At 63.8% G+C, this 100,751-nt stretch carries 103 protein-coding genes, 1 other RNA gene, 2 pseudogenes and 1 riboswitch (1 of these 107 only partly in view); of the genes and pseudogenes, 61 read left to right on the top strand and 45 right to left on the bottom strand.

Annotated features, from left to right (window positions below; translation table 11 throughout):
• Window positions 1–132: 132 nt before the first annotated feature.
• The 3 genes from X566_RS14960 to X566_RS14950 all read right to left on the bottom strand — a co-directional run bounded on the left by X566_RS14960 (window position 133) and on the right by X566_RS14950 (window position 2,224).
• Entirely contained in the window at window positions 133–777 is a 645-nt protein-coding gene (locus X566_RS14960) for a hypothetical protein (protein ID WP_034467552.1), read from the bottom strand.
• Window positions 778–1,044: 267 nt separating this feature from the next.
• Entirely contained in the window at window positions 1,045–1,578 is a 534-nt protein-coding gene (locus tag X566_RS14955) for a hypothetical protein (RefSeq protein WP_152539883.1), read from the bottom strand.
• Window positions 1,571–2,224 carry an XRE family transcriptional regulator gene (locus X566_RS14950; protein WP_160170481.1) on the bottom strand — a complete coding sequence of 218 codons (654 nt, stop codon included), beginning with the start codon at window positions 2,222–2,224 and terminating at the stop codon, window positions 1,571–1,573. The genes X566_RS14955 and X566_RS14950 overlap by 8 nt, the downstream gene beginning before the upstream one ends.
• Window positions 2,225–2,317: 93 nt before the next feature.
• On the opposite strand from X566_RS14950, the gene X566_RS14945 reads away from it, so the two are divergent.
• From X566_RS14945 to X566_RS14785, 35 genes and pseudogenes are all read left to right on the top strand, one after another.
• A complete protein-coding gene (locus X566_RS14945; RefSeq protein ID WP_152539881.1) occupies window positions 2,318–2,536 on the top strand; it encodes a helix-turn-helix transcriptional regulator in 219 nt (72 codons plus the stop codon).
• 160 nt (window positions 2,537–2,696) lie between these two features.
• Entirely contained in the window at window positions 2,697–2,870 is a 174-nt protein-coding gene (locus X566_RS25030; protein ID WP_160170480.1) for a hypothetical protein, read from the top strand.
• Window positions 2,867–3,115 (top strand): hypothetical protein, encoded by a 249-nt coding sequence (locus tag X566_RS14940; protein ID WP_034467548.1) that lies wholly within the window; start codon window positions 2,867–2,869, stop codon window positions 3,113–3,115. Before X566_RS25030 ends, X566_RS14940 begins: the two co-directional genes overlap by 4 nt.
• 23 nt (window positions 3,116–3,138) lie before the next feature.
• Window positions 3,139–3,555 (top strand): hypothetical protein, encoded by a 417-nt coding sequence (locus tag X566_RS14935; RefSeq protein ID WP_152539880.1) that lies wholly within the window; start codon window positions 3,139–3,141, stop codon window positions 3,553–3,555.
• Window positions 3,552–5,720: a DDE-type integrase/transposase/recombinase gene (locus X566_RS14930; RefSeq protein ID WP_034468825.1), complete on the top strand. Its 2,169-nt coding sequence runs from the start codon at window positions 3,552–3,554 to the stop codon at window positions 5,718–5,720. The genes X566_RS14935 and X566_RS14930 overlap by 4 nt, the downstream gene beginning before the upstream one ends.
• A 68-nt stretch (window positions 5,721–5,788) precedes the next feature.
• Window positions 5,789–6,505, top strand: coding sequence for an AAA family ATPase (locus tag X566_RS14925; RefSeq protein ID WP_244434757.1), 717 nt, complete (start codon window positions 5,789–5,791; stop codon window positions 6,503–6,505).
• Entirely contained in the window at window positions 6,505–7,140 is a 636-nt protein-coding gene (locus tag X566_RS14920; protein WP_034467547.1) for a hypothetical protein, read from the top strand. Before X566_RS14925 ends, X566_RS14920 begins: the two co-directional genes overlap by 1 nt.
• Entirely contained in the window at window positions 7,137–7,535 is a 399-nt protein-coding gene (locus X566_RS14915; protein WP_034467546.1) for a hypothetical protein, read from the top strand. Before X566_RS14920 ends, X566_RS14915 begins: the two co-directional genes overlap by 4 nt.
• Window positions 7,535–7,795, top strand: a complete 261-nt coding sequence (locus tag X566_RS14910; RefSeq protein ID WP_034467544.1) for a hypothetical protein — start codon at window positions 7,535–7,537, stop codon at window positions 7,793–7,795. Before X566_RS14915 ends, X566_RS14910 begins: the two co-directional genes overlap by 1 nt.
• A complete protein-coding gene (locus X566_RS14905; RefSeq protein ID WP_034467543.1) occupies window positions 7,795–8,175 on the top strand; it encodes a hypothetical protein in 381 nt (126 codons plus the stop codon). Before X566_RS14910 ends, X566_RS14905 begins: the two co-directional genes overlap by 1 nt.
• Complete coding sequence (locus X566_RS14900; protein ID WP_034467541.1) at window positions 8,159–8,710, top strand: host-nuclease inhibitor Gam family protein; 552 nt, start codon at window positions 8,159–8,161, stop codon at window positions 8,708–8,710. The genes X566_RS14905 and X566_RS14900 overlap by 17 nt, the downstream gene beginning before the upstream one ends.
• Window positions 8,707–8,985: a hypothetical protein gene (locus X566_RS14895; protein WP_034467539.1), complete on the top strand. Its 279-nt coding sequence runs from the start codon at window positions 8,707–8,709 to the stop codon at window positions 8,983–8,985. Before X566_RS14900 ends, X566_RS14895 begins: the two co-directional genes overlap by 4 nt.
• Entirely contained in the window at window positions 8,982–9,359 is a 378-nt protein-coding gene (locus tag X566_RS14890) for a hypothetical protein (protein ID WP_034467536.1), read from the top strand. The genes X566_RS14895 and X566_RS14890 overlap by 4 nt, the downstream gene beginning before the upstream one ends.
• Window positions 9,356–9,838, top strand: a complete 483-nt coding sequence (locus X566_RS14885; protein WP_034467534.1) for a hypothetical protein — start codon at window positions 9,356–9,358, stop codon at window positions 9,836–9,838. The genes X566_RS14890 and X566_RS14885 overlap by 4 nt, the downstream gene beginning before the upstream one ends.
• Window positions 9,835–10,137: a hypothetical protein gene (locus X566_RS14880; RefSeq protein WP_034467532.1), complete on the top strand. Its 303-nt coding sequence runs from the start codon at window positions 9,835–9,837 to the stop codon at window positions 10,135–10,137. Before X566_RS14885 ends, X566_RS14880 begins: the two co-directional genes overlap by 4 nt.
• A complete protein-coding gene (locus tag X566_RS23995) occupies window positions 10,134–10,814 on the top strand; it encodes a regulatory protein GemA (RefSeq protein ID WP_051444126.1) in 681 nt (226 codons plus the stop codon). The genes X566_RS14880 and X566_RS23995 overlap by 4 nt, the downstream gene beginning before the upstream one ends.
• A complete protein-coding gene (locus tag X566_RS14870; protein ID WP_051444125.1) occupies window positions 10,814–11,371 on the top strand; it encodes a GcrA family cell cycle regulator in 558 nt (185 codons plus the stop codon). The genes X566_RS23995 and X566_RS14870 overlap by 1 nt, the downstream gene beginning before the upstream one ends.
• Before the next feature lie 46 nt (window positions 11,372–11,417).
• Window positions 11,418–11,555, top strand: coding sequence for a hypothetical protein (locus X566_RS25025; protein WP_160170479.1), 138 nt, complete (start codon window positions 11,418–11,420; stop codon window positions 11,553–11,555).
• Complete coding sequence (locus tag X566_RS14865; RefSeq protein WP_034467527.1) at window positions 11,552–11,815, top strand: hypothetical protein; 264 nt, start codon at window positions 11,552–11,554, stop codon at window positions 11,813–11,815. Before X566_RS25025 ends, X566_RS14865 begins: the two co-directional genes overlap by 4 nt.
• On the top strand, window positions 11,812–12,231 hold the full coding sequence (locus X566_RS23990) for a hypothetical protein (protein ID WP_051444124.1): 420 nt from the start codon (window positions 11,812–11,814) through the stop codon (window positions 12,229–12,231). The genes X566_RS14865 and X566_RS23990 overlap by 4 nt, the downstream gene beginning before the upstream one ends.
• 84 nt (window positions 12,232–12,315) lie before the next feature.
• Window positions 12,316–13,200 (top strand): glycoside hydrolase family 108 protein, encoded by an 885-nt coding sequence (locus tag X566_RS14855; RefSeq protein ID WP_034467525.1) that lies wholly within the window; start codon window positions 12,316–12,318, stop codon window positions 13,198–13,200.
• The gene (locus X566_RS14850; protein ID WP_034467523.1) at window positions 13,197–13,469 is read left to right on the top strand and encodes a hypothetical protein; all 273 of its coding nucleotides are present in this window, start codon (window positions 13,197–13,199) and stop codon (window positions 13,467–13,469) included. Before X566_RS14855 ends, X566_RS14850 begins: the two co-directional genes overlap by 4 nt.
• Before the next feature lie 117 nt (window positions 13,470–13,586).
• Window positions 13,587–13,928, top strand: coding sequence for a hypothetical protein (locus X566_RS14845; protein ID WP_152539879.1), 342 nt, complete (start codon window positions 13,587–13,589; stop codon window positions 13,926–13,928).
• Entirely contained in the window at window positions 13,925–14,221 is a 297-nt protein-coding gene (locus X566_RS14840; protein WP_034467518.1) for a hypothetical protein, read from the top strand. Before X566_RS14845 ends, X566_RS14840 begins: the two co-directional genes overlap by 4 nt.
• 4 nt (window positions 14,222–14,225) lie before the next feature.
• Entirely contained in the window at window positions 14,226–14,840 is a 615-nt protein-coding gene (locus tag X566_RS14835; protein WP_034467514.1) for a DUF3486 family protein, read from the top strand.
• Window positions 14,837–16,471: a hypothetical protein gene (locus X566_RS14830; RefSeq protein WP_034467512.1), complete on the top strand. Its 1,635-nt coding sequence runs from the start codon at window positions 14,837–14,839 to the stop codon at window positions 16,469–16,471. The genes X566_RS14835 and X566_RS14830 overlap by 4 nt, the downstream gene beginning before the upstream one ends.
• Window positions 16,471–16,576, top strand: a pseudogene (locus X566_RS25590) (ClpX C4-type zinc finger protein); the annotation flags it as partial. The gene X566_RS14830 and the pseudogene X566_RS25590, both read left to right, overlap by 1 nt.
• 90 nt (window positions 16,577–16,666) lie before the next feature.
• Window positions 16,667–17,026 carry a ClpX C4-type zinc finger protein gene (locus X566_RS14820; RefSeq protein ID WP_034467506.1) on the top strand — a complete coding sequence of 120 codons (360 nt, stop codon included), beginning with the start codon at window positions 16,667–16,669 and terminating at the stop codon, window positions 17,024–17,026.
• The gene (locus X566_RS14815) at window positions 17,019–18,554 is read left to right on the top strand and encodes a DUF935 domain-containing protein (RefSeq protein WP_034467503.1); all 1,536 of its coding nucleotides are present in this window, start codon (window positions 17,019–17,021) and stop codon (window positions 18,552–18,554) included. The genes X566_RS14820 and X566_RS14815 overlap by 8 nt, the downstream gene beginning before the upstream one ends.
• A 4-nt stretch (window positions 18,555–18,558) precedes the next feature.
• A complete protein-coding gene (locus X566_RS14810; RefSeq protein ID WP_034467501.1) occupies window positions 18,559–18,945 on the top strand; it encodes a hypothetical protein in 387 nt (128 codons plus the stop codon).
• 3 nt (window positions 18,946–18,948) lie between these two features.
• Entirely contained in the window at window positions 18,949–19,077 is a 129-nt protein-coding gene (locus X566_RS25460) for a hypothetical protein (protein ID WP_275451021.1), read from the top strand.
• Window positions 19,078–19,108: 31 nt separating this feature from the next.
• A complete protein-coding gene (locus tag X566_RS14805; protein WP_034467499.1) occupies window positions 19,109–19,306 on the top strand; it encodes a hypothetical protein in 198 nt (65 codons plus the stop codon).
• Between the two features lie 454 nt (window positions 19,307–19,760).
• Window positions 19,761–20,018 carry a hypothetical protein gene (locus X566_RS14795; RefSeq protein WP_034467494.1) on the top strand — a complete coding sequence of 86 codons (258 nt, stop codon included), beginning with the start codon at window positions 19,761–19,763 and terminating at the stop codon, window positions 20,016–20,018.
• Between the two features lie 5 nt (window positions 20,019–20,023).
• A complete protein-coding gene (locus tag X566_RS14790; protein WP_034467491.1) occupies window positions 20,024–20,320 on the top strand; it encodes a hypothetical protein in 297 nt (98 codons plus the stop codon).
• Window positions 20,313–21,089, top strand: coding sequence for a phage minor head protein (locus X566_RS14785; protein WP_160170478.1), 777 nt, complete (start codon window positions 20,313–20,315; stop codon window positions 21,087–21,089). Before X566_RS14790 ends, X566_RS14785 begins: the two co-directional genes overlap by 8 nt.
• 513 nt (window positions 21,090–21,602) lie before the next feature.
• Here X566_RS14785 and X566_RS14780 read toward each other — a convergent pair.
• Window positions 21,603–23,009, bottom strand: a complete 1,407-nt coding sequence (locus X566_RS14780; RefSeq protein ID WP_034467489.1) for an FAD-binding oxidoreductase — start codon at window positions 23,007–23,009, stop codon at window positions 21,603–21,605.
• Window positions 23,010–23,208: 199 nt separating this feature from the next.
• On the opposite strand from X566_RS14780, the gene X566_RS14775 reads away from it, so the two are divergent.
• Complete coding sequence (locus X566_RS14775) at window positions 23,209–23,754, top strand: thioesterase family protein (RefSeq protein WP_051444122.1); 546 nt, start codon at window positions 23,209–23,211, stop codon at window positions 23,752–23,754.
• 430 nt (window positions 23,755–24,184) lie between these two features.
• On the opposite strand, the gene X566_RS24365 is transcribed toward X566_RS14775, so the two are convergent.
• Window positions 24,185–24,361: a DUF1328 domain-containing protein gene (locus X566_RS24365; protein ID WP_034467485.1), complete on the bottom strand. Its 177-nt coding sequence runs from the start codon at window positions 24,359–24,361 to the stop codon at window positions 24,185–24,187.
• Between the two features lie 411 nt (window positions 24,362–24,772).
• Here X566_RS24365 and X566_RS23985 point away from each other — a divergent pair, with 411 nt between their 5' ends.
• From X566_RS23985 to X566_RS25585, 3 genes are all read left to right on the top strand, one after another.
• Window positions 24,773–27,565, top strand: coding sequence for an autotransporter outer membrane beta-barrel domain-containing protein (locus tag X566_RS23985; protein WP_051444121.1), 2,793 nt, complete (start codon window positions 24,773–24,775; stop codon window positions 27,563–27,565).
• Between the two features lie 163 nt (window positions 27,566–27,728).
• Complete coding sequence (locus X566_RS14760) at window positions 27,729–30,527, top strand: ATP-dependent helicase (protein WP_409337821.1); 2,799 nt, start codon at window positions 27,729–27,731, stop codon at window positions 30,525–30,527.
• 580 nt (window positions 30,528–31,107) lie between these two features.
• Entirely contained in the window at window positions 31,108–32,772 is a 1,665-nt protein-coding gene (locus X566_RS25585) for a L,D-transpeptidase (protein WP_409337820.1), read from the top strand.
• Window positions 32,773–32,913: 141 nt separating this feature from the next.
• Here the strand turns inward: X566_RS25585 and X566_RS14740 are convergent, their stop codons facing one another.
• Window positions 32,914–35,199, bottom strand: coding sequence for a fused MFS/spermidine synthase (locus X566_RS14740; protein WP_034467479.1), 2,286 nt, complete (start codon window positions 35,197–35,199; stop codon window positions 32,914–32,916).
• A gap of 195 nt (window positions 35,200–35,394) precedes the next feature.
• On the opposite strand from X566_RS14740, the gene X566_RS14735 reads away from it, so the two are divergent.
• Entirely contained in the window at window positions 35,395–36,996 is a 1,602-nt protein-coding gene (locus X566_RS14735; RefSeq protein WP_034467476.1) for an NAD(P)/FAD-dependent oxidoreductase, read from the top strand.
• 333 nt (window positions 36,997–37,329) lie between these two features.
• A complete protein-coding gene (locus X566_RS14730) occupies window positions 37,330–38,220 on the top strand; it encodes a 50S ribosomal protein L11 methyltransferase (RefSeq protein WP_034468804.1) in 891 nt (296 codons plus the stop codon).
• Window positions 38,221–38,235: 15 nt separating this feature from the next.
• On the opposite strand, the gene X566_RS14725 is transcribed toward X566_RS14730, so the two are convergent.
• On the bottom strand, window positions 38,236–38,433 hold the full coding sequence (locus tag X566_RS14725) for a hypothetical protein (protein WP_034467474.1): 198 nt from the start codon (window positions 38,431–38,433) through the stop codon (window positions 38,236–38,238).
• Between the two features lie 242 nt (window positions 38,434–38,675).
• On the opposite strand from X566_RS14725, the gene X566_RS14720 reads away from it, so the two are divergent.
• Both X566_RS14720 and X566_RS14715 read left to right on the top strand, forming a co-directional pair.
• Window positions 38,676–40,505, top strand: coding sequence for an aminopeptidase P family protein (locus X566_RS14720; RefSeq protein ID WP_034467471.1), 1,830 nt, complete (start codon window positions 38,676–38,678; stop codon window positions 40,503–40,505).
• Between the two features lie 92 nt (window positions 40,506–40,597).
• On the top strand, window positions 40,598–41,845 hold the full coding sequence (locus X566_RS14715) for a multidrug effflux MFS transporter (RefSeq protein ID WP_051444120.1): 1,248 nt from the start codon (window positions 40,598–40,600) through the stop codon (window positions 41,843–41,845).
• A 32-nt stretch (window positions 41,846–41,877) separates the two neighbouring features.
• Here the strand turns inward: X566_RS14715 and X566_RS14710 are convergent.
• The 9 genes and pseudogenes from X566_RS14710 to X566_RS14670 all read right to left on the bottom strand — a co-directional run.
• A pseudogene (locus X566_RS14710) lies at window positions 41,878–42,243 on the bottom strand (VOC family protein); the annotation flags it as partial.
• 95 nt (window positions 42,244–42,338) lie between these two features.
• The gene (gene ligA, locus X566_RS14705) at window positions 42,339–44,492 is read right to left on the bottom strand and encodes an NAD-dependent DNA ligase LigA (protein WP_034468802.1); all 2,154 of its coding nucleotides are present in this window, start codon (window positions 44,490–44,492) and stop codon (window positions 42,339–42,341) included.
• Window positions 44,493–44,561: 69 nt separating this feature from the next.
• Window positions 44,562–46,235: a DNA repair protein RecN gene (recN, locus tag X566_RS14700; protein ID WP_034467466.1), complete on the bottom strand. Its 1,674-nt coding sequence runs from the start codon at window positions 46,233–46,235 to the stop codon at window positions 44,562–44,564.
• A gap of 401 nt (window positions 46,236–46,636) precedes the next feature.
• Window positions 46,637–47,518: an outer membrane protein assembly factor BamD gene (locus X566_RS14695; protein ID WP_034467464.1), complete on the bottom strand. Its 882-nt coding sequence runs from the start codon at window positions 47,516–47,518 to the stop codon at window positions 46,637–46,639.
• Between the two features lie 151 nt (window positions 47,519–47,669).
• Window positions 47,670–48,623, bottom strand: coding sequence for a UDP-3-O-acyl-N-acetylglucosamine deacetylase (gene lpxC / locus X566_RS14690; RefSeq protein ID WP_034467460.1), 954 nt, complete (start codon window positions 48,621–48,623; stop codon window positions 47,670–47,672).
• A 350-nt stretch (window positions 48,624–48,973) separates the two neighbouring features.
• Entirely contained in the window at window positions 48,974–50,743 is a 1,770-nt protein-coding gene (gene ftsZ, locus X566_RS14685; protein ID WP_034467457.1) for a cell division protein FtsZ, read from the bottom strand.
• 123 nt (window positions 50,744–50,866) lie between these two features.
• Entirely contained in the window at window positions 50,867–52,192 is a 1,326-nt protein-coding gene (gene ftsA / locus X566_RS14680) for a cell division protein FtsA (RefSeq protein WP_034467454.1), read from the bottom strand.
• Window positions 52,189–53,145: a cell division protein FtsQ/DivIB gene (locus X566_RS14675; RefSeq protein ID WP_034467451.1), complete on the bottom strand. Its 957-nt coding sequence runs from the start codon at window positions 53,143–53,145 to the stop codon at window positions 52,189–52,191. Before X566_RS14675 ends, ftsA begins: the two co-directional genes overlap by 4 nt.
• Before the next feature lie 317 nt (window positions 53,146–53,462).
• Window positions 53,463–54,452, bottom strand: a complete 990-nt coding sequence (locus tag X566_RS14670) for a D-alanine--D-alanine ligase (RefSeq protein WP_034468800.1) — start codon at window positions 54,450–54,452, stop codon at window positions 53,463–53,465.
• 292 nt (window positions 54,453–54,744) lie between these two features.
• Between X566_RS14670 and X566_RS14665 the strand changes: the two genes are divergently transcribed.
• Window positions 54,745–55,887 (top strand): glycosyltransferase family 4 protein, encoded by a 1,143-nt coding sequence (locus tag X566_RS14665; protein ID WP_051444119.1) that lies wholly within the window; start codon window positions 54,745–54,747, stop codon window positions 55,885–55,887.
• A gap of 27 nt (window positions 55,888–55,914) precedes the next feature.
• Here X566_RS14665 and murB read toward each other — a convergent pair whose 3' ends face one another.
• The 11 genes from murB to rsmH form a co-directional block, all read right to left on the bottom strand.
• Complete coding sequence (murB, locus tag X566_RS14660; protein WP_034467448.1) at window positions 55,915–56,841, bottom strand: UDP-N-acetylmuramate dehydrogenase; 927 nt, start codon at window positions 56,839–56,841, stop codon at window positions 55,915–55,917.
• A 35-nt stretch (window positions 56,842–56,876) separates the two neighbouring features.
• Window positions 56,877–58,280: a UDP-N-acetylmuramate--L-alanine ligase gene (gene murC / locus X566_RS14655; protein ID WP_034467445.1), complete on the bottom strand. Its 1,404-nt coding sequence runs from the start codon at window positions 58,278–58,280 to the stop codon at window positions 56,877–56,879.
• A 176-nt stretch (window positions 58,281–58,456) separates the two neighbouring features.
• Entirely contained in the window at window positions 58,457–59,566 is a 1,110-nt protein-coding gene (murG, locus tag X566_RS14650) for an undecaprenyldiphospho-muramoylpentapeptide beta-N-acetylglucosaminyltransferase (protein WP_034467442.1), read from the bottom strand.
• On the bottom strand, window positions 59,559–60,707 hold the full coding sequence (ftsW, locus tag X566_RS14645; RefSeq protein ID WP_034467440.1) for a putative lipid II flippase FtsW: 1,149 nt from the start codon (window positions 60,705–60,707) through the stop codon (window positions 59,559–59,561). Before ftsW ends, murG begins: the two co-directional genes overlap by 8 nt.
• Window positions 60,708–60,788: 81 nt before the next feature.
• Window positions 60,789–62,189, bottom strand: coding sequence for a UDP-N-acetylmuramoyl-L-alanine--D-glutamate ligase (gene murD / locus X566_RS14640; RefSeq protein WP_034467438.1), 1,401 nt, complete (start codon window positions 62,187–62,189; stop codon window positions 60,789–60,791).
• 80 nt (window positions 62,190–62,269) lie between these two features.
• Window positions 62,270–63,355 carry a phospho-N-acetylmuramoyl-pentapeptide-transferase gene (mraY, locus tag X566_RS14635; protein ID WP_034467437.1) on the bottom strand — a complete coding sequence of 362 codons (1,086 nt, stop codon included), beginning with the start codon at window positions 63,353–63,355 and terminating at the stop codon, window positions 62,270–62,272.
• 10 nt (window positions 63,356–63,365) lie between these two features.
• Window positions 63,366–64,802, bottom strand: a complete 1,437-nt coding sequence (locus tag X566_RS14630) for a UDP-N-acetylmuramoylalanyl-D-glutamyl-2,6-diaminopimelate--D-alanyl-D-alanine ligase (RefSeq protein WP_034467435.1) — start codon at window positions 64,800–64,802, stop codon at window positions 63,366–63,368.
• Window positions 64,799–66,253, bottom strand: coding sequence for a UDP-N-acetylmuramoyl-L-alanyl-D-glutamate--2,6-diaminopimelate ligase (locus X566_RS14625; protein ID WP_034467433.1), 1,455 nt, complete (start codon window positions 66,251–66,253; stop codon window positions 64,799–64,801). Before X566_RS14625 ends, X566_RS14630 begins: the two co-directional genes overlap by 4 nt.
• A 92-nt stretch (window positions 66,254–66,345) precedes the next feature.
• Window positions 66,346–68,076 (bottom strand): penicillin-binding protein 2, encoded by a 1,731-nt coding sequence (locus tag X566_RS14620; RefSeq protein ID WP_034467430.1) that lies wholly within the window; start codon window positions 68,074–68,076, stop codon window positions 66,346–66,348.
• On the bottom strand, window positions 68,073–68,450 hold the full coding sequence (locus X566_RS14615; RefSeq protein WP_034467427.1) for a hypothetical protein: 378 nt from the start codon (window positions 68,448–68,450) through the stop codon (window positions 68,073–68,075). Before X566_RS14615 ends, X566_RS14620 begins: the two co-directional genes overlap by 4 nt.
• Before the next feature lie 3 nt (window positions 68,451–68,453).
• Window positions 68,454–69,479 (bottom strand): 16S rRNA (cytosine(1402)-N(4))-methyltransferase RsmH, encoded by a 1,026-nt coding sequence (rsmH, locus tag X566_RS14610; protein ID WP_051444118.1) that lies wholly within the window; start codon window positions 69,477–69,479, stop codon window positions 68,454–68,456.
• A gap of 499 nt (window positions 69,480–69,978) precedes the next feature.
• Between rsmH and X566_RS14605 the strand changes: the two genes are divergently transcribed.
• On the top strand, window positions 69,979–70,833 hold the full coding sequence (locus X566_RS14605; protein ID WP_034467424.1) for an N-acetylmuramoyl-L-alanine amidase: 855 nt from the start codon (window positions 69,979–69,981) through the stop codon (window positions 70,831–70,833).
• 33 nt (window positions 70,834–70,866) lie between these two features.
• Here the strand turns inward: X566_RS14605 and X566_RS14600 are convergent, their stop codons facing one another.
• Complete coding sequence (locus X566_RS14600; RefSeq protein WP_051444117.1) at window positions 70,867–72,690, bottom strand: caspase family protein; 1,824 nt, start codon at window positions 72,688–72,690, stop codon at window positions 70,867–70,869.
• Between the two features lie 143 nt (window positions 72,691–72,833).
• On the opposite strand from X566_RS14600, the gene rnpB reads away from it, so the two are divergent.
• Window positions 72,834–73,270, top strand: an RNA gene (gene rnpB / locus X566_RS24000) — RNase P RNA component class A.
• A 99-nt stretch (window positions 73,271–73,369) separates the two neighbouring features.
• On the opposite strand, the gene X566_RS14595 is transcribed toward rnpB, so the two are convergent.
• The 4 genes from X566_RS14595 to X566_RS14580 form a co-directional block, all read right to left on the bottom strand.
• Window positions 73,370–73,735, bottom strand: coding sequence for a Zn-ribbon domain-containing OB-fold protein (locus tag X566_RS14595; RefSeq protein WP_034467421.1), 366 nt, complete (start codon window positions 73,733–73,735; stop codon window positions 73,370–73,372).
• Complete coding sequence (locus X566_RS14590) at window positions 73,732–74,868, bottom strand: thiolase family protein (protein WP_034467418.1); 1,137 nt, start codon at window positions 74,866–74,868, stop codon at window positions 73,732–73,734. Before X566_RS14590 ends, X566_RS14595 begins: the two co-directional genes overlap by 4 nt.
• Window positions 74,869–74,957: 89 nt before the next feature.
• Window positions 74,958–76,772, bottom strand: a complete 1,815-nt coding sequence (locus tag X566_RS14585) for an ABC transporter ATP-binding protein (RefSeq protein WP_034468790.1) — start codon at window positions 76,770–76,772, stop codon at window positions 74,958–74,960.
• A 536-nt stretch (window positions 76,773–77,308) separates the two neighbouring features.
• The gene (locus X566_RS14580) at window positions 77,309–78,532 is read right to left on the bottom strand and encodes an extensin family protein (protein ID WP_034467415.1); all 1,224 of its coding nucleotides are present in this window, start codon (window positions 78,530–78,532) and stop codon (window positions 77,309–77,311) included.
• 558 nt (window positions 78,533–79,090) lie between these two features.
• Here X566_RS14580 and X566_RS14575 point away from each other — a divergent pair.
• The 10 genes from X566_RS14575 (at window position 79,091) to X566_RS14530 (ending at window position 87,831) form a co-directional block, all read left to right on the top strand.
• Window positions 79,091–79,768, top strand: coding sequence for a L,D-transpeptidase (locus X566_RS14575; protein ID WP_034467411.1), 678 nt, complete (start codon window positions 79,091–79,093; stop codon window positions 79,766–79,768).
• Window positions 79,769–79,894: 126 nt separating this feature from the next.
• Window positions 79,895–81,460: a DUF4403 family protein gene (locus tag X566_RS14570; protein WP_034467408.1), complete on the top strand. Its 1,566-nt coding sequence runs from the start codon at window positions 79,895–79,897 to the stop codon at window positions 81,458–81,460.
• A gap of 238 nt (window positions 81,461–81,698) precedes the next feature.
• Complete coding sequence (locus X566_RS14565) at window positions 81,699–81,953, top strand: PilZ domain-containing protein (RefSeq protein WP_034467405.1); 255 nt, start codon at window positions 81,699–81,701, stop codon at window positions 81,951–81,953.
• 218 nt (window positions 81,954–82,171) lie between these two features.
• Window positions 82,172–82,666: a lytic transglycosylase domain-containing protein gene (locus X566_RS14560; RefSeq protein ID WP_034467403.1), complete on the top strand. Its 495-nt coding sequence runs from the start codon at window positions 82,172–82,174 to the stop codon at window positions 82,664–82,666.
• 27 nt (window positions 82,667–82,693) lie between these two features.
• Window positions 82,694–82,830, top strand: a riboswitch (TPP riboswitch).
• Window positions 82,819–83,835 carry an FAD-dependent oxidoreductase gene (locus tag X566_RS14555; protein ID WP_034467400.1) on the top strand — a complete coding sequence of 339 codons (1,017 nt, stop codon included), beginning with the start codon at window positions 82,819–82,821 and terminating at the stop codon, window positions 83,833–83,835. It overlaps the preceding riboswitch by 12 nt.
• Window positions 83,826–84,023, top strand: a complete 198-nt coding sequence (gene thiS, locus X566_RS14550) for a sulfur carrier protein ThiS (protein ID WP_034467397.1) — start codon at window positions 83,826–83,828, stop codon at window positions 84,021–84,023. The genes X566_RS14555 and thiS overlap by 10 nt, the downstream gene beginning before the upstream one ends.
• Before the next feature lie 3 nt (window positions 84,024–84,026).
• On the top strand, window positions 84,027–84,809 hold the full coding sequence (locus tag X566_RS14545; protein WP_034467395.1) for a thiazole synthase: 783 nt from the start codon (window positions 84,027–84,029) through the stop codon (window positions 84,807–84,809).
• Complete coding sequence (locus X566_RS14540; RefSeq protein WP_034467393.1) at window positions 84,796–85,404, top strand: thiamine phosphate synthase; 609 nt, start codon at window positions 84,796–84,798, stop codon at window positions 85,402–85,404. Before X566_RS14545 ends, X566_RS14540 begins: the two co-directional genes overlap by 14 nt.
• Before the next feature lie 81 nt (window positions 85,405–85,485).
• Window positions 85,486–87,387: a phosphomethylpyrimidine synthase ThiC gene (thiC, locus tag X566_RS14535; RefSeq protein ID WP_034467390.1), complete on the top strand. Its 1,902-nt coding sequence runs from the start codon at window positions 85,486–85,488 to the stop codon at window positions 87,385–87,387.
• Between the two features lie 27 nt (window positions 87,388–87,414).
• Window positions 87,415–87,831 carry a DUF4180 domain-containing protein gene (locus tag X566_RS14530; protein WP_244434756.1) on the top strand — a complete coding sequence of 139 codons (417 nt, stop codon included), beginning with the start codon at window positions 87,415–87,417 and terminating at the stop codon, window positions 87,829–87,831.
• A 25-nt stretch (window positions 87,832–87,856) separates the two neighbouring features.
• On the opposite strand, the gene X566_RS14525 is transcribed toward X566_RS14530, so the two are convergent.
• A complete protein-coding gene (locus X566_RS14525) occupies window positions 87,857–88,291 on the bottom strand; it encodes a SecDF P1 head subdomain-containing protein (protein WP_152539878.1) in 435 nt (144 codons plus the stop codon).
• A 214-nt stretch (window positions 88,292–88,505) separates the two neighbouring features.
• Between X566_RS14525 and X566_RS14520 the strand changes: the two genes are divergently transcribed.
• Window positions 88,506–89,600, top strand: a complete 1,095-nt coding sequence (locus X566_RS14520; protein ID WP_034468786.1) for an LLM class flavin-dependent oxidoreductase — start codon at window positions 88,506–88,508, stop codon at window positions 89,598–89,600.
• A 22-nt stretch (window positions 89,601–89,622) separates the two neighbouring features.
• Here the strand turns inward: X566_RS14520 and X566_RS14515 are convergent, their stop codons facing one another.
• The 7 genes from X566_RS14515 to X566_RS14490 form a co-directional block, all read right to left on the bottom strand.
• Entirely contained in the window at window positions 89,623–89,889 is a 267-nt protein-coding gene (locus X566_RS14515; protein WP_034467381.1) for a DUF2277 domain-containing protein, read from the bottom strand.
• Between the two features lie 47 nt (window positions 89,890–89,936).
• The gene (locus X566_RS25020; RefSeq protein WP_160170477.1) at window positions 89,937–90,092 is read right to left on the bottom strand and encodes a hypothetical protein; all 156 of its coding nucleotides are present in this window, start codon (window positions 90,090–90,092) and stop codon (window positions 89,937–89,939) included.
• A gap of 70 nt (window positions 90,093–90,162) precedes the next feature.
• Window positions 90,163–90,348, bottom strand: a complete 186-nt coding sequence (locus tag X566_RS24735) for a hypothetical protein (RefSeq protein WP_152539877.1) — start codon at window positions 90,346–90,348, stop codon at window positions 90,163–90,165.
• Window positions 90,349–91,052: 704 nt separating this feature from the next.
• Entirely contained in the window at window positions 91,053–91,817 is a 765-nt protein-coding gene (locus tag X566_RS14505) for an enoyl-CoA hydratase (protein WP_152539923.1), read from the bottom strand.
• A 179-nt stretch (window positions 91,818–91,996) separates the two neighbouring features.
• A complete protein-coding gene (locus X566_RS14500) occupies window positions 91,997–92,188 on the bottom strand; it encodes a hypothetical protein (RefSeq protein WP_034467373.1) in 192 nt (63 codons plus the stop codon).
• Window positions 92,189–92,320: 132 nt separating this feature from the next.
• Window positions 92,321–92,728: a VOC family protein gene (locus tag X566_RS14495; RefSeq protein WP_034467370.1), complete on the bottom strand. Its 408-nt coding sequence runs from the start codon at window positions 92,726–92,728 to the stop codon at window positions 92,321–92,323.
• A gap of 117 nt (window positions 92,729–92,845) precedes the next feature.
• Window positions 92,846–93,301, bottom strand: a complete 456-nt coding sequence (locus X566_RS14490) for a hypothetical protein (RefSeq protein WP_051444115.1) — start codon at window positions 93,299–93,301, stop codon at window positions 92,846–92,848.
• 126 nt (window positions 93,302–93,427) lie between these two features.
• Between X566_RS14490 and X566_RS14485 the strand changes: the two genes are divergently transcribed.
• Window positions 93,428–93,892 carry a hypothetical protein gene (locus X566_RS14485; protein ID WP_051444114.1) on the top strand — a complete coding sequence of 155 codons (465 nt, stop codon included), beginning with the start codon at window positions 93,428–93,430 and terminating at the stop codon, window positions 93,890–93,892.
• An 80-nt stretch (window positions 93,893–93,972) separates the two neighbouring features.
• Here X566_RS14485 and bfr read toward each other — a convergent pair whose 3' ends face one another.
• Window positions 93,973–94,452 carry a bacterioferritin gene (gene bfr, locus X566_RS14480; RefSeq protein WP_034467367.1) on the bottom strand — a complete coding sequence of 160 codons (480 nt, stop codon included), beginning with the start codon at window positions 94,450–94,452 and terminating at the stop codon, window positions 93,973–93,975.
• Between the two features lie 127 nt (window positions 94,453–94,579).
• Window positions 94,580–94,852: a bacterioferritin-associated ferredoxin gene (locus tag X566_RS14475; RefSeq protein ID WP_051444113.1), complete on the bottom strand. Its 273-nt coding sequence runs from the start codon at window positions 94,850–94,852 to the stop codon at window positions 94,580–94,582.
• Between the two features lie 709 nt (window positions 94,853–95,561).
• On the opposite strand from X566_RS14475, the gene X566_RS14470 reads away from it, so the two are divergent.
• Both X566_RS14470 and X566_RS14465 read left to right on the top strand, forming a co-directional pair.
• Complete coding sequence (locus X566_RS14470) at window positions 95,562–95,867, top strand: hypothetical protein (RefSeq protein WP_034467365.1); 306 nt, start codon at window positions 95,562–95,564, stop codon at window positions 95,865–95,867.
• Window positions 95,868–96,107: 240 nt separating this feature from the next.
• Window positions 96,108–96,434 carry a hypothetical protein gene (locus X566_RS14465; protein WP_034467363.1) on the top strand — a complete coding sequence of 109 codons (327 nt, stop codon included), beginning with the start codon at window positions 96,108–96,110 and terminating at the stop codon, window positions 96,432–96,434.
• 169 nt (window positions 96,435–96,603) lie between these two features.
• Here the strand turns inward: X566_RS14465 and X566_RS14460 are convergent, their stop codons facing one another.
• The 3 genes from X566_RS14460 to ettA form a co-directional block, all read right to left on the bottom strand.
• Window positions 96,604–97,788 carry a lytic murein transglycosylase gene (locus tag X566_RS14460; protein ID WP_051444219.1) on the bottom strand — a complete coding sequence of 395 codons (1,185 nt, stop codon included), beginning with the start codon at window positions 97,786–97,788 and terminating at the stop codon, window positions 96,604–96,606.
• A 71-nt stretch (window positions 97,789–97,859) separates the two neighbouring features.
• Window positions 97,860–98,462: a TIGR00645 family protein gene (locus tag X566_RS14455; protein WP_034467361.1), complete on the bottom strand. Its 603-nt coding sequence runs from the start codon at window positions 98,460–98,462 to the stop codon at window positions 97,860–97,862.
• A gap of 162 nt (window positions 98,463–98,624) precedes the next feature.
• Window positions 98,625–100,277, bottom strand: a complete 1,653-nt coding sequence (gene ettA, locus X566_RS14450; protein ID WP_034467358.1) for an energy-dependent translational throttle protein EttA — start codon at window positions 100,275–100,277, stop codon at window positions 98,625–98,627.
• A gap of 297 nt (window positions 100,278–100,574) precedes the next feature.
• On the opposite strand from ettA, the gene X566_RS14445 reads away from it, so the two are divergent.
• Window positions 100,575–100,751, top strand: the 5' portion of a protein-coding gene (locus X566_RS14445; protein ID WP_034467356.1) for a hypothetical protein. The gene runs 21 nt beyond the window's last position; the window shows 177 of its 198 coding nt (coding positions 1–177); it begins with the start codon at window positions 100,575–100,577; its stop codon lies off the right edge, out of view.

The following is a 100,751-nucleotide window of genomic DNA, read 5'->3' as shown; positions in this document are numbered from 1 at the left end:
CGCGGCGCCGCGACACCACATGATCGATCGTCGCGAACGAAACCGGGCGTCGGCACAAGAAGCAAAGGACCGAACGTTGACCGGCTGGCCTTTGATCGCGCGCAAGGATTTGAATGAGGGTCGATCGAGCCATCAGCCTGCCAAGCGTTGAGCTGTGCGACCGCAGACTTCAGCGAACGTCAGCGCTTCTTCTGCAACCAACTCCGGTTGAGAAATGATGGACAGATCAAAGACCATGACTGTCGTACCGACTCGATCGAGTCCAACCGACCCGTTATCGATGACGTTGTCCACGATCAGACAATCGTGGCCAGCGTCCTTGGCTTTCTTGGCAGCGGTCCAGATATCCTGCTTACGGCCGGGGTTACCGGTGATATTCCAGAATTTACGGCCGCCTGCATCCAATCGCAGCGCATTGCGCGGGGTCACCATTGCGCGATAGACGCGCTCGATGCGCCGGAGCCGGCCATCGCGCCACGCGGCTTCAAGTTCATCGAGCTGATCCTGTAGCGCGCGATATCGCAAGGTGTACGGTTTTTCGATCTTGTCGAAATCAAAGACTGTATCCGCACGCGCGTTGTTGACCTGCGGGATCAGGCGAGCAATCTCTTCGGTCCCACCGTCAGCGGCATTGCAGTAGCCCTTTGCGATCTCAAACTCTGGGGTCAGACAAATTGCAGCCGGCCCGCGAGCGTTGCGCATCTCGCCGGCTGGCAAGTGCCACTCGCCGATTTCATAGATGGTGCCGTGGTAAAGCGTAATCGGGCCGCTGGTCATCTTTGTGCTCTCCTAACGCCATTATCATAGGTATTTAATACCTATGCCGTCAAGAGGCTGCGAAATGGGTCCGTTCGGCGCGTGAAACAGGGGGCGTTTCCCGTGAAACAGCGGCCATTCCAAGACAAGAATGGACGATGGCCGGGCGACTAAGGCGCGAAGCCCCCTCCAAGCGCCCAGAAACCGTTTTAATTTCTGTTTTAAGAAAGTTTCCGCCGCTCTATAGCCCCGGCCCGCCAAAACGCACGTACGGGCGCCTCTGGCGATTTACCGAAACGGGTTGCCGGCCCTGGAGGGCTCGCATTCCCCAATGTTCGAAAAATCGAACTTCAGGAGCACTGAGTCGTCCGCCGCGACGAGTGTGACGACGTTTACCGGGCCGTTCGGTCGCCAAACCGCGCTTGATGCTGTAGACGCCAGCTTGGATGTCGGATCGCCCAGCGCCTCAGAAAGCTGTCGGTGCAGCGTATCAAACAGTTGTTGCGGATTGCGGCCATCAACCTTAGCCGACCCTGCGACCGAGCATAGCCCGGCATAATCGGTCGCCAAGATAACATAGCGATCAAGAAGCGGATGCGGTTTCGGCACGACTCTGACCGGCGTATAGGAGTTCAAACGCAACTCGCTCATCAAGCCTGCAGGCTGATGTTCTCGGTCCGCACGCCGCACGAGTTTGAAGTTGGTTTGTTCGACTCTGATCTTCTGTCCGAGCTCGAAGCCAAATGGGCGGTCGATACCCTCGGCTGCAATCGATGGAGCCGTCGCAAACATCGCCACTATAGCGATGAACCACCTAGTCATTTGTGCGCACCTTCGATCTGGGTCGCTTGCGTTGCGGCTTGCGACTGTCATGTCGGACTTGCCGGGGCGGAATGATTGCGATGATCTCGCTGGCCCACGCAAGATGCACGCCGACAACCGGGCGAGCGTTGAACGATTCGAGATTGTAAGTATTTGGCTTTGGTCCTGCGCGAAGGAGTTTCAGATAACGGCGCCCTTCCGAAGTGCGAACCGCAACTTCCTCACCGATCAAGCTGGTGGTCGCTCGTGTTTGCTCTCGATGCACGACGATGACCGCGCCATCCGAATACTTGGGCAGCATCGAGTCGCCCTTGACTTGGAAGCCGATGACACCGTCTGGCAGAAGGAGCGGTAGCTCGACTTGGTCTAAACCATCAGCCGGCACCTGCTCGAACTCAGGATCAATCTGAGCGCCAGCGCCGATGTAACCCATGATAGGAACGCTCGCCCGGCCCACGCGCGGATCGTCAACCACACCCGATTCGCGCGCCAGATCGAGAATCACATCTCGCACCGGGCCACGCGGCTCAATGCCGCTCACCCAACGAGAAACATTATTCTGCGTCGTGTCGAGATGATCGGCCAGCTCTGACTGCGTCCATCCCCTGACATGCAGAAGTTCTTGAATAATCCGGCTAATTTCCATCCCGGAATTATACGTATTTGTATACGGCCTCGCTAATCCACAAGACGAGTTTGTTCTTGCTTTATTCATACATTTATGGATATCCATATATGGATGAACACACTCAAGCACATCCGCAGAAACGTATTCCGAGTGACCCAGGAAGAAATGGCTTCCATCGCTGGGGTCGAGCAGCCGACCGTCTCTCGTTGGGAGACTGGGGTGAATGACCCGTCGCTTCGGCATCTGAAGCGGATTCGCGCGGAGGCGCGTCGTCGCAACCTGAGTTGGGACGACAATTGGTTTTTCAGCACAGGCGGGCGCGCAGCATGATGACCGCACGCTCACGCGCATATTTCGCTGCGCCTGCATCTGTTCTTGTTCCGATCTCTCATGACGTACTCCGAGACAACGTCGTCATCGGCGCATCGAAGCTGCAATTGCTTCGATCGTCGAGTCAGAAGCGCAAGGCAAAAATGACTCGGGGGCGCGGATGATCCCCGATCGCTCCACGCTCTTCCGCAGCGCCGTCGCCGCCCTCGTGCTGGTCATCACCTCGGCCGCGCTGCTGAAAGCCGCGTCGCGTCATACAGCGCCGGCGCCGCAGATCATTGCTGCAACACCGGCGTCGCCCGCGCTGATCGTCGCCGCGAGGTGGTGGCGATGAAGGTGACGGTCGGCAAATTGGTCGGCGGCCAGCCTCGCTTCTTCGCGGGACGGTTTGCGACGAAAGCGAATCCGATCGGCGTCTATCCACCGATCACGACCGGTCGGCCTGATCATGCGCGCGCCTATGACTGCAAGGTTACAGCGCAGCTTCTCGCCGACATGTTCAACGCTTTCGAAGGGATCGAGGCCGGGACCGTGTCTCGTGCGTGGATCGTGGTCGAACTGCCGGAGGTATGGCAGTGACGCGATCGGCACACAACGGCTTCATGCTGCCGCCAGTGGTCGAACGCTTCGATCACGAGCGGATCAAGTCAGTGCGCCTTTCCGGCCGCATCAAACGCGCCGTCGCCGAGGCGATGAAGGACAGTGGTCGTTCGCGCGAAGAGATCGCCGAACAGATGAGCGAGTTTTTGGGCGGCGAGAAGATCACCGTCACAGTGCTCGCGCAATATACCAGCACGGCAAACGACGGCCACAACATCCCAGCCTATCGCCTGCTGGCGCTGTTCGCCGTCACCGGCGATGCCCGGCTGCTGAATGAGCTGCTGGCCGGCTCGGGCTTTATCGCAGTCCACGAGCGCTACGAGGCGCTCCTGCGCCGAGAAAGCGCAAAGCTACACCGCGAACGCATCGACCAGGAGATCGAAGCGGCGGACCGTGCATGGAGGGACGGTCAGCCATGAAGACGTTCCTGTCGGCGGCCGAGATCGCCAGCCTCCAGTTGCCGGGACTGCCTGATTACGAGCGCGGCGTTCGGCGCGCCGCGTCGCGTGGCAATTGGCAATCGCGCACACGCGTTGGCCAAGGCGGCGGGCTTGAATACGCGATCGAGTCCCTGCCGGTCGAAGCGCGCACGGCTTACGTCAGCCGCCACATCGGCGCGATCGATGTCCCGACTTCGATCGCGCGCGACGCCGAAGCCGAGCCCGCGGCCATCGCGATCGGCTGCAGCGCGGCGCAGGCTCGTGACGCGCGCCTTGCGATCCTTGCGCTGGTCGATCAGCTCGCATCGACCGCGACGCTCGTGCGCAAGCAGGCGGATCGGTACTTGTGCGATCAATACAACGCCGGCCACCTGCAAGTCGCCGGCTGGATCGCCGCCGAGGTCAAAAGCATCACGCCGCGCACACTGGCGCGCTGGCGGGCGCTGGCGGCCAGTGGGCAGAAATCGAAGCTCGCCGTCGATCGCGCTGCTGCGCGCAAGGGGACTGGTGTGCTCGACCGGGCCAACGGCGGTGAGGTGCGCAACTATGTGCTGGCGCTGATCGCCAAGCAGCCACAGCTCACCGCGCATCATATCCGCGACCTGGTCGCCGACCGATTCCCGCATGTGACGGTCGGCGACCGCATCGAGCCCCTGCCGCCCATCCGCACCTTTCAACACGCATTAAAAGCGTGGCGGGGCTCTTATCGCGTCGAGATCGAGGCGATCCGTAACCCGGACGGTTTCAAGAGCACGATGCGGTTCGCCGCGCGCGTCGCCAATCCGGCGTCACGCCTCAATGAAGTCTGGCAGATCGATGCATCGCCGACCGACGTGCTGACCACCGATGGCCGGTACACCCTCTATGTCTGCACCGACGTCTATTCTCGCCGGTTGATCGCGTTGGTCACCAAGACGCCGCGTGCGGCTGCGGTCGGACTGCTGATCCGCAAGGCCCTTCTTGCATGGGGTGTGCCGGAACGGATCAAAACCGACAATGGCTCCGACTTCGTGGCACGAGCCACACAACGGCTGTTCGCGGCGCTGGCGATCGAGCACGAAAAATCCGCACCGTTCTCGCCGGAGCAAAAAGGTCATGTCGAGCGCGCGATCGGCACGCTGCAACGCGGCCTGATGCGAACGCTGGAAGGCTTCATCGGCCATTCGGTGGCCGATCGCAAGGTGATCGAAGGTCGCAAAGCATTCTCCGCGCGGCTCGGCGAAAGCCCGGAGGATATGTTCGAGGTGGCACTGTCGGCCGCCGATCTGCAGGCGCATGTCGATAACTGGTGCAAGGATGTCTATGCCAACAAGCCGCACGCGGGCTTGGGCGGACAGACGCCGTTCGCCGTCGCGGCGATGAGCGCGGGACGGTTGCGCGAGATCGAGGACGTGCGCGCGCTCGACATGCTGTTGGCGCCGGTCGCTGGCAAGGATGGCCTGCGCACTGTGACCAAGACCGGGCTGCGGATCGACGGCGCACATTACATCGGTGGCTTCCTCACGGTCGGTGAAACCGTGCTGGTGCGAATGGACCCGGCCGATATGGGTCGCGCCTACGTGTTCGATCGCACGGGCGAGCTCTACCAGGGCGTTGCAGTCGCGCCGGAGCTCGCCGGCATCGACCCAGCCGCCGCAGCGATTGCCGCCCGCAACGAACAGAAGCGGCGCATCGACGAGCGCATGGCAGATGTGAGACGCGAAGCGCGGCGCATCAAAGCCAAGGACATGGCGCCGGCGATCCATAGGCAGGCGCTGGCTCGCGCCGGCAAACTGGTGGAATTCCCACGCGCCTCTGACGCGCACGAGACGCCGGCACTGGCTGCGGCGCGTCAACACACACAGCCGGTGGCCACACAGCACGCCGAGAATGTCGCCGATCTCGCAGCGCAGCTTCGTGCCGAGGCCGATGCGCCGGCACCGGTGCGCAAGCTGCGCACCGAGGAGACACCGCATCAACGCTGGAACAGAGCGCGCGCGCTGGAAGATGCGCTGGCACGCAACGAATTCGTGGAGCCCGACGATCTCTTGTGGCTCGGCAGCTACCGCGAAGGGTCCGAGTACCGCGGCTTCGCCATGACCTATGGCGAGGCGCAACCAACCGCTGCGCACGAGTCCAGCGCGGCATCCAAATCATCATCCTGAAAGGTTCGAGAAACATGAGCACCAACACCGGTCCGGTCGCGATCAAGAACGTCGCCGCCTTCATGATCATGGCGACGCGGCTGATCGAGCGTGCGCCACATCTGCCGGGCTTTGGCGTGTGCCACAGCCCGTCGGGATATGGCAAAACATACGCATCGATCTTCGCGCAAAACAAGCTGCGCGCGGCACGCGTCGAAGTCGGTGACAGTTGGTCTCGGCGGACGCTGCTGCACAATATCCTGCGCGAGTTTCGCATCAGCGCACGAGAGAGCGCGCGGCTCGACAAACTGTGCGAGCTGGCGATTGCCGCGCTCGGCGATGATCCACGCCGACCGCTGATCATCGACGAAGCGGACAAGCTCGTCGACAAACACATGATCGAGACCGTGCGCGAGCTGCAGGAGAAATCCGGCGCACCGGTGATCCTGATCGGTGAAGAGAGGCTGCCGACCAAGCTGCTGCAAGTCGAACGGATGCATAACCGGGTGCTGTCGTGGTTCGCGGCGCAGCCCTGCGACATCGATGATGCACGGCAGTTCGCCAAGGTCTATGTGCCGAAGGTCGCCATAGCCGATGACTTATTGCAAGCGATCTGCGTTAACTCCGGGGGCAAGGCTCGCCGCATCGTCGTCAACCTTGACACCGCGAGTGAGATCGCCCGCAACCAAAACCTGACCAAGCTCACGCTCGCGCATTGGGGTGATCAGAAATTCTATACCGGCGAGCCGCCGCCGCCGCGCCCGGCAGAAGACTTCAAGCATATCAGCGCGAAGGGTGCTGCCTGATGCGCCCGGAACACTTCACCCGCACGACCCTGAAGACGCGCGTGCCCCGCGGTCCCGACGGATTCTGGGAAATCATCCTGAAGCTCGATGCGAGCCAGGGCGAATTCACGATCCCGGACATCGACGGTGAAAGCAATGCGAACATCCGCCCCATCCGCCAGTACGTAATGCAGTTGGTTGCTGGCGGCTATCTCGCGATCGTCCGCGCCGCCCACCGCAACAATGGACAGCAAGTCGGCCATGTCTTCCGCGTCGTTAAGCGACAGGTGCTCACGCCGCGCTTTCGCCAAGACGGGACGCCGGTGCATGCCAGCATGCAGGCGCACATCTGGACGGCGATCCGCACGCTGAAGACGTTCACGCTGGCCGACGTTGTGTTCGCCGCCAGAACTGATGACGTCGCCCCCTCGCGCGAAGCGGCACGCAAGTACATCCGCCGACTGCAGATGGCTGGTTACCTTGCGTTGGTAAACGCCGAGACCATTGCCAGCCGCTCCACCTGGCGCCTGAAGCCAGCGATGGACACGGGCCCGCAAGCGCCTGAAGCGCGGCGCATCGAGACTGTCGCGCTTTGGGACCCGAATACTCAAAAATTTGTACCTGACGACGTTGTCGCCTCGGAGGTTCTGCGATGACCGCGATCAAGCGCATTGATTTTCTCGCTAAGGCAAAAGCCGCGTGGGGCGACAATCTTCCGGAATGGATCGCGGAACTGGCCCGCGAAGCCAATCGCTCATCGGGTATCGCCGCCTCTGCAAAGATCGGGTGTTCGCAAACCGCTCTCAGCCAAGTTCTATCGAACAAGTACCCGGCCTCGCTCGATCGCATTGAAGGTCGAGTCCGTGGCGCTCTTATGGGTGCGACTGTGACCTGCCCGGTGCTCGGCGAAATCGGCCGCGACTATTGTCTTGAGCAACAGGAGATGGACAACACCATGGCCTCGTCGGTGCGTGGTCGCATCTATCGCGCCTGCCGAGGCATCGGCGTGCCGCAATGCTCACACTCGCACCATAAGCCGCGAGGTGCGTGATGCTCAGCGCCGATCTGAAACGCCTTCGCGCCACCTATGACGGCTGGCTGTCCGGACAGAACAAGCCGGATGAGGCGAGCATGCTCCAGCTCTCGCGCGATCTCGCGCTGTGCATCGCCAACGCTTCGCTGCTCGAACTCGGAGTCGATCCGAACCGGCTCGATGTCGTCGCGGCCAGCGAGGAGCCTGGCGCCTACATTGTGCTGTTCCCGCGCCGGCATGCTCCTCACCATCCGAACCTCGATGGAGATGCGTTCTGATGACCGACACTGCATCACCATCACTCGCGCCGGCGTCGCCCGAGTTGGCCGCGCAGATCGCGGCCGTCGATGCGATCAAGGTTGCGGCCGCCATCGTGGCGCAAGGCAAGCGCGCGGCCGTCGCCGCATCGACCGTCGATGTCATCGCCATGGCGCAACTGCTGACCGCACTGGTCCGCATCACCGACATGACCTTCGACATGCTGTTCACCGCCGATCGGCTCGACGGTGAAGCGAGCCCGATCGTCCGCCGCGCTATCGCCGATCAGGTGCGCGCCAAGATTTTCGCCGTCGCCGGCGAACTCGAAGCCATCGGCTACAGCGTCAGCAATCCTACCATCACAGCTCCGGAGACCTCGACCCATGGCGTTGAAGACTAAAGTGAAGGCCGCGAATGTGCGCGTGCCGCAGAACCGCGACGAAGCTGCGGCGATGATCGCCGAACACGGCCGGCTCGTGCGAGAGATCGCGCGCATCGAGCTGGCGATGAATGACGATCTTGCGGCGATCAAAGCCGAGGCCGTCAGGCAGTCCGCCCCGCTGCAGGAGCAATCCGACGCGCTGGTGAAAGGCATCACCACCTTCTGCGAGGCGAACCGCGTCGCACTCACCGACAACAACAAGACGAAGACGATCGACTTCGGCACCGGAACCGTCTCCTGGCGGCACAATCCGCCGGCCGTGAACACGCGCGGCAAGGTCGATGACATCATCGATCGTATCAAGGCGCTGATCAGCGGCGGCAACGACGCCTACAAGAAATTCCTGCGTCCCGCCGTCACGATCAACCGCGCGGCGATGCTGAACGATCCCGAGCTGGCGAAGACGATCGTCGGCATCAAGATCAACTCCGCCGGCGAAACTTTCACGATCGAGCCGTTTGCTGACGAGACGTTGCCGGAGGCGGTGCAATGATCGACGTGAACGACATCGTCCAGGGCACCTTTCAGAAAAATCGGCACCGTCTTTTCGCGGTCGCCGTCAGCACTGCCGACCAATTGTCCGACCTCGGCCTCTGCAGCTCCAACACGGCGCTCGAAGCCATGGCCGATGTCTACATCCTTGCGGCCTTTGACATCTATGCGAAGGCCGCAGCGGAGCGCAACGAGCGGATATCGCCCGATCGGATCGCTGAACGAATGCTGCACGCGTTCGTCACTAGCTTGAACAACGAGGAGAAGCTGCAATGAACGCGACTGCGCGCACCGTCCAGTTCGGCCTCACACCGCGCCAGCAAGAATGCCTTGACGCGATCAAGGCACATATCGCCACGCATCACTGCGCACCGACGCGCGGCGAGCTGGCCGACGCGCTCGGACTCAGGTCGAAGGGGCACGTCAACCTGATGCTCGCATCGCTTGAGGCGCGCGGCTGGATCAAGGTTCAGCCGAACGCAGCGCGCGCTATCGTCGTGTTGAGCAAAACGGATGATGATCTGTCGCCGGCCGTCGAGGCCGCGCTGCAGGCGCATTGCGAACGCACCGGAGAGCGCCGTGCTGACATCATCAACGACGCCGTGATGCTGTTTCTCGATGGTGTCGCCTATGACGGTGATGATCTATGAGCGGCACGTCGGCAGGCTGGACACCCGAGCGACGGGCGGCGCAGGCCCGCTTGATGCGCGCGCAAAACGCCGATCCGGCGTTTGTCGATCGCCGAAACAAGGGGCCGCAGAACCTGCCGGCGGCCGAGCGCGCCGCCCGTTCGGCGCGGATCAAGGCGATGAATGCCGACCCGGCATTTCAGGCGAAGCGCCGCGAAGGCATCGCGGTGCAGGGCGGCCGCAAGCTGGCGATCCCGGAGCATACCCATCCGTGCGTGCGCGGGATGTTCGTCGCGATGAACGATCAACGCGCGAGCCGCCACGCGATGGCCTCGCGGGTCGGCATGAACGTGGCGTCGTTCACCGCGTGGCGGCGCAAGCACATGCCCCGCGTCGATGATCTCGACGCGGCGCTCAATGCCCTCGACCTCGAACTGGCAATCGTGCCGAAGGGAACGCGCGACGCGGACGGCTTCTGCTCTCGGAGGAAAGCGCTATGACCCCCAAAGAACACATCGCAGCAACGATGGTTTATCAAGAACTCCTACAGGGCGGCTTCGAGGTGTCCATCGGCGAGACCGACACCGATGGTCATCTTTTCCTTCACCTACGATCGAAACGCGACCGCCGTTTTACTCTCTGTGTCGCAAGCCATCTCATGACAACTGAGGTGTACGCCAGCTTCGAACATAACGTGGGGCTGGAGCTCCGTGTGTCGAGCGATCGCGATCCGCTGCGAAGACTAATCCATCAAGTTCTCACCAACATCGTTCCCTTCCAACTGGAGAAGCGTAAATGAACCGCATCGCCATGGTCACCAACGGCCAGCTCGCCACCATCCACATGCTGGCCACGCGCGCCGGCTTCGATGACGAAACCTATCGCGATTTTCTGACACAGCAGACCGGTCACCACAGCGCGAAGGATTTGACAGCGGTCAAAGCCAGCCTGTTCATTGACCGCCTGCGCGAACGCACCGGCCTTGTGCGCACGCCCGGCGCGATAGCCGGACTCGACAGTCCGATCGCTGCCAAACTCCGCGCGCTGTGGATCGCCGGCTACAACCTCGGCATCGTCACCGATCGCACCGACCGCGCGATGCTGTCGTTCTTGGAGCGGCAATGCGGCGTGTCTCATACCCGGTTTCTGAAGACGTCGCGCGACGGCACGGTCGCGGTTGAAGGCATGAAGTCCTGGCTTGAGCGCGCGGCCAAGGTGGCGTGGCCGGCCGACAGCGCCGACGTGATCGCGAATAAGCGCGCGGTCATCAACGCGCAGTGGATGCGATTGGTCGAGATCGGCGCGGTCAGGCCGTTGAACCGCAACGCGCCGCTCGAAGACCTCGACCTCTATGCATTCCGCGTCGCACGACTGAACGGCTGGATGTTCTTTCAACAGCCGCATTACGATCAGGTGCAGACTGCACTCGGCCGCAAGCTCCGCGCCGCCCTCGATTCCGCTAGGAAGGATCGGTGATGCAGCCGGCAACAAGCTATTGGACCGAGGAGCGCATCACGCTTCTGAAGGAGGCGTGGGAGGCTGGCCGGCTATCGGCGAGCGAGATCGCCGCCGAGCTCGGCGGCGGTGTGTCACGCAACGCCGTCATCGCCAAGGCGCATCGCCTTGGCCTTAGCGGCCGGCATCAGGGCGTCAAGCCTGGCTCTGTGCGTGAGCCACGGCCGCCTCGCCAGCCTGGCAACCGGATGGTGCGTGTGCCGCGCGCACCGTCGCGGCTCGCGGTCGCGCTGGATCAGGCCACCGAGATCGAGGCTGGCACGGATCTGCAACTTTCGGCCGAGATCATCCCGTTCACCCAGCGCAAGACACTGGTGGAGCTTACCACCGAGACCTGTCATTGGCCCGTCGGCGATCCGCTGCAGCCGGACTTTCATTTCTGTGGCGGCAAGACGCTCTCAGGCGTCTCGTACTGCGCCCACCACACGCGCATCGCCTATCAGCGATCAGATGCGCGTGCGCGCCGCAATCCTAAGCCGATGAACCTGCGGCGTGGAGGCGGCGATGCGTGGCGGTAGTAAAAAGGCGGGTAGCAGCGGCAGCGCGAACGCAACCGTAAACTCCATGCTGTTGGTTCTCAAAGCCTCCGATGCCGCCGGGCGCATCACCGTCTATGAGCGCATCGAGCGCGACTATGGCGCCGGCTTCGCCCGCCTGGTGCGCGCCGCGTTCGAGAAGTCTCTCCAGGAGAAGCAGCCGTGAACCAGAACCGCCGCAGCTATCCGTTTGTCCGTGTCTCGGATCACGCACTGCTGCGCTTCGTGGAGCGCGCCGGTGGGCTCGACGTTCAGGCGCTCCGCACCGCGCTTGAAGGCTCCTTGAACCGCGCCTCAAATCAGGCCGCGAGAATTAACGCGGGCACTTTCGACATCGTCGCCGACGGCCTGCGCTACGTCGTCGTGAAGAACGTCGTCGTCACCATTATCGCTGTTCCGACCAAAGGGACCCCAAAGGCCCGATGACCGAGAAACTGCCCGGAGTGCTGGCCGAGATTGCGGACCTCGTTGGCGAAGCCAACGCGATCCTGATCGCCGCGCACGCGGGCGGAACGCGGGTCTACTTTCCGGCGCGCGCCGACGACAACCACTGGCTGGTCGCCTGCATCGGCCGGCACCAAGCCGATATCCTATGCTCCCACTTCGCCGTGGAAGGCCGGCGAGGCCAACGGGTTGACATTCCGCTCTATGTCGGAGGAACCTACCGGCAGGTGATGCGCGCCATCCACGAGCGCATGCACAAGCTCGATCGCGACGACAACCTGTCGTCAGCGGAGATCGCCCGGCAAGCGGGCGTCACGCAGCGCTCGGTGCATCGCTATCGCGCGCGGCATCGCGGGCAAAAGTCGAAGACCGACCGCAAGCAAGGCAAGCTGCTGTAGAAAATCCCGCCGGGCTGACACCTGTCAGGGTCGTGAATTTCGGGTTATTGCGGGATTGCTGGTTTCCACCGTTGCGGGGAAGCCATGCGCGAAAACTTCGACCGATCGCTGAAGATCGTCCTGACCTATGAGGGCGGTTTCAGCAACCATCCGAGCGATCCCGGCGGCGTCACCCTCGAAGGCATCATCCAGCGCGTCTATGACGGGTATCGCGATCGCGTCGGTAAACCGCGCCGCGCGCTGACGCCTTCAATGCGCGGCACCGCTGAGTGGATCGCCGAGCGCAACGCGATCTATCGCGCGCAGTATTGGACGCCGATCCAGGGCGACCAGCTGCCTGCCGGCATCGATGTAACCGTGTTCGATGGCGCGGTCCACTCCGGTCCTTACCAGAGCGTGAAGTGGCTGCAGCGTGCGCTCGGCATGCGCGACGTTGATGGCCATCTCGGCCAGGCCACGCTTGCAGCCGTCCACGCGCATCCCGACCATGATGCCCTGATTGCCGACATGCTGTCGCGGCGCCTGGGGATGCTCAAGAGCCTCAAAACGTGGCCGACGTTCGGCAAGGGCTGGTCGAACCGCGTCGCCAACCTCTTGCAGATCGGCCAGGCGTGGGCCATGGGTTCGGTTGGACCGGCCCCGGTCGCGGCGCATCTCGAAGGCGGCGTCGCCCGCGCTTACGCCAGCGACGTGGCCTTGCCGGCCGTCGATGCGCAGGACGCGCTCAAGGGGGCGTTGGGCGGCGGCAGCATCACCGGCATGCTCACCGGTGCTCAAACGCAGCTTCAACCGCTGCTCGGCTCGTTTGAGTTCATCGGCTATCTTTACACCGCCTTGACGGTCGCGGGCCTTGTGATCGCGGTCGCCGGCGTCGGCTACTCGCTCTATGCCGGCATGAAGGCCAAGCGCGCAAGCCGCGCACTCGACGGCGACGTGACGGCCGCGATCGAGAAGGGATCATTCGCATGATCACCTTCGCCAGGATCGCCGCATGGTTCGCCACGTCGCAGATCGGCCGCGCGATCGTCGCCGGCGTCGCCGTCGCCGGCACAGTGCTGATCGCGGCACTGAAAATCTTCAGCGCGGGAAAGGCGGCCGAGCGCGCCAGCCAGGACCAGCAATCATTGGAAAATCTTCGCAACAGGAACGAGACGGATGACGAGGTTCGCAACCTTCGCGACGATGATCTTAACAAGCGCCTGTCTCGCTGGGTGCGCCCACCGGACCAGCACTGGTAACGCCTGCGATGGCTGGAAACAGCAGACGATGAAGCCAGCCACCGCCGCTTACATCGTCATGAACGATCGTTCCTTCGCCGAACAGGTGCTCGCGCACAACGAGCATGGACAAACGACGTGCGGCTGGACGCCGCCGAACTGAGACTGGGAATGACCGAAATCAATCAGCTAGCGCCTTGGGTTGCGATCGTCATCGCGCTGGCGGCCTTTCTTCGACCGATCATCAGCGACCGGTCTAAGGACATCGATGGCAAGCTGGCGAGCCTCGAAACGCGGATCACGCGCGTCGAGACTGACATCAAGCATCTTCCCGATCACGCCACCGTCACCAGCCTGGAACGGATGGTCGGCAATCTCGGCAAAGAGGTCGCCGTTCTCTCGGAGCGAATAAAGCCCATCGCGGCGATCTCGGATCAACTGCAGGATGTTCTTTTGGAAAAGGCGAAGGCAGGACTATGAGCGACAGAATCCTCCGCGAGCATGCCCGGCTCGCCATTTTGCGAACGCTGTATGATGAGATGAACTACGCCAGCAACGACTCGGCGCTGGTCGATCATCTGGAAATGTACGGCATCCGGAAAACCCGAGACTGGGTGCGCAATGAGCTTGCGTACCTTGCCGACATGGGTGCGATCAAACGCGACGAACAAGGCACTGTCATTGTCGTGCACCTGTTGCCGCGCGGTGTCGAGCACATCGAGCGCCGGCTTGTGCTTGAGGGCGTCAAGCGGATGAGCCCGCCGGAGCGATGATCTCATGGCAGACCGAGCCAAACGCGGACGCCTGTCGGCGATCGATACGCTGCCGGAATGGGCCGACGAGGCCAAGGTGTGGGCGTTCGAGCAACTGAAGGAGCGCAAGCTTAGCCAGCTCGACATTCTCGACGGCTTCAATGCGCGATTGAAGGTCGCGGCACTTGCCAACGGCATCACCGATCCGCCGGTCATTTCGCGCTCGGCGTTCAACCGCACCGCGCTGCGGATCGCGATCATGAGCCGCCGTCTCGAAGAGACGCGGCAGATCGCGGCGGTGATCGCGCCGAAGCTCGAGGAAGCCGGTGACGAGTCGCTCACCTTGATGGTGGCCGAGACGCTGAAGACGCTGATCGCCGAAATGCTCGGCAACGCCGGCGAACTGAGTGCCGACGGTGACACCGCCATGATGCTGATGGCGACTTCACGCGCGCTGAAGCACGCGGAGGAAGCCAAGCGCATCAGCGCGGACGGCCGCCGCAAGATCGAGGCCGACCTGAAGGCGAAAGCGGTGAAGGCCGTCGATCAGGTCGCAAAGCAAAAGGGCCTTTCGGCCGAAACCGTAGCCGACATTCGCTCAAAGATTCTCGGTATTGACAAACCGGAGGCGCGGCCTTGACGAGCGCGCGCCTGGTTACCGAGCAAGAGTGGATCGAAATCCGGCGCGCCGGTATGCTCGCCGGCGCGCAGCTCGCATTAGATGCGGGCAGCATCCCAGATGTGCTTATCCCGTATCAGAAGCGATTGCTCGCAACCACGGCGCAACACGCAGTGACCGTGATCGAGAAATCCAGGCGCACGGGAGTCACTTGGGCGGCCGGCGCCGATGCGGTGCTGACCTCGGCCGCCAACAAGACCGCCGGGGGCATGGACACCCTTTACATCGGCTACAACCTCGACATGGCCCGCGAGTTCATCGACGTGTGTGCGATGTGGGCGCGGGCGTTCAACCAAGCCGTGACTGACGCCGGCGTCGAGGAGTTCATCTTCGACGACGGAGAACCCGACTCCAACATCAAGGCATTCCGGATTGCCTTTGCGTCGGGCTTCGAGATTGTCGCGCTCTCTTCCAAGCCCCGCTCGCTGCGTGGCCGCCAGGGCTATGTGATTGTCGATGAGGCCGCGTTCCACGACGACTTGAAGGCATTGCTTGCGGCTGCGCTAGCGCTGCTGGTGTGGGGCGGCAAGGTGCTGGTGATCTCAACGCACTTTGGCGAGGACAACGACTTCAACAAGCTGATCGAGGACATTCGCGCCAAGCGCGTACCGTACGAGCTGATGCGGCTCACGTTCGACGAAGCGCTGCAGGATGGTCTCTATCAACGAATCTGTCTGGTCACGCGCAAGGAGTGGTCGCCCGAGGCGGAAGCGAGATGGCGCAATAGCATCGTCTCGTTCTACGGCGAGGCCGCCGACGAGGAGCTGTTCTGCGTACCGTCGAAAGGTGGTGGCGTCTACCTGCCGCGCGCATTGATCGAAGCCAGGATGCTCGGCGACTTGCCGGTGTTCCGGCTGGAGCGTCCGGATAGCTTCACCTTCCTGTCGAAGGAGGCCCGTGAGACCGATATCAAAGGCTGGTGCGAAGAGACTCTTGAAGCGCCTTTAAAGGCGCTTGATCCGGACCGGCAACATGGCTTCGGCCAGGACTTTGCCCGCAAACGGGACATGTCGGACATCGTGCCGATCGAGATCGGCCGTACGCTGAAGCGTACCGTGCCGTTCGTCGTCGAAATGCGCAATATCCCGTTCGAACAGCAAAAGCAGGTGTTGTTCTTTATCTGCGATCGGCTTCCACGGTTTATCGGGGGCAAGATGGATGCCACCGGCAACGGAGCCTATCTCGCCGAAGTCGCAGCGCAGCGGTACGGCGAGCAACGCATCGAACAGGTCAAGCCCAACGAGGCATGGTATCTGGAGAATTTCCCGCCGCTGAAAGCGGCGTTCGAAGACGCCAACATCCTAATCCCGAAGGACGCCGATCTCGGCAACGATTTGGCAATGGTCAAGATGGTGCGCGGCGTTCCACGCGTGCCGGAGCAACGCAACACCGGTACCGACGACAAAAAACGGCACGGCGACTTCGCCATCGGCCTCGTGCTCGCCTATGCGCAGACGCTCTCGCAGATCTGGGAGTCGGCATACACATCCGCCGCGACCGAGGCAGCGGACGAGGGCTGGCTGGGCGGCGAAGATGAGGGGCGCGACTGGTGGCGTCAGCCACTCGGTGCACAACTGAGAGGCACGACGTGATGGCCAAGACGCTTTTCTACTGCAACTTCTGCGGCAAGAGCCAGCACGAGGCCGAGGTGATGGTGGCCGGCCCGCTCGTCTACATCTGCGACGAGTGCGTCGATATCGCCGTGCAGATCGTCGCCGACAAGCGCGCGACTGACAAGATGATGGCCGAGGCGAAGCGCTGCACCTTTTGTACGCCGGAGCGTGTCCATGCGTGAACGTTTCTCCACCGCGATTTATTGCAACTTCTGCGGCAAGGGCAAAAACGAGGTCGGCCGGATGATCGCAGCACCAGGGCCGGACACCGCGCACATCTGCGATGGCTGTATTTCGCTGTTCGCACGGCAGCAGGTGTCGGTGCTTGCACTCGCCGAACAGACGTCCACCGCGATGCGAACGCTCTCTGCGCTTTCCGATGCAGCATTAGGCGCTGCGACGGGCGGAGCGTTGCGCGAAGCACACGAACTGCGGTTCGCCGCCAACCGCGCCTGGCACGAGCTGCATCACGCGCTGACGTTGTGGCTGCAACCGGCCGTCACGCGAAAGCAGGAGCCGCCACGCCATGGCTGACAAGCCGATCCTCTACGGCCCGAACGGCCAGCCGATCCGGCGCGATGTGCTGAAACAGGAAATCGCCGGCCCATCGGTGACCGGCGTCCGCTCGCCGTTCTCCGATTATCCGGCCGACGGGCTCAATCCGCGACGGCTTGCCACCCTCCTGCGCGAGGCGGATCACGCCGAGCCGCTGCGCTATTTCGAGCTAGCAGAACAGATCGAAGAACGCGACATGCATTATACCGGCGTGCTCGGCACCCGGAAGCGATCGGTCGCGCAGCTCGACATCCTGGTTGATGCAGCCTCCGACGATCCAGAGCATGTGAAGCACGCCGATATGGTGCGCAACTGGCTCGGCCGCGACGAGCTGCAAGACGAGTTGTTCGACATCCTCGATGCGATCGGCAAAGGCATCAGCTTTACCGAAATCATCTGGGATACGTCTGATGGTCAATGGCAGCCGCTGCGGCTTGAGCGTCGTGATCAGCGCTGGTTCCGGTTCGACCAGAACGATGGCACGGCACCACTGCTGCGCACATCGCGCGGCGACGTGCGGCTGGAGCCGTTCAAGTTCATCGTCGCGGTGATCCGCGCGAAGTCCGGCTTGCCGGTGCGATCCGGCATCGCGCGGCTTGCCACCTGGTCGTGGATGTTCAAGGCGTTCACACTGCGCGATTGGGCGATTTTCGCGCAGACGTTTGGCCAGCCGGTTCGCGTCGGCAAGTATCCGGCCGGCGCCACCGAACAGGACAAGGCGACGCTGTTTCGCGCCGTCGCCAACATCGCCGGCGACATGGCGGCGATCATCCCCGAGTCCATGGCCATCGAGTTCATCAAGGCCGGCGATGTGGGCGCAAGCCATGTGCTCTACAAAGAGCGCGCCGACTGGTTCGACCAGCAGGTGTCGAAAGCCGTACTCGGCCAGACCGCGACCACCGATGCGATCGCCGGCGGCCATGCGGTCGGCCAGGAGCATCGCAAGGTGCAAGAGGACATCGAGCGCGCCGACGCAAAGTCGCTGTCGGCGATCCTCAACCGCGATCTGGTGCGCCCATGGATCGACCTCGAATTCGGGCCGCAGAAGAAGTATCCACGCATCCGCATCGGCCGTGGCGAGCAGCGCGACGGCAAGTTCATCGTCGAGAGCGTGACGAAGCTCGTCCCGATGGGCCTGAAGGTGCAACAGTCGGACATGCGCGACCTGCTGGGCTTCGGCGAGCCGGACCCCGGGGCGGAATTGTTGACCGCGCCGGTGCAGCCGTCGCCTTACGGCTTCGCGATGAATGCGGCCAATCCCGCGCGTGCCAGTGACGACGCCATCAAGGCGCTTGCCGGCCACGCAGAGGAGCTGTGCGCGGACGCGACCGACGCGCTGTTCGACGAGGTGCGCACCGTCATCGAGCGGTGCTCGACCTTCGAACAGGTGAAGGAGGAACTGAAGAAGTTCAAACCCGGAGCGGCCGAGAAGAACCTTGCGGGCCTGATGCGTATGGCGCGCGTCATCGCCAACCTGACCGGCCGGGCTGACATTGCGGAGGATTGAAACGATGTTGAACGAGCATGACATAATTACGCAAACCGAGGCGGCGGAGGACGGTTTCGCCTGGGCGATTGTCGAGATATTCGGCCACCGCCGGCACGTCGGCCGAGCGCGTGAGGAAGAGCGCTTTGGCTCGAAGATGTTGCGGATCGATGTGCCCAGCATCACGCCGGAGCCGACACTGTTCGATGCCGCCGACCGCACGCCGGCGAGGCCAAAGATCGAGTGGGTCACACACTACTATGGCGGCGCGTCGATCTTCTCGTTCACACTCACTGATGAGGCCACGGTGATGCGGCATGCAGAGCGAAAGTATGCGACGCCTGCGCTCCCATATCGCGATCACGGTGACGACGACGCGGACGATGGCGAGTTTTCCGTGATGGAGGATTAATCGATGTACGATATCGATTTCGGTTGGCTCCCGTGGATTTTCGGTCTTGCTGTCATCGGCATCATAGCGCTGTTTGGCGCCGCCGGCCTCGGGCTATGGTGGCTCGTCTCGCATCTTCAATGGGTGAGTTGAGCTTGCGCGGTTGAACGCAGGAGATGTTTAAATGCATGATGAACCTTTGCTTCAATTCTTCGCCTACGAACATCTGCAGCCCAACCTGCAGCAGCACAGCAAGCCATTTAGCGATTTGGCTCAGACGTTGTGCGAAACGCTTCCTCGCAACTCCGAGCGTACCAGCGCTCTTCGAAAGCTGCTGGAGGCCAAAGATTGCGCCGTCCGGGCGAGGTTATTTAAGTCGTGACCCACGATGGCCTGGTGCAACTGTACTGAGCGACCATACTGCGAGTGGAGATGGTGCAGCCATCCGGCTCACTTTTCGATTTGGCAACCGACATGGCCAACGACGCAAGACCCGGAGCGACGCTTCGACGGAAAGCCCGGCCGCGTCCGGTTCATGTGCGAAGTTCACGGAAAGATGTACGTTGATGCCATGACGAACGGGATCAAAGGTATCACACGGCCAAAGGGGGCTATCGAGGACTGGCGTCCGTCATTCATGGACATGCTCCGTCATGGTGAGATCGCGTTAGCCTTCGAGCGACGGAACGAGCGAGCACTTCAATCCTCCTACAGGCACTATAGGCAAGGTGACGAGCGCTTTTCGCCAACGCAACGGCAACAACTTGACGTTCTGCGCGAACATCTGCTCCAACGTAGACGCACCTGACCGAACCAATCTCAACACGAGAACGACGATGACTGAGGCCATGGACGACGACTTTCTGAGGGGGTTGGTCGATTGGGCGTATCTGCACGCGACCGAAGGGCAGACGTGGCCCAGCACGCGGCTTGCTGACGAGCTGATCGCGCAGGCAAGAGAGCGCCGACCTTCGCAGTCCGACGCGAAAGTGATGCGAGCTCGCTCGCCATTTAATGGAGAGGATTTCGACCTCGATATCACGGACGAGTGGAAGCAGTCCGGCGCCCAGGGTGTCGGGGTTGACGGTAAATAGCGCTGATGCCCGAGCTCACGCACCTCATTCCGCGCAGGCCTGACCGCCGCACCTATAACCACGGGGTGAAGCGCGTGATCCCCGAACTCGGCTTCGGCGTCGAAATGGATCGCATTCTTAAGTTCGCGCAAAAGCAAGGCATCGAGTACAAAACGATAGGGATGGCGCGGCGCTCGCCAGAGTATCTGAAAGCCCTCGTCTTTCTTTTTCCGGAGGAAGAGATCGCGAGAGCCTGGGTGGCCGAGTTCGGCGGCGAGTATGTCGGAATCGTGCCGCCGGGAAGGAGCTATAAAGGTGCTTAAAGCCCACGGCGTTCCGGCTTTCCCAAACACTTGTGGCTGCGGCTGCGGCGCGCCCTTCGTGCTGAATGCCGAGGTGCGGCCATTCTCCACCAATCCGCGCGAGGCGATCGACTTCCTTCGGCGCAAGGTCAACGTACCGACGCGAGCCTGGACCGACCTATGGGAGCAGGAGCATTCGGCGGGCTTCATGGTTGCCGGTGCGCAGACCGATGATATCCTGCGCGACTTCCGCGCAGCCGTCGATCGCGCCATAGCCGACGGGACCACGATCGAGGACTTCCGAAAGGACTTCGACCGGATCGTCGCCGAACACGGCTGGAGCTACAACGGATCGCGCGGCTGGCGCAGCCGCGTCATCTTCGACACCAACATGAGCACGGCCTACGCCGCCGGCCGCTGGGAGCAAATCCAGCGGGTGAAGAAGCAGCGGCCGTACCTGCGCTATGTCCATCTGGAGGGCCAGAAGAACCCGAGGCCAGAGCATCAGGCGTGGCACAACACGGTGCTGCCGGTGGACGATCCCTGGTGGCAGACGCACTATCCGCCAAACGGTTGGTTCTGCCACTGCTCCGTCCAGAGCCTCAACGAGCGCGATCTGGAGCGCTACGGGCTGGAGGTGTCTGAGGAGGCCCCGCGAAGCCGCATGGTGACCCACACCATCAACACCGCCAATGGTGTCCGGACGGTGCGTGTTCCGGCCGGCATCGACCCAGGCTTTGCCTATCGCCCTGGCGAGATGCCTGCGGCCCTGGAAGGGGCCGACGAATGAGCGGGTTTGTAGCTCGTTGGTTGTCCGACTTCTTGTCCGGGTTCCCGGCCGGGTTCGTCCGCGCCGAATCCCAGAAAGCTGCTAGAACCGCTTTTAACTCGCGATTGAACCTAAGTCGGACACTCGTTACGCGCGGCGGCGGATTTTGTCCGACTTCGCCGGAGCGTTCCTTGAATCCGCTTAGCTTTTTCCGGGATGGCCCGCCGGCGGCGTCATTTGAACTTGCGCGGCAAGGTGTGGGTGCGCCGACCGCCAGACACCCGAGAAACCCGCGTGGTTCGGCCACTTCCCGAGAAATCCCAGATGATCCCGGCCAATCCCGGCAGGTGACATACAAACTTGCGCGTCACACTTGAAGAAGGACCCTCGCCAACAAGCACGTCTTGCCGCGAGCGCAGAGAACACCATCGGCACGGGGTTATGGATACGGCGTATTGAAATTGCGGCGTACTGAAAATGCCTTCACGTCAAGGCCGGGCCTCACGCCTTAGCCCAATCTCACCCCTCCAGAGCTCACTCCGGCGGCAAAATCTTGCCAGGATTAAAGATGTTGTCGGGATCGAGCGCGCGCTTGAGCATGCGCATGGTCTCGATCGCCCCGGGGCCGAGTTCACCCTTCAGATAATCCTGCTTGCCCTGGCCGATGCCGTGCTCGCCGGTGCAGGTGCCGTCCATCGCCTGCGCGCGCTCGACCAGGCGATGAAGGAAACCTTCGGCGCGCCTCAGCTCATCGGCATCGGTCATGTCACAGAGCAGGATGGTGTGGAAGTTGCCGTCGCCGACATGGCCGACGATCGGTGAGACGAGCCGGCTCTCGCGCAGGTCGCGTTGGGTCTCGGTGACGCATTCCGCCAGCCGCGAGATCGGCACGCACACGTCCGTCGTCACGCTCTCGGTGCCGGGGCGGATGCCGCGCGCCGCCCAATAGGCATCATGCCGCGCCTGCCACAGCCGCGTACGATCCTCCGCCTTCGTCGTCCATTCGAAGTTGCCGCCACCGCAGTCGCGCGCGATCTCACCGAAGCGCTCCGATTGCGCCGCCACCTCCGCGTCGGAGCCATGGAACTCGAGCAGCAGCAATGTCGTCTCCGGCAGCGACAGCTTCGAGTAGGCGTTGCTGGCCTTGATCTGCACCTCATCCAGCAGTTCGATCCGCGCCAGCGGAATGCCGGTCTGGATCGCCATGATCGTCGCGCGGCAGGCCGCATCCACGGTCGGGAAAGAACACGACGCCGCCGCGATCGTCTCCGGAATGCCGTGCAGGCGGATGGTCAGTTCGGCGATCACGCCGAGTGTACCTTCCGAGCCGACGAACAGCCGCGTCAGATCGTAACCCGCCGACGACTTCTTCGCCCGCGATGCGGTGTTGACGATCGCACCATCGGCGCGCACCACCTTCATCGCCACCACGTTGTCGCGCATGGTGCCGTAGCGCACCGCATTGGTGCCCGACGCGCGCGTCGCCGCCATGCCGCCGATCGAGGCATCCGCGCCGGGATCGATCGGGAAGAACAGCCCCTGGTCACGCAACAGCTCGTTCAGCGTCTTGCGGGTGATGCCGGGCTCGATCACGCAATCGAGGTCGTCCGCATGCACGGCGATCAGCCGGTTCATGTCGCGCATGTCGATGCAGATGCCGCCCGCGGGCGCATTGACCTGGCCTTCGAGCGAAGTGCCGGTGCCGTAGGGGATGACCGGCACCTTGTGCCGCGCGCAGATGCGCACCACATCCTGGATATCAGTCGTGTTCTGCGCGAACACCACGCCGTCCGGCGGCTGCCGCGGCAGCCACGACAATGTGTGCGCGTGCTGCTCGCGCACCGCCTGCGATCTGACGAGGCGGTTGCCGAAACGCGCGGCGAGCGAGTCCAATGCGCAGGCAAGCGCGCCTGCATCCGCCCGCTGGACATCGGCACGCATCACATTCGCTGCGATTGGTCCCACGGCCGCGCCTCCTCGACACCTTGGTCATCGTTGCAAACGATGTATAAGGTATCGGAACCGCAAACAAGAACAGACCGCGTGCGGGTCCGGTGCGAACGTTCTTCTTTCAAGCCCTTCGCAGCCACGAAGAGAACGTCGAACCGCACAGTTCGAGACGAATTCGGGACGAGACGACATGACGAGAGACTTGCTACCCTTGAGTGAACTGACGGCCCTCCTTGCGCCGTTTCCGTGCAAGCCGATGCAGATCGATCCGCAGTGGATCGATTACAACGGCCATCTCAACATGGCCTATTACAACGTGATCTTCGATCGCTCGCTGGATCACCTGTTCGACGCGATCGGCATCGGCGTCAATTACCTGAAGGAGCGCAACTGCTCGACCATGACCGCCGAATGCCATGTGCGCTACATCCGCGAGGTGCATCTTGGCGATCCGTTGCAGGTGACTGTGCAGATCATCGCCGCCGACGAAAAACGCATCCACTATTTCGAGGAGCTCCGCCACGCCACCGAAGGCTGGCTATCGGCGACATCCGAGAACATGACGCTGCACATCGACATGAATGTGCGCAAAGTGGCGCCCTTCCCCACCGACATCGCCGAGCGCCTGCAGGCGATTACCAAGGTTCACGCTGCCGTACCGCATCCGGCCGATGTCGGCCGCCGCATCGCCATGCCGGTGAAGGCGGCCACACAGCAGCGGGCAAGCGCGCGCTAACGGCGCAACTTCGGCATGGGCCTCATCCCATCGCGGCGCCCTCAAGAGCGCTTCGCCTCATGGTTCGAGACGCATCGCTTCGCGATGTTCCTCACCATGAGGTGCTTCTCCTTGTCTTGATCAGGATGACTGCGCGGGTGATGACGCATATCCCCAACCTCTCCCGTCATTCCGGAAGCCGCGCAGCGGCTGTCCGGAATCCATAACCCCTGTGCCGATGGTGTTTTCTGCGCTCGTGGCCAGACGTGCGTTATTGCGGATGATCCCTCTTCAAGCAGCGCACGCCAAGGTGTGCCTGAAGGCCCTGTGCGCACAGACATATGCGCCCGTCGTCTCATACAGACAGGGGTTATGGCTTCCGGACTCGCGAGCTTTGCTCGCGCCCCGGAATGACGCGTCGTGAGGTTTGGGCGCCATGCGGTCAGGTCAGTTAACCTGCCGATCCACGGCCTCGGAACATGCCGAACACCACCGAGACCAGGAACAGGATCACCGCGATAAAGAAGATCACCTTGGCGATTTCAATCGATGCGCCCGCGATTCCGGTAAAACCGAGCACGCCTGCGATCAGCGCAACAATCAGGAATGTCAGCACCCAACCCAGCATGGTTCTTCCTCACTCATAGGCATCGTCCCGAACAACAGCATCGCCATTCGCGACGATCATCGATGCGACAACCCGATGACAGAGACGAACGTTCCGCGCTGACACAACATCAAATCTTCCGTTGCTTGAGGAACGAAATGCACGGACAGCGGCGGGCATTGGAGGCGCGCACTGCTCCGCAGTTGCACATCCGCGGTACGGCGATACAATGCACGCGGAGGATGTGAATCGACGCAATGCAGCTTACGGTTCCGCCTGTGGCAACGACGTCACAACTCGGCGCAAGTTGTTTCAAGTTGGGGCGGTGTCGCTGAGCTTGCGTTAAGCGCGGCGGTGCTCGGTAAGCGACGGACATCAACCTGACCGTTAGCTTCGTTCTGAGATTTGGGGGACTACATGTTTGGGGCGCACATGGTGTCATCGCGTCTGGCCGCAATTCTGTCGTGTACGGCACTGAGCGGCGGCTGTCTGCTGTTCGGTACGCAAGCGTTCGCGGCCTGCGACAACCTCGCACCAGCAAGCGGTCAGACGGTCACCTGCGATACCTCGGCGCCCAATCCCTCACCGGCTGGCGTTGCTGCCGCCGCGGGCAGTTCCAACGTCACCGTCAACATCTTGAGTGGTGCCGGTATCACACCGGGCGCCGGCGCGACCGCCATCGACCTTGTCTCCAGCAGCACCGCCACCAACAACGGCACGTTGACTATCAGCGGCGGGGGCACTGGCATCTTCGGCAGTGGTGACGGCAACATCTTCACCAACGGCGCAACCGGCGTGATCAACACCACCGGCGCCAACACCAACGCGATCGCCGCCAGCAGCAGCGGCAATACGTTGGTGAACAATGGTACCATCACGACGTTGAACGGCCAGTCGCGTGGCCTCGCCATTACTGGCGCCACACAGCACAACAACAACACGCTGACCAACACCGGCACCATCACGACATCGGGCCCGCAATCGTACGGACTCTATGTCCAAACCGGCGACAGCAATACCTTCAACAACAGCGGCACGATCACGACCTCCGGCTCGCAGGCCCGCGCGATCTACTCCGCCGGACAGTTCGCCACCATCACCAACACCGGCACGCTGTTGACCACCGGCGGTACGTTGGCCGGCGTGGCGAACAACACCGTCTACATGCAAGGCAACGCCAACGTGCTGCGCAACAGCGGCACGATCGAAGCGCGCGGCGCCAACTCCGACGGCGTGTTCTCCAACACTGCGGGCTCCTCATTCACCGCGCGCATCGAGAACCTTCCCGGCGGCAAGATCATCAGCCAGGCGGGGCCTGCGATCCGCACGCTCAACGGCGCGACCACCATCGTCAATGCCGGCCTGATCGCCGGCAACAGCGGCCAGGCGCTGGCGGGCGGCACCGGCAACATCAACTTCATCCTGCAGACCGGCTCGCAGGTCGTTGGCCTCGCCAATGGCGGCGGCGGCAGCAACCAGGTCCGGCTGCAAGGCTCCGGCACCGTCGATAACGCATTCACGAATTTCCAGACGCTGACGATGGAAGGCAGCGACTGGACCTGGGCGGGCTCCGGCACCTTCGCCGACACCTTCGTCAACACCGGCACGCTGACGCTGCAGACCTCGATCACCGGCAACATGTCGATCGCGTCGGGCACCAGCCTGCTCGCGGGCAACGGCGCCAACGCGTCGATCACGCCGTTTCCCGGCGGCCCGCCGATCACCGTCACCAATGCGGGCGTCATCAACCTCACCAATGGCGGCGCCACGGCGGCCAACAGCCTGACCATCCAGGGCAACTATGTCGGCAATGGCGGTGGGCTGTATCTGCGCAGTGTGCTCGGTGGCGACGGTTCGCCATCGGACCGCCTGGTGATCTCCGGCGGCAATGCCTCCGGCTCGACCGCCGTTACCGTCACCAATGCGGGAGGCGCCGGTGCGCTGACCACCGCTGACGGCATCCTCGTGGTGCAGACCACGAACGGCGGCACCACCGCGCCGGGCGCCTTCGGCCTGTCCGGCGCCGTGGTTGCCGGTGCGCACGAATATCTGCTGTTCCGCGGCGGCGTCTCCGCCGGCACCGCTGACAACTGGTATCTGCGCTCGACGCTGATTCCGGGCACGAATGCGCCCGCACCACCAGCCGTCACGCCCGCGCCGCCGCCTCCGACACCGCCGGCCGCCGAAGCACCGCCGCCCCCGCCCGCGCCGCCAGCCACCGATCTGTCATCAGTGACACCGCCGCCCGCGGGCGCCGCACCGGTCGAGCTCTACCGCGCAGAGGTCTCGGTCTATTCGGCAGTGCCGCAGGTGGCGCAGAAGCTCGGGCTCTCCACCCTCGGCACATTCCACCAGCGCCAGGGCGACCAGAGCCTGCTGACCCGCGACGGCAGCCAGCCCGCCGCCTGGGCCCGCGCCTACGGCTCGCGCAGCATCCAGGGCTGGGCTGGCACCGTCAGCCCCTCGTTCGACGGCACCATGGCCGGCGTGCAGACCGGCCTCGACATCCTGCGCTTCCAGTCCGCGCCCGGCCACCACGACCGCGCCGGCCTGTTCTATGCCTATGGCTGGGCCGACGGCACCACCAAGGGCTTTGCGCTCGGCCGCCAGGACATCCACACCGGCAAGCTCACGATCGACAGCCACAACGTCGGCGCCTACTGGACCCACATCGGCCCCGCCAACTGGTACGTGGACGCGGTGGTGATGGGCAGCTTCTACGGCGCCAACGCGCACTCGGATCGTCAGGTCGGCGGGCGGGTGACGGGAACCGGCGTCGCCGCCTCGCTGGAAACCGGCGTGCCGATCCCGCTCAACAGCTTCGTCGCCATCGAACCGCAGGCGCAGCTGATCTGGCAGCGCCAGTCGTTCGACAGCTTCAACGACATGTTCTCCAGCGTCGCCCCAGGCAGCGCCGACACGCTGACCGGGCGCCTCGGCGTCCGCATCCCGGCGACCCTCACCGTCGGTACGGCGCAGCTCCGCCCCTATCTCGAGGCCAACCTCTGGCACACCTTCTCCAACAACCGGAACATCGCCTTCGCCGTCACCGACCTGATCGGCGTGCAGAGCCGCGGCACAGCAGTCGAGGTCGGCGCCGGCGTGGCGGCACAGATCAACGACCAGGTCAGCGCCTTCGCCAGCGCCGGCTACACCTCCTCGGTGGATAACNCCCGCCGCGAGGATGTCACCGGCCGCCTTGGCCTGCGCCTGCGCTGGCCGTAACTGGCAGCATCGTCCACAGCCCTGCCTCCGCGCGGTTCCCTGCCGCGCGGCATGCTCTAATGCAGCCCACATGCAGGGGCGCAAGCCCTCGCAAATGGCGTCGCCAAGTGCCATTTTCAGAGCATGAGAATCAACCGCATGACAATCAGGGATTTGCGGATCGTTGGCTGATCCCCTCAAGCAGCCGTACGGCATCGACCGTGGTGACCTCGATCGCGATGTCATCCCCGAACACCGGCCCGCCGCCGGCGGCATTGCCGCGCGCGCGCGCGCGGCCATGGCGGGCGGGCCTCCGTCGTACCTGACCGGCCTCAATCCGGAACAACGCGATGCTGTGGAGACGCTGGAAGGCCCGGTGCTGGTGCTGGCCGGCGCGGGCACCGGCAAGACCCGCGTGCTGACCGCGCGCATCGCCCACATCCTCTCCAGCGGCCGCGCCCGGCCGCACGAAATCCTGTCGGTGACCTTCACCAACAAGGCCGCGCGCGAGATGAAGCAGCGCGTCGGCCAGATGGTCGGCCAAGCCGTCGAAGGCATGCCCTGGCTCGGCACCTTCCATTCGATCGGCGGCCGCATCCTGCGCTTCCATGCCGAGCTCGCCGGGCTGAAGTCGAACTTCACAGTGCTCGACGTGGACGACCAGATCCGCCTGCTGAAGCAGCTGCTGCAAGCCGAGAACATCGACGAGAAGCGCTGGCCGGCACGGGTGCTGGCGGGGTTGATCGACGGCTGGAAGAACCGCGGCCTGGCGCCTTCGCAGGTGCCGGCCGGCGAAGGCCAGGCGTTCGCGGGCGGCAAGGGCGGACGGCTCTACACGCTCTATCAGGAGCGGCTGAAGACGCTGAACGCCGCCGACTTCGGCGACCTGCTGCTGGAGAACATCCGCATCTTCCGCGAGCACCCGGACGTGCTACGCCAATACCAGCACCGCTTCCGCTACATCCTGGTGGACGAATATCAAGACACCAACGTCGCGCAGTATTTGTGGCTGCGACTGCTCGCGCAGGCGCCGAGTGCTGCTGTCATTCCGGAAGCCGCGCAACGGCTGTCCGGACTCCATAACCCCGGTGTGAGTGAAACAAGCGAGACAGGGGTTAGGGAGTCCGGGCCCGCACCTCACGGTGCGCTCCAGAATGACGACATCCCATTCGACATCCACCCGGACGACGCGACGGCCGCGCAACCCGACAGCGATCCCTTCGCCCCTCATCCCGAGGAATGGCGCAGCCGCGCCTCGAAGGATGAAGCCAAGACGCATGAGCCCAGGGCCCATGCTGCCACCACGTCAGTCCCCTCGCCGCAGCCCCATCCTAAGAACATCTGCTGCGTCGGCGACGACGACCAGTCGATCTACGGCTGGCGCGGCGCCGAGGTCGACAACATCCTGCGCTTCGAGCACGACTTCCCTGGCGCCAAGGTGATCCGCCTCGAACGCAACTACCGTTCCACCGGCCACATCCTCGCCGCCGCCTCGCACCTGATCGCCCACAACGAGGGCCGCCTCGGCAAGACGCTGCGTACCGAGGACGAGGACGGCGAGAAGGTCACCGTCACCGGCGCGTGGGACTCCGAGGAGGAAGCCCGCGCCATCGGCGAGGAGATCGAGCAGTTGCAGCGCCAGGGCGAGGCGCTGAACGAGATCGCCATCCTGGTGCGCGCCTCGTTCCAGATGCGCGAGTTCGAAGACCGCTTCGTCACCCTTGGCCTGCCCTACCGCGTGATCGGCGGCCCGCGTTTCTACGAGCGCGCGGAAATCCGCGATGCGCTGGCCTACCTCCGCGTCATCAACTCGTCCGCCGACGACCTCGCTTTCGAGCGCATCGTCAATGTGCCGAAGCGCGGCATCGGCGACGCTACCGTGCAGCTGCTGCACGATCATGCCCGCCGACAGAAGATCTCGATCTACGACGCCGCCGCCGCCATCGTCACCACCGACGAATTGAAGCCGAAGGCGCGCGGCTCGCTGCGCACGGTGATCGAGAATTTCGAGCGCTGGCGCCAGCAGTCCGGCAACATCCCGCACACCGAACTGGCCGAGATCGTGCTCGACGAGAGCGGCTACACCGAGATGTGGCAGAAGGACCGCTCCGCTGATGCGCAAGGCCGCCTCGACAACCTGAAGGAACTGGTCCGCTCGATGGAGGAGTTCGAGAACCTGCAAGGTTTCCTCGAACACATCGCATTGGTGATGGACCGCGACGGCGGCACCGACGAGGACGCGGTGTCGCTGATGACGCTGCATTCGGCCAAGGGCCTGGAATTCGACAACGTGTTCCTGCCGGGCTGGGAGGAAGGGCTGTTTCCGCATCAGCGCGCGCTGGACGAACAGGGCCGCGCCGGACTCGAGGAGGAGCGTCGCCTCGCCCATGTCGGCATCACCCGCGCCCGCCGTCGCGCGAAGCTGTACTTTGCCACCAACCGCCGCATCCACGGCTCGTGGTCGACGACGATTCCGTCGCGCTTCCTCGACGAGCTGCCAGCGCCCAATGTCGAGATCACCGAGTCGAAGGGCGGCTCCGGCTGGGGCGGCGGCTATGGCGGTTCGGGGGGCTACGGCGCCTCGCGCTTCGACGAGATGGCCGCGTTCGGCTCCAGCTACGGCACGCCAGGCTGGCAGCGCGCGCAGGCGCGGCGCGGCCAGCAGCGCGGCTCGTTCGGCTTCGACGAAGGCTTGTCGCGTTACGACGCCAGCGAAGATCGCAACGCCGCCCGCGGCCCACGTGGCTTTTCGACCCGCGGCCAGGCGGGACCAAGCGGCGTGCGCCGCATGCCGCTCACGATCGAGGGCGAACTGGTGGCCAAGAGCACCGGTACCGCGTCGGAATACGCGACGGGCGATCGCGTCTTCCACCAGAAGTTCGGCTATGGCCGCGTCAGCCATGTGGACGGCAATAAGCTGACGATCCAGTTCGACAAGGCGGGCGAAAAGCGCGTGGTGGACAGCTTCGTGCAACGGGCCTGAACCTGGTCGCATGCGCCTAGAGCGTGAGCGCGCCGCGTGCAGCCTCGGGCTGAGCGCGCCGCGTGCACCAGCGCTCATCCAACACAANCCCCGCCGTCATTCCGGGGCACAGCACTCCGACCTCACCGCCGTCATTCCGGGGCGCGCCTCTTGGCGCGAGCCCGGAATCCATAACCCCGGTCTCCATGAGACCACCGGCGCGCATGGCCTTCATACGTGTCGCCTTCACGCGCATCGTCCTCGTGCGCACCTCAGTTGTAAGTCCCGAGCAAAGCAACGGCACACGACGCTCCCTGCTTCTCGCGGATAAGGCACCACACGCAACCATCGGCCATCGGCCTCACAAGGCCGACATCCAGATGCGAGACTAAACCACGCCACGCCTTGCGGCTCCGCACCCGTCACCTGTCGCGAGGGACATGCCCCGCGCGAACCACGCGGGCAAAATGATTCGGACGCACCCGCGCCGGCCAAACAACAGGGCGATAGCGCGCACCCACAAACAATCAGCGAGGCGAGATGACGACCAAACGCTTTCGATTGCTGTCCTCTCCTCATGGTGGTGAGGAGCCGCACAGGCATGATCCCGCTCCCGCAAGGGCGCGAGGTGAAACATCCGCAGCGACGTTCGGATCAGATCATGCCGCAAGCCGTGCGGCGTCTCGCACAATGGCGCAGGCGCCGCCCAGGCCGCATCCTGCGAGACGCGGGAGCCTGCGCTGCTCAGGATGAGGCCGCCCAGCTCTTCACAAAGCGCGTGCGCTTCATCAACACGTCAGCAAGGTTCCGACCACCAGCGGCCAGGATCGCGAGCGGCGATCACACCCAACATGATCCGCGCCGCAACGAAAAAGGCCCCGCCTTGCGGCAGGGCCTCGATCGAATCAGCCGGGACGCGCGCAGCGCCCCGCTGTTATCAACGGTAGTGGTGGTGACGGCGGTGACGGTGCACGCGAACCTGACGGTTGTCCTGCGCGCGCTGCGCACGGGTGCGGGTGTCCTGCGGAACGCCGAGCACGCCCTGCACGCCGCCGGCGACGCCGCCGACCACGCCACCAACCGCACCGCCGACGAGCGCGCCGACCGGGCCGAGCTGCGAACCGGTGTAGAAGCCTTCCTCAGCGCCACGGGCAAGGCCCTGCGCGCTCGCGGCACCGGTCATGGCCACCAGCGCGAACGCAGCGGCAGCGAAAATGGACTTCACGCGAGCGTGAACGAGGGGCGATGCAGTTGTCATGTCACTCTTCCGACAGTGTTGAACCTGACTTTCGCTTACCTTGGGGAACAAGCTGCGCCAAGTCCGAATGTGAGTTCCGCAGACGATTGCCGCGCAATGGTAACCCAAGAGCAACATGTTTGTGCACGTTCGCGGCCGCAGCGCCGTTCATCAATCGTGCTAAATCATGGCGACCGTCTTAACCTGTTAACAAGCCGTCGAAATGATGCCGCTGGCCGTGAAACCGCTCCCCGTGTACAAGGCGTGTGGGGACGGGTCACCGGCCAGCAAGGCCAGGAGAGTAAAGTCATGCGTTCGTTCCCGTTTGCCGCACTGCTTCTGTTGTGCGCTGCGGCGCAAGCTGAGGCCGCCGTCCAGATCGACATTAACAAGGATACGCAGACGATGACCGTCGCGGTCGACGGCGTCACCAAATACCAGTGGCCGGTGTCCAGCGGCCTGCCCGCCTACGAGACGCCGAACGGCAGCTACAAGGCGTTCCGGATGGAAGAGGATCACTACTCGAAGGAGTGGGACGATGCGCCGATGCCGCATTCGATCTTCTTCACCAAACGCGGCCACGCCATCCACGGCACCGATTCGGTGAGTCGGCTCGGCAACCCCGCCTCGCACGGCTGCGTGCGGCTGTCGCGCGCCAACGCGGCGACGCTGTTCGCGCTGGTGAAAGAGCAAGGCGTGCTGAACACCACGGTCTCGCTAAGCGGCTCCTCGCAGGTGGCGCTCGCGCGCAATCCGCAGCGGCGCAACGTCGCGCGCAACCGCAACGGCAACATGCAGGCCCGCGCGCCGCAGCAGATCGCGCCGCAATATGACAGCGAAGATGCCGACGGCTATCGCCGCAGCTATGGCGCGGAGTCGTATTACGCCGAGCAGGCGAATCCGTATGCGCAGCAGCGCAGCTACGGCCGCCAGCCCTATCCGGGCCAGGCTTACGTCAATCCGTATTATTATTCGGCGCAGCCGCGTTACTATCGCCAGCGCGACTACTACGACACGTACGGATACTGAGCGCAGATACTGAGCGCGCCGTGCAAGGCGCGCGAGGGTCCGGACGGATCGAGATGCCATCCGGACAGACGCCTAAGACACGCAGAGGCGTGAGGTGCGCAGGAGCTTGAGATACACGGAGCGCTGCGACGCAGCGCTGCCCTACTCCTCGCCGTCGCGCATCCGCCGCATCACCGCGCCAAGAATGTTAGAGTAATCGTCGGTCCACACCCGTCGGTCGGGTCGGGCCGCGGTGAGCGTCCACCGCGTATCATCGGCAAGACGGCCGATATCGTTGGCCTCGCGCGCGGAGATGACGACGGTAGTGGAGAAGATGTACTCGCCGTCGCGTCCCGAATCTTCGCTGAACACCCAGCTCTTCAGGCCGTTCGCATCGGCGATGCCGACCACGACGCTGGACAGTTCGAGGTGACGGTTGGAGACATGCATCACCACGATGCCATGCGGCGCGAGTTTCTGCTTGTAGATCGCCATCGCCTCGCGCGTCGCCAGATGGATCGGGATCGCATCAGAGGAATACGCATCGACGACGATGATGTCGTAGGCGCCGTCCGGCTCCTTGGCGAAGGTCAGCCGTGCATCGCCGAGCACCGGCTTGATGTCGGGATAGCAGTCGCGGATGAAGGTGAAGTATTTCGGGTCAGCCGCGGTATCGATCATCGACTGGTCGATCTCGAAGAACTTCCAAGTCTCGCCCGGCCGGTTCTGACAGGTCAGCGTGCCTGCGCCGAGCCCGATCACAGCGGCGCGCAAGTTGCCACCCTTGCGCTCACGCGCCGCCTCGATCGCGCCGCCGATGCCGCCATCGACATGGTAGTAGGTGATCATCTCCGGGCGGCCTTGCACCGGCGTCCCATCGGCATTCAAAAGCCGCTGTGCTCCGTGGATCGTCGTGCCATGCATCAGCACACGATAGGCGCCGTCGGCATTGGTGACGATCTTGTGCACGCCGAAGAAGCTGCGGACGGTGTCGACCTTGCCGTCTTCGCTCGGATAGAGCCGCACCAGCAGCAGCGCGATCGCGACCAGGGCCGCAACGCTATAGCGGTCGGCGCGCAGCAACACGACGAACACGACGATCAGCGCGGTGATGATGGCAACGGCCGACACCATCTGTTCGCGCATGAAGGCGAGGGTCTCTGCGCCCAACAGCAGCGGCGCGAGCGCGGCGAGGGCCGCCACGGCAACCACGAGCCAGCTCCAGCGCGCGAGCTTCGCCATAAACGGCGGAACGTCCTGCTCCTTCGGCCGGCACAGCGCAGCGAGCACGACCAGAATGGGATACTCGGCAATCCAGGAGAACACATAGGGCGCGATCAGCCCGGTGAACAAGCCGCCGACCATGCCCCCGAACGACAGCGCGACATAAAACCCGGTGAGATACTGCGCGGCCGGTCGCGTGCGCGCGAGTTCGCCATGGCAGGCCATGGCGATGACGAAGAAGCAGAGCTGGTGGCCGACCAGGGTCAGCACCAGATTGCGCTCGCTGCCCACCGCCAGCAGACAGACGATGCCGACGATCGCCAGCGGCTGCAGCAGCAGCACGAAGCGGTGCGGGATCAGCGGCCGGCTCTGGAACACCAGCACCCAGGTCAGCAGATAGAGCGACAGCGGCAGCACCCACAACAGCGGCGCGGCAGCGACGTCGGTCGAGATATGCGCGGTCACTGCCACCAGAAGGCCGGACGGCACAGCGGCGAGGAAGATCCAGCGCGCGCGCAGCAGCCAACCGGGTGCAAACGCCGGTTCACTTGCTGCCGAGCGCGGCACGTAAGGCGGCGAACGCACAAGCATGACGCCACAGATTCCGATCAGCACGATCAGCAGCACATAGCCGCCGGTCCACATCAGGTTCTGCGTGTGCAGCGTGAACATCGGCTCAAACACGATCGGATACGACAACAGCGCGAGAAAGCTGCCGATGTTCGACGACGCATAGAGGAAGTATGGGTCCGGCCCGTTCGGATGGCCGGTGCGCACGAACCAAGCCTGCAGCATCGGGTTGTTCGCAGCCAGCGCGAAGAACGGCAGACCGATCGACACAGCAAATAGGCCGAGCAGCCAGAACGGCGTTCCGCTTGCTGGCGGGTCGCCCCACCCGCTCGCAATCGCCAGCGGCAGCGTCAATGCTGCCACGATCAGCAGCGCCAGGTGAACCACCACCGGAACCATGCGGTTGCGCAGCGTCATCAGAAAATGCGCATACGCATAGCCGAACAGCAGCAGCGACTGGAAGAACACCATCGCCACCGACCAGACCGCCGGCGAACCGCCGAGCCGCGGCAGCACCATCTTGGTGAACAGCGGCTGCACCGAGAACAACAGCAAGGCGCTGACGAAAATCGCCGCGGTATAGGCCATCAGCAAGCGGCGGTTGCGTGCCGCGGACGCGCGCTCGGGGGAATTGGATACGGTCGAGGAATTCATGGAAGCTCCGGCGTCCGGACCCGGCGTTGCACCGGGATGGGCTTCCGGCCCTTTCCGAAAGCGGCCGGATTGAATCACAGGCCCCCGCAGCGGGCAATGTGGCGGCGATGAACTAATCGTCACAACCCGCAAAATAGGCTAATCGACGATCTGGGCGAAGCGAAGACGCAGCCAACCCCACACAGCGAATGACGCATGGCGAACTATGACGCGATCATCATCGGCGCAGGCCACAACGGCCTGACATGCGCCGCCTATCTCGCCATGGCCGGTCTCACGGTGAAGATCGTGGAACGGCGCAAGGTCGTGGGCGGCGCGGCCGTGACGGAGGAGTTTCATCCGGGCTTCCGCAACTCGGTCGCCGCCTACACCGTCAGCCTTCTCAATCCGAAGGTGACCGCTGATTTGCAACTGTCCGATCACGGACTGCGCATCGTCGAACGCCGGGCGCAGAATTTCCTGCCCGCCGTCGATGGCAGCTACTTGTTGACGGGCGGGAACCGGACGCAGGAGTCGATCGCGCGGCTGAACCGGCACGACATCGCCGCCTACGAAAACTTTTCCGCCGAGCTTGCGGCGATCGCCGACGTGTTGCGCAAGCTGGTGCTGCGGGCACCGCCCAACGTCGTCGAGGGCCTGAGCATCGCCGCTGCGCGCGAGGCGTTCAACGCGCTCGGCGCGGCCGCGATCCTGCGCGGTCTGTCACTTGAGGAGCAGCGGATGCTGCTCGACCTGATGACGCGTTCGGCCGGTGAGATGCTGGACGAGCGATTCGAAGGCGAGCTGGTGAAGGCGCTGTTCGGCTTCGACGCCGTCGTCGGCAATTATGCGAGCCCTTACACGGCGGGCTCCGCCTACGTCATGCTGCATCACGCCTTCGGCGAGGTGAACGGCAACAAGGGTGCCTGGGGTCACGCGATCGGCGGCATGGGCGCGATCACCCAGGCGATGGCGCGCGCAGCCACGACGCACGGGGCGGAGATCGAAACCGACGCGCCGGTCCGCGAGGTCATCGTCGAGAACGGCCGCGTGGCCGGCGTCACGCTTGATGACGGCCGCGCCATTCGCGCGGGCATCGTGGCATCGAGCGTCAACCCGAAGCTGCTCTATACGCGTCTGATCCCGACGGGTGCGCTCGACGAGACGTTTCTCACCCGCATCAAGCGCTGGCGCAACGGCTCCGGCACGCTGCGCATGAACGTCGCGCTCTCGAGGTTGCCGTCGTTCAGCGCGTTGCCGGGCGACGGCGATCATCTCACCGCGGGCATCATCATCGCGCCGAGCCTCGGCTACATGGATCGCGCCTGGCAGGATGCACGCGCAGAGGGCTGGAGCCGCGAGCCGGTGGTTGAACTGCTGATCCCTTCGACACTGGACGATTCGCTGGCGCCACACGGCCAGCATGTCGCCAGCCTGTTCTGCCAGCATGTGGCGCCGGAGCTGCCGTTCGGACAATCATGGGACGACAAGCGCGAGGCCGTCGCCGACCTGATGATCACCACCGTCGATCGCTATGCGCCGGGTTTCGCGCAGAGCGTGATCGCGCGGCAGGTGCTGACGCCGCTGGACCTCGAGCGCGAGTTCGGTCTGCTGGGCGGCGATATCTTCCATGGCGCACTGACGCTGAACCAGCTGTTCTCGGCGCGGCCGATGCTCGGGCACGCGGACTACCGTGGCCCGATCAAGGGACTCTATCATTGCGGCTCAGGCGCCCATCCCGGCGGCGGCGTGACCGGCGCACCGGGCCACAACGCCGCGCGCGCGATCCTGCGCGATCACCGCGCGCTGTTTGGATAATACCTGGATAACGGGTGGATAAGCCTGTGGATCATCCGTGGCATCCTGTGCATGAACCTTCCGAACAGACGTCCATAGCCAAGTCGACACCCTCTGAACAGCCAGTGGATAACCCCCGCCAACCCTGTGGATAACGGCTCGGGCAGGCTGTGTGCAAACTGTGGACACCCTGTGGAAAATATCCAGGACAGGAAACGTCCTCCACGCCAACTTTGCCATAAAAATCGTCGTCGAATGACCCTCGCCGCGCTGTCACCGCGGCCCGTGCTATGGCATGAGATGGACGCAGCCGCCCGCCGGGCGCGACCGGATCATCTTGACGATTGGCAGCCCATGACTCCCGCACAAACCCAGGCCGTGCGCGCCCTCTTCACGATCGGCGACGAACGCGCCGCGCGCGGCGTGGCCGACGTGTTGTCGGAGACGTTCGACAATGGCGAGACCGCGGTCGCCGCCTTTGAGAACGCGACCGGCGGCTGGGACGTCACCATCCATTTCGCCGCCCCCCCCGACGAACAGGCGGTCCGCGATCTCGTCGCGATGGCGATGGACGCCGCCACCGCTGCGGAGCTGCGCTTCGAGGCGGTGGAGAGCAAGGATTGGGTCAGGGCCAGCCTCGACGGCCTGAGGCCGGTCGACGCCGGGCGCTTCTTCATTCACGGCTCGCACGATCGCCATCGCATCCCGCAGAACCGGATCGCCATCGAGGTGGAGGCGGCGCTGGCATTCGGCACCGGCCATCACGGCACCACGCGCGGCTGCCTGCTGCTGCTCGACCGGCTGTTGCGCCGTCAGCAGCCACAGCGCGTGCTCGATCTCGGCACCGGCAGCGGCGTGCTGGCGATCGCTGCCGCCAAGGCGCTGCGCCGGCACATCCTCGCCAGCGATATCGATCGGCGGGCGACCGTCACCGCGCGCGACAACGCGCGGCTGAACGGTGCTGGTCCGTGGGTCGAGACGATCTGCGCGCCGGGCTTCGGCGCCCGCGAATTCCAGATGCGCGGGCCGTTCGACCTCGTGCTGGCGAACATCCTCGCAAACCCGTTGAAACGATTGGCCGCGCCGATGCGGCATCATCTCGCGCCGAAGGCTGTGGTGGTGCTGTCGGGCCTGCTGCCGTCGCATGCCAACGGCGTGATCGCCACCTATCAGTCCATCGGACTGGTGCTCCGCGACCGGATCGACCTGGAAGGCTGGACCAGCCTGCTGATGGCCCGCCGCTGAGCTTACGCCAGATCGTCAGAGCCGCTGCTTGCGGTATTTGTGCCGCAGCCGCTGAATCCGCCGCGCACTGCTCTCGGATTGGGCAAGACGGGCGGCGGTCAGCCGATCCAGTAGGCGGATGATGGCGTTACGCCGAGGCTCGGTCGGTGCCGACGCGTGCTCCGCTTCGGCATGGACGGGCGGCGCGATCTTTTCAAACGTGAACGCAGGCATGATGCATTCCCTCGGCGTTGAGTTGGAAGGCCCACAAGCAGTTCCTTGCTTTCACTGATACGAACACACTGAAACACATCCCTCGCTGTCTGGTTCCGACGATCGCGCTGGTTGCGCTCATCCCTGTCCGGCTCTCGCATGCAATCCTGTGCAGTCTCTGAATGCGTCCTGCATAGATTGTGCCGAATTTTATCGATAGACTCCGCTCCGACCAGGGACGACGGACGAGACGACGACGAGCCATGTTCGAAGCGCATTTTCAGACATTCGAGGACGCCGAGGGCGGCGTTGCCCTCACCGCCCGCCTTGCCGCCTTCCGCGAAGAGCTGGCGCGGCGCAATCTGACCGGATTCGTCATCCCCCGCGCCGATGCGCATCAGAACGAATATGTGCCGCCTTCCGAAGAACGGTTGGCCTGGCTGACGGGGTTCACCGGCTCGGCGGGGCTCGCGGCAGTGTTGGCCGAGCAGGCTTTCCTGTTCGTCGATGGCCGCTACACGCTGCAGGCGGCGCAGCAGGTCGATACCGCGGCGTGGACGGTGGCCTCGCTGACCGACCCACCGCCAGAAGCAACGCTGGCGCAGGCGCTGAAGGCAGGCGACCGGCTCGGCTTCGATCCCTGGCTGCATACGACCGGAGCGGTGGAGCGGCTTGAGGCCGCCTGCGCCAAAGCCGGCGCGGAGCTGGTTCCGGTCGACAGCAATCCGGTGGACGCCGTCTGGCAGGAACGGCCGGCCCCGCCGCTCGGTCAGGTCACGGTGCATGACCTGAAATTCGCTGGCGATGCCGAGGCCGACAAGCTCGCGCGCATCCGCGAGGAGATCGCCCGGCTGCGCACCGATGCGCTGGTGCTGTCCGACCCGCATGCGGTGGCCTGGACCTTCAACATCCGCGGCGCGGATGTCGCTCACACACCGCTGCCGATCTCCTACGCGGTGCTGCCGAAGGATGGCCGGCCGACCGTGTTCATCGATGGGCGCAAGCTCTCCAACTCTGTTCGCGATCATCTCGAACGCAACGCCGACGTGGCCGAGCCGAAGCAGCTCGTGCCGCATCTAACGGCGCTGGCGCAAAGCGGTGCGGCGATCGCCATCGACGCGGCCACCGGCGCCGATGCCTTGAGCCGGCTGATCGCAACGAATGGCGGCAAGCCGGTGCGCGGCAGCGATCCGGTCGCGCTGCTGAAGGCGGTGAAAAATGCCACCGAGATTTCCGGCACGCACACCGCGCATGCGCGCGATGGTGTGGCACTGGCGCGCTTCCTGTTCTGGCTCGATCGTGAAGCGCCTGGCGGACAGCTGACCGAGATCGACACGGTGGAAGCGCTGGAGACCTTCCGCCGCGAGACCGGCGCGCTGAAGGACGTCTCGTTCCCGACCATCGCCGGCTCGGGACCGAACGGCGCTATCGTTCACTACCGCGTCACGCGCAAGACCAACCGCCGCATCCGCCCCGGCGAACTGCTGCTGATTGATTCCGGCGCGCAGTATCAGGACGGCACCACCGACGTCACCCGCACCATCGCGGTCGGCGCGCCGAGCGCCGAGATGCGCGACCGCTTCACCCGCGTCTTGCGCGGCCATCTCGCCATCGCCCGCGCGGTGTTTCCGGACGGCACCACCGGCGCGCAGATCGACGCCTTCGCGCGGCAGTTCCTGTGGCAGGCCGGCCTCGATTTCGAGCACGGTACCGGCCATGGCGTCGGCAGCTACTTGTCGGTACACGAGGGGCCTGCGCGCATTTCCAAGCTCGGCACGACGCCACTGAAGCGCGGCATGATCCTCTCCAACGAACCCGGCTACTACAAGACCGGCGAATACGGCATCCGCATCGAAAACCTGGAGCTTGTGGCCGCGAAGGAGATCCCCGGTTCAGAAAAGCCGGTGAACGGCTTTCAGGCCCTGACGCTCGCGCCGATCGACCGGCGGCTGATCAACACGGCCCTGATGACTTCGGACGAAATCGCCTGGCTCGACGCATATCACCTGCGCGTGCGCAATACGTTGCGCGAAGCGCTGGATGATGCCACCCGTGACTGGCTGGACGCAGCGACGCGTCCACTCGCCGGATAAGACTCGTCGAGGCCACACGCGACCGACCATCGGTGGGCGCAATCGCGTTCATTTCAGAACGACACGGTTAGAACGAACAGGATTGCCGCGCCGTGAGCGACGACGCCATCAAGGGTTCTGCAACCGAGCGCGCCGCCGCGGCACCGAAAGTTTCGCCGGGCTTCCTCGCCCTGCTGATCGCACTGAGCGGCCTCGGCCCGCTGACGATGCAGGCGATCATGCCCGCGCTGCCGGCGCTCGCGACCCACTTCGCCGAAGATTTTTCGGTCGCTCAGCTCACGATCTCGCTCTATCTCGTCGGCCTCGCCGGCGCGCAGCTGGTCGTCGGCCCGCTGTCCGACAAGTTCGGGCGGCGCCCGGTCATCCTCGCCGGACTGGGCCTGATGGTGCTCTCGAACGTCGCCGGCGTGTTCGCGACGACGCTGCCGCAACTGATCGCCGCGCGGATCATCCAGGCGCTCGGCGCAGCCTCCGGGCTCGCGGTCGGCCGTGCCATGATCCGCGATCTCTATGATCGCGACCGCGCCGCCTCGATGATCGGCATCGTCGTCGGCGCGATGATGATCGCACCCATGATCGGCCCCTTCATCGGCGGCGTGCTCGAGACCGCCTATGGCTGGCGCACCATCTTCCATTTCCTCGGCGGCGTATCGCTCGTCATCTTCCTGTGGGCATGGGCGACGTTGCCGGAAACGCGACGGACACAATCGGGCCCGGCGGCATCGGGCTTTTTCGGCGACGTGCGCGCGCTGATCGCAAGCCCCGCCTATCACGGCTTCATCCTGTGCCAGATGCTCGCGGCCGCGACGTTCTTTGTCTTCGCCTCCGGCGGCGCCTATGTGACGATCACCCAGATGGGTCGCTCCAGCGCGGAATACGGCGCCTGGTTCGCGCTCGGCTCGATCGCCTATATGGCAGGCAACCTCGCTGCCGCACGGCTGACGCCGAAGGTCGGCGGCCATCGTATGATGTGGATCGGCCTGAACATGCAGATCGCAGGTTCAGTGCTCAACCTGATCTGGGGGTTGATGGGCCTCAGTGCGCATCCGGCCTGGTTCTTCATCACCCAGATGATCGTCGCCTACGGCAACGGCTATGTGATGACGAACGCCGCCGCCGGCGCCATCAGCGTGCGGCCGCAGGCGGCAGGTACGGCTTCGGGCGTGATGGGTTTCATGCAGATGGGGTTCGGCGCCATCGTCTCGCAGCTCGGCGCCCATCTCGGCGGCGACTTCACGACCACCGTGCCACTGAATATCAGCGTTCTGATCTTCTCGCTGCTCTGCGCGCTGGTGGTGGCGCTGTTGATTCCGCGCGACGACCCGAAACGCTCGGCCTGACCTCACGCCGCGAGACAGGCTAAGCTTCACCTTTATGAGCCTGGCCCCGCAAACAGCACGAGATTGCCGTCGGGATCGCGGACGATGAAGGTCAGCGCGCCCCATGGTTCCAGCGAAAGCGGCTTGTTGAAGGCGACACCGCGCGCCTGATACGCCGCGAACAACCGCTTGATCTCGTCCGAGGTCGCAAGCGTCACTGACGCCGAGAGCAGAGTTTCGCGTTCCCGGATGTCGCCGACGAACACCGGTTCGCATACCAACCGCAACGCCAGCCGGGCGCCGTCACGCCTGACCTGCCCGTAGAACGGCGGCTCGCCATAAAGGAAATCCACCTCGAAGCCGAGCTTGCTGGCGAAGAAGGTCAAGGACGCCGCGATGTCGCGAACATAAAGATGCGCTTCGCTGGTGAGCAGAACTGGTCGACCGCCATGGTCGGGAACGTGGGCTGTCATGCGAACGCTCCTTGCGGCTTATGACGCGATAATCGCGATGATCAAGCCACACCGATCAGCTTGAACCAGTCGTCTTCGGACAGAACCTTGACGCCATGCTTCTCGGCCTCCTTCAGCTTCGAGCCGGCACCGGGACCAGCCACCACGAGATCGGTCTTCTTCGACACCGAGCCGGAGACCTTGGCGCCTAAGCGCTCGGCCATCGCCTTGGCTTCCTCGCGCGTCATCTTCTCCAGCGAGCCGGTGAACACCACCGTCTTGCCCGATACCGGCGAATCCTTGGCCGCCTGCTCGGCAGGCAGCACCTCGATCTCCGCCAAGAGATCGTCGAGCGCCTTGATGTTGCGTGGCTCGGCGAAGAACTCGACGACGGCATCGGCGACGACCTCGCCGATACCCTCGATGCCGTTGAGGTCGTCGTAGGCCTCGGAGGTGTTACCCTCCTCACTCTGCCCCTCGGCCGCCGCGCGCATCGCCTCGACGAACGCAGCAAGAGTGCCATAGTGGCGCGCCAGCAGCTTGGCATTACCCTCGCCGACATGACGGATACCGAGCGCGAAGATCAACCGATGCAGTTCAATCCTGCGCCGGGCATCGATCGCGCTGAACAGATTGCGGATTGAGACATCGCCATACCCTTCGCGATCTTTCAGCTTCGTCTGCGAGCGCGCATCACGCTTCTGCAGGGTAAAGATGTCGGCGGCCGACCTTACGAGGCCCGCCTCGTAAAACTCCTGCACCTGCTTGTCGCCCAGCCCGTCGATGTCGAAAGCGTTGCGCGACACGAAGTGCTTCAGCCGTTCAACCGCCTGTGCCGGACACACCAGCGCGCCTGTGCAGCGGCGCACCGCCTCGCCTTCCTCACGCACCGCATGGCTGCCGCAGGCGGGGCACTTCTGCGGGAACTTGTAAGGCTTCGCGTCCTTTGGCCGCTTCTCGAGCACCACGCTGACGATCTGCGGGATCACGTCGCCCGCACGCTGCACCACCACCGTATCGCCGATACGGATGTCGACGCCTTCGCGGATCGGATTGCCGTCGTTGCCGACCGCCCTGATGTAGTCCTCATTGTGCAGCGTGGCGTTAGAGACGACGACACCGCCGACCGTGACCGGCGCAAGCCGCGCCACCGGCGTCAGCGCGCCGGTGCGGCCGACTTGAATTTCGATGCCGTTCAAGACAGTCATCGCCTGTTCGGCAGCGAACTTGTGTGCGATTGCCCAGCGCGGGTTGCGCGAAACGAAACCGAGCCGCGACTGCCAGTCGAGCCGGTCGATCTTGTAGACGACGCCATCGATGTCGTAGCCGAGCGAGGCGCGCTTCTCGGCGATCTCGCGGTAGAACGCCAGCAGCGCCTCGACGCTCTGGCATTGCCGCATCAGTGGGTTGGTGACGAATCCGGCTCTTCGCATCCACGCAACCATGCCGAACTGCGTATCCGCCGGCATCGCGCTCATCTCGCCCCAGGCATAGGCGAAGAACTTCAGCGGCCGCGATGCGGTGATCGATGCATCCTTCTGCCGCAGCGAACCGGCGGCGAAGTTGCGCGGGTTGGCCGCCATCTGAATCCCGGCCTTCTCGGCGCGCTTGTTGAAGCCGATGAAGTCGTTGGTCATGATGTAGACTTCGCCCCGCACCTCGCAGATCGCCGGTACGTTCGCGCCCTTCAACGTGTGCGGAATGTCAGCGATGGTGCGGACGTTGGCGGTAACGTCCTCGCCAGTGGTGCCGTCGCCGCGCGTTGCGCCGCGCACCAGTTCGCCGTTCTCATACCGCAGCGACAACGACAGGCCGTCGATCTTCGGCTCGGCGACGACCACCGGCATCTCGTCCGCGGGCAATCGTAGGAAACGACGCACCCGCTCGACGAAATCGGCCACGTCCTCATCGCTGAAAGCGTTTCCGAGCGAGAGCATCGGCACCGCGTGCGCCACCTTGGCGAAACGGCCGGATGGAGCCGCGCCGACCTTCTGCGACGGAGAATCCTTGGTGACGAGCTCCGGAAACCGCGCCTCGATCTCGCTGGCGCGGCGACGCAGGGCATCGTAGTCGGCATCCGAGATCGTCGGCGCGTCGTGCTGATAGTAACGCTCATCGTGGGTCGCGAGCTGCAACGCCAATGTCGTCAATTCCTTGCGCGCCTGTGCAAGGGTCAGCGTCTCGACGGGTTTCGGGGCCGAAGCTTTCTTTGCCATCTGAAAACGAACGATCCATAGCGTCATCGGCAGACGCTTTGCACGCCGGCCAGCGACGGAGATGATACCTCAGCCCGCGGCAGACTTCATCAGCCGCTCGGCGGCCGCGCGCGCCTCGGCCGTTATCTCGGCCCCGGCCAGCATGCGGGCGATCTCCTCGCGACGCTTGTCGGCGGCAAGCGCTGCGACGCGGGTGGTGACGCGCTTGCCCTTGTCGAGGGCATCCTTGCTGATCAGCAGATGCTGATCGGCGCGGGCGGCGACCTGCGGCGCATGTGTCACCGCCATCACCTGCACCTTACGGGACAGCTTGGCGAGCCGTCCGCCAATCGCATCCGCCACCGCGCCGCCGACACCGGTGTCGATCTCGTCAAACACGAGCGTCGGCGCGGAGCCGCGATCCGACAGCACCACCTTCAGCGCCAGCAGAAAACGCGAGAGCTCGCCGCCGGAGGCAACCTTCATCATCGGCCCGGGCCGCGTGCCGGGATTGGTCTGCACCCAGAACTCGACGCGGTCGAAGCCGTTCGGCCCTGCCGCCTGCGGATCGGAGTCGATCTGCGATGAGAACTTTGCACGCTCGAGCTTGAGCGGCGCAAGCTCGGCGTTGACCGCCTTGTCGAGCTTCTCGGCCGCTTTCCTGCGCGCGACGGACAGCTTTTCGGCAGCAGCCCGATAGCGCTTCTCGGCCTCGGCGGCAGCCTTTTCGAGCTCCTTGAGCTGACCCGCCCCCTTGTCGATCAGCGCGAGGTCGGTGGCGAAACGTTCGGCGAGCGCGGCCAGATCGTCGACCGGCACGGAGTATTTGCGCGAGGCCGCGCGCAGCGCGAACAGCCGCTCCTCGATCCGCTCCAGTTCGGCGGGATCGAAATCCGCCGCCGCAAGCGCCGCATTGAGATGCTGGTCGGCTTCCGCGAGCGCGTTGATCGCAGCGTCAATGGCATCGATCGCAGGCTGCACGAGCTGCGGCATGTGCGCGGCCCGCCGCTCCAGCCGCCGCGCCGCAGCAGCCAATGCCGAGACCGGCGACTGCGGTCCACCGACCACGGCCTGTGCGTCGCGCAGATCGCCCGCGATCTTCTCACCCTGCATCATGGTCGTGCGCCGCTCGGCGAGCGATGTTTCCTCGCCGGCCTGCGGCGCGAGCGTGGTTAATTCCTCAGACGCGTGCCGCAGATAGTCCGCCTCGCGCGCGGCACGCTCGATACCGGCGCGGTGCTCCTCAAGGGCCGAGGCGGCGTTGCGGCGCGCATCCCAGAGCGCTTCGACGCCTGCGGCCTCCTTCTCCAACCCGGCAAAGGCATCGAGCAGGCGGCGATGGGTGGCGGCATCGACCAGCGCCCGCTCGTCATGCTGCCCATGAATTTCGACCAACGCCGCGCCGACCGCCTTCAGCGTCTGCACACTGATCGATTGATCGTTGATGAAGGCGCGGGTCCGGCCATCCGCGAGCTGCACGCGGCGGAGGATCATCTCGCCGGTATCATCGAGGCCGTTCGCCGCCAGCAGTTTGGTCGCCGGATGCGTCTTCGGCACATCGAATACGGCGGTGACCTGCCCCTGCTCCGCGCCCTGGCGCACCAGTCCGGCATCGCCGCGGCCGCCGAGCGCCAGCGCGAAAGCGTCAAGCAGGATCGATTTGCCCGCACCGGTTTCACCGGTGAGCACGGCAAGACCACGCGCAAAATCGATATCCAGCCGTTCGATCAGCACGATGTCGCGGATCGAAAGACACGCAAGCATGGAGGACGTATCCTAGATCATGGTCCAATGGGATCGAATCGCGACCCCATATTACGCGAGCATGATCTAACCGGGATCACACCCGAGTATCGCGGATCAGAAATTCGCACCATCGTTTCGGCGAGTCCATCGTGCGAATGTCCGATCCAGAAACGACACTAGAACCATAAATTGGCTCGTGTCTGTATCCAGTCCCAGCTTCGCTCTAAGGGTGCTGCAAAGGGCAGCGAACTTCGGATTCGGGATACCCGTGGAGCGGATTTGACATTCCACTTAGCCGCTGGCGCTCCATGCGAATGTCAATCCAAAGCTCCACTAAATCATTACGTTGCTAGTGGTTCTTTGAGTCCAACATTCGCAGACAACTTTGCTGCAATGGATGCAACTGTTGGAATCGAACCCTAACCCAGGCCAACCTTGCGGAGCGCCCGGCTCATCCAGGAGCTCTTGTTCTCGCTCGGTTCGAGACCGTTCGATTTTACAAGATTATAGGCGTCCTTGTACCAGGCGCTTTCAGGAAAGTTGTGGCCAAGCAGGGCTGCGGCAGTCTGCGCTTCGTTGACGATGCCGATCGCCATATACGCCTCGGTCAGGCGGGCGAGCGCCTCCTCGACATGGCGCGTGCGCTGATACTGGGTGACCACGGTCTTGAAGCGGTTGATCGCGCCGGTGAAATCGCGACGCTCCATATAATAGCGGCCAACCGACATCTCCTTGCCGGCGAGCTGGTCGCGGGCCGATTCGAGCTTCCGGCGGGCAGCTTGCGCGTATTCCGAATTCGGATACTTGCGGACCACTTCCTCCAGCGCATTGATCGCCTTTTCGGTGCGGCCCTGGTCGCGGCTGATATCGGGAATCTGGTCGAAATGGGAGGCGGCGATCAGGTACTGCGCATAGGCAGCGTCGGGACTGCCCGGATGCAGGGTGATGTAGCGCTGGGCCGCACCAATGGTGGAGTCGTAGTCCTGCGCCTCATAATGAGCATAAGCGGACATCAGCAGCGACTTGCGCGCGAGATCCGAATACGGGTGCTGACGATCGACTTCCTCGAACTTCTTGGCGGCAGCGGTCGCCCGCTTGTCCTCGTTCAGCATGTACAAGCCCTCATTGTAGAGCTTGTCGGCCGGCTCGTCGGCGGCGACCTCCTCCTTGCCGAACAGCTTGCTCCATCCATCGGACATGGTGCTGCAAGCGCCGAGCGGTGCAGTGAGCAGCACGAGCACCGTGCTGAGGCGCAGCAAACGGGTATTCCGGGCCAATTTTGTCGAAAGCTCAAGCATCATACGCAGGGCCGCTAGGTCCAGTGACGAGATCAGGAGAAATAACCGAAAATGCCATCCCAACCAACCGGATAAGCCGACATTTCGCCCGCATTAAGGCGGCACGGGTTGAGGATGAAACTGAAATGCGCGAATGGCCGCCTGACACGTCCGCTCAGGACACGTCCGGTCCATAGGCCGGGGCGATGATCAGGCCGCCCACCGCCTCCACATGGCCGCGCGTGGCCCGACGTGGCCGCTCGGCCTCGACGATTCGCCAGGCACTGCGATCCGCCATGAGCGCCGACAGCACGGCATGATTGAGCTTGTGGCCTCCGCGAACCGAGCGGAAAAGACCCAGGATCGGCAGGCCGGCCAGAGCCAGATCGCCAATCGCATCCAGCACCTTGTGACGGACGAACTCGTCGGCGAAGCGCAAGCCCTCGGGGTTGAGGATGCGGGTTTCGTCGACCACGACCGAATTCTCGAATGAAGCACCGCGGGCGTAACCGGCGCTCCAAAGCTTGGTGACGTCGGCCATGCAGCCGAACGTGCGGGCGCGGCAGATCTCCTGACGGAAGCTTTGCGGCGTCACGTCCACCGCGTAGGACTGACGGCCGATCAGCGGATTATCGAAGTCGATATCGAGTTCGGCGCGGAAGCCGTGCGCATAGGGACGCAGCTCGCCGGACGACGTACCGGTCATAACTTGGACCGGCCTCAGCACCTCGATGTAGCGGCGCGGCGCGGACAATTCGACGACACCCGCCTGTTCGATCGCAGCGACGAATGGCGCAGCACTGCCGTCCATGATCGGCGCCTCCGGCCCATCGACCTCGACGGTGGCGTTGTCGACGCCCATGCCAAGCAGCGCAGCGAGAACATGCTCGGTGGTGGACACCAGTGGTCCTTGCCGGTCTCCCAGCACGGTGGCGAAATCGGTGGCTATGACCGCATCGTGGCGCGCAGCGACCTCACGGTCGGCGCCGTCAAGTCCGGTGCGGACGAACACGATACCGGTATTAGGATCAGCGGGGTTCAGCGTGAGGGTGGCAGGCTGGCCGGAATGGACGCCGATGCCAGTCACACTGACGGGCAACCTGAGCGTGGTCTGCCGGCTCGATTTCATCCCAACGTCGCCTAACTGCTGAACACGATGGCCGGCGCTGCCAGCACGACTCGGTTCTTCCCCAAAAGATGCCGACGTTGTTTCCCCCAACGTCTGAAACGAAGATACCGATCAGGGTGAATTTGACCACTCACGCTTGCTTACCAATTGTTACCCTAAACTCGCCCCAATCGCGCCCCGGCAGCACCAAAGTTGGCATCTGCTTGAGATTTCTGATGAAAAGAAAGTCTTAGGATTTCATTAACCTCCTCAATAAGTTATTCAAATCACCTTAGAAATTGATTGAAAAAATTTGTCCCGGCGCAGGGGCCGGGACAAAGAGCGCGAAAATCGAATTGTTACAGGGGTGATCAGCTCGACTGCCGGCGCAGGAAGGCCGGGATATCGAGGTGGTCTTCCACAGGCGCCGGGGCGATTGGAGCCGGGCGACCGTGCGAATCAAGCCCCTGCGGCGCCGGGGCGCGGCGGGCATATTCCGACACCGGCTCCGGAGTCCGGGGCGGCGGCGGCGTAGCCGGACGCTGCGGCATGCGCTGCGGAACCGGCGGCATGGCCGGACCTGCCCCGCGCGCCGAAATCGGCTGCTCGGTCTCTTCGTCACGACGGCCGAGCCCGACATTAGCAAGCCGTTGCAGCAGCGACAGACGGGCCTTCTGCGGATGCTCCGCCGACGCCTCGCCGCGAGCCTGACGAATCTCGGCCTGAGCCGGCATCGGCAGATCCTCGAATTTCGGCATCCGGGTCGGACGTACCGGCATCCGTTCAGCGGCCGGCGGAATGAACGAGGACGGAATCGGCGCTTCCGGCTGCTCGACCGCCTCGGCCCGCTGTTCCGGGAACAGGGACGGCTTCGGCGAAGGCACCGGACGGATCGAGACATCCCCGTAGGTCGCCGGGTCGGCCGAACCGGTCGCGGGAGCGGGTGCGACTGCGGCGGCGATCGCCGCAAGCGCTGCGCGCTCATGCTCGACCGGCGCCCGTGCCTGCATCGCCTCGGCCGGACGCTCCTGCGGCTGCGCGATGCGCTCGGCCATCTTGGCCGAATCGGCCCGCAGGCGTGCGGTCAGGTCGGCGAGGCGGTTCTCCGGCGTCGCCGGAGCCGCCTGGGCGGCAGCCGGGGCCGTGCCGGAAGCCTTCACGCGGGCAGCCATCTGCACGCTGTCGATGCCGGTGGCCACCACCGACACACGGATGATGCCGTCCAGGTTCTCGTCGAAGGTCGCCCCAACAATGATGTTGGCGTCCTGGTCCACTTCCTCGCGAATGCGGGTTGCAGCCTCGTCCACCTCGAACAGGGTCAGGTCCTTACCGCCGGTGATCGAGATCAACAGGCCGCGCGCGCCCTTCATCGAGGAGTCGTCGATCAGCGGATTGGCGATTGCGGCTTCGGCTGCAGTCAGCGCGCGCTTCTCGCCGCCCGCCTCGCCGGTGCCCATCATCGCCTTGCCCATCTCGCGCATCACGGCGCGGACGTCGGCGAAGTCGAGATTGATCAGACCTTCCTTGACCATCAGGTCGGTGATGCAGGCAACGCCCGAATAGAGCACCTGATCGGCCATCGCGAAGGCGTCGGCGAAGGTGGTCTTCTCGTTGGCGACCCGGAACAGATTCTGGTTCGGGATGATCAGCAGCGTATCGACGCCCTTCTGCAGCTCGACGATGCCCGATTCCGCCGTGCGCATCCGGCGCTGGCCTTCGAAATGGAACGGCTTCGTCACCACGCCGACGGTCAGGATGCCCATATCGCGCGCGGTCTTGGCAATCACGGGAGCTGCGCCAGTGCCGGTGCCGCCACCCATGCCGGCGGTCACGAACACCATGTGCGCACCTGCCAGATGATCGCGAATTTCGTCGATCACCTCTTGCGCGGCCGCTGCACCGACATCCGGCTGCGATCCCGCACCGAGACCTTCGGTGACCTGCGTGCCCATCTGAATGATGCGCTCGGCCTTGGACATGGTCAGCGCCTGGGCATCGGTGTTGGCGACGACGAAGTCGACACCCTGGAGGCCCGCAGTGATCATGTTGTTGACGGCATTGCCGCCAGCGCCGCCGACACCGAACACGGTGATGCGTGGCTTGAGCTCGCGAATGTCGGGGATCTGCAGATTGATCGTCATGGTTGCCTCTCGATTACGCGCGCGGCGTGGCAGTGGGCGTAGCGTCAAGCGACGCAGGCCGAAGGGTGATTGGAGCGAAACGGGTCATTGCCGAACAGATTTTGGCTGAACAGGTCATGGCCATCAGAAACCTTCGCGGAGCCATCGTCCGACCTTTCCGAAATAACCACCGTCGGTTCCGGTCGCAGCGCGGCGGCCACGCTGCGGCTCGGTGAATTCCAGGTGCGCAAACTGCGGATAGACCAGGAGCCCGGCTGGCACCGCGAACGATGCGCCCTTGGCTTCGTTCGGCAGACGGCTCAGGCCAAGCGGGCGGCCGATGCGGGCAGGCCGATTTAGAATCTGACTCGCCAGTTCCGGAATGCCGGTCAATTGCGAGGCTCCACCGGTGATCACGACCCGACCTCTCGGGTCTGCTGCGAAGGGCGAATCCGCCAACCGGTCACGGACCATCTCGAATATCTCCTCGGCCCGCTGGCGGATGATGTTCGCGATCTTGCCGCGCGATACGATCTGCGGCGCATCGCCGTCGTGATCGCCCGCCGACGGAACGGTCATCAATTCACGCGCGTCGGAGCCGCCGGTCAAAACCGTACCGTATAAAGTCTTGATTCGCTCAGCATCTGCAATGCATGCGCCAAGTCCACGGGCCAAGTCCATCGTGATGTGATTGCCGCCGAGCGCGAAACCGGACGCGTGGACGAAGCGGCCCGACGAATAAATTGCGATTGTCGTTGTCCCCGCGCCCATTTCGATCACCGCCGCACCCAGCGCGGACTCGTCGTCGGCCAGAGCCGCGAGACCTGCGACATATGGACTCGCCACCACCGCTTCGACGTTCAGATGGCAGCGTTCCACCACCAGCATCAGGTTGCGCGCGACGGCGGCATCCGCCGTCACCACGTTCATTTCGATTCCAAACTGGTTGGCGACCATGCCGCGCGGATCGCGGATGCCCTTCACGCCATCGAGCGAATAGCCGACCGGCAACGCATGCAGCACGGTGCGGCCTTCACCGGTCACATGCCGCGCGGTGGTTCCCATTGCCCGCGACAGATCATTGGGCGTCACGGTGCCGCCGCGCGTCTCCGCCGTCGCTTCCATCAGCTGGCCCTGAATGCGTCCGGCCGAAACCGACAGCACCACCGACTCCACCCGCACGCCGGCCATCTGCTCCGCCAGCGCCACCGCCTGGCGCACCGACTGTTCCGCCTCGTTGGCATCGACCACGGCACCGGCTTTGACGCCGCGCGACTGAATATGGCTGAAGCCGATCACGTCGATGGCGTGGCTGCGCCCGACCAGCGCGTCACGCGGCGCGCACGGCCGCAGCCGCCCGATCAGGCAGGCGATCTTGCTGGTTCCGATATCGAGACCCGCAACCAATGTCGGCCGGCTCGATACCATCGGCCGCATTTTCGGGGTGAGGCCGCGTTCGAGGCTTGTCATGCTTCGTTCGCTTTCCGCTTGCGGGCTTTTTCACGGTCCTTGAGCATGTCGGCGCGCGCTTTCGCGGCGTCCTCCGAGAGCCGCACCGTCAATCGGTCGGGCAGCCGCAGATCAACTGCGGTGATGTCGCGCGAGAACAGCTTCTCGTCGCGATCCAGCTTCGTCAGCGTGGCGAGTGCTCGCTCGACGCCCGCCTCGGGCAAGCGCACGTCGATGCCATCGGCAAGCCGCAGGTTCCAGCGCCGCTCGCTGACGAAGATGATCGCTTTCACCTGAGAACGGATTTGCGGGTATTGACCGAGCAGAGCGAGGAAATCCTTGGCGCGGCTGTCGGCGCCCTTGCCGACCACCAGCGGCAGCGACCGGAACGGGCCTGGCGTATAGGGCTGCAGCACCATCCCGGTCTCGGAGATCACGGACACGTTGCCGTCGCGCTGCCACAGTGCGAACGGAGCCCGCTCGACGAGATCGATCTGGATCGTGTCGGGATAGAGTTTCAGCACGGTCGCATCGGCCACCCAGGGTGTGGCCTTCAGCTTGTCGCGCACTTCGGCGGCATCAAGAAACAGCAAGGAGCGGCGCCCGGTAATTCCGCCGATCGCCAGCACTTCGTCCTGCGACAGGTTCTTGCGGCCGTTGATCGCCACACGCGCGATGCGGAACCCGGCGGCATTGGCCATCGCGTCGCGCGCATCCTGCATCGCCTCGACCATGTACTCGACATGTCCGCCGCGGACCACGCCGACGCAGAGACTGCCGGTGAGAATAAGGAGCGTCGCCACGCTGCCGACATTGCGCGGCAACCGCTGCTCGATCATGGCGATGAAACGGTTGTCGCTTGTGCTGCGGATGCGGACCGGATCGGGTTTGCGGCGGAGCGCTTGAACCGCCCAGCTCAGGACAGACTTCGCCCCTTGTCTCAGCGACCCAGCGAAGCGTCCTCCACCACCCATTGCACGAGCTCGTCAAAATGTTACGCCCGCACCGGTTGCGAGCCCAGACACAGGCGGCGTACCGTCGTTCCAGGATGGGTGCGTCAACCGTCAGGCAACCGCCCGCTCACCCCCTCAACCGCGATCGCCATTGCGGCTCACGCCGGACCAAGCGCACGGATGCGCCGCCAGCGTTAACCTTCGGACGTCCTGGTAAACAAAAGGTAAATCTGGCGCAGGCGCGTTGTGATTTAGGGCGGCTTTTGAACAGTTTGCCGGGGAACTATCGTATTTTATCGAATGGAACCTCCCATGTTCCGTCGAAAACGACGACCCCACTAGCGGCGGACGTGGCGGGCCGCCAGCTCGATCTGGCCGGTCAGGAAATCGACGAACGTTACCCCCTGCGCATGGAGCGCTTTCGGGTAGAGCGAGGCCTTGGTCAATCCCGGCAGGGTGTTGGTCTCAAGATAGATCAGCCCCTTGTCGGAAACGATGAAATCGGAGCGGGAATAGCCGCGGCACGACAGCACCCGGTGCGCCCGCATCGCATGATCCATCAGCCGTGTGGTCACCTCGGCCGAAAACCGGCCTGGGCAGATCTCCTGAGTGCTCTTGGCAAGATACTTGGCGGTGTAATCGAACGCACCTTCGGCGGGGATGATCTCGATCGGTGGCAGGGCCGTCAGCGAACCATCAGCCAGTTCCAGCACGCCGCAGGTCGCCTCGACGCCGGCAATGAACGGCTCGATCAGGTAGTCTTCGGTCTTGGACGCGTTACGCACGGCAACGATATCCTGGCGCGCATTGACGAAAATCAGGCCGTAGCTCGATCCATCCCGCGACGGCTTGGCTATGAGCTTGCCGTACTGCCCGAGGGCTGCTTCCGCATCCTGCAGGGCCACGCTGGGAAGCGTCTGCACGCCGGCGATGGCGGCAAAGCGCTTGGCGAGCACCTTGTCGAAGGCAAGATACGATGACGCCGAACCGGACCCGGTGAACGCAATGCCGCGCATCTCGCACATCGCCTGCAACTCGCCGTTCTCGGCCATGCCCCCATGCAAACCAAAAACGAACAAACGATCCTCAGCCTTGGCCCGATCCAGCGCCGGCTCGATCGGGCCAAGCGGCCGGCCGTCGGCCTTGAAGGGCTCCTCGAACGGCCGCGCATGGGCGAGAAGCGCCTGCGGTGACGTCTCGTGGACGGTGTTGTCCACGTCCCAGAACCACAGATCCGCATCGGGCAAAGCCGTATGCAGCGCCTGGGCGCTCGCCACCGACACCAGCCGCTCCTTGTTCGTGCCTCCGAAAAGGATCGTGATCCGCATCATTCCGTTCCGCATCATTAGGCTGCCATGACGGATCTCTTGCCTCCGTCTGCAGCGACTGTACCCGCCCAGCTCTTAGCAGGGTCTTTCCATCCGCATCAGCCCTGACGTTTTCCCGACTGGCGCGTCTCGGAGAACCATCCCGGGCGTGAGCCCGCTTGCGCGATTTCTGACAGGGCTTGCATAGATTCGCGAGAAAATGAGCCGCTTTTATAGTAAGAGCGGGCAAACTGCGGGGAAACGGCTAGCCCTGCCCTGTCCACCTGATATCCGGCCTTCTGCGACCACCGGCATGCCTCACCCTTTGCGTATCGCCATGCTCGTCTCCGGCACCGGCATCAACGGCGCCATCGTTCACAGCCTGCTGCTGATGCGCTTTCTGGCGAGCCGCGGCCATTCCATCCTGCTGCTGCACCGGCCGGATGCGTGGATCGCCGCACAACCCGGCCTTGAAAACGTCGATCGGTTCGCGACATCGTTCGGCCGTTCGCCGCGCGAGCTGATCCGCGTCACCCGCACGATCAACACGTTCGATCCGCAGGTGCTGCACACGCATATGAGCAGCGCCCACACCTACGGCATGCTGACACGCATTTTAAGCCGCAGGCCGGTGGTCGCCACGGCCCATTCGCAATCGCTGCAGCTGCACTGGTGCTTCAACAACATCGTCATCGCCACGTCCGATGCGGCCGCCGATCATCATCACCGCACCAATCTGGTGCGTCGCGCCGCGCTGCGGACCCAGCCGAACTTCATCGACCCGAAGGCGTTTCCTGTCCCCTCCCCCGTGCAGCGGCAAGCCGCGCGCGCGAGCCTCGGCATCGCCGACGACGCCTTCGTCGTCGGCTCGGTCGGCTTCATTGACGGACGCAAGAACCAGATCGATCTCGTGCATGCGCTCGGCGGCCTCGTCCGTTCCGTGCCGAACACGCGGCTGCTGCTGGTCGGCGGCCACAACACCGACTACATGGCCGACCTCCTCCGCATCGCCGATGCGCTCGGCGTGCGCGAGCACCTCGTGATGACCGGCGTGCGAACCGACATCGCCCATCTGCTCGCAGCGATGGACGTGTATGCACTGGTATCGCGCAAGGAGAGCGGGCCACTCTCGGTGCTGGAGGCGATGGCGACCGGACTGCCGGTGCTCGCCACCGACGTCGGCATGCTGCCGGAGTTCGTGCGCGACGGCAGCGGCGGACACATCGTCAAGGTCGGCGATACGCATGCCATGACCGAGAAGCTGGTCGCCTTGGCGCAGGACAGCGCCCGCCGCACGGCCATGGGTGTCGCCGCGCACGCAATCGTCACCGGTGATTACAGCATCGATCGGATCGGTCCGCAGACCGAGGCTATCCTCGCGGAGGCGGCGGCCCAGCGCAACCGGCCGCTATTGGGTTTCGTCGCCGGATTGGTCGGGCGTCAGAAAGGCCACTGAGGCCTGGCGTAGCGTTGTCAGCGCGGGCTATCGCGCCACGCCGATGCGCTTGATTTCCCAGTTCAACTCCACCCCGGAGTTGGCCTTGACCCGCGCCCGCACCGTTTCGCCCAGCGTCTCGATATCGTGCCCCGAGGCAGTGCCGGTGTTGATCAGGAAATTGCAGTGCATCTCGGAGACCTGGGCTCCGCCGACGCGGAAGCCGCGCATCCCGGCGGCATCGATCAGTTTCCAGGCGCTGTGACCGGGCGGATTCTTGAACGTCGATCCGCCAGTCTTCTCGCGGATCGGCTGCGCCGTTTCGCGATGCTGCTGCACCTCGTTCATGCGCGCGCGGATCGATTCCGCGTCAGCGTTGCGGCCACGGTAGAGGGCGCCGGTGAAGATCACGCCGTCCTCGACGCCGGAGTTGCGATACACGAACTTCATGTCGGCGCTGGAGAACACGCGCTTCTCGCCGTTGCGCGTCACGCCCCTCGCCTCGATCAGCACGTCCTTGGTCTCGCCACCATTGGCGCCCGCATTCATCCGCAGCGCGCCGCCGATCGATCCTGGAATGCCGAAGTAGAACTCCAACCCGGTGATGTTCGCCGCAGCCGCCGCCTCCGCCACACGCTTGTCGAGGGCCGCAGCACCTGCGCGCACGGTGTCTCCGTCTCCGATGGCTTCACCGAAGCCGCGTGGCGACAGGCGGATGATCACGCCCGGTACGCCGCCATCGCGTACGATCAAGTTCGAACCGACACCGACCGGATAGACCGGGATGTCGGCTGGCAGCCGAGTCAGGAAGTAAGCGAGATCGTCCTCGTCGGCCGGCGTGAACAACACCTGCGCCGGACCACCGACACGAAACCAGGTCAGCGGCGCCATCTCCTGGTTGGCGCCGAGCCGACCGCGCAGCTCCGGCATCGCGGCTTTCAACTCGGGGGTGATGTCGGGAAATGTCGATGTCATTACTTGTCATGGCCTCTCGGCCGACCCCAGCTGACTCATCCGAACGCCTTCAACTCATCCGGCAGGGCGTAAGCCCACTGCGTGATGTTGCCGGCGCCGAGACAGACGACATAGTCGCCTTTCTTGGCGAGGCCGGCGACGATGCCGGCGAGCTGCGACGCGGCAGGCAGCGGGATCACCTCGCGATGGCCGTGCGCACGCAGGCCCAGCACGAAGCTGTCACGATCGATCCCCGGAATCGGCGCCTCACCGGCCGGATAGACGTCGGCGACCACCACCGCATCGGCGTCGTTGAAGCAGGTGCAGAACTCCTCGAACAGCGACTGCAGACGCGTGTAGCGATGCGGCTGCACCACCGCGATCACCTTTCCCTTCGCCGAGTCACGTGCGGCCTTCAGCACCGCTGCGATTTCCACCGGGTGATGACCATAGTCGTCGATGATGGCCACGCCCTTCCACTCGCCGGTGCGGGTGAAGCGGCGTTTGACGCCGCCAAAGCCCGCCAGCGCCTTGCGGATCGCCTCATCGGGAATGCCGAGTTCGCGGGCAACGGCGATTGCCGCCGTCGCGTTCGACGCGTTGTGACGACCCGGCATCGGCAACACGAGATCGGCGATCTCGTGGGTGGCACCGCTGATCCGATCGCGGAAGACAACCGTGAACCTGGAGCCGCCGTTCTCGGCGGTGAGATCGACCAGCCGCACATCGGCCTGCGGATTGACGCCGTAGGTGACGATGCGCCGATCCTCGATCTTGCCGACCAGCGATTGCACCACCGGATGATCGATGCACATCACCGCGAAACCATAGAACGGCACGCTTTCGACGAACGAGCGGAACGCGTCCTGCACGGCCTCGAAGGTTTTGAAATGATCGAGATGCTCGGGATCGATGTTGGTGACGATGGCGACGTCGGCGGGAAGCTTCAGGAACGTGCCGTCGCTCTCGTCGGCCTCGACAACCATCCAGTCACCTGCGCCGAGCCGCGCATTGGTGCCGTAGGCATTGATGATGCCGCCGTTGATCACGGTCGGATCGAGATTGCCCGCATCGAGCAGGGTCGCGACCATCGAGGTGGTCGTCGTCTTGCCGTGGGTGCCGGCAATCGCCACGCAGCTCTTCAGCCGCATCAGCTCCGCAAGCATCTCCGCGCGGCGCACGACCGGAATGCGCTGCGCGCGCGCCGCCATCAATTCCGGATTGTCGCGTTTGATCGCCGACGACACCACGACGACATCGGCGCCGGCGATGTTCTCAGCCTTGTGACCGACCGTCACAATGATAGCTTTGTCACGCAGCCGCTTGACGTTGGCGCTTTCGGCAACGTCGGAGCCTTGCACGGTGTAACCGAGATTGACGAGCACTTCGGCGATGCCGCTCATGCCGATGCCGCCGATGCCGACGAAATGGATGGGACCGATCTGGCTCGGCAGTCTCATGAGGTTTCAATCTCCAAGGCTAACGGGGAAAACCCGACGCGGCATCGCAGGCAGGCCTGCGATTCAACAGGCGATTTGAACATACTGGATGCCCCGCTTTCGCCGTCCATGACAAGCCAAAACTTGCGCATATCCGCGCTCGATCCGCGTCGAACCCGGGACCTGTGGCGGGCCAATCAGGCCCTCAATCCCGCCACTTTCGTCAGCAAATCGGCGAGCCGCTCGGCGGCGTCCAGCGTGCCTGCGCCGCGCGCGCCCTGTGCCATCGCAGCCAGGCGCGCAGGTTCCGCAGCCAGTGCCGACATCTCCGTCGCGAGCCGGTCCGGCGTGAATTCGGGCTGCGGAATGCGGATCGCACCGCCCACCTGCATCAACACACCGGCATTGGCGAACTGGTCCTGATCGATCGAACCCGGCAGGGGCACCAGGATCGAGGGCCGGCCGACGGCGGCGAGTTCGGCCACGGTTCCTGCGCCCGAACGCGAGACCACGAGATGGCTCGTCGCCAGCCGCTGCGGCAGATCCGCGAAGAATGGCGCAAGCTCGGCCTCGATCTTCAAACGCGCATAGACCTCACGCACGCGCACCATATCCTCTTCGCGCACCTGCTGCACCAGCTTGAGCCTGCTCCAGAGCGACGGTTCGAGCCGCTCGATCGCCGGAGGTACGACATCCGCCATGATGCGCGCGCCCTGACTGCCGCCGACCACCAGCAGCCGCAGCGGCCCGTTCACCTGCGGCGCGTCGTAGGCGACGGCAGCAGCCGCCAGCACCGCCGGTCGCAGCGGCGTGCCGGTCAGCATGCTCTTGCCGGCGAGCGCGGGATCACGATCGAACACGCCGGGCAGCGAGGTGGCGATGGCATCGACACGAGTGGCGAGGAAGCGGTTGGCCCGGCCAAGCACGGCATTGGCTTCGTGAATGAGCGTCGGCACCCGCATCATCCGCGCGGCGATCAGCGGCGGCAGCGTCGGATAACCGCCGAAGCCGATCATCGCCGCGGGCTTCAGCCGACGCACGAGACCGAGCGCGATCAACGTCCCCTTCGCCAGCATGAAGCCGGTGCGGGCCAGCGCGAGTGGATTCTTTCCGCGCACCGTTTCGCTCGGCACGACGTCGAGCATCCCTTCCGAGAACAGGCCGCTGTAGCGCACGGCCCGTTCGTCCGTCACCAGACGCACGCGATAGCCGCGCTGCATCAGCACGGATCCAAGCGCTTCGGCAGGAAACAGATGGCCGCCGGTACCGCCGGCGGCCAACAGGATGAGGGGTGCGGTCTCAGGCATAGCTGCGCGCGAAATGGCCGCCGGTCGCCTCAAGCTCGATGCCGGACCGCTGCCGCGTCAGCGCCAGCAGCATGCCCATGCCATAGGCGAGTGAGATCATCGACGAACCACCGTAGGAAATGAACGGCAGCGTCATGCCCTTGGCTGGGATCAGGTGCAGGTTCACTGCCATGTTGATGGCCGACTGAACGCCGAACAGGATCGCCAGGCCGGACGTCGCAAAGCGCGTGAACAGGTCTTCGGTGCGATAGGCGTTCCGCAACGAGCGGATCACGATGAAGGCAAACAGCGCGAGCAGGATCAGGCACAGCACGATACCGAACTCCTCCGCGGCAACGGCGAAAACGAAATCGGTATGGCTGTCCGGCAAGATGCGTTTGACTGTTCCCTCGCCCGGCCCCTGCCCAAACCAGCCGCCGCGCGCGAACGACTCGGTCGCCATGTCCACCTGAAAGGTGTCGCCCGATGACGGGTCCATGAAGCGCTTGATGCGGCGGGCGACATGCGGCACGAACAGATAAGCACTGAACAGGCCGCCGAGCGCAGCCCCGGCAAGCCCCAGCACCCAGATCATCCGCATGCCGGCCATGAAGAACAATGAGCCCCAGACCATCAGGATCAGCATGGTCTGACCGAAGTCGGGCTCCAGCACCAGCAGCGCGACGACGACCAGCAGCGCCGCCAGTGCGAATGACGTGGCCGGCATTTCCGGCCGCCGCGCGGATTCCGCGAACAGCCACGCGACCACGACCGTAAAGGCGGGCTTTGCGAACTCGGACGCCTGGATGCTGATGCCAAGGATCGAAATCCAACGCCGCGATCCTTTGACCTCGGCGCCGAACACCAGCGTCGCCGCCAACAGCACGAGGCTGATGCCAAACACGATCACCGCCGAGCGGCGCACCTGCCGCGGCGACATGAACGACACGCCGATCATCACGGCGAAGGCCGGCAGGATGAACATGACATGTCGGTTGAAGAAGTGGAACGGATCGAGGCCGATGCGGGTGGCGACCGGCGGACTTGCTGCCAGCGACAGGATGATGCCGCCAAGGATCAGCGTGGTCAGCGCGGCCAGCAGCAGCCGGTCAACCGTCCACCACCATTGACTGAGAGGCGTGCGTCGGTCGCGCGAGATCATCCGAGAGCTTCCTGCGGGAAAAGTGTCCCTCTAGTGGTCCCTCATCGTGGTTTACAGACCGTTAAGCTATTGCGGAAAACGCTAATTAACGGGAGCGACGCCCGGCAGCGCCAGCACCAGGTCGCGGAAACGCGTGCCGCGGATCTCGAAGTTACGGTACTGGTCGAACGAGGCACAGGCGGGCGACAGCAGCACCACGGGATCAGCCAGGCCCGCCGCCTCGGCATCGCGCGCAGCCGCCGGCACCGCGGCGTCGAGGGTCTGCGAAATCTCGTAAGGCACCTGCGCCCCTAAAGTCTTTGCGAATTCCTCCGCCGCCTCGCCGATCAGGTAGGCTTTGCGGATGCGCGGGAAGAACTCGGCCAAGCTGGTGATGCCGCCAGTCTTCGGCTTGCCGCCAGCGATCCAGAAGATGTCATTGAAAGACGACAGCGCGCGCGCCGCCGCATCCGCGTTGGTGCCCTTGGAGTCGTTGACGAACAGCACGCCGCCACGCCGGCCGACCTGTTCCATGCGGTGCGCCAGTCCCGGAAAGCTGCGCAGGCCTTTCTGGATAACGGCGGCCGTCACGCCAAGTGCTAGCGCTGCGGCCGCCGCACAGGCGGCATTCTGTGCGTTGTGCAGGCCGCGCAGCGAGCCGATGCCGCCGATCCGCGCCACCTCTGTTTTCGCTCCCCCCTGGCTCGACACAATCTGGTCGCGCTCGACATAGATCCCATCTGCCAACGGCTGGCGCACCGAGACGCGGACCACGCGCTTGCCGGCCTGCTCGATACGATCGGCAGCAGCGCAGCACCAGTTGTCATCGACACCGATGATCGCCGCCCCGCTGGCCTGCACGTTGGCAACCAGCCGCTCCTTCACCGCGGCATAATGCGCCAGCGTGCCGTGACGATCGAGATGATCCTCAGTGACGTTGAGCAGGATTCCGACCGAAGCGGCGAGCGACGGCGTGAGATCGATTTGGTAGGACGACATCTCGATCACATGCACACGGCCGTTGCGCGGCGGCTCCAGCGACAGGATGGCGGTGCCGATGTTGCCGCCCATCTGGACGTCGTGACCAGCCTCGCGCATCAAATGCGCAACCAGCGCCGTGGTCGTGGACTTGCCGTTGGTGCCGGTGACCGCCACGAACGGCGCGTCCGGCGCATGACGCTTCCGCTCCAGGCAGAACAGTTCGATATCGCCGATGATGGGGACACCGGCGCGCTGCGCAGCAAGCACCGTCCAGTGCGGAACCGGGTGCGTCAGCGGCACGCCAGGCGCCAGCACCAGGGCCGCGAAATTCCCCCATGACACCTCGCGCAGGTTCGCGGTGGTGAACCCGGCGGCAGCCGCCTGAGCGAGGCCCTCCGCGTTGTCGTCGCTGGCGATCACCGTTGCGCCGCCGGCCTTGAGGGCGTGACAACTGGCAAGGCCCGAGCCGCCAAGGCCGAACACGGCAACCGTTTGGCCGGCAAAGCTGGTTACAGGGATCATGGTCGTTGGACTCGTTGTTCTTGTCCGCATGCGGCGCGGTCAGTTCCGGGAAACCGGGCGTCGCGCGGACAGATCATGCTTTAACGGAGCTTCAGCGTCGACAGCCCGGCCAGCGCCAGGACGACCGAAATGATCCAGAACCGGATTACGACCTGCGGCTCCGTCCAGCCCTTCTGCTCGAAATGATGATGGATCGGCGCCATGCGGAAGACGCGCTTGCCGGTCAGCTTGAAGGAAGCCACCTGCACGATCACCGAGACCGCCTCCAGCACGAATAGCCCGCCGATCACCGCCAGCACGATCTCGTGCTTGGTGGCGACCGCGATCGATCCGAGCATGCCGCCCAGCGCCAGCGAACCTGTGTCGCCCATGAAGATCGAGGCCGGCGGCGCATTGAACCAAAGGAAGCCGAGGCCCGCACCAAGCACGCCGCCGCACAACACCGCGAGCTCGCCCGTGCCCGGCACGTAGCGGATCTGCAGGTAGTCGGAGAACACAGCATTGCCGGCAAGGTAGGCGATCATGCCGAAGCTCGCAGCGGCGATCATGACCGGCACGATGGCGAGACCGTCCAGGCCGTCGGTAAGATTGACCGCGTTGCCTGCGCCGACGACGATGAAGGTCGCGAAGATCAGGAAGAACCAGCCGAAGTCGATGACGAAGTCCTTGAAAAACGGCAGCGCCAGCACGGTCGCCGACCCAGGACGGCCGATCCAGATGATGGCAAAGCAGGCGGCACCGGCGATGATCGCTTCGATCGCGAGCCGCGTCTTGCCGGAGAAACCGGCGTGGGTCTGCTTCGTCACCTTCAGGTAGTCATCATAGAAACCGACAAAGCCGAACCCGAGCGTGACCGCAAGCACGATCCAGACGTAGGGATTGCTCGGGTTGGCCCACAGCAACGTCGAAACGACCAGCCCCGATAGGATCATCAGCCCGCCCATGGTGGGCGTACCCTTTTTCGAGATCAGGTGCGACTGCGGGCCATCCGTTCGGATCGGCTGGCCCTTGCCCTGGCGAAGGCGCAGGTGGTCGATGATCCAGGGGCCGAACATGAAAACGAACAGCGCCGCGGTGACCACCGCGCCGCCGGTGCGAAACGTGATGTAGCGAAAGACATTGAATGCGGGCACCGAACCGGACAGCTCGACCAGCCAATAAAGCATCGTTGTTGCCTCAAACGGCCATGTCGTCGAGCGTTTCCGGCGCAGGAAAACGCCGCTGCAAGGCCTCGACGATCAATTTCATTTTCGAACCGAGCGAGCCTTTGATCATCAAGGCATCTCCGGCGCGGACGGCAGCGGCAACATCCGATTCGAGCGCCGCTGAACTCTCGGCATAGCCGCCCCGGCGGTTCGACGGAAGGGCTTCCCACAACGAACGCATCAATGGACCACAACAGAAAACGAGATCGACCGCATGCGATCGAATCGCTTCCGCGAGCTGGGCATGCATCTCGGGTCCAGCGGGGCCGAGTTCCAGCATGTCCCCCAGGATCGCGACGCGCCGCCCCTGCTCGCCGAGTTGCACGTTGCCGAGCACGCTGATGGCGGCGCGCATCGAGGCCGGGTTGGCATTGTAGCTCTCGTCGATCAGCAATGCACGTCCCCCGGCGACGCCGAGATGCGTGCGCACGCCGCGTCCGGCCGGCGCCTGCATCTGCGACAGCGCAAGCGCACTGCGCGCGAGGTCGGCGCCCGTGAGCGAAGACGCCGCCAGCACCGCAAGCGAGTTGATCGCCATATGGCGACCGGGAACGCCAAGTTTGTAGGTCACATCGTGACCAAGGACGCTGGCATGGACCGCGGAACAGTCCGAATGCAGCGCGACATCGAGCAGCCGCGCCTCTGCATCTTCGCTCTCGCCAAACGAGACGATCCGCGTGATGCCGGCAGCCTTCGCCGCTTTCGACAGGCGTGCGAACTGCGGGTTATCGCGATTGAGCACGGCAACACCGCCAGACTCGACGCCTGCGAAGATCTCCGCCTTGGCATCGGCAATCGCCTCGACGGAACCGAAGAATTCGAGATGCACCGGCTCGACCGTGGTGATGATCGCCACATGCGGCCGCACCATCTGCACCAGCGGCGTGATCTCGCCGGCATGATTCATGCCGATCTCAAAGATCGCATACTTGGCTTCGGCCGGACAGCGCGCCAGCGACAACGGAACGCCCCAATGGTTGTTGAACGACGCCGCCGAAGCATGGGTGAGACCTTGTGCCATCAGCACGCAGCGCAAAGCTTCCTTGGTCGAGGTCTTGCCGACCGAGCCTGTCACCGCGATCACCTGCGCGTGTGTCCGCGCGCGAGCGGCGCAAGCGAGGTCAGCGAGCCCCGCGAGCACGTCGGGCACGATCAGCAACGGCAGCGTCTCGGCGAATTTGTGCGCCTGCGCCTCTTCGACCACCGCCAGCGCCGCGCCGTTGCGCAGCGCGGCCTCGACAAAGGCGTGGCCGTCGTGAACATCGCCCTTGATGGCGAAGTAGGCCTCTTCCTTGGCCACCGTCCGGCTATCGATCGAGAGGCCGGCGACGGACTCAGGTAGCGCCCCGCGCGCCTTGGCCTTCATGGCATCACGCATGGCCTCTGCGGTCCACAAAGCCACGCTCATGCCGCAACCTCCTTCAATGCCGCTTGCGCGGATTCGTGATCACTGAACGGCAACGTTGTATCGCCGATGATCTGTCCTGTTTCATGGCCCTTGCCGGCGATGACCAGCGCATCGCCCGGCTGCAATTCCGCAATCGCAGTCCGGATCGCCTCGGCGCGATCGCCGATCTCGCGAGCCCCCGGTGCTGCCGCCATGATCGCGGCGCGAATGAGCGCGGGGTCCTCACTGCGGGGATTGTCGTCGGTGACGATCACAATGTCGGCGCGCTTCACGGCGATCTCGCCCATCACAGCGCGTTTGCCCGCGTCGCGATCGCCGCCGGCTCCGAACACGACCACCAGCTTGCGCCGGGCATACGGCCGCATTGCCTGCAGCACCTTCTCCAGCGCATCCGGCTTGTGCGCATAATCAACGAAGACCGCCGCACCGTTCTTCTCGCCGACGAGTTCGAGGCGCCCCTTCGCGCCTTCCAGCGTCTCCAGCGCCGCAAACGCTGCATGAGGATCGGTCCCGGTGCCAATCGCTAGTCCTGCCGATACCAGCGCATTCTCGACCTGATACTCGCCGACCAGCGGCAGGCGCAGCCGCAGCCGCCTGCCCTGATGTTCGATCGTCATGATTTGGCCGAAGCCATCGATCGCCACATCGAGCACGCGAATGCCCGCAGCGTCGGCGTTGCGACCGACCGTGATCAGGCGCAAGCCGCGCTTGCGCGCGGCGGCGATCACCGCCCCGGAATGATCGTGATCAGCGACGATCACTGCGGCGCCGTTCGCCCTCACCAGATCGGTGAACAGCCGCAGCTTGGCGCCGAGGTAGTGCGCGACGGTCGGATGATAATCCATGTGATCGCGCGACAGATTGGTGAAGGCACCGGCATCGACGCGCACGCCATCCAGCCGGTGCTGATCAAGCCCGTGCGAGGATGCCTCAAACGCAAGGTGCGTCACACCTTCGGTGGCAATGTCGTCGAGCGTCCGATGCAGTGAGATCGGGTCAGGCGTCGTCAGCGAGCCATAGACCGTGCGTTTCGGCGAAACGAGACCGATGGTGCCGACGCTCGCCGCCGCCAGACCTTGCCCGGCCCAAATCTGACGGGTGAACACGGCGACCGACGTCTTGCCGCTGGTGCCGGTGACGGCGGCAATCGTCGTCGGCTGCCGCGGGAAGAAACGTGCGGCGGACAAGGCCAGCGTTCGCCTGGCATTCGCTGTCGGCACGAACGGCACCGCGAGCGGGTGGTCCGGCGCGTGCTCGCCGACAATAGCGACGGCACCCTTGCCGATCGCCTGGTCAATGAACTTCGTACCGTCCGTCTTGGCCCCGGCGAGCGCGAAGAACACCTGCCCCGGCGCCACCTGGCGACTATCGACAGACAGGCCAGAAACGGCGATCTCCCCCGCCGCCCGATCGGGCGCAGCGTCACTGCCAAGAAGATCGCGTAGCTTCATTCTGTCATCCGACGGTACATTTTCGGCACGATCGCCAAGCCCCAAAAAGCCGGGGCCAGCGACATGCCAGCGCATTCTGCGCCTTAGACCGCTTACCTTGTTGCTGCAAGAATAAGGCGGTCGGACGGCGGCAAATCGAAACGGGGCTCGATTCCGAGCAAGGGCGCGATCCGCGCGATCACCTTGCCTCCGGTCGGCACGGTATTCCAACCCGAGGTGATGAAGCCGAAGGTTTCCTTCAGCGGCTGCGGCTCGTCCAGCATGATCAAAAGCTGATACTTCGGATTATCGGACGGCAGGATCGCTGTGAACGAATTGAGCACCTGCTTGCGCATATAGCGACCGTTGACCACCTTTTCGGAGGTACCGGTCTTGCCACCGATATAGTAGCCGGGCACCTCAGCCTTCTTGGCCGTGCCGATCTCGGCATTCAGCCGCATCAGATAGCGCATCTTCTGGCTGGTCTCGGGCTTCACGACCTGCGTCGCGAGCTTCATCGCCTCCGCTTTGCTGCGCTTCAGGAACGTCGGCGGGATGAGATAGCCCCCGTTCACCAGCGCGTTGATGCCCATCACCGCCTGCAGCGGCGCCACCGACAGACCATGGCCGAACGAGATGGTCACGGTGTTCAGTTCGCCCCAGCGCTTCGGCACGATCGGCTGGGCGCTCTCCGGCAATTCCGTGCGCAGCCGATCAAGCTGGCCGAGCTTCTTCAGAAACGCCTTATGCGCCTCGACCCCTTGCGACAGCGCGATCCGCGCAGCGCCAATGTTCGACGAATAGGTGAACACCTCCGCGAGCGTGATCGCTCGTCCCATCGGATGGGTGTCGCGGATGTTGAAGCGGCCGTAACGCAATGGACCGCGCGCATCGTAGAGCGTGTTGATCGTGGCCTTGCCGGAATCCAACGCCATCGCCAGCGTCAGCGACTTGAACGTCGATCCCATCTCGAACACGCCCGTCGTCAGGCGGTTGATGCGGGTCGGGTCGTTGGCTTCGCGTGGATTGTTCGGATCGTAGTCGGGCACCGAAACCATCGCGACGATCTCGCCGGTCTGCACGTTGGAGACAAGTCCGGCCGCCGCTTTCGCCTTGTACTTCTCCTTCGCCTTCAACAGCTCGTCGCGCAGCGCGTGTTCGACGCGCAGATCGACCGCAAGCTCCACCGGCTCCTGCTGGCGGTCGTTGGCGAAGCCCGCCATGTGCAGATCGGCAAGGCCGTTGCTGTCGAGCCACTTCTCGATGCCGGCAATGCCCTGGTTGTCGATGTTCACATGCCCGATCAGATGCGACACGACCGGACCGGAAGGATAGACCCGCTTGTTCTCGCGCAGGAAGCCGATGCCGGGAATGCCCAGTCGGTGGATCTGACGCTCCTGCGCGGACGTAATCTCCCGCTTCAGCCAGACGAAGCCCTTGCGGGTCCCGAGGCGCTGGCGCACCTCTGCCGCATCGAGGTCAGGCAGCGCACCGGTGAGCAGTTCGACCGCCTCGTCACGGTCAACCAGTCGGCGCGGCTCGCCGAACAGCGACGACGCCTTGACGTCGGTCGCAAGGATGGTGCCGTTGCGGTCGAGGATATCCGGGCGCGCCGTGGCAGTCGCATCCTGAGCGGCCCGCCGGCTCGCCTCGTTGCTCTCTGACGTGATGCCGAACAGCACAAGCTTGCCGGCGATGACCGCATAGACACTGACGAATGCGAGGATCGCGAAGCCGACACGGGCGCGGGCCTTGACGTGACGATCGACGTTCTTGCCGTAGAGCAGCGTGCGGATCAGCCGCTGCCGCCATGGTTCGGCGGGCTGCACTGGTGACAAGCTCATCGCGCGGCCTCCGGCGGCGTTATCGATGCGGTCAGATCGGGATCGGCGGCCTCGATCATCGTGCCGATCGGATCGGGGTCGTTGGGTTTGATGAAGCTCGGCGGCCTTTCCGGCAGGTTCTTCAAGTTGTCGTACTGGGTCGATTCGATGAAGCGCAGCTTGGTGTGCCGCTCGGCGAGCCCCTGCAGACGACCTGGCGTATCGAGCTTGGCCCAGTCCGCGTGCAGCTTCGCGATCACGTCCCGCTCCTTGCGAATGTCGGAGCGCAGTTTCATCACATGTTCGGTGCGGACGGTCGATTCCATCTTGATGCGATAGACATAAGCCGCAGCGAAGACCAAACCGCAGATGACGAAGAGATGGACGATGCGCATGCGTCAATGTCCCTTCATCACGTCGGCAAGCGACGGAAAGCCGGTGTCATCCTGCTCGGCGGAATGTGCCGGCGCGTCGGTTCGCTCCGCGGCACGCAGCTTTGCCGACCGCGCGCGCGGATTGGCCGCAGTTTCATCGTCACCGGCAACGACGGGGCGCCTGGTCAGCACCTTGAAACTCGGCGGCGCGTGATGCAGCTCGGGCTGATGCCGCGATCCGCCGCCAACACGCGAGCGATCAGCGAAAAACGTCTTGACGATGCGATCTTCCAGCGAGTGGAACGAGACCACGACCAGACGGCCGCCGGGTTTCAGCACCGCCTCGGCCGCTATCAGCGCACCCCGCAATTCGTCGAGCTCCTCGTTGACCAGGATACGCAGAGCCTGGAATGTGCGGGTGGCCGGATGAATCTCGCCCGGCCGCGGCCGCAGCACCCGTGACACGACCTCGGCCAGCGCGCGCGTAGTCACGATCGGATTTTCTTTCCGCGCCTCGACGATGGCGCGGGCGATCGGGCGCGCGAACTTCTCCTCGCCGAGCGTTGCCAGCACGCGGGAAAGGCTTGCCTGCGAGGCCGCAGCAATGACGTCAGACGCGCTTGGACCGTCACTGCCCATACGCATGTCGAGCGGGCCATCGAGTCGGAAGGAGAATCCGCGCTCCGCCCGGTCCAGTTGCATCGACGAAACGCCGATATCCATGACGATGCCGTCCACCGCGGAGGCGCCCTGCGACTCGCAAACCTCATTCAGGTTCGAGAAGCGGTCTTCGACCAGAGTCAGCCGTCCGCCCGAACCGTCGACCAGTCCGAACCCGGCCATGATCGCGGTTTGGTCCCGGTCGATGCCGATCACACGCGTTCCCGGCGTAGCAAGAATAGCCCGGCTGTAGCCGCCGGCGCCGAAAGTGGCGTCGACATAGAGGCCGCCGTCGCGCGGCGCGAGCCAGTGCATTGCAGCAGAGAGCAGCACTGGCACATGGGGAGCCGCCTCACCCGTCGCTGCGAAATCGTCGCCGCGCCCAATCATCGTCCGGCTCCAGAAGGTGCCTGTCTGTCGTGCTGCCCGCCTATTCCGATGGTTGCCACGCCGGTTCCTAAGCAGCCGTAAATTTTCAGAAAATTGCTCGCATCCAGCCGCAGACGATCCGCCGCGCGGGTGCAGCGGTCGCGGAACGGTGCCAAGCAGGCGGATAGCTGCGGCCATGGAATGATTCGGCGCATCAACGGCGTTTGCTGCCTCCCCTGACGGTTCGGCTCCTTCACCCCTCAGTAACGGCCGTTAACGTTAAAGAACCGTTGACGGGGCAGCGCCGTGGGCAACCCCTGCCCGCTGTGAGAAGCGCGCGCTCGCTGCGGTCATGCGACGGCACCGGGTGCATTCCTGCCACAGATATTAACAAATCCACTACAAACATTCCCGTTGCGATTGTACTGCACTAACCGGTGGGCTTTAGTGACAGAATCGCTGCAGCGTTTTGGATTCGCGGGCGGCGACCATTGTTCCTTGCTTGTGACCGTGCTGTTGCATGTCCCAGAACTCCCTTTCGCAGGCAGATTCGACCGTCCGGCGCCGGCAGGCGCTGCCGTCCCCCTGGGCTACAAGCGAGATGAAATTCGTTCCTGACTCGTCGGTCGTCGCCGACATCATCCCCTCCGCCAATTACGGCGACCGCCGCGGCGGGCGTGCGCCCGACATGATCGTGCTGCACTACACCGGCATGGCCGACGCGGAGAGTGCCATCCGGCGGCTGACCGTGGCCGGCACAGAAGTCTCGGCCCACTACATCGTCCGCGAGGACGGGCGGATCATTCAGTGCGTGCCCGAGACGCTACGTGCCTGGCATGCCGGTGCAGCCACCTGGGGAACCGACACCGACCTCAACTCCTGCTCCATCGGCGTCGAGATCATCAACGGCGGCCACGACCACGGCCTGCCAGCCTACCCGCTCCGGCAGATCGCCGCCGTGATCGCGCTCTGCAAGGGCATCATGATTCGCCGCAACATCCCGAGCGAGCGGGTGCTCGGCCACTCCGACGTGGCGCCGGGCCGCAAACAGGATCCCGGGGAGAAGTTTCCGTGGCAGCTGCTGGCGGATTCCGGCGTCGGCCTGTTCGTCCACCCCGCGAAGATCGTGTCCGGCCCGACACTTGAAATGGGTTCGTCCGGACCTGATGTGCTCGCGCTGCAACAAGCACTGGCGGACTACGGTTACGGCATATCGGCGAGCAGCCACTATGACAGCTCGACCCGCGACGTGGTGGCGGCCTTTCAGCGGCATTTCCGCCCGGCGCGGGTGGACGGCATCGCCGATCCCTCGACCATTGCCACGCTGACCGATCTCATCGTTCTGCGCAACGCCGGCCGTTCCAAGATCGCGTAAGCCGAGATCGCGGAGTCATTGCGCGCGTCCTAGTCATTGTGCGTTGGCGGCGGGATGCGCGGGATTCTTGACCACGGAATCGCCGGTTGCGAAATAAAAATCGTCGCGCCCTGAGATCGAGCCGTAGCGAAACGGCTGCTGGCGCTGCCCGGTCGCCTCCATCACGTCGTCCCGCACCAGATCGAACAGCTTGCGGATCTCCACGTTGGGGGTCTCGATCCATTTGCTCAGCGATCGTGCGAACGGATTGTTGTTGCCATCACCTTCAACGGAAACCTGACCATGTTTGGCAGCATAGACGATGAGCGTGCTCAGCTCCGGCTCGACCCGCGAGAGGCCCCGCCCGATCGAACGGGTCGCCACGCTAACTTTCATTCTATCGGGAAATGGATTGTCGCGGCTGGCATCGAGCAGCACCAAACGCAATTTGCGCGCGCCCTCCACCGCCTGCAGAAGCTGCTGCAACGATACTGTTTCAAGCTCCACATCGCGATCGGATTCGAGCCTGGCGTCGATCGGGATCAGCACGTTCCGGCCATCGATCTCGAGACCATGGCCTGAGAAATAGATCACTGCCCAGTCCGCGGTTGCGGCCTCGGCCGCGAACGCCCGCAGAGCTGCAAGCAGCGGTTCGAGACCGAGATCGTTGACGAGAGTCACCGTCTGGAATCCGACCCGGCGTAACGACGTCGCGATCAAGGCGGCATCGCGTGCGGGACCAGGAAGTGGCGGCACATTGCGATAGGCGCCATTGCCGACGATCAGCGCCACACGGCGGCCCGTCTGCGTGAGCCCCTGCCCTTGCAGCGGTCCCAACACCGCCAACCGTCCCTGCGCCTTTGCTCGCAGTGCTTCGATGTCTTCGCCCGTATCCACCGCAAGCATTGCGAGATAATCCGATCGGGCTTTGGCGGGATCGCCGGCCCCTTCATAGGCTGCGGCCCGCCCCAGCAACGCCGGCGCGAAGTCCGGGGTCATCGCGAGCGCCCGATCGAAGTCGGCGATCGCACCGGCAAAATCCCTGCCCTCACTCCGGCTGCGTCCGCGGCCGGTATAGCTGAGTACGTCGGCGGCCCCTTGCTCGATCGCCCGATTGAAATCGGCCACCGCGCGCGCGTGATCATTTTTCGCCTGCCAAGCAAGCGCACGGTTGCGATAACTCTCCGCATTCTGAGGCTGCAGACGGATCGCACCATCGAAATCCGCGATCGCGCGATCGTAGTCCTTGCTGGCGTAGCGGCTGATGCCGCGCCCGGCGTAGGCGGTCGCATCCTTTGAATTCAAACGGATGGCGATGTCGTAGTCCGCGATGGCGCCCGCGTAGTCACCATCCGCGTGCCTGCTCTGGCCACGGGTGGTATAGGCCGCCTGAAGCGATGGCGCCAAACGGATCACCTGGTCGAGATCCGCAGTCGCCTGCTTGTATTGTTTCGCCCCGAACAAGCTCAAGCCACGGCCGAAATATCCGGCCAGATTGTCAGGCTCCAACGCGAGCGCCACGCTGAAATCGGCAACCGCCTGCTCGTAACCCTGCTTTGCGAGCCGGCTCTTTCCGCGACCGATGTACCCGATGGTGCTCTTGGAATTGATATGCAGCGCACGACTGAAGTCTGCGATCGCATCGTCATGCCTGTTCGCGTCAGCAAGGGCCGTTCCGCGATTGACGTAGACAAGGTCGAGGCCTTTGAGGCCCTTGGTGGCTATCAGCCGGTCACACGCCTGCAACCGTTGCGCCAAGGGCGGACCTTTCAGAAAACAGGTGTTGCTGTCCTGCGTGAAGTCAGCGGCCGCATCTGCTGCCCAGCCAAGGCTCCATCCGCCCACGACAAGAATAAGAACCGTCAGCTTTCGTCGCATGCCCGCCGCATCCCCGTTGCCCGAACCTGGGCGCACCCAAATGAACCGAAGCTGAAGGAAGCGAGAAACGAGAGGCCGCGAAATGCCGCATCATCGCTGGCCGCGGCTTGACGAAGCGCTCCGAAATCCCCATCACAGCGCAGTCAGTCGGCCGGACGGCCGCTCTCGCAAACGCCGAAAGGCCGCGAGGGAGGAAAGTCCGGGCTCCATGGACAAACGGTGCCGGATAACGTCCGGCGGAGCGGTGAAGGCGTGAGCCCGCGCCGCTTCAGGGAAAGTGCCACAGAGAACGAACCGCCTCGTCTTCGGACGCGGTAAGGGTGAAAAGGTGCGGTAAGAGCGCACCGCGCCGGCAGCAATGGCGGCGGCATGGCAAACCCCACCGGGAGCAAAACCGAATAGGAACGGCGTAGCGGTAAGTTCGCCTCAGGCGATAACACCGCGGGGCATGTCTGGCCTTGCCGTTCGGGTAGGTTGCTTGAGGCAGCGTGTGAACGCTGTCCCAGAGGAATGGCCGTCACGTATCGTCCGCGCGAGCGGCGGTGCCCTACAGAACCCGGCTTACAGGCTGGCTGACACGCTGTCGGGCATATCCCGAGATCGAATGCTCGCGGGATCATGCTTGTCACGAGGGGCTTGGCGCGAAACCGCCAGGCCCCTCGCCAGTTTCGGACCCGCGCTATGAGCGCGCGAAGAACGGCACGATGCGGCCGGTGAAATCCTCGAAACGCGCGCGCACCCGCTCGCCGATCCTCAGATCATTCTCGCCGTGGCCCATCATGCGGAAGCCTTCCGCCATATCGACCAGCACGACCGCGTAAGGCACACGGGCGCGCGCCTCCGGCGTCGCCGCGCGCGTGACGACCGAGATCGCATGCACGACGCCCTCGCCCGAGGCTTTGTGATCAGCAACATCGGTCGCGCCGCAGGACGGGCAGAAGCTGCGGTGGAAATACCAGATGTGTTTGCACGCCCCGCACGCCTGATAGACGATCGCTGGCGTCCCGCTTGTCCAATCGGCAGCGGCCTGTTGCTTCGCACTCATCGCACCCGCTCCACGAACATGCTGACATGCGACGACATGATGCCGCCGTCGCCATGCAGCAGCGCCAGCGACGCATCGCGCACCTGCCGCGCTCCGGCGCGGCCAGTCATTTGCAGATGCGTCTCGACCACATGCGCCATCGCGCCGCCGGACCCGCAATGGCCATAACTCAACAGCCCGCCATGGGTGTTGAGCGGCAGCCGGCCCTTGACACCAAATGCGCCGGCACGGGCCATCAGCGCTGCCTCGCCGCGCTTCGCCACCCCAAGTTCCTCCAGCAGGATCGCCAGCGTGATGGTGAAGCTGTCGTAGACGGCCGCATAATCGATGTTCTTGAGATCGACACCGGCCTTCGCCTTCGCCCGCGCGCAGGCCTCCGCCGCACCGAAATGCGTCAGCGTCGGCGCCGCCGTGACGTGCTGGAACAGATGCGCCTGGCCGCATCCCATGATGCGGATGCGGTGATCGTTGGTGGGATCACGGCTGATGACGAACGCCGCTCCACCATCGGACACCGGACAACAATCGAGCAGCTTCAACGGCGTCGCGATCGAGCGTGAGGCCATCACGTCCGCCACAGTGATCGGCTCGCGGAACTGCGCGCCCGGATGCGCCAGCGCATGGTTGCGCATCAGCACTGCGAATTCAGCAAGCTGCTCCTCTGTGATACCGAACTCGTGCATGTAACGGGAGGCGACGAGACCATAATACGTCGGAATGGTCGGTCCGAGTGGAACCTCATAATCCGGGTGGCCAACTTGCGCCAGCGTCTGGATCGCCGAGTCCCGCGCCTGTCCGGTGAGGCGATTCTCACCCGCCACCACCAGCACGTTCTTCGCGACGCCCGCCTCTACCAGTTCGTGCGCCAGCATTGTCATGGCGAGGCCGGTAGCACCGCCGACCTGGATCGCGTGGGCATAGCTTGGCTGGATACCGAAATGCTCTGCGAATACGGTCGCCAACATCAGATGCGGCATCGTCGTCGAGTATCCGCACAGGATGCCGTCGATCTCGGTCCGCTTCAGCCCTGCATCCGCAAGCGCGAGCGCGGCCGCCTCGCTCATCAGGTCAAGCGTCGAGGAACCCTCGTGCTTGCCATAAGCGGTCAGTCCGACGCCACTGATGAAACTCATGCCCCTCCCCGGATTGTCTGTTGGCGATACGACAAGGCCCGATGCGATGCACCGGGCCTTGGTCACTATTGCATGGTCTGCCGCTTGCGTCACTCCGCGGCGGCGCTGTCCAGCTCTGCACCGCCGAGCTCCAGCACCTGCCGCTCGAATAGCGAGCGATAGATGCCGCCCGCACGCACCAGCGAGGCATGCGTGCCTTCCTCGACGATGCGGCCCCGGTCGAACACCAGGATGCGATCCAGCGCTCGCACCGTGGACAAGCGGTGCGCGATGACGATCGACGTGCGGCCGTGCATCAGCCGTTCCATCGCATCCTGGATCAGCGCCTCCGATTCCGAATCCAGGCTCGAGGTCGCCTCGTCCAGAATCAGGATCGGCGCATCCGCCAGGAATGCACGCGCCAGCGCGACACGCTGCCGCTCGCCGCCCGAGAGCTTGACGCCGCGCTCACCGACCAGCGTGCCATAACCATTCGGCAGCCGTTCGATGAAGTCGTGCGCGTTGGCAAGCTTCGCCGCCGCCACGATCTCGGCAAAGCTCGCGCCCGGCCGAGCGTAGGCGATGTTCTCGGCGAGCGACCGGTGGAACAGGATCGGCTCCTGCTGCACGATGGCGATCTGCTGCCGCAACGAGGCCTGCGTCACCTCTGCCACATCCTGTCCATCGACAGTGATGCGGCCGCCGGTGATATCATACAGCCGCTGCACCAGCTTGACGAACGTCGTCTTGCCGGAGCCCGATCGGCCGACCAGACCGACCTGCTCGCCGGCGCGGATGTTGACCGACAGGTCGCGATACAGCGGCGTGGCATGCCCGCGATAGTGGAACGTCACGTCATCGAACACGATGTTGCCGCCTGCGACCTTCAGCGCCTTGGCGCCCGCCACGTCGAGAATGCCCGGCACCTCGTCGTGGATCGCCACCAACTCCTCCATGTCGTTCACCGAACGCTGCAGGTTGTTGATGTGCATGCCGACGTCGCGCAGGTAACCGTGGATGACGAAGTAGCTCGTCAGCACATAGGTCACGTCGCCCGGCGACGCCTTGCCGGCTAGCCACAGCAGCAATGCGCCACCGACAACCGAGGTGCGCACGCCCAACAGCACGACGAGCTGGATCGAGCTGGTGTTGGTGTAGCGCATCCAGGTCCGCCACACCCGCTTGCGCCACTTGCCGACGACACCGCCGAGACGCGCATCCTCGCGCTCCTCGGCACCGAACGACTTGACCACCGCGTTGCAGGTGAGCGCATCCGCGAGCGTGCCGCCGACTTTGGTGTCCCAGGCGTTCGACAGCCGCGCCGCCGGCGCGATGTACTTGGTGGAGAACACCACGGTCATCGCGATATAGGCGATCGAGCCGATCGCGATCACCGCGCCGAGCGCCGGCCAGTGAATGCCGAGCAGCACCGTCGAGCCAACCAGCACCACCACCGACGGCAGCAGCGCGAGCAGGATCGTATCGTCCAGCAAGTCGACGGCCCACATGCCACGCGTGATCTTGCGCACCGTCGAGCCCGCGAAGCTGTTTGCGTGCCAGTCGGTCGAGAAGCGCTGCACAAGATGGAACGCCTCGCGCGCGATGTCCGACATCACCCGCAATGTCAGCGGCACGATGCCCCAGAACGCGAGGTGACGCAGGGTCAGTTGCGCCAGGCCGAGCGCGATGATCGCGCCGAAGGCGAAGATCGCCCCGGCCTTTGCAGCGTCCATATCGCTGGCGCCAAGCGCAACCGCGTCGACCAGCTTGCCCGCAAACAGCGGCATGAACACGTCGGCGACGGTGGCACCGACGATAGCGAGCGAAATGCCCGACGTCAGCCATGGCTGGTTCCGCCAGTGACGGAAGACAAAGGGCAGCACCACGCGGATCGCCGTGGGACGGTTCTTGTATCTATCGATCATGACACGTTCCGGCGGCGCAAGCGCGCAAGCCGGCTCCATCTGATGCCGACGCCACAGACACGCGTGCCTGCGAGCGTCGAGAAAACTTGGGATTGTCGAAGAAGGCCGGGATCAAACCCGACCGGTACGAACCAAAAAGCTCGGCAGAAACCTAAGCGGCCGAGAAGCTATCCAATCCGAAGACTGGACGCGCGGGAGCGACAAGCAAATACATCGAAATCATGCATGTCCTCCTGAGGTTCGATCTGGAATGGTGATGTCATACCCGCAAAGGGCCGATTTGGCAACACGGACGCAACGTCAACACACCCACGAGTCCGAAGTGATGCACGCGCGCATCAAACCGGCTCGCCGGCGGCGGCGGCGCGATTGAAAATTTCTGAAAAGCTGTTGCGTGCTTGCGCAATCGTGCGCGCGGCAAGCCGCCGCGAGCCGGAGCGGCAATCTCATTTACGACCTACCGAATCGCGCCGGCAGAAAGCCGCGGTGCCGCCACGATCCCTGTTGAAGCCGTGACGAACGGACAACGCGGAACGTTAGCGGCCGTTGTCCTTGATGTTGGACTCATCCTCCACCCAATCATCGTCGTTAGTCGCCCGATTGGAGAGAACCCGCCGCTTGCTGCCGATCGAACCGGTCACCCCCGGATCACGACCGGCGTAGCGACCGCCAGACGCACGCGCGGCGATCATTTCGCCTGAGACCGCAGCGGGCTGACAGATCACGCGTCCGGAGGAGCGGCGCATCAGATCGACGTGGATATGGTCGTAATGATAGACGTTGGAACCTGGCGCCAGAACCGTCGTGAACATCCGGCACGCTCCTCCCTGCACGTCGCGCAGAAATCCTTGCTCCTCCGGCAGACCGCGCCAGCCATCCTTCACCGAGATGCGACGGCCGTCGGCCAACGTGAACGCTGCGATGTCCAGCGCGTTGCCAAACGCGTGCTCGGAAATCCGCGCGTTCGGATTACCGTTCATGCCGCGGCAGGAGTAGGCGGAGATCTGCTTGATCTCGCTCACCGGTTGATTGAACCAGCGGATCGCCGCTGGTTGCACCGTCTCGTTAATCCAGCGGTCGAGCGCCGAAACCAACGGACATGCCAGCGTCGCCGCCGGCTTCACGCCGACTGGGCCGATCGAGGCAGTCTGGTCGCCGCGCGAGGGACCAAGCCGGGGCAGCGGCCGCTCGGACGGATATTCCCGCTGCAAGCCGACGGGACCGCCGTAATTCGGGGTGCCGAGGCGCGGTGATGTCTCATAGAGTTGGCCCGCGTTCTGGGCAGGGCCGTCCGCACCATAGCCCGGCGGAGGAGCGCCTCCCGGTCCATCGTTGCCGTTCGGCGGCGCAGCCCCAGGCGCATGCAGCGACATCGGCCCCGGCTGCGCCGGCGGATAAGACTGGGCCGGATACGACTGCGGCGGCTGCGAGGAATATTGCGGGTTGATCGGCCAGCGCGGCTGGTTCGCATTCGGGATGCCACCTGGCGGACGCAGGTCCGCTGAATATCCGATGGCGCTCAGCGTGTCGCCGAGCGAAGCCACCTTCAGCGGGTACTCTGCGCCGCAGGAGCCAGGACCCGAGATCGGCGAAATGCGCACGACCGTCGCGCTCTCCTTCACGGTTCCCGATTTCAGACAGGCAGCTTCCGCCTCGGCGCGCCACGCTTCCCGCTCCACGGTGAAGAAACCGCGGCCACAGCCTGCAAGCGATACGAGGACGAGCGAGCCGACGAGATACAAACAAACTCTGCGCGTCATGCGCGCAGTCTTGCTCAATATATTTAATGAGCAGTCAATGCATTGTTTTCACTCATTTTTTACCATGTTTTCCCGCCCGGGAACGAAAGACGGGTGCAGGCGTTGTGGTCAGGACGGGAAGCGGCCTGCGCCGTCCCGTCGTCCGGCTTTTTAGGACAAACAACAAGGTCCTGCCGGTACGAGAAGACCCGAGGAGCGTAACGTCGAAGCAGGGAGCCATCCCATGAATTTCGTCGGCAAACTCAACGTCATTGCTGCGTACGCGGCATTCGCATTCGTCTGCGCCATTGTGCTGGGTATGATCTGAGCTGGAGCATGACCTGACACGGCGCGCCGCCGCACGATAGGTCGATCGCATTTTGAAATCCGGGATGCGCCAAACTGGTGCCGGCCCGGATTTTTTATTTTCTACTTCGTCGAATGGGCTTCGCGAAACACTGCGACACGTCGGCGAAACCATTTTTTGCGGCTCACGAAGATATGGCGAAACCGTGACCGGGTACTGAGCGTTGCAACAACATGCCGCAACGGCAGGTGCATTCAAACAGGGGCACGGTCATGCTTACCCTTCGCAGCCTTCCCGTACGCAGTGCCAAAACCAGCGCAGCCGCTCTCTTCGCTTTCGGAATCGCCCTCGCGCTCGGCTCCGCGCCGACGCACGCGGCGCCGCTGCAAACCCTTCCCTTCTTCACGCCACCCGTTCAGGGAGAGGCGCCGCAGATCGAAGACGACAGCGGGACGAGCGAACTCGCCGCGCGCTTCAGGCGGCAGATCGTTGCCTACAGCGGCGCCGAGGCGCCGGGCACCGTGATCATCGACACCCCGAACACCTATCTCTACTATGTGCTCGGCGGCGGGCGTGCGGTCCGCTACGGCATCGGTGTCGGCCGCGAAGGTTTCACCTGGTCCGGCGTCCAGACGATCTCACGCAAGGCCGAATGGCCCGACTGGACTCCACCGCCGGAGATGGTCGCGCGTCAGCCTTATCTGCCGCGCTTCGTGGCCGGCGGCCCCGGCAATCCGCTCGGCGCCCGCGCGATGTATCTCGGCGGCACCATGTATCGCATTCACGGCACCAACGATCCTTCGACGATCGGCCGGCGGGTTTCGTCTGGCTGCATTCGCATGACCAATGACGACGTGGCTGATCTTTACGCACGCGTCGGCATCGGCACGAAGGTCGTCGTCAAGCCGATGGACCGGCGCGCCGACACTCGACTCGGCAAGCGCAGCTAGTAGCGCCACGCCCATGAGAAGCAAAGCGCCGGAACTAAGGCTTCCGGCGCTTTGCCACGCGGCTGGTCTCGCTTCCGGAACGCCTGTAGACTCCGCCGCTGAATCAGCGAAGGCGGTACACCGGGGATGCGTCTGCGAACAATCGTGCTTGCGATAGCGAGCCTCATCATTTCCTTCTTTGCCAGCTTGTGGATCATGGACTGGTTCTCACCGCGCAGCTCGGCGTCCGGTAGCGGGCCGAAGCCAGCACTGACCGAACTGCCGCCATTGCCTCCGCCGACGCGGGTATCCACGGTGCTCGCTCCGGTGACGATCACGCTCGCATCGATCCGCGATGCGGTCGATCGCGCGGCCCCGCGCAACTTCAACGGGCGCGCCGACAATCCGGCGCCGCAATTGATCCAGAACGCCGACATCAACTGGGCGGCTGCGCGCGGAACCATCACCGCAACCGGCAATAACAACACGATCTCGCTTGCGACCGCCGTTAACGGCACCGTCAATGCGAAGGGCTCGCTGTCGCAGGAGGCCGGCGGCGCGATCAGCGGCTTGGTCGGACAACTGCTCGGCGGCAAGGCAGCCGAGCAGGTCGGACGCATCTCGATCAAGCAGCTCAACGCCAATGCCGACATCCGCGGCAACGTCGCAGTGCAGGCCCATCCGCAATTGGCCAGCAACTGGCGGATCGATCCCAACCTCTCCGCGCAGGTGAACCTCGCCGACACCAACCTCAACGTGTCCGGCATCCGGCTCGGCGTCAACGACCAGCTTCGCCCGCTGATGAACAAGATGGTGGACGAGCAGCTTGGCGCTCTGCGCGAACGCGCCAAGAACGACACGACGCTGGAGCAATCCGCGCGGCGCGAATGGGTGAAGATGTGCCGCTCGATTCCGTTGCCCGCAGCGGCGCCAGGCCTGCCGCCTTTGTATCTCGAGATGAAGCCGACCAAGGCCATTGCCGCTCAACCGAGGATCGACGCGACCAACGTCACGCTGATGCTCGGCATCGAAGCACAGACCGCCGTGACCACGTCTCAGACCAAGCCGGACTGCCCCTTCCCGGCCGTGCTGCAGATCGTTCCGCCAGCGGACAAGAGCGTGGTCAAGGTCGGCGTGCCGCTCGATCTGCCGTTTACCGAGGTGAACAAGATCATCGACGCGCAGCTGCGAGGACGCACGTTCCCCGAAGACGGCAGCGGGCCTGTGGCCGTGACGGTCAAGAGCGCCACCGTCGCACCGTCCGGTGAACGGCTGCTGATCTCGCTGGTGGTTGCCGGCACAGAGAAGAAGAGCTGGTTCGGATTCGGCGCCGACGCCACTGTGCATGTGTGGGGCAAACCAGTGCTCGATCAGGCCAACCAGACGCTCAAGCTCACCAATATCGAGCTTGCGGTGGAATCGGAGGCCGCGTTCGGCCTGCTGGGCGCCGCCGCGCGCCAGGCCGTGCCTTACATGGAAAAGGCGCTGGAGGACCGCGCGACGATCGACCTGAAGCCATTCGCAACCGAGGCCCGCGAGAAGATCGCCGATGCGATGGCCGACCTGCGCAAGAACGAGCAAGGCGTCAGGGTGGATGCCGCGATCTCCGCGGTCCGGCTCGCCGAGATCGCCTATGATTCCAAAACTCTGCGCGTGATCGCCGAAGCCGATGGTGCGATCAACGTCGCGGTGACACAGCTTCCCGGCCTTTAGCGATTCTGACGGGTTCAGAACCGGAAGCATTGTAACGATGCAGATGTTGGAATCGGATTGGCGAACTCCTCCGTGAGGCGGCCCACCCCACAGCCGCAACGTGCACCGCAACCAGCCCCGCACGCGTTCACCATTTGCAGCATCTCGATTTGCAACGATCGGCGAAACGCTTATTTGAAGCGGCGCGCAACGCAGCCGCAAGCTGTGCGCATTTGCGTCAAAACGTTCAGAACGGCCCATGTTATTCGGCAAGAAGAAGCGGGACTCCCGAAAATCGATGCAAAGACCTGCGTGGGTAGTCCTCGATGGCAGTTTCGCCTCCCGCCCCTGCATCGTGCTCGACCTATCGGAGACCGGCGCAAAGCTTCAGGTCGAAGATCTTGCGCCGGCGCACACGACGTTGCGGCTCACATTTTCCCGCGACGTGCGAAGCGGACGGCTCTGCGAAGTCGCCTGGCGTAGGGGCAAGACGGTGGGCGTGAGGTTCATCTGAGCGCCCAATTCAGAGCATCGAGCGCCGTCAGAAGGCGATGGGAACCGTCCGTCGCGCCACATTCGGTCGCGCATTCCGGCGATATCGTGTCGGCAATGTGATTTCTGTCGCTTCTGAGCCCGGCTCATGACGATGGTGTGTTTGCGTACGCCCGGGTCCGTGCTAACCGCTCCAGCACGGGTCGGTCGCTTCACAGCACAATTGGGGACTTCGGAATCATGAAAGCCGCTCTGCTCGTGGCGACGCTTGCCGCCACCACGATCGCGTCGTCCGCCTTCGCTCAATCCTCGGGCACCCCCTACAGCGCCATCATCGAGAGTCATGCCGCGGCAAATGGCGTGCCGACGGAACTGGTGCATCGCGTCATCATGCGCGAGAGCCGCTACAATGCCGGCGCAATGGGCCGCGGCGGCGCCATCGGTCTGATGCAGATCAAGCTCGCAACCGCGCGCGGCCTCGGCTACACCGGAAGCGCAGCCGGCCTGCGCGATCCCGAAACCAATCTCACCTATGGTATCCGCTATCTCGCCGGCGCATATCGTGCAGCAAACGGCCATCATGGTCGCGCAGTCGGCTACTATGCGAGCGGCTACTACTATGTCGCCAAGCGCCAGCGGATGCGTGCTGCAAATGCCTATGCGGACGCTGCGCCGCAACCCGGCGAGCCGCTCTCGCTGATTCCGGCCTCGTCGCAGAGCAAGCGCCGCCGTTGACGTTCGCTTCTTTAGGCCTATTATAAGCACTGTTCCGAGGGGGGCTCCGGCAGGAGCTGAGATTCCACATCGGTTCGCTGATCGAGACGATCGCGAGATCACCGTGGTGACCCTTCGAACCTGATCCGGGTTATGCCGGCGAAGGGACGGGAATGTTGCAAAACGCGGTGTCAAAGCGCCAATCGGCGCAAATCAGCATTATCGGTGCAGGTGTCGCTGGCTCATGGCAGGCGCTTGCCTTGGCGCGCGCGGGCTTTAGCGTCGCGCTGTACGACCGCGACGACCGCTCTTTAAAGACATCGACGGGCTACTGGGCCGGCGGAATGCTGGCGCCCTACTGCGAGAGCGAGGAGGCCGAACCCGTCATCACCCGGCTCGGCGCCCATTCGCTCGATCTCTGGCGCCGCGAGTTTCCCGACATCCCGCTGAGCGGAACGCTCGTGGTCGCCCATCGTCGTGACCGCACGGACTTCGAGCGTTTCGCTCAGCGCACCACGGGGCACGCGCAAGTGGACCGCGAGGCCATCACCGACCTCGAGCCGTCGCTTGCGGGCCTGTTCGACCGGGCGCTGTTCTTCGCCGAAGAAAGTCATGTCGAGCCGCGCAAGGTGTTGCCGCAGTTGCACCAGCGGCTGACCGACGCAGGCGTTGCGATCCACTACGGCAGCGCGCGCAACCTCACCGTCACCGACGGCCTGACGATCGATTGCCGGGGCATCGCCGCGCGCGACACGCTCGGCGATCTTCGCGCGGTGAAGGGCGAGATGATCGTCGTCGAGACGGCGGAAGTCGTGCTCAACCGCCCCGTCCGCCTGATCCATCCACGTTGGCCGCTCTACATCGTGCCGCGGCAGGACAACCGCTTCATGATCGGCGCAACGACGATCGAATCCGACGACGACGGCGTGAGCGTGCGCTCGGCGCTCGAACTGCTCAGTGCGGCCTATGCAGTGCATCCCGCCTTCGCCGAGGCGCGGATCGTCGAGATCGGTGCCGGCCTGCGCCCCGCTTTCCCCGACAACCTGCCGCGCATCCGGATCGACGGCGAACGGATCGTGGTGAACGGACTTTATCGACACGGTTTCCTGCTTGCGCCCGCGCTCGCCGAACTGACGGCGACCTATCTGCAGCACGGCGCGATCGACAACGAGGTGATGCAATGCGCGTAATCGTCAACGGCGAACAAAAAGACATCTCCGCGACCCATGTCGCGGCCCTGCTCGGCGAGCTCGACTACGAGGGCACGCATTTCGCCATCGCGGTGAACCACGACGTGGTGCCGCGCGCCCGTTGGGCCGACACCACGCTGGCCGAAGGCGACGCGATCGAGATTCTCACGCCCCGACAAGGAGGCTGATGCATGGTCACTTTCTATGGCGAACAGTTCTCCTCGCGGCTGTTGATCGGCACGGCGCTCTATCCGTCGCCGGCGATCATGCAGCAGGCGATCCGAGCCTCCGGCGCAAGTCTCGTCACCGTATCGGTGCGGCGCGAATCGGCAGGCGGCAAGACCGGCGATGCATTCTGGTCCTTGATCCGCGAGCTTGGCGTCGCCGTCCTGCCGAACACCGCAGGCTGCCATAGCGTGCGCGAAGCGGTCACGACCGCGAAGCTCGCCCGCGAGCTGTTCGGCACCGCCCGCATCAAGCTGGAAGTGATCGCCGATCAAGAGACGCTGCAGCCGGATGTCGTGGGACTCGTCGAAGCCGCCTCCATCCTGATCAAGGATGGTTTCGAGGTCTATCCTTACTGCACGGAAGATCTCGGCGTCGCCATGCGGCTCGCCGACGCCGGCTGTCGCGTGATCATGCCCTGGGCTGCCCCGATCGGCAGCGCACGCGGGATCATCAATCGCGAGGCTCTGAGACTGTTGCGGCAGAGGCTGCCGGACGTAACGCTGGTGGTCGATGCCGGCCTCGGCGCTCCGTCGCATGCCGCCGAAGCGCTCGAGCTTGGTTACGATGCGGTGCTGCTCAATACTGCCGTCGCCAAAGCTGCCGATCCGGTGGCGATGGCCAACGCCTTCCGCCTCGCCGTCGAAGCCGGTCGCTCCGCGTTCGAAGCGGGGCTGATGGCGCCGCGCGATTTCGCCTCTCCGTCAACCCCGGTCATTGGAACACCGTTCTGGCATGCAGCATCCTGATCGCTTTTATCCCGTCGTCGACAGCATCGCCTGGGTCAAGCGCCTGACCGCGCTCGGCGTCGGCACCGTCCAACTGCGCGCGAAGGATCTCGATTATCCGCAGGCCGTCGCGCTGATGCGCGAAGCGCTTGCGATCACCGACGGCACCGGCACCCAGCTCGTCGTCAACGACTATTGGCAGGCGGCGATCGACGCGGGCGCCAAACACCTGCATCTCGGCCAGGAGGACCTGGCCCAGGCGGACGTGAAGGCGATCCGCCGCGCCAATCTCACGCTCGGCCTGTCCACCCACGACGACACGGAACTTGAAACCGCCCTCAAGCATGCGCCGGACTACATCGCGCTCGGACCGATCTTCCCGACCACGCTGAAGGTCATGCGCTTCGGACCGCAGGGCATTCCGCGCATCACCGAATGGAAGCGCCGGGTCGGCGAAATTCCGCTGGTCGCGATCGGCGGCATCAAGCTTGAGCAGGCCAAGGAGATTTTCGAGGCTGGCGCCGATTCCATCGCCGTCGTCAGCGACGTCACCCAGGCGAAGGACCCCGATGCGCGGGTCAACGCCTGGCTTCGCACCTTCAAACACGCGGCATGATTCTGAGAGGCGCGAGCCGCCTCCCGGGACAGACCGACTGGACCGAATAACAGCAAGACATCGGCGTCAACGGAGGACACCATGAACATCCATACCAAGCCGACCCGCCCGGAAATCACGACAGGACCGCTGCCCTCCTCGCGCAAGATCTACGTGACACCGGAGGCCGCGCCCGATCTCAAGGTGCCTCTGCGCGAGATCATGCTCAGCGAAGCAGCCGGCGAGCCAAACCTGCCGGTCTACGACACCTCCGGTCCGTACACCGACAACAATGTCGCGATCGATGTGAACAAGGGACTGCCGCGCACCCGCCAGCAATGGGTGCGCGAGCGCGGCGGCGTCGAGGAATACGAAGGCCGCACCATCAAGCCTGAAGACAACGGCAATGTCGGCGCCTCGCATGCGGCGACCGCTTTCGATGCCTATCACACGCCACTGCGCGGTCTCGACGGCCACAAGATCACCCAGCTCGAATGGGCGCGCGCGGGCGTCATCACCAAGGAGATGATCTACGTCGCCGAGCGCGAGAACCTCGGCCGCAAGAAGATGCTGGAACGCGCGGAGACAGCCCTCGCCGACGGCGAGAGCTTCGGCGCCAGCGTGCCGGCCTTTATCACGCCCGAATTCGTGCGCGACGAGATCGCCCGCGGCCGCGCCATCATCCCGAGCAACATCAACCACGCGGAGTTGGAGCCGATGATCATCGGCCGCAACTTCCTGGTGAAGATCAACGCCAACATCGGCAACTCCGCCGTCACCTCTTCGGTCGAGGAGGAGGTGGACAAGATGGTATGGGCGATCCGCTGGGGCGCCGACACGGTGATGGATCTCTCGACCGGCCGCAACATTCACACCACGCGCGAGTGGATCCTGCGCAACTCGCCGGTGCCGATCGGCACCGTGCCGATTTACCAGGCGCTGGAGAAATGCGACGGCGATCCGGTCAAGCTGACCTGGGAGCTGTACAAGGATACGCTGATCGAACAGTGCGAACAGGGCGTCGACTACTTCACCATCCATGCTGGCGTGCGCCTGCCCTACATCCATCTCACCGCCAACCGCGTCACCGGCATCGTCTCGCGCGGTGGCTCGATCATGGCCAAGTGGTGCCTTGCGCATCACAAGGAGAGCTTCCTCTACACGCACTTCGAAGAAATCTGCGATCTGATGCGCAAGTATGACGTATCGTTCTCGCTCGGCGACGGCCTCCGTCCAGGATCGATCGCTGACGCCAACGACCGCGCCCAGTTCGCCGAACTGGAAACGCTCGGCGAACTGACCCAGATCGCCTGGAAGAAGGGTTGCCAAGTCATGATCGAAGGCCCCGGCCATGTGCCGATGCACAAGATCAAGATCAACATGGACAAGCAGCTGAAGGAGTGTGGCGAAGCGCCGTTCTACACCCTCGGGCCGCTGACGACCGACATCGCGCCGGGCTACGACCACATCACCTCCGGCATTGGCGCGGCAATGATCGGCTGGTTCGGCTGCGCGATGCTCTGCTACGTGACACCGAAGGAGCACCTCGGCCTGCCGAACCGCGACGATGTCAAGGTCGGCGTGATCACCTACAAGATCGCGGCGCACGCGGCCGACCTCGCCAAGGGCCATCCGGCCGCGCAGCTGCGCGACGACGCGCTGTCCCGCGCCCGTTTCGAATTCCGCTGGCAGGACCAATTCAACCTGTCGCTCGACCCGGACACGGCGATGTCGTTCCACGACGAGACGCTGCCGAAGGAGGCGCACAAGGTCGCGCATTTCTGCTCGATGTGCGGACCGAAGTTCTGCTCGATGAAGATCACCCAGGACGTGCGCGACTACGCAGCGACCCTGAACGATCCGGACAAACGCGCGGTGGCGGGCATGTCGATCAGTGGAACGATCCAGGACGGCATGGCGCAGATGAGCGAGAAGTTCAAGGAGATGGGCGGCAACGTCTATCTCGACGCGCAGAAGGTGAAGGACAGCAACAAGGTGTTGTAAATTCGCCTTGTTTGATACTGAGAAGGGGTGCGCTGCTTCGACGGCGCGCCCCTTTCTTATGCGGAATCCATGCCGGACACTATTAGCGACATTCATGCACTGCGCGTTCTCGTCTGCGATCCAGCCGGCGAGATACTGGCGCGCGAGCAGGACGCCAATACCTTCATTGGCGCTGCATGGGAGCATCAGGCAGCACTGATCGCGATTCCCGTCACGCGCCTGACGGACGACTTCTTTCGTCTCTCCACGCGGCTGGCCGGCGAGGTGACGCAGAAGTTTGTCAACTACAACCTGCGGCTCGCCATTGTCGGCGACATCTCGCGTTGGCTTGCCGACAGCAAGGCGCTGTGCGACTTCGTCTATGAGGCGAACAACGGCCAAAGCATCTGGTTCGTCGCGGATTTTGCCGAGCTGGAACGACGCTTATCGCAACAGGCTGCGTGACGAGCGCGCCGCTGACGGTCGTTCTTCAGCACACCGCCTGCAGATAGGTGAAACTCCAGCCCTTGCGCAGTTGCCTGGCCAATGCCCGCGCATCAGCGACATGGCCGACGGCAATGCAGATGGCGGCTTCGTGGATGCACAACGGCTGCAACACATAGGGCCGTGAGACGCATTCGCCATCGACCACGATGTCGAGCGACTGCCCGACGATCGCGCGGGTCAACCGATAGACCTGCTCCTTGACGTGCTCCTTGAAGAAGATATCGACGCGCGGACTGAAGACGGCTTCGTCCACCTGCGCCTCTTCGTTGAAGACCGTCTTCGCGTCATGCGCCGTGATCTCCAGAATCGTGCGGACCGGGACGTCGACGCGCATGCACGGGTGAACCAGCGAAAAGGCGATCCGTCCGGTCTTGCTGCCGCCGTCGATCACTGTCAGCGCCGGTCTGCCGCTTGTCATGCATTCATCCTTATCCCGGCCCGCGCCGAGGACGGTCAACGCTGCGTGAGCCGCCGCCGTGTCAGGGCTACGAAGCTGCCCAATCCCTAACGCCAAGGCTCTCATGCCAACCGTGACGCTGGTCACGGAACAATGGACCGCCGTGGATTTGGCCGCAGCGGCGCGGCGCGATACTCTGCGCCGGAAACAAAAGAAGACGCAGCGAGGAAAGCCCATGCATCAGCGCGAACCGCGGCCGCTCGAATTCGGCTGGTACCTGCCCACCCATGGCGACACGACGGCCTATGGCCTCGCCGAGGCGCAGGTGCCGGGCTCGCCGGAGTTGTGCGAGCGCGTGGTCCAGGCCGCGGAAGAGGCCGGCTTCGAATACCTGCTGATCCCGGTCGGCTCGGTCTGCTGGGAGGCCTGGATCGCCGGCGCTTTCATGGCCGCGCGCTCCAAGAGCATCAAACCGCTGATCGCCGCCCGGCCCGGCTATATCAACCCGGTGCTGCTGGCGAAGATGATCTCCACCTTCGATCAGATGTCCGGCGGCCGCATCTGCATCAACCTGATCGCGGGCCAGAACGAGAGCGAGGTGGAGGCCGAAGGCGTTCGCCATGCCAAGGAGCAGCGCTACGCGCTGATGGACGAGGAGGTCTCGATCCTCAAAGCGCTGTGGACCACGCGGGGACCGGTGACCTATCACGGCCAGTTTCATAGCATCGCCGGCGCGCATATCCGCCCGCGGCCACTGCAGCAGCCGTTTCCGAAATTCTATCTCGGCGGCGGCTCGCGCCAGGCGTGGGAGCTATCCGCCAAGCACTCCGACGTGCATCTGTTCTGGGGCGACCTGCCCGAGCGGATCGCGGCCAACATCGCCGAAATCCGGCAGATGGCGCGGGCGCATGATCGCATGGATGCGATCGGCTTCGGCATGCGACTGCAGGTGATCTGCCGTGAGAACGAACATGATGCGTGGGAGGCAGCCGACGCGCTGGTGCGCAACGCCACCGAGCGTCAGAAGCAGGAGATGAAGATCCTCTACAACAACTCCGCGGCCAACCAGCGCGTGCAGCAACTCGCACGCGAACACGGCGACCTGCTGCTGCCGCACCTGTGGACCGGCATCACCAAGGTCCGCCCCGGTGCGGGCATCGCCGTCGTCGGCAATCCGGAACAATGCGCGGACACCCTGCAGCAGTTCATCGACGCGGGCTGCCATTCGTTTTGTCTGTCTGGCTACCTGCATGACGAGGAAGCCGAACGCTTCGGCCGCCTGATCCGCCCGATCCTCGCCGAACGCAACCGCGGGCGGTTCGCGGCGTGATCCCACGCGCCGGCGCAGGTTCTCAGCCGAACCGCGCCCGCGAACGCTCGCGCGCCTTCTCGGCCTCCACGGCCCGATCACGCGCCGGCGCGTGCGTGTGGAGCGAGGCGAGCAGCCGCCGCGCCGCCTCAGAAATCTCGGCGACTGCGCGATCGAAGGCCTCCGCATTCGCCTGCGACGGTTTGTTGAAGCCCGAGAGCTTGCGCACGAACTGCAGCGCCGACGCATGAATCTCCACATCGGTCGCCGGCGGTTCGAAATTGAACAGCGTCTTGATGTTCCGGCACATGCAATCTCCTTCCTAACTAAAAAGATCAGCCGTTCCCGACGGAGCGATCATTCACCATTTCCTGGTATGCTTCCAGCACAATTGAAGTCCCGGTATGGCTTTGGAATGAGATCGCGACGCATGTTGTCGATGATAACATCCGGACGAATGTACAGACCCATCGCAGGCCAGTCTTCGATGTGCTGCTCGATAACCACGACCACGACAATCTCCCATCCAGGAAAATCGCTCAGGATAGGCTGCAAACTGTGGACAATGGACGGGCGCATCAATTCAAGCTGATAGATGCGAGCCGCACTTGCTGATAGCCATTAAAATAAAATCATCCAGCACCCCATAATTACCGCTCCCAACGGTTCCTTCCCGGCCATAACAGCCCATGAATCGCGCGATTCTCGGCCAGAGCTTCTCAAAAACGGCAAAACACTGCTCGTAATATCTATCGAAATCGGCGATCATTTCTCTCACTCATTCCCTCTGGGTCCACGCCACATCCAATAGAGAATTCGCGTCGATAGATCTGAAGATTGAAGTTCCTAATACGAGGATCGGTCGAACGTCTCACCTCATCGACTAGCTCGCGTGCTTGGCTGGCGCTCATATCCTGGGGTCGCACACGACTGCGCTCTAGATAACGATCAACGAGCTCCCTGACAGCATTATTGTATAGATCGTGCGCAGCACTGTACGGTGCGTTCCGGCATACAAACGTCCCGTAACGCTCTTGTCAAAAACGTCCTTTGCACTTCTCGAAAAATCATACTTTAAATCATTGAACACCGAACGAGGCATAAAATGATGCCCTCCTCTAATAGTCGGTCGAAACAGCGGGAGGCCAGGGATATGGGTCCCAGCCCCACCCGACCATCTGCCGCTTATCCTCCCATTTCCCGCAAACCAGCGCGGTTGGTTCGCGCGAAAGCCTGCTTTCTCCTCTCACCACCGGTAGCGAGCGAGAGCGTACTTAAGATCGAGAACAGCAACATCGAACTTAATCTGAAGCAGAGCAGCTTTTGCCCGACTCACCTCCTGCCATATCGTCACATAAACATCCCTTCTCATCTAATAAGAATATATTCTTATGTAAATATTCCTATATACGACTCAAGAGAAAAGGCCCGGCACAAGTGCACAGGCCTTTGGCTCACATCCGTTCGTAAATGCTACCCCACCGCGCGGAAGTTTGGCTTGCGCTTCTCGGCGAACGCCTTGAACGCCTCGCCCGCCTCCTTCGACAGCAACCGCTCCTCGAACACGCCACGCTCGCGTTCAGCCGCAGCCTTCACAGCCTCCGGCTGCCGCATCAGCCGCTTGGTGGCGCAGAGCGAACCGAGCGGCTTGTCGGCGAGCGTTTTCGCAAGATTCAAGGCCGTTTCGCGCAGCTTGGCGCGCGGCACACAGACATGCGCCAGCCCCCACTCGACGCAACTCTTGGCCGGCACAGCTTCGCCCAAAGCGAACATCGCATAGGCGCGCGAATAGCCGATCCGCTGCGGGATCAGATAGCTGGACGAGGCCTCCGGCACCAGCGCCAGATTGACGAAGGGCGTGCGCAAGCTCGCCTCCTCCGCCATGCAGATCAAGTCGCAATGCATCAGCATGGTGGTGCCGATGCCGATCGCAGCCCCCTGCACGGCTACGACCACCGGCTTTTCCAACCGATCCAGAGCCGCAAGCAGGCGGGTCGAATTGCGCGGCCCGCGGGGCTTGCCGCCCTGATTGGCGGCAGCGAAATCACCGATATCGGCGCCCGCGCAGAAGACATCGCCTTCGGACTGCAGCAGCACGACACGAATGCCATCGTCCTTCTCCGCACGCTCGACCGCATCGGCAAGGCCACCATAGGCCTCCTGCGAGAGCGCGTTCTTCCGCTCCGGCCTGTTCAGCGTCACGGTCATCAGGCCGTCGGCGACATCAACCAAAACCATTTGCGACACGATCGTCTCCTCTGAATGTTATCAACTGCCGGCCAGGCGCGCACGAGCGAGTGCCGGAAGCCTGTTCGCGATGCGCACACTCAATCAGAGCGATCGATGATGCGACAGACCTCATACGGGCATGCGGGTTTGCGCCAAACGCCGATGTCGCAAGCGGCGCGACGGATGGATCACGGCCGATCGATATACCAGCGGCACCACTTGCCGTAGAGCCAGTACCAGAGAGCGCCGACAACCGCGCCGCAGAGGACCACGATCACAAGCGCAGCGAGATCCGAACGGCCGCCGACGAGCCACATCGGCACCATCCATAACGCGGCGAAAACAACTGCGGACAACTTCAGAAGCGTGTCGGTGCGCATAGGCCCTTTCGACCGCGCAATGCAAGCCTTGGCGGCAAGTCTTCAAAAGCGCAGTCTGGCGAGTGTCGCACCCAGCAAGCCTATCGACTGTGATCTTCCGCACAGCACCCTGCGCGTCACCGACAGGTGACTTCAGGTGTATTTCGCGTCGCGCTCCAGAAGCTCGATGGAAATGCCTTGCGGTCCCCGGATGAAAGCGATGCGAATGCCCGGACGCGGCGTCAACGGCCCGCGGGTGAACACGACGCCCTTGGCCTTCAACTGGTCAGCCACCTTGTCGAGATCGCGCACCGCAAGGCCGAAATGATCGAGTCCCTGGTGCGGCGTGGCCGGGGCCGGATGCACCGTCTCGTTCGTCGGAATCGAGGTCACCAGCACCTTCACGCCGGCAAGGATGAGTTCGGCGCGATCGGCCGTCACGCTGGTCCCAGTCACCGTCGCCGCGGCCAGCTTGTCTTGCAGCCAGCTGGCCGTCGCCGGCACGTCCGGCGACCGCAAGTGCACATGATCCCAGGTGAAGTGTGGGGTAGAGTCCGTCACGGCGCCCGCCTCCCTTTGTTGATTGAGACGAGCCTAGCGCGGAATGCGGAAGCGGCGAAACATCCATGCCGTCACGGCTGCACCCGCCCGGAGCGCGCCCACCGCCTTTGATCCGGCCTATGCGCTGGCGGCGAGCCCATGCAGCCACGCTTCGTTCGCGGGCAGATCGCGCGCCATGGTCCGAGCCTCGCGCAAAGCCTGCTGCGGCGGCATCACCTCGCCGGACTCGCCGTCGAACAGCACACCGTCAGTTGCTTTCGCGTAGGCTGCCGCCGCGGCGAACGCGCTAACGCCGTCACGGAAATCGCCGCTGAAGCCAAAGGCCAGCGCGTACTGCCAAGAGCGACCGAAATCGACGTCGGCCATGGCCTCGATCAAATCGCCCGCATTGCAATGGTCGCAGGTAAAGCCCGACGCCTTGCGCTCGAACGCCGCCGGCAGCAAGCCGCGCAGCTCCGCAAGGGAATGGCGGGCCTTGAGCTGTAGCGGAAAACTCTCAGCGGCGATCGCCCGCTGCCACTCCTCGATTGAGGACAGCTGACGATCGGAAAGAACGTAGATATCGGCCATCATGGTCAGCCCCTGCTTGTCATGGCAACGACAACACTGTAGAACAAATATAGAACATTGACAACAGACCATTCAGCGACGCTTCAGGCGCAAAGGCATTTGGTAGCGGTTCATCCACAGGGGGTTGTGATGTCGATCGAGATCGAAGCCGAAGAGGAGAGTGAAAGCGGCCCGTGCGAATGCTGCGGCCGGGTAAGCCGCAAGGTGTGGGGCATGGCCCGCCGTGACGGTAAGGAGCTTGCCGCGTTTTCAGTGTACTGGACGAAGGAGTACGTCGGCGAACAAGGCGCCGACTTCGATTTCATCTTCGGTCGCTTCGATGAGGACGCCACAGCCGAGGACCGCTCTGTCATCAGCCTGCTCTATCGCAACGATAGGGAAGCGCTCAGCTTCATTGTCGTCGATGGGGAAGACTCCAGCGTACCGACGTCATTGGCGGCCCATGCGCTCAAGCGCGAAGAGGTGATCGGTCATCCGATCGCCGCCGACGTGTTCGCGATCTGCTATGCGATCCTGCTGCAGGACCCGCGCGTTGCCGAGCTGAACAAGCCAAACGGGCAGCATTTCCGGACGGGCACAGTGTCTCTGCACTGACGTCGGCATCATCCAGAAACGACAATGCGCGCCATCAAGGCGCGCATTGATCCGGTGTTCGCTTCAAGAGCTTGCGAAACTCAGTCTTCGAGTTCGCCCATGTATTTTTGCGAGTAGAGCTCGACGCCGATCTTCTTGACCAGATCGATCTGCGTCTCGAGGAAATCGATGTGACCTTCCTCGTCCTTCATCAGTTTCTCGAACAGATCGCGCGTGACGTAGTCCTTGACGCTGTGACAGTGCGTCGCCGCCTTCTCGTACAGGGCACGGGCGGAGTATTCCGCCTTCAGGTCGCAATCGAGGATTTCCTTGACGTTCTGGCCGATGTGCAACGGGTCGAGCACCTGCATGTTCGGGAAGCCGTCGAAGAAGATGATGCGCTCGACCAGCTTGTCGGCATGCTCCATCTCCTCGATGGACTCCTTGCGCCACTTCTTGGCGAGATCCTTGAGGCCCCAATTGTCTAGCAAGCGGTAGTGCAGCCAATACTGGTTGATGGCCGTCAGCTCATGGCGCAGGGCCTTGTTCAGGAAATCGATGACCTTCGGATCGCCCTTCATGGGTAAAGCTCCTGTGCATTCCGCTTCGAAACTCAATTTAGAATGTTTCTAAATCAGATCGAGCGGAGCCGCAAGCGTTCCGTTGCGGCAGAACGCCGCTGCGGAGTTTTATAAACAGGACAAGAGGTTAAAGGACGGCGGCCGGATCGAGATGCGGGCCCGTAAATGTGGCGGCGGAATGATGATGCCCGGCATGCGGGCAGCCAACGGCACATTCCTTGGCGCAGGCGCCCAGCGCTTCTTTGATGATCTTGTTGATGGTGCGGGCGCAGCGGCCGCACTCTGCGCTGCAGCCGAGGCAGCCATAGACCTGCTTCGCCGTACGCGGCAAATCCCCCGCGGCGCTCATCGCGCAACGGACATCTTCATCGCTCAAAACGTTGCAGGAACAGACGATCAAGGAGGGCAACTTTCCTTCTGTACGGCCCTTTCGTTACTGAGGCGGCCGGCTCGATGCAAAAGGAAAAGGCCCAATTTTAAGGTATTCCAAACTGGAGCGGTTAAGGCCTCAAAGTCTGGACTCGTTCTAAAGAAAGCCTTTCCGCAAGCGCCCATCTCCCGCAGCAGTGCTTTCCACCTTTCAAATGCTCACCGACATCGCACACAGATCACCTGCATGGGTAGACGAGACGATTGCGAGGCACGCACATTCGCCGGCCGCGTTGAGGCACCACGAACACGCCGCTTTCGTCGGAGCCCAGCTCATGCGGTCGCGCACGCTGATGATGGCCACCAACGACACGCGAGCGCCCGTCCCGGCCCCGGCGCTGAAAGCCCTTGTGCGTCGCCAACACCCGGGCAACTCCGATCAACCAATGCAATCAGGCCGGGAATCCCATCGATCATGCCCGCGCCTATCCTCTGCATCCCTGGGAGGAGACATGACCAGCGCCCGGCTTCCTGCCGGTTCAGCCGTTCGGCTCACCCGAACGTGAACCTTACGGCTGCTTGCGGACACTAAGGTCTGGCTGTCCTGCGCGCGATTCAGAATGATGGCAGGAACACGGCAAATGCATTCATCGCGCGTTAAAGGCGGCCATGCGAAAAGACAGGAAACCTCTCCATCGAGAATCGTTATATTTGGTGGACCTGTAAGGAAGGGTGAGATCATGACCAAGACGATGATGGCTCTTGCCACTGCCGCGGCTCTTGCCGTCACGGCTGTAGCCGCCCCGGCACCTGCCGAGGCCCGTGGGGGACGAGTTGCCGCCGGAGTGATCGGTGGTCTAGCAGCAGGCGCGCTTCTTGGCGGCGCCATCGCGTCCAGCCGTCCGGCCTATGCCTATCCCCCGGGCTACTATGCACCGAACTACTACGCGCCCGCTCCGGCCTACTACGGCCCGTCCTGCTATTGGACCCGCGAGCGGTTCTGGGACGGCTATGGCTGGCGTTCGCGCCGCGTGCAGGTCTGCTGATTCAGCTACGCTTGCCGCAAGCACGATCACCGAACGAGAAGAGCGCTCCGGCTGGAGCGCTTTTTTCTTGAGCGCCGCCGCCGGTTCTTGAGGGGCCGTCGGCACGCAGACATCAAACTTCCGCCCCAAGCGGCATGCAACGTGACTACACGCAACGTGACTAGGCGGCTATCCGGAGACCACGCTATAAGTGTCTCCCTACGGGGTCCTGGCGACCCTTCACCTGAGAGGTGGATTTCGATGAAGAAGGTTCTCACCGCACTCGCCGTGATGCTGCTGGCTGGCGCCGGAACGCTGGCGGCGACCGGCGATGCCTCAGCTCAATACTATCACCACCATCATGGCCCGGGGATCGGGCCTGTGATCGGTGGGCTTGCGGCTGGCGCCCTCATCGGCGGCGCCATCGCGGCGAGCCGTCCGGCCTACGCCTACCCGCCGGGCTATTACGCGCCGGGCTATGCGCCCGCGCCGGTCGAATATTACGACGAGCCGGTCTGCACGATCCAACGCCAGCAATATTGGGACGGCTTCACCTGGCGCTTCCGCAATATCCGCGTCTGCGATTGATCCGCCGACAGCATCGCCCATCAAAACCCGGCGGACCTCCGCCGGTTTTTTTCTGAGAGCATGCCGGGTTCTGATCGGATCAGAACCCGCCTCGCCTCCCAAGCATCGATGCACGTTCATTACGCAAACCGTGCGCGTCGTTCAAAGTGCGCAGGCGTCGCCGCTCTGTTCAGCGCCCTGTCATCGCCCGCAAGACATCGGCGGTGGGCCAACAGTCGAGCTTGATCCGCGCCTGCTTCTGGAATGCTCCGAGCGCCGCGCGCGTCTGCATTCCCGCCTTGCCGTCGATCTTATCCTTGTAGAGGCCGATCCGGGTGAGATGCTTCTGCATCGTCTCCACATCCGCCGTACGCATCTGCTGCGTGGCCGACCATGGCGTCTCGAATGGCTGCTGCTTGGTGATGCGATCGGCGAGATGGCCGACGAACAGCACATAAAGGTCGGAGAAGTTGTACTCCTTGATGACGAAGTAGTTCTTGGTCGTCAGGAACGCCGGACCGTAAATACCTTCCGGCTGCAACAGCGACGCCGACTGCGCTTGCTCCTGCGCCGAAATCCGCGCGTTGTGGGCAGGCACGAAGCCTGCCCGCAGCCACTCGGCGATCGGCCGGGTGATCTCCGGCACCCCAAGCGTGCAATCGACATTGGCCGGCGCGCGCACCTCATAGGCCCAGCGCAAGCCCGGCTGCCACCCCTTGCTGAGCAACTGCTTGGCGGTGATCGCCAGCGCATCAGGCACCGAGGCAAAGATATCGATCCGGCCGTCACCATCGAAATCGACCGCGTTCTTGTAGAACTCCGAAGGCAGCAGTTGCGTGAGCCCTATCGCGCCGGCCCACGACGAACGCATCTGCCGTGTACCGTAGCCATCCTGGATCATCTTCAAAGCGAGGACGAACTCGTTTCGGAACTGGTCCTTGCGGCGGCCGACATAGGCCTGGGTCGCCAACACCCGCAGCGCGTCATAACCGGCGCGCGCGCGTCCGTAATCGCTCTCGCGCGCCCAGATGGCGAGCACGATCGACCCCGGCACGCCGAACTGCCGCTCGATGCGGTCCAGCGTTGCGCGATGCTGTTGGCGCATCTGCTGCCCGGTCGCGGCCAGCCGCGCGATACTCGCTTCCTTCAGATAATCCGCCGGCACCTGCACAAATTCGGCTTGCGGTGCGGAGGATGGCGGCCGCCCTGGCAGCGCGAGATCCGGCAGCTTGTAGTCCGGTTCAAGCCCGGCGGTTGCCGCATCGAACGTCGTGCGCGACACCCCGGCGCGCTGCGCCTCGCCCCAGAGCGAGGCGACGAACTGGGCGAAGGCCGCGTCCGCCGCATGCGCAGGAGCAACCGCGCCGCCCGTCATCACTGCCAGCGCAAGCAGCAGGGCACCGCCCCAGGCGCGGCTCGTGCTTGCAGCGCTTGGGCGGTGCGGTTTCAATGAGCCGCGTGACCGTTGTCGGGCTGGCCGTTGCGGTGCGCGGCCTCGGCGCCTGCCGAAATCCGTTCGACGAAGGCGATGCCGATCGCCGACAGGATGAACAGGAAGTGGATGACGGTCTGCCACATCACGCCGGTCTCGGTGTAGTTGGTGCGGCCGGTGCCGAGGTTGCTTGCCTCGATGAACGTGCGCAGCAGATGGATCGAGGAGATACCGATGATGGCCATCGCGAGCTTGATCTTCAGCACACTGGCATTCACATGGCTCAGCCATTCCGGCTCGTCCGGATGGCCCTCGAGATTGAGGCGGGAGACGAAGGTCTCATAACCGCCGACGATCACCATCACCAGCAGATTGGAAATCATCACCACATCGATCAGGCCCAGGACGACCAGCATCACCTGCTGTTCGCTGAACGTGGTCGCATGCCCGATCAGGTGATAAAGTTCCTTCAGGAACAGAACGACATAGACGGCCTGAGCGATGATAAGGCCGACATAGAGCGGCAGTTGCAGCCAGCGCGAACCGAAGATGATCATCGGCAAGGGGCGCAGGTTGACACCCCTGGGAGGCAGCGGCGTTTCGGGAGCCATGGACATGAAGGGTCTCTGGGTGGGCTGATAGGGCTGGAATCGCGATAGACGTTTTTCTAGCCGATAAAATATGACCCGGTCGAGACGCTCAATCCGGCGGACGCGGCCAAGCGCCGCGTCACAGCACGCCAGCAGCGTGCCGTCAGCCGCCGGAAGGGACGCGGCGCATCAGCGCGTCAGCTTCTTGTACTTGACCCGGTGCGGGATGACCGAGTCCTGCCCCAGCCGCCGCATTTTATCCTTCTCGTAGTCCTGGAAATTGCCCTCGAACCACTCGACATGACTGTCACCCTCGAAGGCAAGGATATGGGTCGCGATACGGTCCAGGAACCAGCGATCGTGGCTGATGATGACGGCGCAGCCGGCAAAATCCTCCAGCGCCTCCTCCAACGCCCGCAGCGTATCGACGTCGAGGTCGTTGGTCGGTTCGTCGAGCAGCAGCACATTGGCTCCCGACTTCAGCATCTTTGCAAGATGCACGCGGTTGCGCTCACCGCCTGACAGCGATCCGACCTTCTTCTGCTGATCGGCGCCCTTGAAGTTGAACGCCGAACAGTAGCCGCGCGAATTCACCTCGCGCTTGCCAAGCAAAATCTGGTCGTTGCCGCCGGAAATCTCCTCCCAGACCGTCTTCTTCGCATCGAGCGCGTCGCGCGACTGGTCGACATAACCGAGCTGTACCGACTCGCCGACAGTGATCGTGCCCTTGTCCGGCTGCTCCTGCTTGGTGATCATGCGGAACAACGTGGTCTTGCCGGCACCGTTGGCGCCGATCACACCGACGATGCCGCCCGGCGGCAGCTTGAAGGTGAGATCGTCAATCAGCAGGCGATCGCCATAACCTTTGCTCAGGCCTTCGAAATCGACCACGTTGTTGCCGAGCCGCTCGGCCACCGGAATGATGATCTGTGCGGTCTGTGTTTGCTTCTCGTTCGCCTGCTTGAGCAGATCCTCGTAACGCTGGTAGCGCGCCTTCGACTTCGCCTGACGGGCGCGCGGCGAGGATGCGATCCACTCCTGCTCGCGAGCGAGCGTGCGCTGGTGCGCGGCTTCCTCGCGTCCTTCCTGCTCCAGCCGCTTCTGCTTCTGGATCAGCCAAGACGAATAGTTGCCCTCGTACGGAATGCCACGGCCGCGATCCAGCTCGAGGATCCAGCCGGTGACGTTGTCGAGGAAGTAGCGATCGTGAGTGACGATCAGGATCGCCCCCGGATAATTGCGCAGGTGGCCTTCCAACCACGACACCGACTCGGCATCGAGATGGTTGGTCGGTTCGTCCAGCAGCAGCAGGTCCGGCTGATCGAGCAGCAGACGGCAGAGCGCGACGCGGCGGCGCTCACCGCCGGAGAGCTTCGTCACATCGGCGTCGTCCGGCGGGCAGCGCAGCGCGTCCATCGCCTGATCGACCTTGCTGTCGAGATCCCACAGGCCCTGCGCCTCGATCTCGTCCTGCAGCTTGGTCATCTCGTCGGCGGTTTCGTCCGAATAGTTGGTCGCAAGCTCGTTATAGCGATCGAGGATCGCTTTCTGCTTGGCGACGCCCTCCATGACGTTTTCACGAACACTCTTGGCCGGATCGAGCTGCGGTTCCTGCTCGAGATAGCCGACCCGAGCCCCCTGGGCGACCCAAGCCTCGCCGTTATAATCCTTGTCGATGCCGGCCATGATCTTCAGCAGCGTCGACTTACCCGAACCGTTGACGCCGAGCACGCCGATCTTCGCGTCCGGATAGAACGACAGGTGGATGTTATCGAGCACCTTCCGGTTGCCCGGATAGGTCTTCGACAAACCCTGCATGAAGTAGATGAACTGGCGCGCCATTCCTGTTCCCGATGCTCGCGCGCGCCCCGTCAGCGGCGGATGCCCTGACGGCTGGATCGCGCGCCGTTTCAACCCTCAAAGAGCGCCTCAAACGCCCTGTCCCGAAATGAGCCGCTGATTTAGCGACGAGCGCCCCAAAGGGCAAGGCTGGGGCCCGCTCATGCGGCCTTTCGGGCACACTGACGCAGGCTTGTAAAGGTTAATCCGCGATTGTTGCAGCGTTTACTCAAGTCCGAACTGCATTTTAATGATTGGCGGCATACCGTTGCCGATATCGCCCGAGCAACGGAGCGGATCATGTCAGGCATCGGAACAGCGGTGAAGCAGCTTCCCCTGGCGCAACCCAAACAGCGCAAGACGGACGGCTTCCGCGCGATCCAAGCGACCCTGCGCGAATTCATGCGGTCGCTCTTCGATACCTACCATCCGGAAGCGCATTACATGCGCGGCCCTGGCCCCGCCTGCGCCGCCAAG

This window comes from Afipia sp. P52-10 (assembly GCF_000516555.1).
Lineage (GTDB): Bacteria > Pseudomonadota > Alphaproteobacteria > Rhizobiales > Xanthobacteraceae > P52-10.
The sequence above is the reverse complement of the archived record's forward strand: the minus strand, read 5'-3'. Positions and strand labels throughout refer to the sequence as shown.

Coding starts and splice junctions, on each gene's coding strand:
- X566_RS14960 (WP_034467552.1), bottom strand. CDS start 777: ATGACCAGCGGCCCGATTACGCTTTACCACGGCACCATCTATGAAATC.
- X566_RS14955 (WP_152539883.1), bottom strand. CDS start 1,578: ATGACTAGGTGGTTCATCGCTATAGTGGCGATGTTTGCGACGGCTCCA.
- X566_RS14950 (WP_160170481.1), bottom strand. CDS start 2,224: ATGGAAATTAGCCGGATTATTCAAGAACTTCTGCATGTCAGGGGATGG.
- X566_RS14945 (WP_152539881.1), top strand. CDS start 2,318: ATGAACACACTCAAGCACATCCGCAGAAACGTATTCCGAGTGACCCAG.
- X566_RS25030 (WP_160170480.1), top strand. CDS start 2,697: ATGATCCCCGATCGCTCCACGCTCTTCCGCAGCGCCGTCGCCGCCCTC.
- X566_RS14940 (WP_034467548.1), top strand. CDS start 2,867: ATGAAGGTGACGGTCGGCAAATTGGTCGGCGGCCAGCCTCGCTTCTTC.
- X566_RS14935 (WP_152539880.1), top strand. CDS start 3,139: ATGCTGCCGCCAGTGGTCGAACGCTTCGATCACGAGCGGATCAAGTCA.
- X566_RS14930 (WP_034468825.1), top strand. CDS start 3,552: ATGAAGACGTTCCTGTCGGCGGCCGAGATCGCCAGCCTCCAGTTGCCG.
- X566_RS14925 (WP_244434757.1), top strand. CDS start 5,789: ATGGCGACGCGGCTGATCGAGCGTGCGCCACATCTGCCGGGCTTTGGC.
- X566_RS14920 (WP_034467547.1), top strand. CDS start 6,505: ATGCGCCCGGAACACTTCACCCGCACGACCCTGAAGACGCGCGTGCCC.
- X566_RS14915 (WP_034467546.1), top strand. CDS start 7,137: ATGACCGCGATCAAGCGCATTGATTTTCTCGCTAAGGCAAAAGCCGCG.
- X566_RS14910 (WP_034467544.1), top strand. CDS start 7,535: ATGCTCAGCGCCGATCTGAAACGCCTTCGCGCCACCTATGACGGCTGG.
- X566_RS14905 (WP_034467543.1), top strand. CDS start 7,795: ATGACCGACACTGCATCACCATCACTCGCGCCGGCGTCGCCCGAGTTG.
- X566_RS14900 (WP_034467541.1), top strand. CDS start 8,159: ATGGCGTTGAAGACTAAAGTGAAGGCCGCGAATGTGCGCGTGCCGCAG.
- X566_RS14895 (WP_034467539.1), top strand. CDS start 8,707: ATGATCGACGTGAACGACATCGTCCAGGGCACCTTTCAGAAAAATCGG.
- X566_RS14890 (WP_034467536.1), top strand. CDS start 8,982: ATGAACGCGACTGCGCGCACCGTCCAGTTCGGCCTCACACCGCGCCAG.
- X566_RS14885 (WP_034467534.1), top strand. CDS start 9,356: ATGAGCGGCACGTCGGCAGGCTGGACACCCGAGCGACGGGCGGCGCAG.
- X566_RS14880 (WP_034467532.1), top strand. CDS start 9,835: ATGACCCCCAAAGAACACATCGCAGCAACGATGGTTTATCAAGAACTC.
- X566_RS23995 (WP_051444126.1), top strand. CDS start 10,134: ATGAACCGCATCGCCATGGTCACCAACGGCCAGCTCGCCACCATCCAC.
- X566_RS14870 (WP_051444125.1), top strand. CDS start 10,814: ATGCAGCCGGCAACAAGCTATTGGACCGAGGAGCGCATCACGCTTCTG.
- X566_RS25025 (WP_160170479.1), top strand. CDS start 11,418: ATGCTGTTGGTTCTCAAAGCCTCCGATGCCGCCGGGCGCATCACCGTC.
- X566_RS23990 (WP_051444124.1), top strand. CDS start 11,812: ATGACCGAGAAACTGCCCGGAGTGCTGGCCGAGATTGCGGACCTCGTT.
- X566_RS14855 (WP_034467525.1), top strand. CDS start 12,316: ATGCGCGAAAACTTCGACCGATCGCTGAAGATCGTCCTGACCTATGAG.
- X566_RS14850 (WP_034467523.1), top strand. CDS start 13,197: ATGATCACCTTCGCCAGGATCGCCGCATGGTTCGCCACGTCGCAGATC.
- X566_RS14840 (WP_034467518.1), top strand. CDS start 13,925: ATGAGCGACAGAATCCTCCGCGAGCATGCCCGGCTCGCCATTTTGCGA.
- X566_RS14835 (WP_034467514.1), top strand. CDS start 14,226: ATGGCAGACCGAGCCAAACGCGGACGCCTGTCGGCGATCGATACGCTG.
- X566_RS14820 (WP_034467506.1), top strand. CDS start 16,667: ATGCGTGAACGTTTCTCCACCGCGATTTATTGCAACTTCTGCGGCAAG.
- X566_RS14815 (WP_034467503.1), top strand. CDS start 17,019: ATGGCTGACAAGCCGATCCTCTACGGCCCGAACGGCCAGCCGATCCGG.
- X566_RS14810 (WP_034467501.1), top strand. CDS start 18,559: ATGTTGAACGAGCATGACATAATTACGCAAACCGAGGCGGCGGAGGAC.
- X566_RS25460 (WP_275451021.1), top strand. CDS start 18,949: ATGTACGATATCGATTTCGGTTGGCTCCCGTGGATTTTCGGTCTTGCT.
- X566_RS14805 (WP_034467499.1), top strand. CDS start 19,109: ATGCATGATGAACCTTTGCTTCAATTCTTCGCCTACGAACATCTGCAG.
- X566_RS14795 (WP_034467494.1), top strand. CDS start 19,761: ATGACTGAGGCCATGGACGACGACTTTCTGAGGGGGTTGGTCGATTGG.
- X566_RS14790 (WP_034467491.1), top strand. CDS start 20,024: ATGCCCGAGCTCACGCACCTCATTCCGCGCAGGCCTGACCGCCGCACC.
- X566_RS14780 (WP_034467489.1), bottom strand. CDS start 23,009: ATGCGTGCCGATGTCCAGCGGGCGGATGCAGGCGCGCTTGCCTGCGCA.
- X566_RS14775 (WP_051444122.1), top strand. CDS start 23,209: ATGACGAGAGACTTGCTACCCTTGAGTGAACTGACGGCCCTCCTTGCG.
- X566_RS24365 (WP_034467485.1), bottom strand. CDS start 24,361: ATGCTGGGTTGGGTGCTGACATTCCTGATTGTTGCGCTGATCGCAGGC.
- X566_RS25585 (WP_409337820.1), top strand. CDS start 31,108: ATGATCCCGCTCCCGCAAGGGCGCGAGGTGAAACATCCGCAGCGACGT.
- X566_RS14740 (WP_034467479.1), bottom strand. CDS start 35,199: ATGAATTCCTCGACCGTATCCAATTCCCCCGAGCGCGCGTCCGCGGCA.
- X566_RS14735 (WP_034467476.1), top strand. CDS start 35,395: ATGGCGAACTATGACGCGATCATCATCGGCGCAGGCCACAACGGCCTG.
- X566_RS14730 (WP_034468804.1), top strand. CDS start 37,330: ATGACTCCCGCACAAACCCAGGCCGTGCGCGCCCTCTTCACGATCGGC.
- X566_RS14725 (WP_034467474.1), bottom strand. CDS start 38,433: ATGCCTGCGTTCACGTTTGAAAAGATCGCGCCGCCCGTCCATGCCGAA.
- X566_RS14720 (WP_034467471.1), top strand. CDS start 38,676: ATGTTCGAAGCGCATTTTCAGACATTCGAGGACGCCGAGGGCGGCGTT.
- ligA (WP_034468802.1), bottom strand. CDS start 44,492: ATGGCAAAGAAAGCTTCGGCCCCGAAACCCGTCGAGACGCTGACCCTT.
- recN (WP_034467466.1), bottom strand. CDS start 46,235: ATGCTTGCGTGTCTTTCGATCCGCGACATCGTGCTGATCGAACGGCTG.
- X566_RS14695 (WP_034467464.1), bottom strand. CDS start 47,518: ATGATGCTTGAGCTTTCGACAAAATTGGCCCGGAATACCCGTTTGCTG.
- lpxC (WP_034467460.1), bottom strand. CDS start 48,623: ATGAAATCGAGCCGGCAGACCACGCTCAGGTTGCCCGTCAGTGTGACT.
- ftsZ (WP_034467457.1), bottom strand. CDS start 50,743: ATGACGATCAATCTGCAGATCCCCGACATTCGCGAGCTCAAGCCACGC.
- ftsA (WP_034467454.1), bottom strand. CDS start 52,192: ATGACAAGCCTCGAACGCGGCCTCACCCCGAAAATGCGGCCGATGGTA.
- X566_RS14675 (WP_034467451.1), bottom strand. CDS start 53,145: ATGGGTGGTGGAGGACGCTTCGCTGGGTCGCTGAGACAAGGGGCGAAG.
- X566_RS14670 (WP_034468800.1), bottom strand. CDS start 54,452: ATGCGGATCACGATCCTTTTCGGAGGCACGAACAAGGAGCGGCTGGTG.
- X566_RS14665 (WP_051444119.1), top strand. CDS start 54,745: ATGCCTCACCCTTTGCGTATCGCCATGCTCGTCTCCGGCACCGGCATC.
- murB (WP_034467448.1), bottom strand. CDS start 56,841: ATGACATCGACATTTCCCGACATCACCCCCGAGTTGAAAGCCGCGATG.
- murC (WP_034467445.1), bottom strand. CDS start 58,280: ATGAGACTGCCGAGCCAGATCGGTCCCATCCATTTCGTCGGCATCGGC.
- murG (WP_034467442.1), bottom strand. CDS start 59,566: ATGCCTGAGACCGCACCCCTCATCCTGTTGGCCGCCGGCGGTACCGGC.
- ftsW (WP_034467440.1), bottom strand. CDS start 60,707: ATGATCTCGCGCGACCGACGCACGCCTCTCAGTCAATGGTGGTGGACG.
- murD (WP_034467438.1), bottom strand. CDS start 62,189: ATGATCCCTGTAACCAGCTTTGCCGGCCAAACGGTTGCCGTGTTCGGC.
- mraY (WP_034467437.1), bottom strand. CDS start 63,355: ATGCTTTATTGGCTGGTCGAGCTGTCCGGTTCGGTGCCCGCATTCAAT.
- X566_RS14630 (WP_034467435.1), bottom strand. CDS start 64,802: ATGAGCGTGGCTTTGTGGACCGCAGAGGCCATGCGTGATGCCATGAAG.
- X566_RS14625 (WP_034467433.1), bottom strand. CDS start 66,253: ATGAAGCTACGCGATCTTCTTGGCAGTGACGCTGCGCCCGATCGGGCG.
- X566_RS14620 (WP_034467430.1), bottom strand. CDS start 68,076: ATGAGCTTGTCACCAGTGCAGCCCGCCGAACCATGGCGGCAGCGGCTG.
- X566_RS14615 (WP_034467427.1), bottom strand. CDS start 68,450: ATGCGCATCGTCCATCTCTTCGTCATCTGCGGTTTGGTCTTCGCTGCG.
- rsmH (WP_051444118.1), bottom strand. CDS start 69,479: ATGATTGGGCGCGGCGACGATTTCGCAGCGACGGGTGAGGCGGCTCCC.
- X566_RS14605 (WP_034467424.1), top strand. CDS start 69,979: ATGTCCCAGAACTCCCTTTCGCAGGCAGATTCGACCGTCCGGCGCCGG.
- X566_RS14600 (WP_051444117.1), bottom strand. CDS start 72,690: ATGCGACGAAAGCTGACGGTTCTTATTCTTGTCGTGGGCGGATGGAGC.
- X566_RS14595 (WP_034467421.1), bottom strand. CDS start 73,735: ATGAGTGCGAAGCAACAGGCCGCTGCCGATTGGACAAGCGGGACGCCA.
- X566_RS14590 (WP_034467418.1), bottom strand. CDS start 74,868: ATGAGTTTCATCAGTGGCGTCGGACTGACCGCTTATGGCAAGCACGAG.
- X566_RS14585 (WP_034468790.1), bottom strand. CDS start 76,772: ATGATCGATAGATACAAGAACCGTCCCACGGCGATCCGCGTGGTGCTG.
- X566_RS14580 (WP_034467415.1), bottom strand. CDS start 78,532: ATGACGCGCAGAGTTTGTTTGTATCTCGTCGGCTCGCTCGTCCTCGTA.
- X566_RS14575 (WP_034467411.1), top strand. CDS start 79,091: ATGCTTACCCTTCGCAGCCTTCCCGTACGCAGTGCCAAAACCAGCGCA.
- X566_RS14570 (WP_034467408.1), top strand. CDS start 79,895: ATGCGTCTGCGAACAATCGTGCTTGCGATAGCGAGCCTCATCATTTCC.
- X566_RS14565 (WP_034467405.1), top strand. CDS start 81,699: ATGTTATTCGGCAAGAAGAAGCGGGACTCCCGAAAATCGATGCAAAGA.
- X566_RS14560 (WP_034467403.1), top strand. CDS start 82,172: ATGAAAGCCGCTCTGCTCGTGGCGACGCTTGCCGCCACCACGATCGCG.
- X566_RS14555 (WP_034467400.1), top strand. CDS start 82,819: ATGTTGCAAAACGCGGTGTCAAAGCGCCAATCGGCGCAAATCAGCATT.
- thiS (WP_034467397.1), top strand. CDS start 83,826: ATGCGCGTAATCGTCAACGGCGAACAAAAAGACATCTCCGCGACCCAT.
- X566_RS14545 (WP_034467395.1), top strand. CDS start 84,027: ATGGTCACTTTCTATGGCGAACAGTTCTCCTCGCGGCTGTTGATCGGC.
- X566_RS14540 (WP_034467393.1), top strand. CDS start 84,796: ATGCAGCATCCTGATCGCTTTTATCCCGTCGTCGACAGCATCGCCTGG.
- thiC (WP_034467390.1), top strand. CDS start 85,486: ATGAACATCCATACCAAGCCGACCCGCCCGGAAATCACGACAGGACCG.
- X566_RS14525 (WP_152539878.1), bottom strand. CDS start 88,291: ATGACAAGCGGCAGACCGGCGCTGACAGTGATCGACGGCGGCAGCAAG.
- X566_RS14520 (WP_034468786.1), top strand. CDS start 88,506: ATGCATCAGCGCGAACCGCGGCCGCTCGAATTCGGCTGGTACCTGCCC.
- X566_RS14515 (WP_034467381.1), bottom strand. CDS start 89,889: ATGTGCCGGAACATCAAGACGCTGTTCAATTTCGAACCGCCGGCGACC.
- X566_RS24735 (WP_152539877.1), bottom strand. CDS start 90,348: ATGATCGCCGATTTCGATAGATATTACGAGCAGTGTTTTGCCGTTTTT.
- X566_RS14505 (WP_152539923.1), bottom strand. CDS start 91,817: ATGGTTTTGGTTGATGTCGCCGACGGCCTGATGACCGTGACGCTGAAC.
- X566_RS14500 (WP_034467373.1), bottom strand. CDS start 92,188: ATGCGCACCGACACGCTTCTGAAGTTGTCCGCAGTTGTTTTCGCCGCG.
- X566_RS14490 (WP_051444115.1), bottom strand. CDS start 93,301: ATGATGGCCGATATCTACGTTCTTTCCGATCGTCAGCTGTCCTCAATC.
- X566_RS14485 (WP_051444114.1), top strand. CDS start 93,428: ATGTCGATCGAGATCGAAGCCGAAGAGGAGAGTGAAAGCGGCCCGTGC.
- bfr (WP_034467367.1), bottom strand. CDS start 94,452: ATGAAGGGCGATCCGAAGGTCATCGATTTCCTGAACAAGGCCCTGCGC.
- X566_RS14470 (WP_034467365.1), top strand. CDS start 95,562: ATGACCAAGACGATGATGGCTCTTGCCACTGCCGCGGCTCTTGCCGTC.
- X566_RS14465 (WP_034467363.1), top strand. CDS start 96,108: ATGAAGAAGGTTCTCACCGCACTCGCCGTGATGCTGCTGGCTGGCGCC.
- X566_RS14460 (WP_051444219.1), bottom strand. CDS start 97,788: ATGACGGGCGGCGCGGTTGCTCCTGCGCATGCGGCGGACGCGGCCTTC.
- X566_RS14455 (WP_034467361.1), bottom strand. CDS start 98,462: ATGTCCATGGCTCCCGAAACGCCGCTGCCTCCCAGGGGTGTCAACCTG.
- ettA (WP_034467358.1), bottom strand. CDS start 100,277: ATGGCGCGCCAGTTCATCTACTTCATGCAGGGTTTGTCGAAGACCTAT.